The sequence below is a fragment of the Mycobacterium sp. UM_WGJ genome, from assembly GCF_000455125.1.
Classification (GTDB): Bacteria; Actinomycetota; Actinomycetes; order Mycobacteriales; family Mycobacteriaceae; genus Mycobacterium.
Genome location: NZ_AUWR01000055.1, coordinates 57,672 through 165,128 on the forward strand (window position 1 = coordinate 57,672; position 107,457 = coordinate 165,128).

General features: G+C 67.5%; 110 protein-coding genes and 2 tRNA genes (1 of these 112 cut by a window edge). 45 read left to right on the plus strand and 67 right to left on the minus strand.

Features of this window, described 5'->3' with window-relative positions:
- The 6 genes in view from N416_RS0116465 to N416_RS0116490 are tightly spaced (at most 37 nt apart) and all read left to right on the plus strand, a layout consistent with a single transcriptional unit that may run on beyond the window.
- Nucleotides 1–1,498: the 3' portion of a proton-conducting transporter membrane subunit gene (locus tag N416_RS0116465; protein ID WP_155943394.1), read on the plus strand. It extends 449 nt beyond the left edge of the window; the window shows 1,498 of its 1,947 coding nt (coding positions 450–1,947); its start codon lies beyond the left edge, outside the window; its stop codon occupies nucleotides 1,496–1,498.
- Nucleotides 1,499–1,503: 5 nt separating this feature from the next.
- The gene (locus N416_RS0116470) at nucleotides 1,504–2,457 is read left to right on the plus strand and encodes a respiratory chain complex I subunit 1 family protein (protein ID WP_024443205.1); all 954 of its coding nucleotides are present in this window, start codon (nucleotides 1,504–1,506) and stop codon (nucleotides 2,455–2,457) included.
- On the plus strand, nucleotides 2,454–3,125 hold the full coding sequence (locus N416_RS0116475) for a hypothetical protein (RefSeq protein WP_024443206.1): 672 nt from the start codon (nucleotides 2,454–2,456) through the stop codon (nucleotides 3,123–3,125). Before N416_RS0116470 ends, N416_RS0116475 begins: the two co-directional genes overlap by 4 nt.
- Nucleotides 3,125–4,591, plus strand: a complete 1,467-nt coding sequence (locus N416_RS0116480) for a proton-conducting transporter membrane subunit (protein WP_024443207.1) — start codon at nucleotides 3,125–3,127, stop codon at nucleotides 4,589–4,591. The genes N416_RS0116475 and N416_RS0116480 overlap by 1 nt, the downstream gene beginning before the upstream one ends.
- Complete coding sequence (locus tag N416_RS0116485) at nucleotides 4,591–6,069, plus strand: NADH-quinone oxidoreductase subunit C (RefSeq protein ID WP_036458285.1); 1,479 nt, start codon at nucleotides 4,591–4,593, stop codon at nucleotides 6,067–6,069. Before N416_RS0116480 ends, N416_RS0116485 begins: the two co-directional genes overlap by 1 nt.
- A gap of 37 nt (nucleotides 6,070–6,106) precedes the next feature.
- Nucleotides 6,107–6,526: a MarR family winged helix-turn-helix transcriptional regulator gene (locus tag N416_RS0116490; RefSeq protein WP_036458287.1), complete on the plus strand. Its 420-nt coding sequence runs from the start codon at nucleotides 6,107–6,109 to the stop codon at nucleotides 6,524–6,526.
- 25 nt (nucleotides 6,527–6,551) lie between these two features.
- On the opposite strand, the gene N416_RS0116495 is transcribed toward N416_RS0116490, so the two are convergent.
- From N416_RS0116495 to rpsB, 3 genes are all read right to left on the minus strand, one after another.
- Entirely contained in the window at nucleotides 6,552–7,979 is a 1,428-nt protein-coding gene (locus N416_RS0116495; protein WP_024443210.1) for an amidase, read from the minus strand.
- A gap of 104 nt (nucleotides 7,980–8,083) precedes the next feature.
- On the minus strand, nucleotides 8,084–8,899 hold the full coding sequence (gene tsf / locus N416_RS0116500; RefSeq protein ID WP_024443211.1) for a translation elongation factor Ts: 816 nt from the start codon (nucleotides 8,897–8,899) through the stop codon (nucleotides 8,084–8,086).
- Between the two features lie 15 nt (nucleotides 8,900–8,914).
- Nucleotides 8,915–9,751, minus strand: coding sequence for a 30S ribosomal protein S2 (gene rpsB, locus N416_RS0116505; protein WP_024443212.1), 837 nt, complete (start codon nucleotides 9,749–9,751; stop codon nucleotides 8,915–8,917).
- Between the two features lie 290 nt (nucleotides 9,752–10,041).
- On the opposite strand from rpsB, the gene N416_RS0116510 reads away from it, so the two are divergent.
- The gene (locus tag N416_RS0116510; protein ID WP_024443213.1) at nucleotides 10,042–10,581 is read left to right on the plus strand and encodes a M23 family metallopeptidase; all 540 of its coding nucleotides are present in this window, start codon (nucleotides 10,042–10,044) and stop codon (nucleotides 10,579–10,581) included.
- Here the strand turns inward: N416_RS0116510 and N416_RS0116515 are convergent.
- The 12 genes from N416_RS0116515 to rplS all read right to left on the minus strand — a co-directional run bounded on the left by N416_RS0116515 (nucleotide 10,535) and on the right by rplS (nucleotide 20,798).
- On the minus strand, nucleotides 10,535–11,404 hold the full coding sequence (locus tag N416_RS0116515; RefSeq protein WP_231384333.1) for an alpha/beta fold hydrolase: 870 nt from the start codon (nucleotides 11,402–11,404) through the stop codon (nucleotides 10,535–10,537). The genes N416_RS0116510 and N416_RS0116515 overlap by 47 nt on opposite strands.
- 2 nt (nucleotides 11,405–11,406) lie before the next feature.
- On the minus strand, nucleotides 11,407–12,306 hold the full coding sequence (locus N416_RS0116520) for a tyrosine recombinase XerC (protein WP_024443215.1): 900 nt from the start codon (nucleotides 12,304–12,306) through the stop codon (nucleotides 11,407–11,409).
- 34 nt (nucleotides 12,307–12,340) lie between these two features.
- Nucleotides 12,341–13,501 (minus strand): alpha-hydroxy-acid oxidizing protein, encoded by a 1,161-nt coding sequence (locus N416_RS0116525; protein WP_024443216.1) that lies wholly within the window; start codon nucleotides 13,499–13,501, stop codon nucleotides 12,341–12,343.
- Nucleotides 13,502–13,505: 4 nt separating this feature from the next.
- On the minus strand, nucleotides 13,506–14,363 hold the full coding sequence (locus N416_RS0116530; RefSeq protein WP_024443217.1) for a siderophore-interacting protein: 858 nt from the start codon (nucleotides 14,361–14,363) through the stop codon (nucleotides 13,506–13,508).
- Nucleotides 14,364–14,403: 40 nt separating this feature from the next.
- Nucleotides 14,404–15,543, minus strand: coding sequence for a DNA-processing protein DprA (gene dprA / locus N416_RS0116535; protein ID WP_024443218.1), 1,140 nt, complete (start codon nucleotides 15,541–15,543; stop codon nucleotides 14,404–14,406).
- The gene (locus N416_RS0116540; protein ID WP_024443219.1) at nucleotides 15,540–17,051 is read right to left on the minus strand and encodes a YifB family Mg chelatase-like AAA ATPase; all 1,512 of its coding nucleotides are present in this window, start codon (nucleotides 17,049–17,051) and stop codon (nucleotides 15,540–15,542) included. Before N416_RS0116540 ends, dprA begins: the two co-directional genes overlap by 4 nt.
- On the minus strand, nucleotides 17,052–17,420 hold the full coding sequence (locus N416_RS0116545) for a YraN family protein (protein ID WP_024443220.1): 369 nt from the start codon (nucleotides 17,418–17,420) through the stop codon (nucleotides 17,052–17,054).
- A 260-nt stretch (nucleotides 17,421–17,680) separates the two neighbouring features.
- On the minus strand, nucleotides 17,681–18,346 hold the full coding sequence (locus tag N416_RS0116550; RefSeq protein ID WP_024443221.1) for a GNAT family N-acetyltransferase: 666 nt from the start codon (nucleotides 18,344–18,346) through the stop codon (nucleotides 17,681–17,683).
- Between the two features lie 188 nt (nucleotides 18,347–18,534).
- Nucleotides 18,535–18,840: a DUF2469 domain-containing protein gene (locus N416_RS0116555; RefSeq protein WP_012393608.1), complete on the minus strand. Its 306-nt coding sequence runs from the start codon at nucleotides 18,838–18,840 to the stop codon at nucleotides 18,535–18,537.
- Nucleotides 18,837–19,559: a ribonuclease HII gene (locus N416_RS0116560; RefSeq protein ID WP_024443222.1), complete on the minus strand. Its 723-nt coding sequence runs from the start codon at nucleotides 19,557–19,559 to the stop codon at nucleotides 18,837–18,839. Before N416_RS0116560 ends, N416_RS0116555 begins: the two co-directional genes overlap by 4 nt.
- Nucleotides 19,560–19,561: 2 nt before the next feature.
- The gene (gene lepB / locus N416_RS0116565; RefSeq protein ID WP_231384336.1) at nucleotides 19,562–20,329 is read right to left on the minus strand and encodes a signal peptidase I; all 768 of its coding nucleotides are present in this window, start codon (nucleotides 20,327–20,329) and stop codon (nucleotides 19,562–19,564) included.
- Nucleotides 20,330–20,456: 127 nt separating this feature from the next.
- The gene (rplS, locus tag N416_RS0116570) at nucleotides 20,457–20,798 is read right to left on the minus strand and encodes a 50S ribosomal protein L19 (RefSeq protein ID WP_024443224.1); all 342 of its coding nucleotides are present in this window, start codon (nucleotides 20,796–20,798) and stop codon (nucleotides 20,457–20,459) included.
- A gap of 57 nt (nucleotides 20,799–20,855) precedes the next feature.
- Between rplS and N416_RS0116575 the strand changes: the two genes are divergently transcribed.
- Together N416_RS0116575 and N416_RS0116580 are read left to right on the plus strand one after the other, a co-directional pair.
- Nucleotides 20,856–21,092, plus strand: coding sequence for a hypothetical protein (locus N416_RS0116575; RefSeq protein WP_024443225.1), 237 nt, complete (start codon nucleotides 20,856–20,858; stop codon nucleotides 21,090–21,092).
- A 103-nt stretch (nucleotides 21,093–21,195) separates the two neighbouring features.
- A complete protein-coding gene (locus N416_RS0116580) occupies nucleotides 21,196–22,092 on the plus strand; it encodes a hypothetical protein (protein WP_036458316.1) in 897 nt (298 codons plus the stop codon).
- A 21-nt stretch (nucleotides 22,093–22,113) separates the two neighbouring features.
- On the opposite strand, the gene trmD is transcribed toward N416_RS0116580, so the two are convergent.
- The 5 genes from trmD to N416_RS0116605 form a co-directional block, all read right to left on the minus strand.
- Nucleotides 22,114–22,803, minus strand: coding sequence for a tRNA (guanosine(37)-N1)-methyltransferase TrmD (trmD, locus tag N416_RS0116585; RefSeq protein WP_024443227.1), 690 nt, complete (start codon nucleotides 22,801–22,803; stop codon nucleotides 22,114–22,116).
- 8 nt (nucleotides 22,804–22,811) lie between these two features.
- A complete protein-coding gene (gene rimM, locus N416_RS0116590; protein WP_024443228.1) occupies nucleotides 22,812–23,333 on the minus strand; it encodes a ribosome maturation factor RimM in 522 nt (173 codons plus the stop codon).
- Nucleotides 23,334–23,344: 11 nt separating this feature from the next.
- Entirely contained in the window at nucleotides 23,345–23,587 is a 243-nt protein-coding gene (locus N416_RS0116595; RefSeq protein WP_019736217.1) for an RNA-binding protein, read from the minus strand.
- Nucleotides 23,588–23,595: 8 nt separating this feature from the next.
- A complete protein-coding gene (rpsP, locus tag N416_RS0116600) occupies nucleotides 23,596–24,096 on the minus strand; it encodes a 30S ribosomal protein S16 (RefSeq protein WP_024443229.1) in 501 nt (166 codons plus the stop codon).
- A gap of 168 nt (nucleotides 24,097–24,264) precedes the next feature.
- Complete coding sequence (locus tag N416_RS0116605; protein ID WP_024443230.1) at nucleotides 24,265–24,684, minus strand: nuclear transport factor 2 family protein; 420 nt, start codon at nucleotides 24,682–24,684, stop codon at nucleotides 24,265–24,267.
- Between the two features lie 37 nt (nucleotides 24,685–24,721).
- On the opposite strand from N416_RS0116605, the gene N416_RS0116610 reads away from it, so the two are divergent.
- A complete protein-coding gene (locus tag N416_RS0116610; protein ID WP_024443231.1) occupies nucleotides 24,722–25,591 on the plus strand; it encodes a D-alanyl-D-alanine carboxypeptidase family protein in 870 nt (289 codons plus the stop codon).
- Between the two features lie 68 nt (nucleotides 25,592–25,659).
- On the opposite strand, the gene N416_RS0116615 is transcribed toward N416_RS0116610, so the two are convergent.
- Together N416_RS0116615 and ffh are read right to left on the minus strand one after the other, a co-directional pair.
- Entirely contained in the window at nucleotides 25,660–26,727 is a 1,068-nt protein-coding gene (locus N416_RS0116615) for an amidohydrolase family protein (protein ID WP_024443232.1), read from the minus strand.
- 1 nt (nucleotide 26,728) lies between these two features.
- Nucleotides 26,729–28,279: a signal recognition particle protein gene (ffh, locus tag N416_RS0116620; RefSeq protein ID WP_024443233.1), complete on the minus strand. Its 1,551-nt coding sequence runs from the start codon at nucleotides 28,277–28,279 to the stop codon at nucleotides 26,729–26,731.
- A gap of 339 nt (nucleotides 28,280–28,618) precedes the next feature.
- Between ffh and N416_RS0116625 the strand changes: the two genes are divergently transcribed.
- Nucleotides 28,619–29,434, plus strand: coding sequence for a PE domain-containing protein (locus N416_RS0116625; RefSeq protein WP_024443234.1), 816 nt, complete (start codon nucleotides 28,619–28,621; stop codon nucleotides 29,432–29,434).
- 35 nt (nucleotides 29,435–29,469) lie between these two features.
- Nucleotides 29,470–30,654 (plus strand): PPE family protein, encoded by a 1,185-nt coding sequence (locus tag N416_RS0116630; protein ID WP_036458290.1) that lies wholly within the window; start codon nucleotides 29,470–29,472, stop codon nucleotides 30,652–30,654.
- Nucleotides 30,655–31,303: 649 nt separating this feature from the next.
- Here the strand turns inward: N416_RS0116630 and N416_RS21780 are convergent.
- The 5 genes from N416_RS21780 to N416_RS0116655 all read right to left on the minus strand — a co-directional run bounded on the left by N416_RS21780 (nucleotide 31,304) and on the right by N416_RS0116655 (nucleotide 37,116).
- Nucleotides 31,304–32,185, minus strand: a complete 882-nt coding sequence (locus N416_RS21780) for a DUF294 nucleotidyltransferase-like domain-containing protein (RefSeq protein WP_369797608.1) — start codon at nucleotides 32,183–32,185, stop codon at nucleotides 31,304–31,306.
- A 70-nt stretch (nucleotides 32,186–32,255) separates the two neighbouring features.
- Nucleotides 32,256–32,594: a P-II family nitrogen regulator gene (locus N416_RS0116640; RefSeq protein WP_024443236.1), complete on the minus strand. Its 339-nt coding sequence runs from the start codon at nucleotides 32,592–32,594 to the stop codon at nucleotides 32,256–32,258.
- Complete coding sequence (locus N416_RS0116645; protein WP_024443237.1) at nucleotides 32,500–33,978, minus strand: ammonium transporter; 1,479 nt, start codon at nucleotides 33,976–33,978, stop codon at nucleotides 32,500–32,502. The genes N416_RS0116640 and N416_RS0116645 overlap by 95 nt, the downstream gene beginning before the upstream one ends.
- Nucleotides 33,979–34,195: 217 nt before the next feature.
- On the minus strand, nucleotides 34,196–35,665 hold the full coding sequence (locus N416_RS23325) for a hypothetical protein (protein WP_024443238.1): 1,470 nt from the start codon (nucleotides 35,663–35,665) through the stop codon (nucleotides 34,196–34,198).
- A gap of 98 nt (nucleotides 35,666–35,763) precedes the next feature.
- The gene (locus tag N416_RS0116655) at nucleotides 35,764–37,116 is read right to left on the minus strand and encodes a PE-PPE domain-containing protein (RefSeq protein ID WP_231384334.1); all 1,353 of its coding nucleotides are present in this window, start codon (nucleotides 37,114–37,116) and stop codon (nucleotides 35,764–35,766) included.
- A 202-nt stretch (nucleotides 37,117–37,318) separates the two neighbouring features.
- Here N416_RS0116655 and N416_RS0116660 point away from each other — a divergent pair, with 202 nt between their 5' ends.
- Nucleotides 37,319–38,095, plus strand: coding sequence for an SDR family NAD(P)-dependent oxidoreductase (locus N416_RS0116660; RefSeq protein WP_024443240.1), 777 nt, complete (start codon nucleotides 37,319–37,321; stop codon nucleotides 38,093–38,095).
- Nucleotides 38,096–38,195: 100 nt separating this feature from the next.
- Here N416_RS0116660 and N416_RS0116665 read toward each other — a convergent pair whose 3' ends face one another.
- The 8 genes from N416_RS0116665 to N416_RS0116700 form a co-directional block, all read right to left on the minus strand.
- Nucleotides 38,196–38,579, minus strand: a complete 384-nt coding sequence (locus N416_RS0116665) for a DUF4267 domain-containing protein (protein WP_024443241.1) — start codon at nucleotides 38,577–38,579, stop codon at nucleotides 38,196–38,198.
- A 36-nt stretch (nucleotides 38,580–38,615) separates the two neighbouring features.
- A complete protein-coding gene (locus N416_RS0116670) occupies nucleotides 38,616–39,335 on the minus strand; it encodes a CoA pyrophosphatase (RefSeq protein WP_024443242.1) in 720 nt (239 codons plus the stop codon).
- A gap of 47 nt (nucleotides 39,336–39,382) precedes the next feature.
- Nucleotides 39,383–39,754 (minus strand): STAS/SEC14 domain-containing protein, encoded by a 372-nt coding sequence (locus N416_RS0116675; protein ID WP_024443243.1) that lies wholly within the window; start codon nucleotides 39,752–39,754, stop codon nucleotides 39,383–39,385.
- 150 nt (nucleotides 39,755–39,904) lie between these two features.
- Nucleotides 39,905–40,876 (minus strand): glycoside hydrolase family 6 protein, encoded by a 972-nt coding sequence (locus N416_RS0116680; RefSeq protein ID WP_024443244.1) that lies wholly within the window; start codon nucleotides 40,874–40,876, stop codon nucleotides 39,905–39,907.
- A gap of 63 nt (nucleotides 40,877–40,939) precedes the next feature.
- The gene (gene ftsY / locus N416_RS0116685; RefSeq protein WP_024443245.1) at nucleotides 40,940–42,202 is read right to left on the minus strand and encodes a signal recognition particle-docking protein FtsY; all 1,263 of its coding nucleotides are present in this window, start codon (nucleotides 42,200–42,202) and stop codon (nucleotides 40,940–40,942) included.
- Between the two features lie 42 nt (nucleotides 42,203–42,244).
- The gene (smc, locus tag N416_RS0116690; protein WP_024443246.1) at nucleotides 42,245–45,835 is read right to left on the minus strand and encodes a chromosome segregation protein SMC; all 3,591 of its coding nucleotides are present in this window, start codon (nucleotides 45,833–45,835) and stop codon (nucleotides 42,245–42,247) included.
- Nucleotides 45,836–45,854: 19 nt separating this feature from the next.
- The gene (locus N416_RS0116695) at nucleotides 45,855–46,136 is read right to left on the minus strand and encodes an acylphosphatase (RefSeq protein ID WP_024443247.1); all 282 of its coding nucleotides are present in this window, start codon (nucleotides 46,134–46,136) and stop codon (nucleotides 45,855–45,857) included.
- On the minus strand, nucleotides 46,123–46,539 hold the full coding sequence (locus N416_RS0116700; protein ID WP_024443248.1) for an OsmC family protein: 417 nt from the start codon (nucleotides 46,537–46,539) through the stop codon (nucleotides 46,123–46,125). The genes N416_RS0116695 and N416_RS0116700 overlap by 14 nt, the downstream gene beginning before the upstream one ends.
- A 188-nt stretch (nucleotides 46,540–46,727) precedes the next feature.
- Here N416_RS0116700 and N416_RS0116705 point away from each other — a divergent pair, with 188 nt between their 5' ends.
- Nucleotides 46,728–47,357, plus strand: a complete 630-nt coding sequence (locus tag N416_RS0116705) for a DJ-1/PfpI family protein (protein WP_024443249.1) — start codon at nucleotides 46,728–46,730, stop codon at nucleotides 47,355–47,357.
- A 33-nt stretch (nucleotides 47,358–47,390) separates the two neighbouring features.
- On the plus strand, nucleotides 47,391–48,164 hold the full coding sequence (locus tag N416_RS0116710; RefSeq protein WP_024443250.1) for a PIG-L deacetylase family protein: 774 nt from the start codon (nucleotides 47,391–47,393) through the stop codon (nucleotides 48,162–48,164).
- Between the two features lie 19 nt (nucleotides 48,165–48,183).
- Here N416_RS0116710 and mutM read toward each other — a convergent pair whose 3' ends face one another.
- From mutM to sepIVA, 4 genes are read right to left on the minus strand one after another with little or no spacing between them, the layout of a single operon-like run.
- Nucleotides 48,184–49,029 carry a bifunctional DNA-formamidopyrimidine glycosylase/DNA-(apurinic or apyrimidinic site) lyase gene (mutM, locus tag N416_RS0116715; RefSeq protein ID WP_024443251.1) on the minus strand — a complete coding sequence of 282 codons (846 nt, stop codon included), beginning with the start codon at nucleotides 49,027–49,029 and terminating at the stop codon, nucleotides 48,184–48,186.
- Between the two features lie 2 nt (nucleotides 49,030–49,031).
- A complete protein-coding gene (gene rnc, locus N416_RS0116720) occupies nucleotides 49,032–49,745 on the minus strand; it encodes a ribonuclease III (RefSeq protein WP_024443252.1) in 714 nt (237 codons plus the stop codon).
- Nucleotides 49,742–50,350 (minus strand): DUF177 domain-containing protein, encoded by a 609-nt coding sequence (locus N416_RS0116725; RefSeq protein ID WP_024443253.1) that lies wholly within the window; start codon nucleotides 50,348–50,350, stop codon nucleotides 49,742–49,744. The genes rnc and N416_RS0116725 overlap by 4 nt, the downstream gene beginning before the upstream one ends.
- A 39-nt stretch (nucleotides 50,351–50,389) precedes the next feature.
- The gene (sepIVA, locus tag N416_RS0116730; RefSeq protein ID WP_024443254.1) at nucleotides 50,390–51,127 is read right to left on the minus strand and encodes a cell division protein SepIVA; all 738 of its coding nucleotides are present in this window, start codon (nucleotides 51,125–51,127) and stop codon (nucleotides 50,390–50,392) included.
- Between the two features lie 143 nt (nucleotides 51,128–51,270).
- Here sepIVA and purU point away from each other — a divergent pair, with 143 nt between their 5' ends.
- Together purU and N416_RS0116740 are read left to right on the plus strand one after the other, a co-directional pair.
- Nucleotides 51,271–52,212: a formyltetrahydrofolate deformylase gene (gene purU / locus N416_RS0116735; RefSeq protein WP_024443255.1), complete on the plus strand. Its 942-nt coding sequence runs from the start codon at nucleotides 51,271–51,273 to the stop codon at nucleotides 52,210–52,212.
- Between the two features lie 38 nt (nucleotides 52,213–52,250).
- Nucleotides 52,251–52,805, plus strand: coding sequence for a DUF4334 domain-containing protein (locus N416_RS0116740; RefSeq protein ID WP_024443256.1), 555 nt, complete (start codon nucleotides 52,251–52,253; stop codon nucleotides 52,803–52,805).
- On the opposite strand, the gene N416_RS0116745 is transcribed toward N416_RS0116740, so the two are convergent.
- From N416_RS0116745 to N416_RS0116755, 3 genes are read right to left on the minus strand one after another with little or no spacing between them, the layout of a single operon-like run.
- Nucleotides 52,802–54,787, minus strand: coding sequence for a 5-oxoprolinase/urea amidolyase family protein (locus tag N416_RS0116745; protein ID WP_024443257.1), 1,986 nt, complete (start codon nucleotides 54,785–54,787; stop codon nucleotides 52,802–52,804). The genes N416_RS0116740 and N416_RS0116745 overlap by 4 nt on opposite strands.
- Nucleotides 54,784–55,401, minus strand: a complete 618-nt coding sequence (locus tag N416_RS0116750; protein WP_024443258.1) for an urea amidolyase associated protein UAAP2 — start codon at nucleotides 55,399–55,401, stop codon at nucleotides 54,784–54,786. The genes N416_RS0116745 and N416_RS0116750 overlap by 4 nt, the downstream gene beginning before the upstream one ends.
- A complete protein-coding gene (locus tag N416_RS0116755; protein ID WP_024443259.1) occupies nucleotides 55,398–56,156 on the minus strand; it encodes a DUF1989 domain-containing protein in 759 nt (252 codons plus the stop codon). Before N416_RS0116755 ends, N416_RS0116750 begins: the two co-directional genes overlap by 4 nt.
- 112 nt (nucleotides 56,157–56,268) lie before the next feature.
- Here N416_RS0116755 and N416_RS0116760 point away from each other — a divergent pair, with 112 nt between their 5' ends.
- The gene (locus N416_RS0116760) at nucleotides 56,269–56,895 is read left to right on the plus strand and encodes a TetR/AcrR family transcriptional regulator (protein ID WP_275451596.1); all 627 of its coding nucleotides are present in this window, start codon (nucleotides 56,269–56,271) and stop codon (nucleotides 56,893–56,895) included.
- A gap of 12 nt (nucleotides 56,896–56,907) precedes the next feature.
- Here the strand turns inward: N416_RS0116760 and coaD are convergent, their stop codons facing one another.
- The 6 genes from coaD to N416_RS0116790 form a co-directional block, all read right to left on the minus strand.
- A complete protein-coding gene (gene coaD / locus N416_RS0116765) occupies nucleotides 56,908–57,387 on the minus strand; it encodes a pantetheine-phosphate adenylyltransferase (protein ID WP_024443261.1) in 480 nt (159 codons plus the stop codon).
- A 62-nt stretch (nucleotides 57,388–57,449) separates the two neighbouring features.
- The gene (gene rsmD / locus N416_RS0116770; protein WP_024443262.1) at nucleotides 57,450–58,004 is read right to left on the minus strand and encodes a 16S rRNA (guanine(966)-N(2))-methyltransferase RsmD; all 555 of its coding nucleotides are present in this window, start codon (nucleotides 58,002–58,004) and stop codon (nucleotides 57,450–57,452) included.
- On the minus strand, nucleotides 58,001–61,384 hold the full coding sequence (locus tag N416_RS0116775; RefSeq protein ID WP_024443263.1) for a pyruvate carboxylase: 3,384 nt from the start codon (nucleotides 61,382–61,384) through the stop codon (nucleotides 58,001–58,003). The genes rsmD and N416_RS0116775 overlap by 4 nt, the downstream gene beginning before the upstream one ends.
- 8 nt (nucleotides 61,385–61,392) lie before the next feature.
- Nucleotides 61,393–62,004 carry a vitamin K epoxide reductase family protein gene (locus tag N416_RS0116780; protein WP_024443264.1) on the minus strand — a complete coding sequence of 204 codons (612 nt, stop codon included), beginning with the start codon at nucleotides 62,002–62,004 and terminating at the stop codon, nucleotides 61,393–61,395.
- Nucleotides 62,001–62,756 carry a DsbA family protein gene (locus N416_RS0116785; protein WP_024443265.1) on the minus strand — a complete coding sequence of 252 codons (756 nt, stop codon included), beginning with the start codon at nucleotides 62,754–62,756 and terminating at the stop codon, nucleotides 62,001–62,003. The genes N416_RS0116780 and N416_RS0116785 overlap by 4 nt, the downstream gene beginning before the upstream one ends.
- Nucleotides 62,757–62,821: 65 nt before the next feature.
- On the minus strand, nucleotides 62,822–63,925 hold the full coding sequence (locus N416_RS0116790; RefSeq protein ID WP_024443266.1) for an alpha/beta hydrolase: 1,104 nt from the start codon (nucleotides 63,923–63,925) through the stop codon (nucleotides 62,822–62,824).
- Here N416_RS0116790 and N416_RS0116795 point away from each other — a divergent pair.
- Together N416_RS0116795 and N416_RS0116800 are read left to right on the plus strand one after the other, a co-directional pair.
- Nucleotides 63,924–64,769, plus strand: a complete 846-nt coding sequence (locus tag N416_RS0116795; RefSeq protein WP_196805148.1) for an aldo/keto reductase — start codon at nucleotides 63,924–63,926, stop codon at nucleotides 64,767–64,769. The genes N416_RS0116790 and N416_RS0116795 overlap by 2 nt on opposite strands.
- A gap of 1 nt (nucleotide 64,770) precedes the next feature.
- A complete protein-coding gene (locus N416_RS0116800) occupies nucleotides 64,771–65,610 on the plus strand; it encodes an aldo/keto reductase (RefSeq protein ID WP_036458294.1) in 840 nt (279 codons plus the stop codon).
- An 86-nt stretch (nucleotides 65,611–65,696) separates the two neighbouring features.
- Here the strand turns inward: N416_RS0116800 and N416_RS0116805 are convergent, their stop codons facing one another.
- The 3 genes from N416_RS0116805 to N416_RS0116815 are packed head-to-tail and all read right to left on the minus strand — an operon-like array spanning nucleotide 65,697 to nucleotide 70,287.
- Complete coding sequence (locus N416_RS0116805; RefSeq protein WP_024443269.1) at nucleotides 65,697–66,410, minus strand: HNH endonuclease family protein; 714 nt, start codon at nucleotides 66,408–66,410, stop codon at nucleotides 65,697–65,699.
- Complete coding sequence (gene recG / locus N416_RS0116810; protein WP_024443270.1) at nucleotides 66,407–68,635, minus strand: ATP-dependent DNA helicase RecG; 2,229 nt, start codon at nucleotides 68,633–68,635, stop codon at nucleotides 66,407–66,409. Before recG ends, N416_RS0116805 begins: the two co-directional genes overlap by 4 nt.
- 2 nt (nucleotides 68,636–68,637) lie before the next feature.
- Complete coding sequence (locus N416_RS0116815) at nucleotides 68,638–70,287, minus strand: DAK2 domain-containing protein (protein WP_024443271.1); 1,650 nt, start codon at nucleotides 70,285–70,287, stop codon at nucleotides 68,638–68,640.
- Nucleotides 70,288–70,480: 193 nt separating this feature from the next.
- On the opposite strand from N416_RS0116815, the gene rpmB reads away from it, so the two are divergent.
- Nucleotides 70,481–70,672 carry a 50S ribosomal protein L28 gene (gene rpmB / locus N416_RS0116820; protein WP_024443272.1) on the plus strand — a complete coding sequence of 64 codons (192 nt, stop codon included), beginning with the start codon at nucleotides 70,481–70,483 and terminating at the stop codon, nucleotides 70,670–70,672.
- A 67-nt stretch (nucleotides 70,673–70,739) separates the two neighbouring features.
- Here the strand turns inward: rpmB and N416_RS0116825 are convergent, their stop codons facing one another.
- Nucleotides 70,740–71,420: a uracil-DNA glycosylase gene (locus N416_RS0116825; protein WP_024443273.1), complete on the minus strand. Its 681-nt coding sequence runs from the start codon at nucleotides 71,418–71,420 to the stop codon at nucleotides 70,740–70,742.
- A 6-nt stretch (nucleotides 71,421–71,426) separates the two neighbouring features.
- Nucleotides 71,427–72,404, minus strand: a complete 978-nt coding sequence (locus N416_RS0116830) for a thiamine-phosphate kinase (RefSeq protein ID WP_024443274.1) — start codon at nucleotides 72,402–72,404, stop codon at nucleotides 71,427–71,429.
- Nucleotides 72,405–72,443: 39 nt separating this feature from the next.
- On the opposite strand from N416_RS0116830, the gene N416_RS0116835 reads away from it, so the two are divergent.
- Nucleotides 72,444–72,986, plus strand: coding sequence for a DUF3515 domain-containing protein (locus N416_RS0116835; protein ID WP_024443275.1), 543 nt, complete (start codon nucleotides 72,444–72,446; stop codon nucleotides 72,984–72,986).
- A gap of 13 nt (nucleotides 72,987–72,999) precedes the next feature.
- On the opposite strand, the gene N416_RS0116840 is transcribed toward N416_RS0116835, so the two are convergent.
- Both N416_RS0116840 and N416_RS0116845 read right to left on the minus strand, forming a co-directional pair.
- Nucleotides 73,000–74,112, minus strand: coding sequence for a D-alanine--D-alanine ligase family protein (locus N416_RS0116840; protein WP_024443276.1), 1,113 nt, complete (start codon nucleotides 74,110–74,112; stop codon nucleotides 73,000–73,002).
- Nucleotides 74,113–74,247: 135 nt separating this feature from the next.
- Nucleotides 74,248–75,276, minus strand: a complete 1,029-nt coding sequence (locus N416_RS0116845; protein ID WP_024443277.1) for an NAD(P)H-dependent glycerol-3-phosphate dehydrogenase — start codon at nucleotides 75,274–75,276, stop codon at nucleotides 74,248–74,250.
- 184 nt (nucleotides 75,277–75,460) lie between these two features.
- Between N416_RS0116845 and cofC the strand changes: the two genes are divergently transcribed.
- From cofC to N416_RS0116860, 3 genes are read left to right on the plus strand one after another with little or no spacing between them, the layout of a single operon-like run.
- Complete coding sequence (gene cofC / locus N416_RS0116850; protein ID WP_024443278.1) at nucleotides 75,461–76,141, plus strand: 2-phospho-L-lactate guanylyltransferase; 681 nt, start codon at nucleotides 75,461–75,463, stop codon at nucleotides 76,139–76,141.
- The gene (locus N416_RS0116855) at nucleotides 76,131–78,338 is read left to right on the plus strand and encodes an RNA degradosome polyphosphate kinase (RefSeq protein WP_024443279.1); all 2,208 of its coding nucleotides are present in this window, start codon (nucleotides 76,131–76,133) and stop codon (nucleotides 78,336–78,338) included. Before cofC ends, N416_RS0116855 begins: the two co-directional genes overlap by 11 nt.
- A 49-nt stretch (nucleotides 78,339–78,387) precedes the next feature.
- A complete protein-coding gene (locus N416_RS0116860; protein ID WP_051190295.1) occupies nucleotides 78,388–79,320 on the plus strand; it encodes an NUDIX hydrolase in 933 nt (310 codons plus the stop codon).
- 48 nt (nucleotides 79,321–79,368) lie between these two features.
- Here N416_RS0116860 and N416_RS0116865 read toward each other — a convergent pair whose 3' ends face one another.
- From N416_RS0116865 to leuC, 3 genes are all read right to left on the minus strand, one after another.
- Complete coding sequence (locus N416_RS0116865; RefSeq protein WP_024443281.1) at nucleotides 79,369–80,082, minus strand: HU family DNA-binding protein; 714 nt, start codon at nucleotides 80,080–80,082, stop codon at nucleotides 79,369–79,371.
- Nucleotides 80,083–80,270: 188 nt separating this feature from the next.
- The gene (gene leuD, locus N416_RS0116870; protein WP_024443282.1) at nucleotides 80,271–80,867 is read right to left on the minus strand and encodes a 3-isopropylmalate dehydratase small subunit; all 597 of its coding nucleotides are present in this window, start codon (nucleotides 80,865–80,867) and stop codon (nucleotides 80,271–80,273) included.
- Nucleotides 80,868–80,895: 28 nt separating this feature from the next.
- Nucleotides 80,896–82,314, minus strand: coding sequence for a 3-isopropylmalate dehydratase large subunit (gene leuC, locus N416_RS0116875; RefSeq protein WP_036458328.1), 1,419 nt, complete (start codon nucleotides 82,312–82,314; stop codon nucleotides 80,896–80,898).
- A 55-nt stretch (nucleotides 82,315–82,369) separates the two neighbouring features.
- Here leuC and N416_RS0116880 point away from each other — a divergent pair, with 55 nt between their 5' ends.
- Nucleotides 82,370–83,071, plus strand: a complete 702-nt coding sequence (locus tag N416_RS0116880; protein ID WP_024443284.1) for an IclR family transcriptional regulator — start codon at nucleotides 82,370–82,372, stop codon at nucleotides 83,069–83,071.
- Nucleotides 83,072–83,166: 95 nt separating this feature from the next.
- Nucleotides 83,167–83,667: a pyridoxamine 5'-phosphate oxidase family protein gene (locus N416_RS0116885; RefSeq protein WP_024443285.1), complete on the plus strand. Its 501-nt coding sequence runs from the start codon at nucleotides 83,167–83,169 to the stop codon at nucleotides 83,665–83,667.
- Nucleotides 83,668–83,730: 63 nt separating this feature from the next.
- Here N416_RS0116885 and N416_RS0116890 read toward each other — a convergent pair.
- The 4 genes from N416_RS0116890 to N416_RS0116905 all read right to left on the minus strand — a co-directional run bounded on the left by N416_RS0116890 (nucleotide 83,731) and on the right by N416_RS0116905 (nucleotide 86,305).
- Nucleotides 83,731–83,803: transfer RNA gene (locus N416_RS0116890), tRNA-Glu, on the minus strand.
- 73 nt (nucleotides 83,804–83,876) lie between these two features.
- Nucleotides 83,877–83,948, minus strand: a tRNA-Gln gene (locus tag N416_RS0116895).
- A 99-nt stretch (nucleotides 83,949–84,047) separates the two neighbouring features.
- On the minus strand, nucleotides 84,048–85,520 hold the full coding sequence (gene gltX, locus N416_RS0116900; RefSeq protein ID WP_081654608.1) for a glutamate--tRNA ligase: 1,473 nt from the start codon (nucleotides 85,518–85,520) through the stop codon (nucleotides 84,048–84,050).
- The gene (locus N416_RS0116905; RefSeq protein ID WP_024443287.1) at nucleotides 85,517–86,305 is read right to left on the minus strand and encodes a fumarylacetoacetate hydrolase family protein; all 789 of its coding nucleotides are present in this window, start codon (nucleotides 86,303–86,305) and stop codon (nucleotides 85,517–85,519) included. Before N416_RS0116905 ends, gltX begins: the two co-directional genes overlap by 4 nt.
- A gap of 182 nt (nucleotides 86,306–86,487) precedes the next feature.
- Between N416_RS0116905 and N416_RS0116910 the strand changes: the two genes are divergently transcribed.
- The 6 genes from N416_RS0116910 (at nucleotide 86,488) to N416_RS0116935 (ending at nucleotide 91,625) form a co-directional block, all read left to right on the plus strand.
- Complete coding sequence (locus tag N416_RS0116910) at nucleotides 86,488–87,744, plus strand: MFS transporter (protein WP_024443288.1); 1,257 nt, start codon at nucleotides 86,488–86,490, stop codon at nucleotides 87,742–87,744.
- A 26-nt stretch (nucleotides 87,745–87,770) separates the two neighbouring features.
- The gene (locus N416_RS0116915) at nucleotides 87,771–88,337 is read left to right on the plus strand and encodes a GNAT family N-acetyltransferase (RefSeq protein WP_024443289.1); all 567 of its coding nucleotides are present in this window, start codon (nucleotides 87,771–87,773) and stop codon (nucleotides 88,335–88,337) included.
- A gap of 188 nt (nucleotides 88,338–88,525) precedes the next feature.
- Nucleotides 88,526–89,803, plus strand: a complete 1,278-nt coding sequence (gene ectB, locus N416_RS0116920; protein WP_024443290.1) for a diaminobutyrate--2-oxoglutarate transaminase — start codon at nucleotides 88,526–88,528, stop codon at nucleotides 89,801–89,803.
- Nucleotides 89,800–90,207 carry an ectoine synthase gene (locus N416_RS0116925; RefSeq protein WP_024443291.1) on the plus strand — a complete coding sequence of 136 codons (408 nt, stop codon included), beginning with the start codon at nucleotides 89,800–89,802 and terminating at the stop codon, nucleotides 90,205–90,207. Before ectB ends, N416_RS0116925 begins: the two co-directional genes overlap by 4 nt.
- 8 nt (nucleotides 90,208–90,215) lie before the next feature.
- A complete protein-coding gene (thpD, locus tag N416_RS0116930; RefSeq protein WP_024443292.1) occupies nucleotides 90,216–91,106 on the plus strand; it encodes an ectoine hydroxylase in 891 nt (296 codons plus the stop codon).
- 27 nt (nucleotides 91,107–91,133) lie between these two features.
- Nucleotides 91,134–91,625, plus strand: coding sequence for a DUF3830 family protein (locus N416_RS0116935; RefSeq protein WP_024443293.1), 492 nt, complete (start codon nucleotides 91,134–91,136; stop codon nucleotides 91,623–91,625).
- Between the two features lie 30 nt (nucleotides 91,626–91,655).
- Here the strand turns inward: N416_RS0116935 and N416_RS0116940 are convergent, their stop codons facing one another.
- Nucleotides 91,656–93,026, minus strand: coding sequence for an amidase (locus N416_RS0116940; RefSeq protein WP_024443294.1), 1,371 nt, complete (start codon nucleotides 93,024–93,026; stop codon nucleotides 91,656–91,658).
- Nucleotides 93,027–93,036: 10 nt separating this feature from the next.
- Nucleotides 93,037–94,005 carry a D-2-hydroxyacid dehydrogenase gene (locus tag N416_RS0116945; protein ID WP_036458296.1) on the minus strand — a complete coding sequence of 323 codons (969 nt, stop codon included), beginning with the start codon at nucleotides 94,003–94,005 and terminating at the stop codon, nucleotides 93,037–93,039.
- Between the two features lie 81 nt (nucleotides 94,006–94,086).
- Between N416_RS0116945 and N416_RS0116950 the strand changes: the two genes are divergently transcribed.
- Genes N416_RS0116950 through N416_RS0116960 form a run of 3 tightly spaced genes read left to right on the plus strand, consistent with a single transcriptional unit; the run spans nucleotide 94,087 to nucleotide 96,262 of the window.
- Nucleotides 94,087–94,854: an Asp/Glu/hydantoin racemase gene (locus N416_RS0116950; protein ID WP_024443296.1), complete on the plus strand. Its 768-nt coding sequence runs from the start codon at nucleotides 94,087–94,089 to the stop codon at nucleotides 94,852–94,854.
- The gene (locus tag N416_RS0116955; protein ID WP_024443297.1) at nucleotides 94,851–95,573 is read left to right on the plus strand and encodes a maleate cis-trans isomerase; all 723 of its coding nucleotides are present in this window, start codon (nucleotides 94,851–94,853) and stop codon (nucleotides 95,571–95,573) included. Before N416_RS0116950 ends, N416_RS0116955 begins: the two co-directional genes overlap by 4 nt.
- Nucleotides 95,570–96,262 carry a GntR family transcriptional regulator gene (locus N416_RS0116960; protein WP_024443298.1) on the plus strand — a complete coding sequence of 231 codons (693 nt, stop codon included), beginning with the start codon at nucleotides 95,570–95,572 and terminating at the stop codon, nucleotides 96,260–96,262. Before N416_RS0116955 ends, N416_RS0116960 begins: the two co-directional genes overlap by 4 nt.
- Before the next feature lie 3 nt (nucleotides 96,263–96,265).
- Here the strand turns inward: N416_RS0116960 and N416_RS0116965 are convergent, their stop codons facing one another.
- On the minus strand, nucleotides 96,266–97,072 hold the full coding sequence (locus tag N416_RS0116965) for an IclR family transcriptional regulator (protein WP_024443299.1): 807 nt from the start codon (nucleotides 97,070–97,072) through the stop codon (nucleotides 96,266–96,268).
- Between the two features lie 122 nt (nucleotides 97,073–97,194).
- On the opposite strand from N416_RS0116965, the gene N416_RS0116970 reads away from it, so the two are divergent.
- From N416_RS0116970 to pcaC, 9 genes are read left to right on the plus strand one after another with little or no spacing between them, the layout of a single operon-like run.
- A complete protein-coding gene (locus N416_RS0116970) occupies nucleotides 97,195–98,634 on the plus strand; it encodes an aromatic ring-hydroxylating dioxygenase subunit alpha (RefSeq protein WP_024443300.1) in 1,440 nt (479 codons plus the stop codon).
- Nucleotides 98,631–99,257 (plus strand): 3-phenylpropionate/cinnamic acid dioxygenase subunit beta, encoded by a 627-nt coding sequence (locus N416_RS0116975; protein ID WP_024443301.1) that lies wholly within the window; start codon nucleotides 98,631–98,633, stop codon nucleotides 99,255–99,257. The genes N416_RS0116970 and N416_RS0116975 overlap by 4 nt, the downstream gene beginning before the upstream one ends.
- 17 nt (nucleotides 99,258–99,274) lie before the next feature.
- Nucleotides 99,275–99,514, plus strand: a complete 240-nt coding sequence (locus N416_RS0116980; RefSeq protein ID WP_036458330.1) for a hypothetical protein — start codon at nucleotides 99,275–99,277, stop codon at nucleotides 99,512–99,514.
- Nucleotides 99,511–100,311, plus strand: a complete 801-nt coding sequence (hcaB, locus tag N416_RS0116985; RefSeq protein WP_024443303.1) for a 3-(cis-5,6-dihydroxycyclohexa-1,3-dien-1-yl)propanoate dehydrogenase — start codon at nucleotides 99,511–99,513, stop codon at nucleotides 100,309–100,311. The genes N416_RS0116980 and hcaB overlap by 4 nt, the downstream gene beginning before the upstream one ends.
- Nucleotides 100,308–101,036, plus strand: a complete 729-nt coding sequence (locus N416_RS0116990; RefSeq protein ID WP_024443304.1) for a class II aldolase/adducin family protein — start codon at nucleotides 100,308–100,310, stop codon at nucleotides 101,034–101,036. Before hcaB ends, N416_RS0116990 begins: the two co-directional genes overlap by 4 nt.
- Nucleotides 101,033–101,782, plus strand: a complete 750-nt coding sequence (pcaH, locus tag N416_RS0116995) for a protocatechuate 3,4-dioxygenase subunit beta (RefSeq protein ID WP_024443305.1) — start codon at nucleotides 101,033–101,035, stop codon at nucleotides 101,780–101,782. Before N416_RS0116990 ends, pcaH begins: the two co-directional genes overlap by 4 nt.
- Nucleotides 101,775–102,323 carry a protocatechuate 3,4-dioxygenase subunit alpha gene (pcaG, locus tag N416_RS0117000; RefSeq protein WP_024443306.1) on the plus strand — a complete coding sequence of 183 codons (549 nt, stop codon included), beginning with the start codon at nucleotides 101,775–101,777 and terminating at the stop codon, nucleotides 102,321–102,323. Before pcaH ends, pcaG begins: the two co-directional genes overlap by 8 nt.
- Nucleotides 102,320–103,519, plus strand: coding sequence for a 3-carboxy-cis,cis-muconate cycloisomerase (gene pcaB / locus N416_RS0117005; protein ID WP_024443307.1), 1,200 nt, complete (start codon nucleotides 102,320–102,322; stop codon nucleotides 103,517–103,519). Before pcaG ends, pcaB begins: the two co-directional genes overlap by 4 nt.
- Entirely contained in the window at nucleotides 103,516–104,673 is a 1,158-nt protein-coding gene (pcaC, locus tag N416_RS0117010) for a 4-carboxymuconolactone decarboxylase (protein WP_024443308.1), read from the plus strand. The genes pcaB and pcaC overlap by 4 nt, the downstream gene beginning before the upstream one ends.
- A gap of 144 nt (nucleotides 104,674–104,817) precedes the next feature.
- On the opposite strand, the gene N416_RS0117015 is transcribed toward pcaC, so the two are convergent.
- Nucleotides 104,818–105,834 (minus strand): 3-isopropylmalate dehydrogenase, encoded by a 1,017-nt coding sequence (locus N416_RS0117015; protein WP_024443309.1) that lies wholly within the window; start codon nucleotides 105,832–105,834, stop codon nucleotides 104,818–104,820.
- Nucleotides 105,831–107,417, minus strand: coding sequence for a phosphoglycerate dehydrogenase (gene serA, locus N416_RS0117020; protein ID WP_024443310.1), 1,587 nt, complete (start codon nucleotides 107,415–107,417; stop codon nucleotides 105,831–105,833). Before serA ends, N416_RS0117015 begins: the two co-directional genes overlap by 4 nt.
- Nucleotides 107,418–107,457: the final 40 nt, after the last annotated feature.

Below are 107,457 nucleotides of genomic sequence, written 5' to 3' on the forward strand. Positions count from 1 at the left end.
GGTGATGACCCAGCTCGGCTTCGTCTCGCTGCTGCTGGGCATGGTGGTGCTGGCAGCGCACGCCGGCGACGACTTCGCCGGTATGGGCACGCTGCCCGATCGGGTCCGCGACACCGTCTTCGTGTTGACCCTGATCGGCTTCGGCTCCAAAGCCGGACTCATGCCCCTGCACGCGTGGCTGCCCCGGGCGCACCCCGAAGCACCCAGTCCGGTCTCGGCATTGCTCAGTGCCGCCATGGTCAACCTCGGCATCTACGGGATCATCCGTGTCGACGTGCAACTGCTCGGGCCGGGACCGCGTTGGTGGGGTCTGACGCTGTTGCTCGCCGGTGGCGCATCGGCGCTCTACGGAGTGTTGCAGGCATCGGTGGCAACCGACCTCAAACGGCTGCTTGCCTATTCGACGACGGAGAACATCGGGCTGATCACCCTGGCACTTGGTGCGGCGACGTTGTTGTCGGGTGCCGGATCGCGTGACGCCGCGGCCGTGGCCGCGGTCGCGGCGCTGCTACATCTGCTTGCCCACAGTGCGTTCAAGAGCCTCGGATTCCTGGCCGCCGGGTCGGTCCTGGCCGCCACCGGCCTGCGCGACCTGGATCGGCTCGGCGGGCTGGCCCGCCGGATGCCAGGCACGACAACGTTGTTCGGGGTGGCTGCGCTCGGCGCCGCCGGCCTGCCGTTGGGAGCGGGCTTCGTCAGTGAATGGCTGCTGATCCAGTCGCTGATGCATGCCCGAGCCGACCACGACCTCACGGTCACCCTGGTGACACCGCTGGCCGTGGGTGCGGTCGCACTGACCGCCGGCCTGGGGGTGGCCGCCATGGTCAAGGCCTTCGGCATCGGGTTCCTGGCTCGGCCACGCTCAGATGCCGCAGCAACGGCCCGGGAAGCGCCCGGCGCGATGCTCGCCGGGATGACCGTGGCCGCACTCGCCTGCCTGGTGCTGGCCGTCGCGCCGGGAGCCGTGGGCCCGCTGCTGCACCGGGTGCTCGACATCCTGCCGGTATCCGGGGCGGCCCCGGAGCTCGGAACCTACCTGCGCATTCCCGGGCTGGACGCGTCGATGTCCCCTGGCCTGCTGGCCGTCGTTCTGGCCGCCGCGGTCGTGGTGGTGCTGATCGGTTCACGCTGGCGGGCACAGCGGCGGCCGAGTACCGCCACGGTGCCACTGTGGGCTTGCGGCGCAGACGAATTGAGCCCACGAATGCAATACACCGCGACGTCGTTCGCCCAACCCTTACAGCAGGTTTTCGATGATGTGCTGCACACCGACACCGCGGTCGAAGTAAGCCGCCAAGCTCCGTCGAGCTACTACGTCGACCGGATCGCCTACCGGGCGCGGGTGGCCGACGTCGTCGAAGACCGCTGGTATGCCCCGCTGCTGCGGGCCGTGGCCGCCGCCGCGCAGCTGGTGCGCCGCGCTCACACCGGCAGTGTGCACCTCTACCTGGCTTACGGCGCGGTGGGAGTGCTGATCGCCATGTTGGTGGCGCGATGAACGCACTGACATACCTGGCGGGCTTCGTGCAGGTCGCCGGCGTCATCGCAGGAGCCCCACTGGTCATCGGCCTGATGCGCCAGGTCCGTGCCCGCGCCGAGGGCCGCACCGGCGCCGGGATCTGGCAACCGTGGCGTGACATCCGCAAACTGCTGGGCAAGCAGAATCTCACGCCGCTCGGCACCACCTGGGTGTTTGCCGCGGCGCCGGCCGCGCTGGCCGCCACCACACTGATCATCGTCGCCACCGCACCTTTGGTGGCGACCGGCTCGCCGCTGGACCCGATCGCCGACCTGATCACCGTTGTGGGCCTGCTGTTCTTGGGAACGGTGGCTCTGACCTTGGCGGGCATCGACACCGCGACGGCCTTCGGCGGGATGGGCGCCAGCCGCGAGATCACGATCGCGGCGCTGGTGGAACCGACCATCCTGGTGGCGGTGTTCGCCCTGTCCATCCCGGCGAACTCAGCCAACCTGGGCGCCATCGTCGGCAACACCAGCGAGCATCCCGGTCAGGTGATCTCACTGGCGAGCGCGCTCGCGTTCGTCGCGCTGGTCATCGTGATCGTCGCCGAGACCGGCCGGCTGCCGGTGGACAACCCGTCCACCCACCTGGAGCTGACCATGGTGCACGAGGCCATGGTGCTCGAATATGCCGGGCCCAAGCTGGCCATGGTCGAATGGGCAAGCGGCATGCGGCTGACCGTGCTGCTGGCGTTGCTGGCAAACCTGTTCTTTCCCTGGGGCATTGCCGCCGCGGAGCCCAGTGTGCTCGACCTGATCGTCGGCGCCGGCGCGATCGCACTCAAAGTGGCGGCGCTAGCCGCAGTCATGGCCGCCGTGGAGGTCTTCCTGGCCAAGCTGCGCCTGTTTCGGGTGCCTGAACTACTCGCTGGGTCCTTTGTCCTGGCGGTGCTGGCCGTGACGGCGGCGAACTTCTTTTCGGGAGCGGCCGGATGAACGACGCGTGGATCGACTACGTCAACATGCTGGACCTGGCTGCCGGTGGCGTTCTGCTGGCCGCGGTGCTGGCGGTCTGGCACCGCGACCTGTCGGTGGTGGTTCGCCGGTTGCTCGTCGCCCAGGGTGTCGCGCTGGCCGCGATCCCGGTGATTCGCGGTGTGCACGAGCATGATCGAGCCCTGCTGTTGGTAGGCCTCGGCGTACTGGCGGTACGTGCGGTGCTGCTGCCGTGGCTGCTACACCGAGCGTTGGGCGCCGAACGCCAAGAACGCCGCGAGTCCGCTCCCCTGGTCAGCACGACCGCATCGCTGCTGATGGTCACCGCACTGGTGGTCGCGGCCTTCACCATCGCCCAACCGGTGGTCGCGCTGGCGCCCAGTACCGCGACGAACGCCGCCCCGGCGGCCATCGCGACGGTGCTGATCGCCCTGTTCACCATGGCGACCCGCCGCCACGCCATCTCACAGGCGGTCGGGCTGCTGATGCTGGACAACGGAATCGCTGCGACCGCGTTCCTGCTGACCGCCGGGGTCCCGCTGATCGTCGAACTCGGCGCCTCGCTGGATGTGCTGTTCGTCTTGATCGTGCTCGGAGTGCTGACCGGACAACTGCGCAACGCCTTCGGCGGCGTGGACCTGGACCTGTTGCGGGAGCTACGCGACTGATGACACTTCTGATTGTGCTTCCACTGCTGGCACCGGTGCTGGCCACGCTGTGCTCGGCGACGCTCGGCGGGCGCCGGTTCAGCGCCGCCGTCACGGTGATGTCGGCGCTGACCATCCTCGGATCCGGTGTCGCCCTGGCTTTTCAGGTCGGCGACGGGGCCCATCTGGCGCTGAACGGCCTGTTGCGGGCCGACGCACTGTCGGTGACGATGCTGATCACCATCGGTGTGGTCGGCAGTCTGGCCACCTGGGCGAGCATCGGCTACGTCGACGCCGAATTGGCATGTGGGCACACCGATGCGCGCGGCGCGCGGTTGTACGGCATCCTGACCCCGGCGTTCTTGGCGGCGATGGCTCTTGCGGTGTCGGCCAACAACATCGGCGTGGTGTGGATCGCGGTGGAGGCCACCACGGTCGTCACCGCGTTTCTGGTCGGGCACCGCCGCAGTCGGGCCGCGCTGGAGGCCACCTGGAAGTACGTCATGGTGTGTTCGGTGGGCATCACGATCGCGTTCCTGGGCACCGTGTTACTGCATTTCGCCGCACTGCATGCCGGGGCGGGCGCTGAAGACGCGCTGGACCTCGACGTGCTGGCCGCTCATGCCGGAGGGCTCGACCCGGCGGTGACCAGGTTGGCGGGCGCACTGCTGCTGATCGGCTATGGAGCCAAGATGGGCCTGGCGCCGTTTCACACCTGGCTCGCCGATGCGCACAGCCAGGCCCCGGCTCCGGTTTCGGCGTTGATGAGCGGGGTACTGCTCTCGGTCGCGTTCTCGGTGCTGATCCGGATCAAGCCGATCATCGATGCCGCGGTGGGCCCGGCGTTTCTGCGGACGGCACTGCTGGCCGCCGGTCTGGTGACACTGCTGATAGCTGCGTTGCTGCTCACCGTCACGACCGATCTCAAACGGATGCTGGCCTATTCATCGATGGAGACCATGGGCCTGATCGCGGTCGCCGCGGCGGCGGGCACCCAGCTGGCGATCACGGCGCTGCTGCTGCACGTGCTGGCTCACGGGGTCGGCAAGACCGTGCTGTTCCTGGCCGGCGGGCAGCTGCAGGCCGCCCATGGCACCACCGCGATCGGTGAGATCACCGCGGTGTTCGGCAGGTCACCGTTGGTCGGCGGCGCGTTCGCGGCCGGCCTGGTGGTCCTGCTCGGTTTGCCCCCGTTCGCGATGTTCGCCAGCGAGGTGGCGATCGCACTCTCGCTGGCCGATGCGCGCCTGGCCTGGGCTCTCGGTCTGGCACTGGTGGCGCTGGTGGTGGCGTTCGCCGCCCTGCTGCGCAACTCCGGCCGCCTGCTGCTGGGCACCCCGGACGTCGGCGCCCCGGCGATCCGGGTACCGGTGACGGTTGCGGGCGCGCTGGTGGCCGGGGTGCTGCTCTCGCTCGCCCTCGGAGTGACTGCGGGCCCGCTGACCGACTTGTTCACAACCGCCGCAAGCCAACTCGGAGTCCGCTGATGGAGCCGATCACCAGCACGCAGCCGGTCACCGACGATGAGTTGATCGATGCGGCCACGGCTCTGCTCGCCGACGGGTTCCGGCTGGCACTGATGGCCGCTCACGATGACGGCGACACCCTGCGGGTGGTGTACCTGTTCCTCGCCGGCCGCCCGGATCGCCGCCGGGAGCTGACCCTGACCGTTCCGGCGGACGCCCCGACGATCCCCTCGCTGGCCCGGCTGTCTTTTCAGGCCGGGCGATTCGAGCGCGAGATGCTCGATCTGTACGGGATCATCCCGGTCGATCATCCGCAGCCGCGCCGCCTGGTACTGCATGCGCATTGGCCGCAGGGTTGGCATCCGATGCGCAACAATGCCGGACCACCCGGCGACTTCGTTGCGGCGGACCACTTCCCCTTCCTGACCGTGGACGGCGCCGGGGTCTATGAGATCCCGGTCGGCCCGGTACACGCCGGTCTGATCGAGCCGGGCCACTTCCGGTTCTCGGTCGTCGGCGAATCGGTGTTGCGCCTCAAGGCACGACTGTGGTTCGTTCACCGCGGGATCGAGCGACTCTTTCAGGGCCGGGCGGCGCTCGCGGCGGTGGACCTGGCCGAACGGATCAGCGGTGACACCTCAGCCGGTCACGCACTCGCGCACAGCCTGGCCGTAGAGGACGCGCTCGGTGTCGTGCTGCCCGATCCGGCACATCGGTTGCGCGCACTGCTCGTCGAGCTCGAGCGCCTCTACAACCACGCCGCCGATCTGGGTGCCCTCGCCAATGATGTGGGCTTCGGCCTGGCCAACGCCCACGCCCAGCGCGTCCGCGAACTTGTGCTGCGCATCAACGCGCAGGTGACCGGGCACCGACTCTTGCGCGGGGCGATCAGCCCCGGAGGTGTGGTGCTGCAAACACTTCCGGACCCGAGCCGGCTACAAGAGCTGGCTGATGACATCGCCGAGATCGCCGAGCTGACGTTGGGCAACTCGGTGATCTATGACCGGTTCGCCGGCACCTCGGTATTGCACCGCGACGACGCCGTGGCGATGGGCACCCTGGGCTACGTGGCTCGGGCCAGCGGGATTGTCACCGACGCCCGCCTCGACCACCCGACCACCGTGCTGCCGGTGACCGAGGTGACTGCGAGCGCCGGGGATGTACTGGCCCGTTACACCGTTCGACGCGACGAATTCGCGGCCTCAGTGGCTCTGTGCCGCAGCCTGATCGACAATCACGAGGGCCCGCTCGATATCCGGGAGTCCGTTCCGGCGACGACCGGCCCGGGTAGCGGGGTCGGCATCGTCGAAGGCTGGCGCGGAAGCATCGTGCATCGGGTGGAGATCGGAGCCGACGGCGTCATCGGGCGCGCGAAGATCGTCGACCCGTCCTGGTTCAACTGGCCCGCGCTGCCGGTGTCGATGACCGACACCATTGTTCCGGATTTCCCGCTGACGAATAAGAGCTTCAACCTGTCCTACGCGGGAAACGATCTATAGCGGCTCAGCGCAAACCTGGTATGTCAGGATATTTGACATGGATGACGTGGACGTTGCTCCGCTGGGCTATCTGCTGTACCGGGTCAGCTCGGCGCTGCGCCCGCAGGTGACCGCGGTACTCGGGCCGCTGGGGCTGGCCTTGCCCGAATTCGTCTGCATGCGAGTCCTGTCGCTGCGCCCGGGACTGTCCAGCGCCGAACTGGCCCGCCACACCGGCGTCACCCCGCAGGCGATGAACACCGTGCTGCACCGACTGGAGAACCGCGGCGCGGTCAGCCGCCCAGACTCGGTGCCGTCCGGGCGGGCACTGCCGGCGAACTTGACCGACGCCGGGCGGGAGCTACTGAAGCAGGCCGAAGATGCCGTACACGTCGCCGACGGTCGGGTGCTGGCTGCGCTGAGCCCAGCCGAGCAACACCGGCTGCGACAGATGTTGGAGCGAATCGGCGCGGAGTGACCGCTAGGTCCAGGGCAGCGACCCGTCAGGCCCGGGCGGCGATGGTCGGCCAGGGCTTGGCGGCCTCCAGTTCGTAGGCCAACTCCAACAGTCGGGCGTCGCGCCCGATGGGGGCACTGAACATCATGCCCACCGGCAACCCGGCCGCGGATTCGGCCAGCGGCAGCGAGATCGCCGGTTCACCGGTGGCATTCTGCAGCGGCGTGAACGCCACCCAGTCCATCAGCCGGTCGATGATCTGCTCGTAGCCGGCGGTGGGGTCCAGGTGGCCCACCCGCGGCGTCTCGTGGGCCAGCGTCGGCGTGAGCGCGACGTCATAGTCGCCATACAGCCGCGCGGTGTGCCGGCGGCGCACCGCCGCCAGGCGCGCAACCGCCAGCGGAAGCCGGTGAAGATGACGGGTGGCATGACGATCCAGCCCCAGCGTCAGGTTGTCCAGCCGGGTTCGATCGAAGGTGGGACCGAACATCCGCTTGCCGCCCTTGACCAATGCGGTCGCCAAAAACGCCCAGTAGAGCAGGAAGTCGTCGGCGAAATGCGCGGGCACCGGTGGCCCGTCGAGGTACTCGACGTGGTGCCCCAGTTCCTCGAGCAGCGCGGCGGTCTTCAAGGTCAGCTCGCGCATCTCCGCCGCCGTCTCGCGCGCGATCGATTGGGTGACCACCGCGATCCGCAGACGCTGGGCACCAGGTGCCCGGATGTCACCGATCGGCGGCAGCTTGGTGTTGCGCGAGATCCGTTCTGCTGCTGCGTAAAAGGCGGCAGTGTCGCGCACCGAGCGGGTCACCACCCCATTGAAGACGATCCGCACCGGCATGGCACGCAAATCCTTGTCCAACGGCAGCCGGCCCCGCGACGGTTTGAGCCCGACCAGGCCGTTGCAGGCCGCGGGGATACGGATGGACCCGCCGCCGTCGTTGGCATGCGCGATCGGCACCACCCCGGCAGCCACGAACGCCGCCGATCCCGACGACGACGCCGCCGCGGTGTAATCGGTGTTCCACGGGTTGCGCACCGCGCCGATCCGCGGATGCTCGGCCGAAGCGCTGAAGCCGAACTCGCTCAGCTGGGTTTTGCCCAGCGCGATCAGCCCGGTGTTCAGGTAGAGCTTGGCGAAAGCGCCGTCGGCCGCGGCTGGGTGCGGCTGCCAGGCATCGGTGCCCTGCATGGTCGGCATCCCGGCGACGTCGACATTGTCTTTGATGAACGTCGGGACGCCCTGAAAGAACCCGGGATGCCCGGTGCCGCCGCCGCTGTGCCGGGCGGTCTCCCGCGCGCGGTCGAATGCCCGGTAGGCCAGGCCATTCAACTGCGGGTTGACCGCTTCGGTGCGCGCGATCGCGGCGTCGACCAGGTCGGCGGGCGTCACCTCGCCGGATCGGAGCCGTTCAACCAGGCCAACCGCGTCGGAATCACCGAGCGCATCGTCGCCGAAAGCGTGCACATGTTGCATGCCGGTGACATTAGCCGACCGGCCAGTACAGCCTGTGACGCCCGAACGAAAATCACCGCCAGGCCCGAGCACCGGGCGCTGGCGGTGATTTTCGTAGCAGGTGACTAGGCCTGTCCGACCTCGAACCGCGCGAAGCGGGTCACGGTAACGCCGGCCTCGTCGAGCAGCGCCTTGACGCTCTTCTTCGAGTCCGAAACCGACGACTGGTCCAGCAGCACCACGTCCTTGAAGAAGCCGGTGACCCGGCCTTCGACGATCTTGGGCAGGGCAGCCTCGGGCTTGCCCTCCTCCTTGGCCGTCTCTTCGGCGATGCGGCGCTCGTTGGCCACCAGGTCGGCGGGCACGTCGTCGCGGCTCAGGTACTTGGCCTTGAGCGCGGCGATCTGCAGCGCCACCGCGTGGGCCGCCTCTGTATCCGAACCGGTGTACTCGACCAGCACACCCACCGCCGGCGGCAGGTCGGAGGCCCGCTTGTGCAGGTAGGTCTCCACGGTGCCGTCGAAGTAGGCGACCCGGCGCAGTTCGAGCTTCTCGCCGATCTTGGCCGACAGCGCCTCGATGGCCTCACCAACGGTGCGGTCACCGATATTGGCGCCCTTGAGCTCCTCGACATCGGAGGTCTTGGCCGCCGCGGCGGCGGTGACAACCTCTTCTGCGAGGGCCTTGAACTCGTCGTTCTTGGCGACGAAGTCGGTCTCGGAGTTCAGCTCGATCAGCGCGCCACCCTTGGCAGCGACCAGACCTTCGGCGGTGGCACGCTCGGCGCGCTTGCCGACGTCCTTGGCGCCCTTGATGCGCAGCACCTCGACGGCCTTGTCGAAGTCGCCGTCGCTCTCGGCCAGCGCGTTCTTGCAGTCCATCATGCCTGAGCCGGTGAGCTCCCGAAGCCGCTTAACGTCGGCAGCGGTGTAGTTCGCCACTGTTGTGTGCCTTTCCTACGATGCGTCGGTGGTGGTTTCGGCGCCGGCAGCTGCGGCGTCGGCGTCGGGCGCGGAGGTGGTGGCGCCCGCCAGCAACTCCTGCTCCCACTCGGCCAGCGGCTCAACCGCTTCGGCCGCAGCCTTGCCCTCGCCGTTGCCCTGACCTGCCCGGGCCTGCAGCCCCTCAGCCACCGCAGAGGCGATGACCTTGGTCAGCAGAGCCGCAGAGCGGATCGCGTCGTCATTGCCCGGGATCGGGTAGTCGACCAGGTCGGGGTCGCAGTTGGTGTCCAGGATCGCGATGACCGGGATGCCCAGCTTGCGGGCCTCGCCGACGGCGATGTGCTCCTTGTTGGTGTCGACGACCCAGACAGCCGACGGCACCTTGGCCATGTCGCGGATACCGCCGAGGCTGCGCTCCAGCTTGTTCTTCTCGCGGGTCAGCATCAAGATTTCCTTCTTGGTGCGCCCCTCGAAGCCGCCGGTCTGCTCCATGGCCTCGAGTTCCTTGAGGCGCTGCAGACGCTTGTGCACGGTGGAGAAGTTGGTGAGCATGCCGCCCAGCCAGCGCTGGTTGACATACGGCATCCCGACCCGGGTGGCCTCGGCCGCGACCGATTCCTGTGCCTGCTTCTTGGTGCCGACGAACATGATGGAGCCACCGTGCGCGACGGTCTCCTTGACGAATTCGTACGCCTTGTCGATGAAGGTCAGCGTCTGCTGCAAGTCGATGATGTAGATGCCGTTGCGGTCGGTGAAGATGAACCGCTTCATCTTGGGATTCCAACGACGGGTCTGATGCCCGAAGTGAGCGCCGCTGTCCAGCAGCTGCTTCATGGTTACGACAGCCATGAGTGCATGCTTCCTTTTTTGTCGGTTGTCGCCCGGCGACGGGTGAGGCCGGGCCCTGGTGTCTGCTGAGATGCCGGACCCCTGTTGGGGACCACCCGACATCCGGTTGTGTGCAGACACGCGAAGTCAGCCCGCATAAGCGAACTGCGCAAATGAGTTTACACGGTTCGAGCGGGTGGTTTAGCAAGCCTCGAGGAACGAGAGACGAAGCTGGAACCACCCCATGAACCAGGTGCTTTGTCCACAGCGGTGACTGGCCCGATTCGGGGCCGCCGAGGTGAACTGGGCGGATGAGATGCGTGGCGTTGTTGCTGGTCGGAGGCCTTCTGCTGGCGGCGCCGGCGCATGGCGACTCGGTTCGGCTGGACTGGCCGCTGCGGCCACGGCCGGCGGTGATGCGGCGATTCGACGCCCCGCGCCCGGATTGGCAGCGCGGCCACCGAGGTGTGGACCTGGCCGGAGAACCGGGCCGGCCGGTGTACGCCGCAGGTGCGGGCACGGTGGTGTTCGCCGGACGTTCCGGTGGACAACCGGTGGTGTCCCTGGCCCACCCCGGCGGGCTGCGCACCAGCTACCAGCCGGTGTCAGCGGCAGTCCGGATCGGTCAGCTGGTGGCCGCGGGATCGGTGATCGGTGTCTTGGAGCCCGGCCATCCGGGCTGTGCGGTTTGCCTGCACTGGGGCGCGATGTGGGGACCGGCGTCGCGAGCCGACTACCTCGACCCGTTGGGGTTGCTGGCCTCGACGCCGATCCGGCTCAAGCCGGTGTCGGGCCGAACTTCGGCTAGCGCGGAGGCAGTCGACGCAGGAAGTCCAGCATGGCAGCGATGACGACATCGGGCTGGTCTCGTTGGACCCAATGCCCAGCGCCGGCAATGACTTTCAGTTCGGCGTGCGGGATCAGCGCGGCGGCCGCTCGGGCACGGGCGATAGGCACGCCGGTATCCCGGTCGCCGTGGATGATCAGCGCCGGAGCCGGTAATGACGCCAGCTGCGCCGTGTAGTCGGTTTTCAGCCTGTTCCAGCGCATCTCGTCGTGCTGCCATTGCTCGAAAGCGGCAAAACCGGGATGCTGTGCGGCAGCGATGATCTGCGCGATCAGCTCGGGAGTGCGTTGCGCTGGATCACGGATCAGCGATTTGAGGCTCCACGTCAGCGCGGCGCGGTTCGTGGCCATCCAGCGAGTGGCGAGATCCAGCGCACCGCTACGTTGCAACGCCCACGCCAGCAGGTGTCTGCCGCCGGCCAGCCGCGGCATCAGGCCGTAGCTGTCCAACAGCAGCGCCCCGGTGACCCGTTCGGGCCGGTCCAGCACGTGCCCGATTGTCAGTGCCCCGCCCAGCGACAACCCGCCGATGGCGTAGTGCTCCAGTCCGAGGGCGTCAACGAATTCCCGCACGTAGGCGACGAGCCGCTGCTGGGTCACCCGCCAGGTGGGCAGCGGGCTCTCACCGCAGCCGGGGTGATCGGGAGCGACGACACGGAAGCCGCCGGCAGCCAGGCGTGGTCCGACCTCTCCCCAGGACAACTCGGCGCTGTCCGTACCTCCGCCGTGCAACAGCACCACGGCTCCCCCAGACCGGAAATCGGGATTGTCGGGACGAAAGTCGAGGTAGGAGACCAGTCCGGACGGCAGTTCGACAGTTGACCGCACCGTCACGCCCGCGGGTGCGCCTGATCGTGCACGGCACGCAACCGGGCGACGGTCACATGGGTGTAGAGCTGCGTGGTGGCCAGGCTGGAGTGGCCGAGCAACTCCTGCACGATCCGCAGGTCTGCCCCACCCTCCAACAGGTGCGTGGCCGCCGTGTGGCGCAGCCCGTGCGGCCCCATATCCGGCGCTCCCCCGACCGCGGCGACGGTCTGGTGCACCACGGTGCGCGCCTGGCGCGGGTCGAGGCGCCCGCCGCGGGCCCCGAGCAGCAACGCCGGGCCGGACTCCAGCGTCGCCAGCGGCGGCCTCCCCCTGGCGAGCCATGCCTGCAGTGCGTCGGCGGCGGGCTCCCCGAACGGCACCGTGCGTTGCTTGTTGCCCTTGCCCACCACCCGCACCACTCGGCGCGTACTGTCCACGTCGTCGATGTCCAGGCCGCACAGTTCGCTGACCCGCACGGCGGTGGCGTAGAGCAACTCGGCGATCAGCCTGTCCCGCAGTGCCAGCGGATCATCTTGCTGGGCACCGGATTTGGCGGCCGTCATCGCGTCTTGCGCCTGGTCACGGCGCAGAACCGCCGGCAGCGTCCGGCGCGCCTTCGGCAGCTGCAGGCGCGCACCGGGATCCGATGCCAGCAGCCCGCGCCGCGCCGCCCACGCGGTGAAGGTCTTGACCGTCGAGGTGCGGCGCGCCAGTGTGCTGCGCGCGGCACCGGCGCCGGCCTGCGCGGCCAGCCAACTGCGCAGCAGCGGAAGGCTCAGGCCTTCGATGCCGGCGTGCCCCTGCTCGGCGAGGAACGCGAACAGCGATCGCAGGTCACCGAGGTAGGCGCGCCGGGTGTGATCGGAACGGCCCCGCTCCAAGGCGAGGTGCTCGTCGAACTCCTCGAGAATCGCGTCCACGTCGACCACGGTCTCAGACGGCGCGCCCGAGCACTCAGGTGACGCGCCGCAGCGTTTCCGGGGTGAGATCAACCCGTGACGGATAGCCGTCCACGGCCATGATGAGGTCGGCTTCGGCCAGCAGCGAGCGCAGCACATGCACGATCCCGGCGGTGCCGCCCAGAGCCAGGCCATACGCGTACGGCCGCCCGATGCCCACCGCGGTGGCGCCCAAGGCAAGAGCCTTGATGATGTCGGCGCCGGTGCGGATACCCGAGTCGAAGAGCACCGGCATCCCGTCGGCTGCCGCCACCACGTCTGGCAGGCAGTCCAGTGCGGGCAGTCCGCCGTTGGCCTGGCGGCCGCCGTGCGTGGAGCAGTAGATGCCGTCCACTCCGCCGTCCCGAGCCCGCCGCACGTCGTCGGGGTGACAGATGCCTTTGACGATCAGCGGCAGGTCTGTCAACGACCGCAGCCACGGCAGATCATCCCAGGTCAACGGGTTTCCGAAGGTCTGGACCCAGGACAAGATGGCGGCTTGTGGATTCTCCTCGGGCGGCTGGGCCAGGCCGGCCCTGAACACCGGGTCGGACCAGTAGTTAGACAGGCAGTGCCCGCGCAACTGGGGGAAGTTCGACGTGGACAGGTCCCTGGGACGCCAGCCCGGAACCCAGGTGTCGAGGGTGACGACGATCGCCTTGTAACCGGCAGCCTCCGCGCGATGCACCAGGCTGGCGGCCAGCTCGCGGTCTTTGGGCGTGTACAGCTGGAAAAAGCCTGGGGTGTCGCCGAATTCCGCAGCGACGTCCTCGAGCGGGTCGGCGGTCAGGGTGGACACCATCATCGGAACGCCAGTGGCCGCCGCGGCACGCGCGCTGGCCAGATCCCCGTGGCCGTCCTGGGCGCAGATGCCGATGACACCGATCGGCGCCATGAAGACCGGCGAGGGCAGCCGCAACCCGAACATCTCGATCGACAGGTCGCGCTCGGCGGCGCCGACGAACATCCTCGGGATCAGCCCCCACCCGTCGAAGGCGGTGACGTTGGCCCGCTGAGTGCGCTCGTCACCGGCACCGCCGGCCACATAGGACCACACCGAGGGAGAAAGCGCCGCAGCGGCTTTGGTCTCCAATTCGGTGTAGGTCATCGGCAGCGCGGGCATCACCCCGGCCAGGCCCTGCAGGTAGATCTCGAACTGGTAGTCCCCGAAAGCCATCGCGTTAGCCTGTCTGTTCTTCGGCTGATTCTTTAGCGGCGAGTTCCTTCTTCCACTGCCGGAAGGTCTCTTCGGTGCGCCCGCGCCGCCAGTACCCCGAGATCGACGCCCACTTGGCGTCAACGCCGCGCTCCTTGCGGACATACGGCCGCAGATTGTGCATGACGGCCTGGGCCTCGCCGTGGATGAAAACCTGAACCTGGCCCGGCAGCCACGCGGCGGTGGTGACCGCCTCGATCAGCGGGGCGTTGTCCCCGGCCCGCTCCTGCCCCACCAGATCAGCACGTCCCCCGCGGTGCAGCCAGCTCAGCTCGACCCCGTCCGGCACGTCCAGCGCGATCTCGTCGTCGGGCCCGGCGACTTCGATGAATGCCTTGCCCACTGCGTCGGCCGGTAGGGCTTCCAGCGAGGCAGCGATCGCCGGCAACGCGCTCTCATCACCGGCCAGCAGGTGCCAGTCGGCGTCGGGGTCCGGCGCGTAGGCACCGGAAGGACCCATCAGGTAGACCGAATCCCCGGGCGCAGCGCTGGCCGCCCACGGCCCGACAACGCCGTGGTCGCCGTGCACGGAGACATCGATGGCGATCTCTCTGGCGAGCGGATCGGCGCGGCGCACCGTCAGGGTGCGGACCACCGGACGCTGCTCGTCGGGCAGGGCCGCGAAGCTGTCCAGGGTCAACGGCTGCGGTAGCGCTGCGACATCGACGTCATAACGCACAAAGATCACCTTGACGTACGAATCGGTGAAATCGCTGGGCTTGAATGTGTCGAACCCGTTGCCGCCCAACACCACTCGAATCATGTGCGCCGAAGCCTGCTCAGTACGGACAACTTCGAAGGTGTGAACCGGTCGTCCCGCCACGCTGTCTCCCCTCTTCGCCCTGCCCAGCCGACTATACGAGCTACCGATTCGGGCGGGCTATCCCCCAGCTCCCTTCCCGCCGCGCCACCAGGCCGGCGACCTCCAGCATCGCCAGCGGCCCGAACACCTGTGCCGGCGCCAACCCGGAGGCCACCGCGATCTGATCGACGGTGACCACGCCGCGCCCGGGCAGCGCTTCGTAGACCTGGCGTTCGGCGACGGTGAGCCCGTCCAGCGGTGTGGCCGGCCGCGGCGGATCGGCTGCCAGTTCACCCACACGACCCGCGAGCTCGATCACTTCGTCCACCCGGGTCACCAACTCGGCGCCGCCGCGCAGCAGCACGTGGCAGCCGGCCGAGGCCGCGCTTGTGACCGGCCCGGGAACCGCCGCCACCGGCCGGCCCAGCAGCCGGGCCCACGCAGCGGTGTTGGCCGCTCCGCTGCGCAGTCCCGCCTCCACCACCACCGTGACCCCTGCCAGCGCCGCCACCAGCCGGTTGCGGGTCAGGAACCGATAGCGGGCCGGACGTACTCCGGGCGGATACTCCGTTACCAGCAGGCCGCTGGCGCCGATGCGATGCAGCAGCGCGGAATGGCCTGCCGGGTAAGCGATGTCGATGCCGCCGGCCAGGACCGCCACGGTGGTCCCGTCTGCGGCCAGTGCCGCACGGTGGGCCGCGCCGTCGATTCCGTAGGCGCCGCCGGAAACCACTGCCACGTCGCGTTCGGCTAATCCGGCGGCCAGGTCCGCAGTCACCAGCTCGCCGTAGGCGGTTGCTGCCCGGGTCCCGACGATCGCGGTGGCTCGCTCGGAGACCTCGTCGAGGCGTGCCGGCCCCACCGCCCAAAGCACGAGCGGTGGCCGACAATCCGGCTTGCCCACGGCATCAGCGCCCCCGAACGCGGCGAACGCCAGCACCGGCCACTCGTCGTCATCGGGAGTGATCAGGCGGCCGCCGCGGCGGTCGAGGATCTCCAGATCCTCAGCGGCGAGATCGATCTCGCGTCGGACTTCGGTGTGGCGGGCCAGCTCCGGACCGACTGCACCGCACCGAATCCGTTGCGCTGCCTCCACCGGGCCGATCCGATCGACCAGCGCGGCCAGCTCCGGGCGTGGCGGCTCGGCGACCCGGGACAGGAAGGCCCACGCCCGCATCGTGGTGGTGTCTGCGGCGGTCATCGGGCCGCACCTGCCTGGCGGAAGCTCAGGGCTGCGGCGACCTCGTCCAGTCCCGGTGACGCCCGCCCGGCCAGATCGCTCAGGGTCCAGGCGACCCGCAGGGTGCGATTGGCGCCCCGGATCGACAGCAGACCGCGGTCCAGCGCGGTGCGCAACGGAGCCATCGCCGCGGTACTGAGCCGAAACCTGCGGCGCAGCAACGCCCCGCTGACCTCGGCATTGGTGTGAAAGCCGTGTGGTGCCCACCGGTGTGCTGCGGCGGCGCGGGCGTGCGCGACCCGGGTACGGACCGCGGCGGTCGACTCGCCGTCCGCCGCCGAGAACGCACCGGCGCGCACCGGATGCATCTCCACCCGCAGGTCCACCCGGTCCAGCAGCGGACCGGACAACCGGCCCAGGTAGCGCCGCTTCTCCATCGGTTTGCAGGTGCAGTCTCTGGGGTCGGCCGGCGCGCACGGGCAGGGGTTGGCCGCCATGACCAGCTGGAAGCGGGCCGGATAGCAGGCCACCCCGTCGCGCCGCGCCAGCCGGATCTCGCCGTCTTCCAGCGGTGTACGTAGCGCCTCTAGCGCACTGACCCGGATCTCGGCGCACTCGTCGAGAAACAGCACGCCCCGGTGGGCACGGCTCACCGCACCGGGCCGGGCCATTCCGGACCCGCCGCCGACCAGCGCCGCGACACTCGAGCTGTGATGCGGTGCGATGAAAGGCGGCCGGGTGATCAGCGGCGCGCTGCCCGACAGCAGCCCCGCGACCGAGTGGATGGCGGTGACCTCCAACGACTCGCTTTCGGTGAGTGCCGGCAGTAGTCCGGGAAGGCGTTGGGCCAGCATGGTTTTGCCGATTCCGGGTGGGCCGGTCAGCATCAGATGATGGGAACCGGCGGCAGCCACCTCGACAGCGAATCGGGCCTGCGCCTGGCCGACCACCTCGGCGAGGTCCGCGATCGGCTCGGCAGCCGGAGCCGCGGTGGTGATCCGGTCCTGCAGCCGTGCAGCCCTCTCCAGCCAACCGTGCAACCGGCCCAGCGTTGCCACACCGTAAACGTCGATGCCGTCCACCAAGCTGGCTTCGGCGAGGTTGTCCACGGGGACCACCACCGCAGCCCAGCCGCCCTTCTTGGCCGCCAACACCGCCGGCAGCACCCCGTGGACCGGCCGCACCCGCCCGTCGAGTGCGAGCTCCCCGAGCAGCACCGTCTTCTCCAACCGCGACCACGGTGCTTTGCGGTCTGCCGAGAGCACCGCGGCGGCCAGCGCCAGGTCATATACCGAGCCCATCTTCGGCAGCGTCGCCGGCGACAGCGCCAGCGTCAGTCGGGCTGCGGGCCAACGCTGCCCAATGTTGGTGATCGCCGCGCGCACACGATCCCGCGACTCCTGGAGCGCGGCGTCGGGCAGCCCCACCAGATGCACTCCAGGAAGCCCTGAGCTGATGTCGGCTTCGATCTCCACGATCAAGCCGTCAAGGCCGCGCACCGCGACCGAGAACGCCCGACCCAGTGCCATTCAGCCCACCCCCTGCAGATGGGTGATCTCCGGGGTGCGACTGCGCCCGATCCGCACCCCGATCACGTCGAGACGGACCCCTTCCCAGCGCGATTGCTGGCCCGCCAGCCACACCCCGGCCAGCCGCCGCAGCCTGCGCACCTTCGCTGGCCCCACCGCGTACGCCAGCCCGCCGAAGCCGTCACCGCTGCGGGTCTTCACCTCGACGAACACCACGGTGCACGTGAGCCGCTCCGCGGCGATCACATCCAGTTCGCCGTACCGGCAGCGCCAGTTGCGGGCCAGAATTGCCCACCCGTGCCCGACCAGATGGTCGACGGCCACTTGCTCGCCGAAGGCCCCCAGCTCGGTGCGAGACATGGTTGTCATGCCGGTCAGCGTCGGTCAACACTCCGACAGCGTCGAGCCGACACGATCCGAAACCAGCTGCCGGGCACGAAGTTGTCCCCAGTACAGCGTTCATCCACAGCTGCAGATGCGGCCGGTCCGGCCCGCTCGCTGCGACCGTGAACCCGTCACCGCCGGCCCACATAGGCTTCGTCGTGCACCCGTTGCGCCATATGGGGGTAATGCAATTCGAAAGCCAAGATCGCCTGACGTGTCACCGATCGCAAGCGCGACGAACCGGTTCAGCCGGCGTGCGCACCCGGCGCGCGAACGATCAACGGCACACCGGGAAAGTAGGCCGCCATCTCAGCGCGGGCACGGCGCAACGCGGCGGTGCCGTAGCCCTTCTTGCGGTGGTCGGGGTGAATCCAGATCCGCACGTTGACCTCGCCGTGGTTGAGGTCGCCGAAGACCATCCCCACCTTGTCCCCGCCGTCAATGGCGACGAACAGTGCCGCGTCCTCGTCGTCGACGCGCGCCAGCGCCGAGCTGATCTCGTCGCCGATGTCGTCGGCCGGCCGACCGGACCCGTCGGCGCTTGCGCCGACGTCGGTGGTTCGGTCCGCCAAGATGTCTCGGTCCTGCTCACCGGAGAACACCCGCAGCACCAGAGTCTCGCCGGAACTGGCCGGCCGGTCACCGAGGGTGAATGTCAGCTCGTTGTTCAGGTCGTTGAGCTCGTCGGCGATCTTGTCACGCGACTCTTTGGTGAGCTGATCCAGCGACATTCCGATCACCGCTTCGCAGCCCAGCGGCGAGACGCCGAGCAGGTCCGCGATCGCCTGCACGGCCGACGCGCGGTCGGTGGAATCGACGATCACGTCGAGCACCTCATGACGGCGCTCCATGGCCTTGAGCAGGGCATTTGTGATTTCACGGCGGGAGACGGCACGGTCGACAGCGGTCATAGGTGTCAGCCTAGACCCAAGTGTGCGCCGACGCGGGGGTGTTCATATGCGGGCCCATCAGCCCGCGAATTGTTCGCGCCGGACCCGCTTGAGGATCTTGCCGGCCGGGTTGCGGCCAAAGGTGTCGTCGGGCAGTTTTATCCGCGCCGGCGCCTCAGGTCAGTGGGTGCACCTAGGCGTCTCGGGCGCTACTCCGGCAGCCGCAGCTCGGGCTTCTCGACCTCTTCGATGTTGACGTCTTTGAAGGTGACCACCCGCACCTGCTTGACGAATCGGGCCGGGCGGTACATGTCCCACACCCAGGCATCTGCCAGCCGAAGCTCGAAATACACCTCGCCGTCGGCGTTGCGGGGCACCATCTCCACGCTGTTGGCGAGGTAGAAGCGCCGTTCGGTCTCCACCACGTAACTGAACTGGCCCACGATGTCCTTGTATTCGCGGTATAGCGAGAGTTCCATCTCGGTTTCGTACTTCTCGAGATCCTCGGCACTCATCTGCTCAGCCGTCCTTCTGCTCGGTTCGTCCCCATTGTCCCAGTCGCCGCGCCAGTCCCGGCCAAGGCGAGTGCCACGTTGCGCACATTGATAAACGAGAAGCGATGCTGGCTGCACGGTCCTAGCGCAGACAGTGCCGCGGTGTGCGCCGCGGTGGAGTAGCCCTTGTGCACCGCGAAGCCATAGCCGGGGTGGTCGACGTCCAGCGTCGCCATGTAGCGGTCCCGACTGACCTTGGCCAGCACGCTCGCCGCGGCAATGCACGCCGCCGCCCCGTCACCGCCGATCACCGGAAGCGAGGGCATCGGCAGGCCCGGGACACGGAACCCGTCGGACAGCACATAACCGGGCCGCAGCGGCAGGCCAGCCACCGCGCGCCGCATGCCCTCGATATTGGCCACGTGCACACCGCGCGCATCGACGTCGGCGGGCTCGATGAACACCACGTGGTAGCCCAGCGCGTACCGGCAGATCAACGGGAACAGCTGCTCGCGGACCTTCTCGGTGAGCTTCTTGGAGTCGTCGAGCGCAGCCAGGGCCGCGGGTTTGCCCGGCCCGAGCACACAGGCGGCCACCACCAGCGGTCCGGCGCAAGCCCCGCGGCCGACCTCGTCGACCCCGGCGACCGGGCCGAGCCCACTGCGGTACAGCGCCGACTCCAGAGTGCGCAGCCCCGGTGAACGACGAATCACCGTGCGCGGCGGCCAGGCCGGAGCCATCGTTACGGGCCCTGCTCGGCCATCTTCTGGGGATTTACCGATTTTACCGGCCCCCAGCGCGACGGCGGCCAGGCGATGAACCGGGTCTTGCCGATCACGTTGGCCACCGGCACGGTGCCGGCGTCCAGATCTTCTCCGGTGCACAGGATCCGGCGCTGCAGATCGGGCTGGGCCTGGACCGAGTCGCAGTGCGCCCGCGAGTCCGACGAATGGGTGCGGTTGTCACCCATCACCCACAGCCGCCCCTCGGGCACGGTCACCGGACCGAACTCGTTGCCGAGGCAGGGATAGACGAACGGGTCGACCATCAGGGTGGACGGGTTCAGGTAGGGCTCGTGCAGCAGCTTGCCGTCGACGGTCAGGCCGGTGTCGTTACGGCACTGAACCGTCTGGCCGCCTACCGCGATGACGCGCTTGACCAAGTCGTTCTCGTCCGGCGGGACGAACCCGATGAACGACAGCGCGTTCTGCACCCAGCGCACCGGTGTGTTGGTGGACCGGATCGACTTGTAGCCGACATTCCACGACGGGGGGCCGCGGAAGACCACGACGTCACCGGGCTGCGGTGCGCCGAAGCGGTAGGTGACCTTGTCCACCATGATGCGGTCGCCGACGCAGCCGTGGCAGCCGTGCAGCGTCGGCTCCATCGACTCCGACGGAATGAGGTACGGGCGGGCCACGAACGTCAGCACCAGGTAGTACAACACCAGCGCGATCGTCACCAGCACGACCGACTCGCGCAGGGTGCTGTGCTTGCCGTCCTCGGGCACCTCGGCGGCCTCGGCAGCCTCGGGGGAACTTTCGGGTGATGAGCCCGTGGTTTCGGTCACGAGATCAGGGTAATGACCGCGTCAGCGGTACCGGGGACCGACCGGAGAAAGCCCGGCTCGGGCAAGATCAGCGCTTTTCCTTGATCTTGGCCTTCTTGCCGCGCAGCTCACGCAGGTAGTACAGCTTGGCGCGCCGAACGTCACCACGCACCACGACGTCGATGTGGTCGACGTTGGGCGAGTGCACCGGGAAGGTCCGCTCCACGCCGACGCCGTAGCTCTCCTTGCGGACGGTGAACGTCTCGCGAACGCCGCCACCCTGCCGACGGATGACCACACCCTTGAACACCTGGATGCGCTCCTTGGAGCCCTCGATCACCTTCACGTGCACGTTGACCGTGTCGCCGGGGGCGAAGGCCGGGATGTCGTCGCGCAGCGACGCCTTGTCGACGATGTCCAGCGTGTTCATTGCGGAAACACTTCCTCGCGGGTCGCGGCTCCGGACCGGCCGACACGCGTTGTGAGCATGCAGACGGTTACCGAGCCGATGGGGTTCGGGCATGTTGTCGCGCTGTGCGGTGACTGGGACGTCAGGACTCCGCTGCAGATCAACCGCAGGCGACAACTGCTCAATTGTGCCAGACGCAGCGCAACCAGTGAAATCGCGCAAATCGCCGCTGGTCGTTCCACACCGAACCTCGCCGCCGTGATAATTCTGGAGGCGACCGAACTGCGCGATCCGCACGCCCACGCGGTAACCTAACCGGCGGGCCGGTGGCAGCAGTGTGGCGAGCCCGTAAACCCGACGTCGGCGCAACTACGCGACTGATTAGCTGTTGAGGAGGCCTTCCGCCGTGCGGCCATCGATGCTTGTGTTGACCATCGTCATGGTGATCTCCACAGTGGTGTTCGGCTGCGACGAGAAAGTCTATGGCGCCGACGCCCAACGGCCGACGCCGTACCGCACGCCCGAGGTGACGCCGGTGGCCACCGCGATCGAAGCTCCCCGGGCGCCTGCGATTCAGCCCGCCGCGGTGGTCGATGGCCTGGCGGCACGCATGCAGGAAGCCACCGACGATGCCGCCAAGGTCGGCGCGAATATCTCGGTGGCGGTGCTGGACCGGATCTCGCATCAGTTGATCACCAACGGCAACACCAGGCCGATCGCCACCGCCTCGGTCGCCAAGCTGTTCATCGCCGACGACCTGCTGCTCCGCAAGCCCGAAGCCGGCCTGTCGGCCGACGACCGGGCCGCACTGGATTCCATGCTGCGTGCGTCCGACGACGGAGCCGCCGAGACGTTCTGGAGCCAGAACGGCGGCAACGCGATCATCACCCGGGTGGCCGGCCGCTACGGCCTGGCCGGGACCTCGCCGCCGTCGAACGGTGCCTGGTGGAACACCATCAGCACCGCACCCGACCTGGCGCGTTACTACGACATGCTGCTCAACGGTTCCGGCGGTCTGCCGCCGGCTCAGGCCAGCATCATCATGAACGACCTCGCAATGTCCACCCCGAGCGGCCTCGACGGCTACCCGCAGCGCTTCGGGATCCCGGAGGGCTTGTACGACGAGCCGGTGGCGGTGAAGCAGGGCTGGATGTGCTGCATCGGCAACAACTGGATGCACCTGTCGACCGGTGTGGTCGGGGCGGATCGCCGCTACATCGTGGTGATCGAGTCGCTGCAGCCCAGCGACGACGCCACCGCCCGTACCACCATCACCGAGGCCGTCAAGACCATCTTCCCCGGCGGCCGGATCTAGGCGGGTTGCCGCCGTAACGGCTTAGGGCTCCAGTAGATCCGGACGGCGTTCGCGGGTCCGCTCCAGGGCGGCCTCGTGGCGCCAGGCGTTGATCCGGGCGTGGTCACCGGAGAGCAGCACGTCAGGCACGTCCAGGCCGCGCCAGCTCGGCGGACGGGTGTAGCTCGGCCCCTCCAGCAGGCCGTCGCGGTCCGGCGAATGCGAATCGTCACGTTGGGACGCCGGATTGCCGAGCACGCCGGGCATGAGCCGCAGCACCGCCTCCAGCATCACCAGCACTGCGGGCTCCCCGCCGGCCAGCACATAGTCACCGATCGACACCTCTTCGACCCGCATCCGCCGAGCGGCGTCGTCGGCGACCCGCTGATCGATGCCCTCGTAACGGCCGCAGGCGAACACCAGATGCTCTTCATGGCTCCAGCGCTGCGCGGTGGCCTGGTCGAACAGTGTTCCCGCCGGGGTCGGGACGATGAGAACAGTCTGCTCCGAACAGATTTCGTCCAGCGCTTCACCCCAGACCGGCGCCTTCATCACCATCCCGGGGCCGCCCCCGTAGGGCGAGTCATCCACGGAGCGATGCACATCGTGAGTCCAGCGCCGCAAGTCGTGAACCTCGAACGCGACCATCCCGGATTCGATCGCCTTGCCGGGCAGTGATTGACGGATCGGGGCCAGGTAGTCGGGGAAGATCGTGACGACATCGATTCGCATGCCGCGCTTTACCCGTCCAGCTCCAGCAGCCCGTCGGGCGGTTCGATCACCACAGTGTTGTCGGCCAGCGACACCGACGGCACGAACGCGGCGATGAACGGCACCAACAGTTCCCGGCCGTCAGTCCGCTTGATCGCCAGCAGCTCGCCGGCAGCCGTGTGCAGCACCTCGGTCACGGAGCCGATCTCCTCCCCCGCCACGGTGCGCACCTGCAGACCCTCGAGCTGATGGTCGTAGTAGGTGTCCGGCTCGGTGATCGGCGGAAGGTCGGCGGAGTCGACGACGAAAATGCTGCCGCGCAACGCGTCGGCACCGTCGCGGTCGCCGATCCCGGCCAACCGCACCAACAGACGTGCGCCATGAGGGCGAGCCGCCTCGACCACGTAGTCGCGTTGCGGCGCACCGGATTTACGGGCGTGCAACGTCGCACCCGGCGCGAACCTGAGCTCCGGATCGTCGGTTCGGACATCGACGACGATTTCGCCGCCGATGCCGTGGGCTTTGACCACCCGCCCGACCGTCAGCTCCATGAGCCGGCCGACTACCGGTCGGTGTCCACCACGTCCACGCGGATGCCGCGTCCACCGATACCGGCGACGAGGGTGCGCAACGCAGTGGCGGTGCGACCGCCGCGACCGATTACCTTGCCCAGGTCGTCGGGGTGCACGTGCACCTCGACGGTGCGGCCGCGGCGGTTGGTCACCATGTCGACTCGTACGTCATCGGGGTTGTCGACGATGCCGCGCACCAGGTGCTCGACGGCGTCTGCCACTACGGCACTCATGGCCGCGGTCAGCTCTCGCTGGCCGACTCGGCGGCCTCAGCAGCGGGAGCCTCGGCGGCCTCGGCGGAAGCCTCAGCCTTCTCGTCAGCCTTGTCAGCCGCCTTCTCAGTCTTCTTGGCCGGCGCCTTCTTCTTCTTGGCGGTGGTGGCCTCGGTGGTCGGGCCACCCTCGGCCTCGGCCAGCGCAGCGTTGAACAGCTCCAGCTTGCTCGGCTTGGCCGGCTTGACCTTCAGGCGGCCCTCGGCGCCGGGCAGGCCCTTGAACTTCTGCCAGTCACCGGTGATCTTCAGCAGCTTGAGCACCGGCTCGGTGGGCTGGGCACCGACCGACAGCCAGTACTGGGCGCGCTCCGAGTCGATCTCGATCAGGCTCGGCTCTTCCTTCGGGTGGTAGCGACCGATGACCTCGATGGCGCGGCCGTCCCGGCGGGAGCGCGCGTCGGCAATCGCGATGCGGTACTGCGGATTGCGGATCTTACCGAGGCGGGTGAGCTTGATCTTGACAGCCATGAATACTCCTGCGATATCACGCTGCAATTCAGCGATGTGGGCGGGATTGCCCACATCCGGTTTTGCCTCGCGTGGTTGTGTCACCCCGCGCGGAGCCCCAACAGGGTCGCGTCACACGGCGGACAGCCGCCCATTGTGCCAGAAGCAGGCCGGTCAGCAGAAATCGCCTCAGGGCATCTTCTGGAAGCACTTGGTCTCGGAGCGCCGGCTCATCCGCCAACCGTCGGCGGTGCGGACGAACTCGTCGTCGTACCACAGCCCCACCAGCATCATCGGGTCATTCTCCCCGCTGAACACCATGGGATTGAAGCAGAAGGTGCGCGCGGTGGCGCCGTCGCCGTCGACGCGGATCGCCGGTAGCCCCAGCATGTGAGAGTAGGTGGCGAAATTGGGCAGCACCTCGGCCAGCCACGCCTTCACCTCCGGGAAGCGCCCATCGATGCCGCCCAAGGCGCGGTAGTCGATGTAGGCATCGGGGGTGAACACCGCGTCCAGACCGTCGAAGTTTCGGGTGTCGATCGCGGTCGAGTAGTCGACCAGCAGCTGCTGGATCTCCCAGCGGTCCAAAATTTCTTGTTGGCTCAGCATTCCTCGATTGAACACCACAGCGGTAAGGTAGGCCGCCATGCGGAAAATCTTGGCCGCAATCGCGGCTCTCGCAACAGTGTTCGCCTCTCCCGCCGTGGCGGCCCACGCCGATGCTGCGCAGCCGCTCGGCTCGGCGCCGGTGCCGGTCGGCCCCGCCCCGAACTGGCTCATCGCTGACCTGGATTCCGGGCAGGTGCTCGCCGAGCAGAACGGCTACGCCGCGACTCCCCCGGCCAGCACGATCAAGGTCCTGCTGGCATTGGTGGTGCTCGACGAACTGAACCTCGAGGACACCATGGTCGCCACCCCGGCCGACACCCACGTGGAGTGCAATTGTGTCGGGGTCAAGGCCGACCACAGTTACACCGCGCGGCAGCTGCTGGAAGGCCTGCTGCTGGTTTCGGGCAACGACGCCGCCAACGCGCTGGCGGACATGCTCGGCGGGCCCGAGTTGGCGGTGGCGAAGATGAACGCCAAGGCCGCTGCGGTCGGCGCGACCGCCACCCACGCCAGTACCCCGTCCGGGCTAGACGGCCCCGGCGGTCCGGGCGCCAGCACCCCGCACGACCTGGCGGCCATCTTCCGGGCGGCGATGGCCAACCCGGTGTTCGCCGAGATCACCGCGCAGCCCGCCGCGACGTTCCCGACCGATTCCGGGGAGCGTCCGATCGTGAATATGAACGAGCTGCTGGCCCGGTATCCGGGGGCGTTCGGCGGCAAGACCGGCTTCACCGATGCTGCCCGCAAGACCTATGTCGGCGGAGCGTCCCGCGACGGCCGGCGGCTGGTGGTCGCGATGATGTACGGGCTGATCCATGAGGGCGGGCCGACCTATTGGGACCAGGCGGCGGCCCTACTGGACTGGGGTTTCGCACAGTCTCCGATGTCGAGTGTCGGCTCGCTCTAGACCCGCGACTGGGCAGGGTTGTCCGGCATCCCCAGTTCGGGCCGAATAACTCTGCACGCTCAGCGGAGTCAATACACCCGGCCGCGCAGCATCACCAGGTCGGGACGCCCGAGCACCTCGGGGCCGCTGCGCGGGTCGTCGGCGAAACACACCAGGTCGGCCGAAGCGCCATGCTCCAGCACCGGTGCCCCCAGCCAGCGCCGGGCATCCCAGCAGGCCGCGCCCAGTGCCTCAGTGCGACTGAGGCCCACCTGGGACAGCGCGTCCACCTCATCGGCGATCCGGCCGTGGGCCACCATGCCGCCCGCGTCGGTACCGGCGTAGATCGGCACCCCGGCTTCGCGGGCCGCACCGATCCGTGATCGGCAGGTGGCGTGCAGCGCGCGCATGTGTGCGGCGTAGGTCGGGTACTTGGCCGCCGAGTCGGCGATCCCGGGGAAGTTGTCGATATTGATCAGCGTCGGCACCAGGGCGGTGCCGTTGGCCAGCATCATCGCGATGATGTCGTCGGTGATGCCGGTGCCGTGCTCGATGCAGTCGATGCCGGCGTTGATCAGGCCGGGCAGCGCCTCCTCGCCGAAGACGTGCGCGGTGACCCGGGCGCCGTTGGCGTGCGCGGCATCGATGGCCGACTTCAACACGTCGTCGGACCACAGCGGCGCAAGATCACCCACACCCCGGTCGATCCAGTCCCCTACCAGCTTCACCCAGCCGTCGCCCCGAACCGCTTGGGCAGCAACGGCTTCCGGAAGCCGATCCTCGTCATCGACGTTGATCGGCAGCCCGGGAATATAGCGCTTGGTCCGGGCGAGGTGCTGCCCGGCGCGGATGATGCGCGGCAGGTCGGCACGGTCGTCGAATGCGCGGGTGTCGACCGGTGAGCCCGCGTCACGGATCAGCAGGACCCCGGCGCGGCGTTCGGTCTCCGCTTGGCGCACCGCCTCGTCGACGTCCACCGGACCACCGGGCCCGATCCCGACGTGACAGTGCGCGTCGACCAGGCCCGGGATGATCCAGCCGTCGGAGAAGACGGTGTCGGCGCCATCGACCGGCTCGAGGCTGATCGCGCCGTCGACGATCCAGTATTCGACAAGCTGTTCGTCGGGCAGCCCGCGACCGGAAACGTGGAGCGCCAAATTACTTCTGGCCCGGGAAGTTCAGCTTGGACAGGTCGAAGTCGGCCAGCCCGGGAGGCAGCTCGTTGAGGCCTTCGGGCATCTGCGACAGGTCGGGGAAACCGGCGGGCATGCCGGGGCCGAACAGCCCCCTCGACTTCGGTGGGGTCGGGCCGCGGCCCTTGCCCTTCTTGCCGGCCTTACCCTTGGCTTTGCGGTTGGAGCTCTTGCGGCCCAGCCCGGGCAGGCCCATCCCGCCCATCATCGACGACATCATTTTGCGGGCCTCAAAGAACCGGTCGACGAGCTGGTTGACCTCCGAGACGCTGACGCCCGAGCCGTTGGCGATCCGCAGCCGCCGGGAGGCGTTGATGATCTTCGGGTCAGCCCGCTCGGCCGGTGTCATGCCGCGGATGATGGCCTGCAGACGGTCCAGCTGGCTGTCGTCGACGGCGGCCAGCGCGTCCTTCATCTGGCCGGCTCCGGGCAGCATGCCCAGCAGGTTGCCGATCGGGCCCATCTTGCGGATCGCCAGCATCTGCTCGAGGAAGTCTTCCAGCGTGAGCTCGCCGGAACCGATCTTGGCTGCTGCCTCTTCGGCCTTGCGGGCGTCGAAGACCTGTTCGGCCTGCTCGATCAAGCTGAGCACGTCGCCCATGCCCAGGATGCGGCTGGCCATCCGGTCGGGGTGGAAGACGTCGAAGTCTTCCAGCTTCTCGCCGGTGGAGGCGAACAGGATGGGCGCGCCGGTGACTTCCCGGACCGACAGTGCGGCACCACCTCGGGCGTCTCCGTCGAGCTTGGTGAGTACCACCCCGGTGAAGCCCACGCCCTCGCGGAATGCATCGGCGGTGGTGACGGCGTCCTGGCCGATCATGGCGTCTAGGACGAACAACACCTCGTCGGGCTGCACCGCATCGCGGATGGCCGCGGCCTGGGCCATCATCTCCTCATCGATGCCCAGGCGCCCGGCGGTGTCGACGACGACGACGTCGAAGTGCTTGGCCTCGGCTTCGGCCAGGCCGGCTGCGGCCACGGCGACCGGGTCGCCGGGGGTGCCGGTATCGCCGGCGACCGAAGTCCCGGGGTGCGGGGCGAACACCGTGACTCCGGCGCGCTCCCCGACGACCTGCAACTGGTTGACCGCTCCCGGGCGTTGCAGGTCGCAGGCCACCAGCAGCGGGGTGTGGCCCTGGCCGCGCAGCCAGGTGGCCAGCTTGCCGGCGAGCGTGGTCTTTCCCGCGCCCTGCAGACCGGCCAGCATGATCACCGTGGGCGGGGTCTTGGCGAACACCAGCTGCCGGGTCTGTCCGCCGAGGATGCCGATGAGCTCCTCATTGACGATCTTGACGACCTGCTGAGCCGGGTTGAGCGCACCAGAGACCTCGGCGCCCTTGGCCCGGTCCTTGACCCGGCCGATGAACGCGCGCACCACCGGCAACGAGACATCGGCCTCCAGCAGGGCCAGCCGGATCTCGCGGGCAGTGGCGTCGATATCGGCGTCCGTGAGACGGCCCTTGCTACGCAGCCCCTGCAGGGCCCCGGTCAACCGGTCGGAGAGGGATTCAAACACGCCGCCAGCCTATATCTGCTCACGACGGGCGCGGGCGGGCCAACGTGACATCGGGTGATCCAAGCGGGCGGCTGGCCGCCGCCACGAGCGACAACCGCGGCTCGCGAATTGTAACCGCAGCGTTAGATAAATTGCACAGTTAATGCCGCAATTCTCATCCGTTAAACGGCCGTTTCAGAGCTTTCACAACCCGCCTATTTCCGTTAAGGATTCGCACTCGGCCGCTAAGAAAAAGTTACCGATCTACTTAGACTCTCCGATTCCTGCAATGCTTCAGGACATCGAAGACCGGCCCGTCGGACCATCCCATTGTGGCCCGATTTTCTGCGAGGAGGATGCATGTCATTTGTGAAAACACTCCCTGAAGCAATGACGCATGCGGCGGGCCAACTCGCAGGTATCGGAGAAGCATTGTCCGCCGAAAGCGGCGCGGCGGCGATCCCGACCACCGTCATCGCGCCCGCTGGCACCGACCCGGTCTCTGCGCTGCAGGCCGCGCTCTTCGCGACCTACGGGAACCTCTATCAGTCGATCAGCGAACAGGCGGCAGCCGTTCACCAGCAGTTGGTGCAGGTCCTGGGACAGAATGCTGCGGCCTACGGCACCGCAGAGGCAACCAATCAGGCGACGTCCTCGATGGACTCGGGGCTCCAGTGGTTCTTGACCAACATCCTGGGTGTGCCGTCGAGCGGCAGTTCTTCGGTGTTGTCCAGCAACCTGGCCAACATCGGCAACGTGGGGTTGGGCAACTGGGCTTCGGCCGGCTCGGCCGTGCTTGGTCTGGCCGGTGGTGGTCTTCTCGACTTCCCCGAAGAGATCGCCGCCGAGGGAGCCGCCGGCCTTATGGGCTACGAGGCACCTGCGACCATGGCCGGCGTCGGCGCGATGCCGGTGGCGGCCGGGATGGCCCAGGCCACCACGGTCGGCTCATTGTCTGCACCGCCCAGCTGGGGCACCGAGCCGGTGGCGGCCGCTGCCCCCGCCCGATTGGCGGCGGCGACTACCAGCATGGCCACCCCGCATTCCGTGCCCACCATGGCCGCCGTGCCGGCAGCCATGGCCGCAGCCGGTGCCGGCGATCGCGGCGTCGGGAGATTCGGCGCACCGCGGTATGGGGTCAAGCGCACTGTCATGCCCAAGCCGACGGCCGTTTAGCAACCCGCCCCACCAACGAGAAGGGGAATACAGATATGTCGTTCGATTTTGGAGCACTACCCCCGGAGATCGTGTCCGCGTGGATGTACAGCGGAGCCGGTTCCGGTCCGCTGATGTCAGCCGCCTCGGCATGGGGCGGCCTGGCCGCGGAGCTGGAGGCATCGGCGGCGGCGGCGCAGTTGGTGATCTCCGAGCTGGCCGGCGAAGAGTGGACAGGGCCGGCGTCAGCGGCAATGACCAGCGCCGTCACTCCCTATCTCACGTGGCTACACGCCACCTCGACAGCCGCCTACCAGGCCAGTTCGCAGGCAATGGCCTCGGCAGGAGCATTCGAGGCCGCCCGCGCGGCCGTGGTGTCTCCCGCGATCATCGCCGCCAACCGGGCGCTGCTGGCGACCCTGGTCGCGTCGAATTTCCTGGGAGTGAACACCCCGGCGATATTGGCCACCGAGGCGCACTACATGGAGATGTGGGCCCAGGACACCTTGGCCATGTTCGGCTACAGCACCGCGTCGTCCAGCGCTGCCGCGCTGACCCCGATGACTCCGGCGCCGCAGACCACCAATCCGATCGGGGCGGCGGTCGCCACGGCCGGCAGTGCCACCGGTGGGCTCCAGCAGGAGCTGGCCCAAACGCTTGCCTCGCTACAGGGCGCAGTGCAGGGGCTCCTGTCGCCTTTCGTAGCAGCGGATGGGTCGCTCGGCCCCGTCGCAAACGCGGTCGACCTGTTTCTCGGAACACCGCTGTTCGCCAATGCCATTAACGGCGGTGTGAACACAGCGGCCTGGTTTGTCGCCACCGCCATACCGACGGCGGTATCGCTGGGCCACACGCTCGCGCTCGCGGGTCCGGCCAGCCTGGCATCCGACGTCTCGGGCATGGACGGCCTTGCGGCGGGACTGGGCTCGGGAGTCTTGGCGGGCATGACTCCACCGGTGGGGGCGCTGACTGCGGCCGGAACGCCGGTGCTGGCAGGACTGGGCCAGGCGTCCACGATGGGCGGGATGTCAGTGCCGGCCGGCTGGTCGGCCACGGCAGGCACGCAGCTCGCCGCATCGACGGGGTCCGGCTGGACGGTTGCCGCGGAAGAGACTGCAGGCATGCACGCCGTGCCGGCAGGAATGGCTCCGATGGGCGCCGGCGGACGTGGCGGCCTCGGGTCGGGCGGCCCCCGTTACGGCTTCAAACCTACGGTGATGCCAAAACAGGTGCTGGTATGAGGCCGGGTGCGCTCTCTTGATCGCCGGCGATGGCGGGAGCCCCGTCGAGCCGCGCCTCAGGAGGGCGCACCGCGTGCTTCCGACGGTCACCGGGGCAGGTACGTCCGCGGATGCAGCCGCAGTTGAGGCCGATGATGCAGGCCTGGGGGCAGGCCGCGGTCACACCCGAAGGGGGGGCAACACCACTAATAGGGGCAGGCGACGCCTGCGCGATGCCGGTTGCTCCGGCTCCGGTAAACCCGACTACCAAAGCTGCGCCTGCTGCACCCAGTAACGTGGCCGCCATCCTGCCGAAGCGTCTCATCGCAATCCCTATGTTTCGTCCGTGTTTCACCCCCTTCACACAACGTACTTATCGTTCCTGACATACATCTGAATCTTCCTGGCATGCGCCTGAGTCTCTGCAGCCCGCTTGCCCCCCGCCGTCCGCCGCCGGCGGACGAAACCGACCCTTGGCGTGACCATCGATAATCGCCACTGAATTCCGCAACCGTATTCCCGGCAATAACTCGACTTATAATTTACCCAAGGGAAAATTTTGATCGAATGGCAGGGATATAGGCGCCTCGACAAGATCAGAATTCAGCACGCGAGAAGGGCTAGACCAAACGCGACAGGGCTGGCGCAAAGATTGGCTTCCTCGAGGGCGTTACGCCCGCACAGCCAACTTCCCGCGATGACCCAATGCGTTGAATTCGGCATCGACGCATCGGTTGATCGTGTGCGCGGCATCAAGCACCGTGGCGGCCAGGTCGTACCTGTCGCTCAGGTCCAGCGCGGCGCTGACCTCATTGGTGTACTGGCCCGACAACAGGTCCTGGCCCCGCCCGCAGGCCCGGTGAAGTTCGGTACGGACGTCCAGCATCGTGCGGTGAGCACCGCGCAACGCACCCCCGCGCTGATACGGCGGCCTGGTCGAGCGGCCGGAAGCATGTGCCACCGTCAGCGCATCGAGCAGTTGAACATCGCGTAAGCCGCCGCGGCCACATTTCAGATCGGGTTCGGCGCTGCCGGCTATGGCTCCACTGCGCTGCCAGCGAGCGTGTGTCACGTCGATGAGTTCGCCGTAACGGGTGCTGATGCCGTGGCGCCATTGCTGGCGGACGCTGGCGATCAGGCCTGCCGACAACCGCTCATCGCCGGCGATATGGCGGGCGTCCAGCATCGCCAGTGCGGCGAGGATATCGGAGGTGGCGACCCGCAGCGCCTGCGGAATCGTGCGAACGCTGTGATCGAGGCGAACATTGGCGTCCCACAACGGATACCAGAGCAGTTCCGCCGTTCGCCCCACGACATCGGCAGGCATGTCGTCGTGCACCAGCAGCAGGTCCAGATCGGAGTGCGGAAGCAACTCACGCCGGCCAAGCGAGCCGGTTGCCACTAGCGCAAAACCGCTGCCGGGCACAACACCGATCTCAGTCGCCTTGGTAACCAGCCAGGACTCGTGCGCCTCACGCCACACCGTGCGCAGCGCGACCGAGTCCCATTGCGCGGATGTCGCACACCGCAATGTGGCTCGAACAGCCGCCAAGTCAGCTGCCGGGCAACTCGCCCCCCTGCGGCTCATGACCGTCTACATCGGCTCGGATCGCGCTACAGACTCATACCGCGTCGGCGCCGCGTTCGCCCGTGCGCACCCGGACCACGGACTCCACCGCGCTGACCCAGACCTTGCCGTCGCCGATCTTGCCGGTACGCGCCGCCCGCACGATGATCTCGACGATCTTGTCCACGGTGAAGTCATCGACCAATACCTCGATCCGCACCTTGGGAACGAAATCGATCGAGTACTCGGCACCCCGATAGACCTCGGTGTGGCCTTTCTGCCTCCCGTATCCCTGGACATCACTGACCGTCATCCCCAAGACTCCGGCCTCTTCCAAGCCAGTCTTGATGTCCTCCAACGTAAACGGCTTCACGATCGCGGTGATCAACTTCATGTTCTCTCCTGTCTTCAGCCGAGTAAGCAAGAACAGCACTGCCGGGGGTACTCACGAGGTCGTAGCCGCTTTGGAGGTGCTCGGCCTCATCGATGCCCGAGGCCTCATCCTCGGCATCCAGCCGCAGCCCGATGGTGTATTTGAGGATCAAGGCCAAGATCGCCGTTCCGACAGCCGAGTACAACGCGACGCTGGACGCACCGATGAGCTGGCGCCACAGCTGATCGAAACCGCCGCCGTAGAACAGGCCGGGAGACACATCTGACGCACCGTCGATAGCAGCTGTGGTGGGCGCCGCGACCAGGCCCACCAGCAGGGTTCCGACGAGACCGCCGACCAGGTGCACTCCCACAACATCCAGCGAATCATCAAATCCGAAGCGGTATTTCAGGCCCACCGCCAATGCGCAGGCGACACCGGCAACCCCACCCACAACCAGCGCGCCGACAACATCTACCGACGCACACGCCGGCGTGATCGCCACCAGACCGGCCACGATTCCCGACGCTGCCCCCAGCGAAGTGGCGTGACCGTCGCGGATCCGTTCGGCGAGCAACCATCCCAGCATCGCAGCGGCTGTCGCGACGGTCGTGGTGATGAAGGTCGAGCCGGCAACACCGTTGGCGCTCACCGCCGATCCGGCGTTGAATCCGTACCACCCGAACCACAACAGGCCGGCGCCAAGCATCACCAACGGCAGATTGTGCGGCCGCATCGGAAGGGCGGGCCATCCTTGGCGTTTGCCGAGTATGAGTGCCAGCACCAGGGCAGCCATGCCCGCGTTGATGTGGACCGCGGTGCCGCCCGCAAAGTCGATCGCATGAAGTTTGTTGGCGATCCAACCGCCGTGCGGGGCGGTGCCGTCGTCGAATGCGAAGACCCAGTGGGCGACCGGGAAATACACGACGCTTACCCACAGGGCCGAGAACAACAACCAACTGCCGAACTTCATCCGGTCGGCCACCGCTCCGGAGATCAACGCGACCGTGATGATCGCGAACATCATCTGGAATCCCACGAAAACGGTCGCCGGCACCGTGCCGACCAGCGGAATCTCGATCGCAGGCGTACCACTCGCCGGATCGGCCGCGACCGCGTTGACCCCGATGAGGCCCTTCAATCCCCAATAGTCAGTGGGGTTTCCCGCCACGTTGCCGACATCATCGCCGAACGCGAGTGAGAAACCGTAGAGCACCCAGAGCACGGTCACCACACCCATGGCGCTGATGCTCATCATGATCATGTTCAAGACACTCTTGACCCGGACCATGCCGCCGTAGAAGAACGCCAGACCTGGCGTCATCAACAGCACCAGGGCGGCGCTGATCAGCATCCAGGCAGTGTCACCGGTGTCGGGTACGCCCATCGTCGGGAATTGATCCATGCACCAAACCTCCTCTGCCGCGGCCGGTTGCCAGATGAACCCGGCTGGTCATAACCATGCGCAACAGTTGTTTCGGCTCTAGCGCCGCTCCGTTGCAGATGTGTGACCACCTGCTCACAGCGGTGAGCCGGGAAGACGGCAGGAAAAGGCCCGACTGGGCCCTCGCGCGCGGAAATCGGCGCGGGACCCGGGTTCGCTGACGGGTTATGCGGCCGTGTTAGGGACGTACGCCGGGCGCACCGCCGACGCCTCCGGCGCCACCGGTGCCGTCGACGTTGGGCTCGCCGGGCTTGCCCAGTCCGCCGGGGGTACTTCCGGCGGAACCCCCGTTGCCGCCGTCGCCGCCGTCGCCGCCGGCACCGAGCGAACCGTTGCCGCCAGCACCACCGTTACCGCCGCGGCCACCAGAACTACCGGTCTGATCGGCCGCGGCACCGCCGTTTCCACCGTCACCGCCATTGGCGCCGACCCGGCCGCTGCCGCCGGCACCACCGACTCCCCCGGCACCGCCGTTCCCACCGGTCGTACCGAACCCGCCGGCCCCTCCCGCGCCGCCGTTGCCACCGTGACCGCCGGTGCCGAACGGGTTGGTCAGACCTGCGCCACCCGCGCCACCGGCGCCGCCGTCACCGTCGTCGCCGGCCTGGCCGACCGCGCCGAGCCAGCCGACGCCAGCGCCCGCAGCACCACCACGGCCGCCGTCACCGCCGTCACCGCCGTTACCACCGTTGGGCTGGCTGGCGGTGCCGACGCCGCCGGCCGCCCCCACTCCGCCGACCCCACCGGCGCCGCCGTTACCGCTGAAGCCCAAGAGCCACCCGGCATTACCGCCCACGCCGCCGTTACCGCCGGCGCCGCCGTTCAAAGCGGTCACATCGGGACCGTTGACACCGGCCCAGCCGGCGCCGCCGCGGCCACCGGTTCCGCCGAATCCCCAACCGGCCAGGGCGTCACCCCCCGCCCCACCGGTACCCCCGGCGTGCGTCACCAACGACGTGCCGTCGAAGGTGTCATGGAAGCCGGTACCGCCACGTCCGCCGACACCACCGTCGCCGAACCACATTCCGCCGGTACCGCCTTGGCCACCCGCACCGGCCTCGATGACCACGCCGCCCGGACCGACGTAGGCCGCGGCGCCCTGACCGCCCGCACCACCGTTGCCGAACAAACCGGCGTCGCCGCCGTCACCGCCCACGCCGCCGTTGACCCCGGCGACGCCGGCCGCACCGTCGCCGCCGTCACCGAATAGGAACCCGCCGTCGCCAAGGTTTCCCAGACCGAGCCACCCGAACAACGAAATGTTGGCACCGTTGAAGCCGTCAATGCCGTCACCGATCAGATACCGGCCGAACGTGAGCACGAACGGTGTGTTGATCAGGTCGATCAGGAGCTGGTTTCCGGCGTTGTGCAGGAAGCCCTCAAGGGCGTCGTGGACCGGGAGATAGAAGCTGTCCTGATAGAGCTGAGCCCAGTCAGCGGGTACGAACGGGTCGAAGTCGGCGCCCCCCGGGTCGAAGCTGGCAATGCCGATGTCTGCGAGATCGACGCCGACCGGGTTGACATCGGCCGTGTCGAACCAGGTTCCCGGGTCGAAGAAGTCGAAATCCGCCTGCGCCGACGGAGGTGTCGCCATGGGCGCCAGGGCGAGCGTCAAGGCCGCCGCGATACCGCCTGTCGCGCGACTCATCCGACCAGTTGCGCTGCGACCCGCACTGCGGCGTAGACGACGATTCATTGCGATTGACCTTTCTACGGCTAACCCGAACCAACGGGCCGAAGCTGAAATTAGGCGGGGATAGTCGTGTCGAGGCCGAAGAAATCGCCGATCCAGGACAAATCAGGATTCCCGTCAAAAAGGGACCCGAGGGAGCTCAGGAAATCCGGCGGGTCCCCGGCGTCGGTCGCCATCGCCGAACCGCCGAAAAGGCCGCCGAACAGCGGGGTGGGGTTCTGGATATCAAGAAACACGCGCTGGGCCGCGTTCCACAGCGTCGAGAACGGTTCCTGCTCCATAAACGAACCCCAGACGTAATTCGCCGGGTCTTGCAGGGCACGAAATGCCGCCTGGACACCTTCCGACCAGGCACCACTCAGAGCGGCGTTGACCTCGGCCCAGCTGATGTTGCTCGGCAACAGGTCGAAACTGAACGACGTGAGCTCGTTGGCCGGCCCCTGGTTCCAGCCTTCGGTCAAGCTGCCGTAGCCCAAATTCACCAGGATGCGCAAGCTCGGTTCCAACAGGTCTGCCAGGGGGTTCCCCCAGACGGGATTCACCCGTAGCAGATCTAGCAACGGCAGCGAATCAGCGGGGATCACATAGTAATTGGTGAGACTGTCCCCGGTGGTCTCCAACTGAATTGCGTTGGCGATATCGTCGGCACCGACTCCGAAATAGCCGATATGTGTAGAGAACATGCCGACGACGGCATTGAGTGACGATATCAGGTTCAGCGGGTAACGGGGAAAGTCGGCGTAACCGTCATATTCCATCGTATAGACATCGGTGGTGAAGTAGTCCGGGGTCGGATGCCCAAGAGTCATCCCGTTCCAGAAGGTAAGGTCCCCGCCCCAGAAGTTCAGCAGCTGGAGCAGACCGCCGTTCGGGTTCGCGGAATTCCCCACGAGCACGAAATGAACATCCTCGGGCGCTACGCCCTCTTGGCGAAGCTGTTCCATCGTCATCGACGACATTGCCGAACTCTGCGAGTAGCCGAACACATACACCGGGTTGTCGGCGTTCACCTGCCCGGTGGCGATCTCCTTGTTGATTGCCTCAGCGAGGATCTGGGCGCCCTGGACCATCGAGATGTTGCCCGGAAAGTACAGCTGGGGGGTGAAGAGCGATTCCGCGGTTCCGGTAAAGCCATGCGACTGCAGGTACAGCAGGTTGGCAGCGTTGACGTAGCCATCCGACGGCAGCGGAATCCCGCTGCCGCCCATGACGAACCCGATGTCACCCGCGGTCAGCGTTACGTCCTGTGACACAGCGGCCGACGACCGGGCGGACAACGGCGACGCCGTGACAAGCCCTGCCATGCCGGCGAAGACGGCGAGAACGCTTACGACAGCGAGAACTACGCGACCACGGCGGAGCGAACGCCCCCCCTGCGGACCGGTCATCGCGACGACACCAGCCATGGAAACCCCTTGAAATGCCCTTCAACGCACCGCGGAACGCGGAACCCCACCCGAAATTAGATCACCCGCAACAGTTTTAGTCAGTAGTTCGGTAGAAAGCCAGCCAGATTGACATAACTGTGCTTATTGGGGCATGATAAAAAATCGGCCTTTCGGCTTCCCGAATCGTAGCGCGGAACACCGTCCAAGTAGGGTGTCATTCGTGGATATTAATGGAGCAAGCGCGATCGTCACCGGTGGCGCATCAGGAATCGGCGCGGCCACTGCCCGCCAGTTGGCCGACAGGGGCGCACGGGTCGTCGTCGCCGACCTGCAGGCGGACAAGGGCGAGGCGCTGGCCCACGAGATCGGCGGCGTGTTCGTGTCCGTCGACGTGACCAGCACCGAGCAGATCATCGACGCGGTCAACACCGCGACCGACCTGGGTCCCCTGCGGGCGCTGGTGAACTCGGCCGGTATCGGCTGGGCTCAGCGCACCATCGGCAAGGACGGCGAGTTCGAGTCGGCGCACAACCTCGACGCCTACAAGAAGGTTCTCGCCATCAACCTGGTCGGCACCTTCGACTGCATCCGGATCGCGGCCACCGCGATGAGCCGCAACGAGTTCACCGACACCGGCGAGCGGGGCGCAATCGTCAACATGACCAGTGTTGCGGCTTTTGACGGCCAGATCGGCCAGGCCGCTTACTCGTCGTCGAAGGGCGGCGTCGTGGGCCTGACCCTGCCGGTCGCCCGGGACCTGTCAGCGGCGGGCATCCGTGTCAACACCGTGGCCCCCGGTCTCATCGACACCCCGATTTACGGCGAGGGCGAGGCCTCGGAGGCCTTCAAGGCCAAGCTCGGTGAGTCCGTACTGTTCCCGCACCGGCTCGGCAAGCCCGAGGAGTTGGCGTCGATGGTGGTGGAACTGCTCACCAACTCCTACATGAACGCCGAGGTCGTCCGCGTGGACGGCGGCATTCGGATGCCACCGAAGTAGTTTTCGTCCCCGAGGTTGAGATTGCGTCCAGGGTCGCGGATACCGCGGAATGTACAGCCCTGGGCGCAATCTCAGCACCAAAGCGGACGCCCGGCACCATCTAGGGGTGTGCCGTAGCGGGTCGGCGCGTGGCACCCCAGAGCCCGACGCCGATGCCGACGATCGCTCCACCGAGGCCGATGATCTGCTGGCCGCGCTTGAGGTCGGCGTGCACGCTCATCCCGCCCAGCAGGTCGGCCGCGTCAGCACCACCGGACGCCAGAAACCAGCCGCGGGTGTCCCGGCCACACGCCGCCGCGTACAGCAACAGCCCCCCGATCAGAGCATCGCGGTAGCCCATCGACCGAAGCAGTAGGCGCGCGGACGGCCCCGGATCATCCGGCTCTCCCCACAGCCGGTTCGCCCGCAGCGGATCGACCAGAAACGAGATACCCGACGCCAGCCGGATACTGCCCGCGACCACTGCCGCACGGTCTTTGATCATGCAGCGCAGCCTAGGGCCCGGCGCCTGCGCCGGAACCTATTTCCAGGCGAATACCGGTTGCTCCAACTCGTCGACCCGGTCGCCTCGGCCTTCCAGGCACAACCATCGCAGTTGTAACAGCACCGCCCCGGTCGGCGCGTGGATGAGGTCATTGCCCAGCGGGATCTGCACGACCGGACGGGGACTCTGGGGAATGCTGACGAATCGCGGCGAGTCATCGCGCTGCAGCTGATGTAGCCCTACGCGGTAGACCGCCACCACCTCGGCCGGCGCGGGACGGAGATCGAGCCGCCCCCCGCCCCAGATCACCACCGGGCTGATGACGTATCCCGAGCGGGTCGGATAGTCGTCGAGCAGACCCAGCACGGCGGAGTCGGGCAGCCTGATGCCGACCTCCTCGTCCAGCTCGCGCAGTGCCGCGTCGACCGCGGTTTCACCGGGATCCAGGCGGCCACCGGGCAGCGCCCACTGCGCGGCATGCGAGGTGAGTCGAGAGGCTCTGCGACACAAGAGGAATGCAGCACCCCCGGATACGTCGACCATGCGACCGTCAAGACCAGCCTCGGGCATGGGCCGACCGGCGATCCAGTCGTCCACCGGCGCGGGGTCGGCCCGGTCTTCGCCGACTTCGGAGTCCACGATCACCACCGCGACCGCCGCGTTCCGCTTCGACGGGTCGGTCACGGTCCGGCGGGCGTGCCCGCCCAGATGCGTCCGGATCCGTTCGCGCAGCGTCTCGTCATAGCTGATCGTCACCGCTTGACCATACGACCGGGGCGTTGCCGTCGACGGTCACCCGCCGCTCAGCCGGCGGCCCATTCCTTGGCACGTTCGACGTCATCGAGACCGAACACCTTGAGCTCGCCGGGGATCATCCACTCCAGCGCATGCAGGACGTGGGCAACCCACTCCTTGTCGGAGACGATCGCGATGCGTTTGAACGCCGAGTGATGCGGCAGTACGGCGCCGAGACCGAGCTTGATGTCCTCGAGCAGCCCGCCGGGCCCGAATCCCTCGTAGTCGGAGTCGATGACCTCCACGATCCTGACATCGCCGCCGTCGCGCAGCAGGTCGTGCAGCGAGGGCTTGATCTCACGCAGTTCGTCGCCGCGCAGGCGCCCCGAAACACGAATTCCGGTCACTCCCTGCGGCATGTCCGGCAGCAGCTCGATCATGGGAAGACTCCCCTCTAGCCGATGCCGCCACTGTAGTCCGGCCTCGACCGACTATTCGAAGTCGTTGCCGTGGGACTGCTGTTCGCGAAGCCGGGTCGAGAAGGCCATCGAAGTACTACTACTTCGCGACCGGACGCTAGTTCTGCCCGGTCAGCCCGCGTTGCGCGCCAGGTTGATGGCGTACTCGCTGACGAAATGTCCCGCGGCGGGTTCGCCGGAGCCGCAGCTGCCGTCGGACTCCCCGACCCGCTTGACCCACAGGTAGGCGTCGGCGTGCTGCCCGGCGGTGTTGGCGGTCGGCGGCGTGCCCAGCGCCCGTCCACTGGGGTTGCACCAGTAGAAGGGATCGCCTTCGGCCGGGCCGGCACCGTTACGGGAGGTGTCGATGACGTAGTGCGCGCCGCCGGTCATCCCCGAGATCTCTTCGCCGTAGCCGATTTCCTCTTCGGTGGTGAAGTAGTTCGTGGAGTTCAGGGCGAAACCGCGCGCACGCCCCACACCGGCCTGGTTGAGCCGGTTGGCCATCTCTCCGGCGCTCACCCATCGCGAGTGCCCGGCATCGACGTAGACGGCCGTGGCCGGGTTGCGGCCCAGCGTGTCGACGGCGTAGCTGATCAGGTCGAAGCGCTCCTGACGTGCATCACCGGAGAGGCAGTCGGCCATTGCGAGCGCGTCGGGCTCGAGGACGATCGCGGCCGGGTTGCCGCCGATCCCGTCGGCGACGCTGTCGATCCAGGCCCGGTAGGACGAGCCGGAGGAGAATCCGCCCGCGGCGTAGCTGCCGCAGTCACGGTGCGGGATGGCGTAGAGCACCAGCACCGGCATTGCACCGGCCGCGGCGGCCGCGCCGGTGTGCCGGGCCACCGTGGAGCCGACAGATCCCACCCCGAACGCCTGGTCCAGCCAGTACGCCTGAGGGGTGTTGGCCACCCGCGCCAGCTCGGCGCTGTCCGGCTGTGCGTTGGAGGCATGCATCGCCTTGGAGATGGGGTCGACATAGAAGGGCATGCCGCCCAGCGGGTTGTCACCGTCGGCCTGGGCGACGCCCGCGCCGGCCAGGGCCGCAACGGCAAGGAGGGGGGTGAGACAGCGCGCGACCGCGCCAAACGCTGAGGGGATCACAGGCAAAAATTACCTTATGGCCGAGCCGAGGTCACAAGACGGTCACGATCAAGGCCGGAGCGCTCAACCGAGCAGCGCGTCGACGAACGCGCCCGGCTCGAAGGGGGCCAGATCATCGGGCCCCTCCCCCAGCCCCACCAGCTTGACCGGTACCCCCAGCTCCTGCTGCACCCGGAACACGATCCCCCCTTTGGCGGTTCCATCCAGCTTGGTCAGCACCACCCCGGTGATATCGACGACGTCGGCGAACACCCGGGCCTGGGCCAGGCCGTTCTGCCCGATGGTGGCGTCCAGGACCAGCAGCACCTCGTCGACGGCGGCGCGGCGCTCCACCACCCGCTTGACCTTGCCGAGCTCATCCATCAGACCGGTCTTGGTGTGCAGCCGTCCCGCGGTGTCGATCACCACCACATCGACGCCGTCGGCGATGCCCTTGTCGACAGCGTCGAACGCCACCGAGGCCGGGTCCGCGCCTTCGGCGCCGCGCACCACCTCCGCTCCCACCCGCGCCGCCCAGGTCTGCAGCTGGTCGGCCGCTGCGGCGCGGAACGTGTCCGCCGCGCCCAGCACCACTCGGCGCCCGTCCGCCACCAGCACCCGTGCCAACTTGCCTACCGTGGTGGTCTTGCCGGTGCCGTTGACACCCACCACCAGCAGCACCGAGGGGTGGTCGTCGTGTGGCAGTGCCCGAATGGACCGCTCCAGTGCCGGCTGCAGCTCGCCGATCAGCACGTCGCGCAGGACCGCACGCGCCTGCGCTTCGGTGTGCACCTGGCCGCCGGCCAGCCGCTCGCGCAGCTGAGTCACCACCGACTCGGTGACCACCGGACCCAGATCAGCGACCAGCAGGGTGTCCTCGACGTCCTGCCAGGAGTCATCGTCGAGATCCCCGCCGCCGAGCAGCCCGAGCACACTGCGCCCCAACGCGTTCTGCGACTTGGCCAGCCGGCCACGCAGTCTGTCCATCCGGCCTGCGACGGGCTCGATGTCCGGCTCGACGGCCTCGGGCGCCGGCGCCGCCTGGGGTTCGGGAAGTACTTCGACCGGCGCGTCGGGCAGGTCGACGTCGGTGATGGTGCGCCGCGGAGCGTCACGAGGAACAGTCGCATCGTCGCCGATGATGGGGGCTGGCGGCTCCGCTGTGTCCGTGCGACTGAAGGTGATACCCGAGGAGGCGGTGTAGCCGCCGGAACGGTCCAGACTCTCGCGTTGCGGCGCGGACAGGCTGATACGCCGCCGGCGGTGGCGCACCAAGCCGAAGACCAGTGCGGCGATGACGACGAGCGCGGCAGCGACCGCTAGGGCGATCCAGAGACCTTCAGACACCGCGCCATTGTTTCAGGGTCTTGGCGGGCCGAGGCGGACAGGCTAGCCCGGGCTGGAAACGAGCTCTTCGCCCCGGATGCGTTGGGAGATCACCGCGGTGATCCCGTCACCTTGCATGGTCACCCCGTACAGCGCGTCGGCGACTTCCATCGTCGGCTTCTGGTGGGTGATCACGATGAGCTGGGAGCGGGCCCGCAGCATCTCGAACAGCGCCAGCAGCCGGCGCAGGTTGGTGTCGTCGAGCGCGGCCTCGACCTCGTCCATGATGTAGAACGGCGACGGGCGGGCCCGGAAGATCGCCACCAGCATGGCGATGGCCGTCAGGGACTTCTCCCCGCCGGACAGCAGCGACAGTCGCTTGACCTTCTTGCCGGGCGGACGGGCCTCGACGTCAACCCCGGTGGTCAGCATGTCGCTGGGGTCGGTCAGCAGCAGGCGGCCTTCGCCTCCGGGGAACAGCGCCGCGAACACCTCGGTGAACTCGCGCTCCACGTCGGCGTAGGCGTCGGTGAAGACCTGCAGGATGCGCGCGTCAACGTCGGAGACCACATCGAGGAGGTCTTTGCGGGCCGCCTTGACGTCCTCGAGCTGGGTGGACAAGAAGTTGTAGCGCTCCTCGAGCGCCGCGAACTCCTCAAGCGCCAGGGGGTTGACCCGGCCCAGTTCGGCCAGTTCGCGTTCGGCGCGTTTGGCCCGGCGCTCCTGGGTGGCGCGGTCGAAGGGCATCGGGGCGGGAGCCATCACCAGTTCGCCGCGGTCCCGGGCCTGCTCGTACTCGGCCATCTCCAGTTCGGTCGGTGGCAGCGCGACGTCCGGTCCATACTCGGCGATCAGATCTGCCGAACTCATGCCGAACTGCTCGAGCACGGTCTGCTCGAGTTGTTCGATGCGCAACGCGGCCTGCGCCTTGGCGACTTCGTCGCGGTGCAGTGCCTCGGTGAGTGCGGTCAGCCGGGTGCTCAGGGAGTTCACCTCGTCACGGACGGCGACCATCGCGGCGGCCCGCTGCTGACGTTCACTGGCCAGCCCGTCACGGATCCGCGCTGCCGCGATCACCACATGCTGCAGGCGCTGGGCCAGTGCACTGCCGGCATCGGCCACCGCTGCGGCCGTCGTCGCCGCGCGTGCGCGCGCGGCGCGGGCCTGCTCGGCGCGGACCCGCGCCTCGCGTTCAGCCGCAGCCGCCCGACGCAGCGAATCCGCCTTGCCGCGTACCGCATTGGCGCGTTCCTCGGCGGTACGCACCGCCAGCCTGGCCTCCACCTCGACGCTGCGCGCCGCCTCCGCTGCGGCCGCGATCTGCTGGCGATCCACCGGCTCGACGGCGGCCGTCGGCTGATCTTCTTCGGCGTTACGCAGCCGGGTTTCCAGCTCGCTCAGCTCGGTGACGGTCTGCGCCCGGCCGGCCTCGAGCTCGTCACGCTCACGCAGCCGCCGGCGCCACTCGGTCTCGGCGGCGCGCGCCTCTTGCCCCAGCCGGCCCAGCTGCTCGTGGGTGGCAGCGATAGCGGCGTCGGACTCGTTGAGGGCGGCCAGTGCCTGCTCGGCGGCGTCCCGGCGCGCGGACTGCTCGGCCAGCGCTCCGGCGAGAGCCGCGCCGAGTTCGCCAACCTGTGTCTCGGCGGCGGCCAGTTCAGCGCGGGCCTTGTCGATCTCGCTGTTGATCTCCAGGGTGGACGGCTTGCGATCCGATCCACCGCTGACCCAGCCCGCACCGACCAGATCACCGTCTAGCGTCACCGCGCGCACCCTGGGGCGTGCGGCCACCAGCTCCAGCGCCTTGGGCAGGTCGTCGACCACCACCACCGCCGACAGCATGGCCGTCAGCGCACCGCGCAACTTCTCGGGGGCCTCGATCAGCTCCACTGCCCACAGCGCTCCGTCCGGCAGTTCTGCGCGCTGTCCGGTGGCCGGCAGTGGCCAGTCCCCCAGCACGATCGCCGCCCGCCCGCCGTCAGCGGTCTTGAGCGCGTGCAGCGCCGAGCGGGCCGCGCCGGCGTCCTCCGCGGCCAGCGCATCGGCGGCAGATCCGAGCACCGCAGCCAGTGCCGCCTCGTACCCGGCGCGGACCTTGACCAGCTTCGCGATCGACCCGAACAGCCCGGGGCCAGTGTGGTTCGCCGTGAGCCAGGCGGCGCCGTCCCGGCGTTCCAGCCCCATCGACAACGCCTCGATACGAGCGTGCAGCGAAGCGACCTGGCGCTCGGCGGCGCGTTCGGCGGCCTGCAGTTCGGTGACGCGCTCATCTGCCAGCTGCAAGGTGGCCACGGTCCGCTCGTGGTGCTCGTCCAAACCGACTTCGCCCTGATCGAGCTCGGAGACCCGGCCCTGAACCGTCTCGAACTCCGCCTGGGCGGCCTGAGCCCGCCCGGCGGCCTCCTCGATACGCGTCGACAGTTGCCCGACGTGAGTGTCGATCGACTCGACGCGAGCCCGAATCGTCTCCACCTGACCGGTCAACCGGGCCAGGCCCTCACGCCGGTCGGCTTCGGCACGAACGGCAGCCAGATGCGCCTTCTCCGCCTCGGTGCTGCGGCGCTCCCGTTCGGCCAACTCGGCGCGGGCCGCCTCCAGCCGGATGCCGGCCTCGGCCAGTTCGGCCAGCAGCTGCTGCTCGGCCGCGGCCACCTGCTCGGCCTCGGCCTCCAGCGCGTCGGGGTCGACGCCGGCGGTGGTGATCGGCTCGTCGTCGAGATGGTGTGCGCGTTCGGTGGCGATACGCACGGTGGCGCTGACCCGCTCGGCCAGCGCGGACAGCGAGAACCAGGTCTGCTGGGCACCCTCGGCGCGCTGGGTCAAGCTGGCGACCGCGGACTCGTGGGCGGTCAGTTCGTCGGCAGCCACCGCCAGACGCTCGGTGATCTGGTCGTGCTCGCGGCGCAGCGTGGCCTCGGCGTCGGTGGTTCCGGCGAACTCGGCCTGCCGCGACACCAGGTCGTCTGCGGTCAGCCGCAGCTTGGCGTCGCGCAGGTCGGCTTGGATGGTGGCCGCACGCCGGGCGACCTCGGCTTGGCGGCCCAGTGGTTTGAGCTGGCGGCGCAACTCGGTGGTCAGGTCGGTCAGGCGGGCGAGGTTGGCCGCCATCGCGTCCAGTTTGCGGACCGCCTTTTCTTTGCGCTTGCGGTGCTTGAGCACCCCGGCGGCCTCTTCGATGAAGGCCCGGCGGTCCTCGGGGCGAGACTCCAGGATCTGCGCCAGCCGGCCCTGACCCACGATGACGTGCATCTCACGGCCGATGCCGGAGTCGCTGAGCAGTTCCTGGACGTCCATCAGCCGGCAGCTGGCACCGTTGATCTCGTACTCGCTGGCGCCGTCGCGGAACATCCGCCGGGTGATCGAGACCTCGGCGTACTCGATCGGTAGCGCGTTGTCGGAGTTGTCGATGGTGACGGTGACCTCGGCGCGACCGAGCGGGGCGCGCGAGGAGGTACCGGCGAAGATGACGTCTTCCATCTTGCCGCCGCGCAGGGTCTTGGCGCTGTGTTCCCCCATCACCCAGGCCAGCGCGTCGACCACGTTGGACTTGCCCGAACCGTTGGGTCCGACCACCGCGGTGATGCCCGGTTCGAAGCGCAGAGTCGTCGGCGCGGCGAAGGACTTGAAGCCCTTCAGCGTCAGACTCTTGAGGTGCACGGGGTGTGAGACTACCGGTCTAGCGTTCGGCGAATCCGTCGATCGGGTCCCCGACGTCCGTCCAGTCGACGACGACCGTGTCCACCCGGCCCGGCGTGGTGCCACCCTGCAGCAGCTCCAGCAGGCGCTGGCAGTCCGCGCGGGGGCCCTGAGCGACGACGTGTACGCGGCCGCCGGGCCGGTTGGCGGCGTAGCCCGTCAGGCCCAGCTCCAGTGCCCGCGAACGCGTCCACCACCGAAAGCCGACGCCCTGGACGTGGCCGTGCACCCAGGCGGACAGGCGGACGTCAGGACCGGTCACCGGAGTCGATCGCAAGGCGCACCTCAGTACCGGATCTCAGTGTGCGGCCCACCGTGCAGACCTGATCGATCGCCCGGTACACGACGGTCAGCAGCCGATCCCGCTCCGCATCGTCCAGACCCGAGAGGTCCAGCTTCAGGACTTCTTCCAGCAGCGGATAGCGCTCCTGCTCCCGATCGGCGGGGCCGGAGACTTCGATGGTGGCCTGGTAGTCGTCGCCGAGCCGGCGGGCCAGCGGGGCGTCACTGGACATTCCGCTGCATGCCGCCAACGCGATCTTGAGCAACTCCCCGGGGGTGAAGACGCCGGCGACGTCCTCACTGCCGATCAGCACCTGCGCGCCCCGCGAACTGCGTCCGGTATAGCGGCGGGTCCCGGTGCGCTCCACCCATAAATCCGTCATGGGGACATCTTTGCAGCCGTGACGGCGCCGAACCTGCGCTAGGCCGACGGCGGTGACCCGCTAAGTTTCTCATTCCGCATCTGCAAGAAGCGCTGCGTATCCCGTCGAAACGAATTCTTTTGCGCCGCTTCACGTTATTGTCGGGCTTTCCCCGCAACACCATTCGCCGAACAGCCGAGGGGACATCCGTGCAGGTAGCGATCCCGCTCTTCCCGCGATTCACCGCTCTGGACGCCATCGGGCCATACGAGGTGCTGCAACGGCTCCCGGACGTCGAGGTGATTTTCGTCGGGCACCGCCGCGGCGAGGTCCGCAGCGATAACGGGATGCTCGGAATCGTCTGCGATGCCCGATTCGACGAGCTGACCGCACCGGAGGTCGTGGTCGTCCCCGGCGGTGTCGGGACGCGGGTCTTGCTCGACGACACGGAGTTGCTCTACTGGGTGCGCACGACGCACACCCACACCAGGTTCACCGCCTCGGTGTGCACCGGCTCCCTGCTGCTGGCCGCCGCCGGGCTGTTGGACGGGCTGACCGCGACCACCCATTGGAGCGCCGTCGAACTGCTGGAACACCTGGGCGCCCGCTACGTGGAGCAACGGGTGGTCGAGCATCTGCCGCAGCGGCTGGTCACTTCGGCAGGGGTCTCCAGCGGCATCGACATGGCGCTGCGGCTGGCCGAGTTGCTGGCCGACGCCGAAACGGCCTGCGCCATTCAGCTCCTGATCGAGTACGACCCCCAACCGCCGTTCGACTGCGGTTCACTGATCAAGGCCGGCGAGGACGTTCGACGGCGCGTCGCGCAGCTGCGGCGCTGACCCAGCGGGCCACCGCGGGCATACTCGATATTTATGGCGACAGTGGTCGCATTCCACGCCCATCCCGACGACGAGGCGATTCTGACCGGGGGAACTCTGGCGCGGGCGGCGGCCGGGGGGCATCGCGTCGTGGTGGTGGTGGCGACCGATGGCCGCGTCAATGACGGCGACGACGATCGGCTGGCCGAATTGCACGCGAGCGCAACGACCCTCGGCGCACACCGAGTCGAATGTCTGGGCTACGCCGACAGTGGGTTCGGCGCGGAGTTCTATCCCGATCCGCCGGGGCGAGTCAGGTTCGCCCGCGCCGACATCGAGGAGGCGGCGCAGCGACTGGCGGCCATCCTGCGTGACGAAGACGCTGATCTGCTCCTGAGCTATCAGTCCAATGGCGGCTACGGCCACCGTGATCACGTGCGCGTCCATCATGTCGGTAAGCGGGCTGCGCAGATCGCCGCGACGCCGCGTGTGCTCGAGGCGACGATGCCCCGCGAGATGCTGACCCGGGTCGAGCATGGCGCTCGCCTACTGCATCTGCCGGCGCCTTACGGACGTGAGGTGGTACGCACCGCCTACGCACCGGCATCCAGCATCACGCACCGCATCAATGTGTTTCGGTTCGCCCGGCAGAAGCGGGATGCCTTCGCCGCGCATCGCTCTCAGATCGGCGCGAGCGCGGCCGCGGCACGTCTGTTCGCGGTGCTGATGCGCCTTCCCCCGCAAGTGGCCGGCGTCGCATTCGGTCGCGAGTGGTTCGTCGATCCGAATCTGCCTCCGGGCCGGGTCTATCGTGACATCTTCGAGTGACCCCGATCGACTTCCCGTGTCAGCGTTGGCAGTTCGGGCAGAAGTACGACGATCGATTCATGAACTTCGCCCGGCGAATCGGAGTCCCGCAACGCCGGCACGGCTCGTCTTCACGGCCGTAGGCGTCCAGTGACCGGCTGAAGTAGCCGGATTCACCGTTGACGTTGACGTACAGCGAGTCGAACGAGGTGCCGCCGGCGGCGAGCGCGTCGTTCATCACCTCTGCCGCGGCAGCCAGCAGTGCCCGCAGCCGCGGCCGGGACAGTCGGTCGGCCGTTCGGGTGCCGCGAATCCCAGCTCGCCACAGTGCTTCGTCGGCGTAGATGTTGCCGATTCCCGACACCACGGTCTGGTCGAGAAGTTGGCGTTTGATCTCGGAGTGCTTGCGCCGCAGCACTTCAACCACCGATTCGGCATCAAAGCGCGGGTCCAGCGGGTCGCGGGCGAGGTGGGCGACCGGTACCGGCAACACACTGCCGTCCACCGCGACCAGATCGGTGAGCTGCCACCCGCCGAAGGTGCGCTGGTCGACGAAGCTGACTTTCGTCCCGTCGTCGAGCACGGCGGCGATCCGCAGGTGCCTGGTGTCGGGCAGCTCCCCCAGCAGCATCTGACCGCTCATACCCAGGTGCACCACCAGGGCCTCGTCGGCCGCCGCACCGCTCAGCAGCAGCCACAGGTATTTGCCCCGCCGGTCGGTGCCGGTGATCCGGGCGCCCAGCAGCCGGCCGGTCAGATCGGCGGGACCGGCCTCGTGGCGGCGCACCGCCCGTGGATGGTGCACCCGCACCCCGGTGATCGTGCGCCCGACCAGGTGCGCGTTCAGGCCACGCCGAACCACCTCGACCTCGGGAAGTTCGGGCATTCTCAGGCCTGCTGTGGGTCGTTGACCGCACCATCCAAGGCCTGCCAGGCCGCGGCCGCGGCCTTCTGCTCGGCTTCCTTCTTGGTGCGCCCGACGCCGGTGCCGTACGCGGTGTCCGATATGACAGCGGCCGCGGTGAACTCGCGGTCGTGATCGGGTCCGGTGGAGGTGACCTGATAGGACGGTACGCCCAGGCCGCGCGCGGCGGTCAGTTCCTGCAGGCTGGTCTTCCAATCCAGACCGGCACCCAGGGTGGCCGCGGTATCGAGCAGCGGACCGAACAGGCGCAGGATCACCTCGCGGGCGGTGTCGATTCCGTGCTGGAGGTACACCGCCCCCAGCAAAGACTCCATGCCGTCGGCCAGGATGCTGGATTTGTCGGCGCCGCCTGTGTTCTCCTCGCCCCGGCCGAGCAGCAGATGAGCCCCTAGCCCGTCCTCGGTCAGGCGGCGCGCCACATCGGCCAGAGCAGAGGTGTTGACCACGCTGGAGCGCAGCTTGGCCAGATCTCCTTCGGGCCGGTCGGGATGGCGGTGGAACAGCTCGTCGGTGATGATCAGTCCGAGCACCGCATCGCCCAGGAACTCCAAGCGCTCATTGGTGGGCAGGCCACCGTGCTCGTAGGCGTAACTGCGGTGCGTGACGGCCAGCGTGAGCAGGTCGTCGGCGAGGTCGACGCCGAGTGCATCCAGCACCGCTTGCCGGGGACGGCTCACCGCTCACCGTCATCGCTCGGCCCGCCGCCGTCCTGCGGTTCCAGCATTCCGGCCAGTTTCGCCCAGCGCGGATCGATCTTGTCGTGGTGATGGCCGGGCTCGGCGCTGGACAGCACCACCCCGCAGTCGGGGCACAGTCCCGGACAGTCCGGGACGCAGAGCGGGGACAGCGGCAGAGCCAGGCCGACCGCGTCGACGATGGCCTGTTCGAGGTCCACCGCGTCATCGACGACCCGGCCCATTTCGTCGTCGTCGGTGGTGGCGTCGGTGGTGCTGTCGGGGTAGGCGTACAACTCAGTCAACTCGACCTCGACATCGCCGGTCAGCGGCTGCAGGCACCGCGCGCACTCGCCCGTGGTGCGCGCTGAGACCACGCCACTGACCAGAACCCCCTCCGAGACCGACTCCACCCGCAGATCCAGATCGACTGCGCCATCCGCAGGAATCGCCACCAGATCCAGCCCGATGCGGGTGGGGCTGATCCGCTGCTCCTGCAGCGGCATCAATGCACCGGGGCGCCGTCCCAACCGGGAGACATCGACCACGAACGGCGCAGGCAGCTGCCGCCGTGCTGCCTTCATACCTGCGCCAGGGTGCCTCGCCATGCCGCGATTCTACGCAGCGCGTTACTTGGCGTTCTCGGGTCAGCGAGTCGCGTAGTCGTGAGTGCCCGCGGCGGTACGCAGTTGGTGACGACCACGGTTGATCGAACGCAGCGTGCCGTTGAGGAAGTCCTCGAATTCGGCCAGCTTGGCGTCGACGTAGATGTCGCATTCGCCGCGCATCCGGTCGGCCTCGGCGTGCGCCGAATCGATCAGCCGGGTGGATTCGGCACGGGCCGAGGTCACCACCTCGTTCTGCGAAACCAGCCGCTGCTGTTCCTTGATGCCTTCCTGCACGGCCTTCTCGTAGGCGGCGTTGCCGTTCTCGACCAGCCGATCGCATTCCGCCTGGGCGCGGCTGGTGGCGGTCTCGAACTCGCGCTTGGCGGTTGCGCTGAGCCGGGCCGCTTCCTCGCGGGCTTCGCCGAGCATCCGCTCGCTGTGTCCGCGGGCCTCGGCCACCATCCGGTCAGCCTGCCCCTTGGCGTCGGCCAGCAACCGGTCGGCTTCCGCGCGCGCATGGCTGACCAGCGAGTCGGCTTCGGCCGTAGCCGAGCTGACCATCGATTCCGCGTGCTCCTTGGCCTCGTTGAGGACCGAGTCGCGGGCGTCAAGGACGTCTTGAGCGTCGTCCAGTTCTCCGGGGATGGCGTCGCGGATGTCGTCGATCAGTTCCAGGACGTCACCGCGGGGTACCACGCAGCCTGCCGTCATCGGCACGCCACGGGCCTCTTCGACGATGGAGCCCAGTTCATCAAGGGCTTCGAACACTCGGTACACGGCAGCACCCTCCAGGCATAGTTGTTGTTACTAGTGTGCCCTGTGTTACGCGTGTGACTGTGTTAGTCGCCCGGTGTGTCGGATTCTCGTCCACTCCCCCGGTAGCCTGACCCGTTGAAGTCGGAGATCGACGAAGGGCGGCCATGACGAACGGTTCTGGGGGCCACGGGGGCACCGCGACGCCAGGGCAGGCTCAACAGCGCTATCCGCAACAGTCCGGCGCCCAGGCGACCACCGATATCGGCCGACTGCTGCTGAACTGCCGAGACAGCCACGGGATCATCGCCGCGGTCAGCGCCTTCCTGGCCGACGCCGGCGCGAACATCATCTCGCTCGATCAGCACTCGACCGCTCCCGAAGACGGGACCTTTGTGCAGCGGGCGATCTTTCACCTGCCCGGCCTGCCGGCGGCCCTGGACGGGCTCCAGGAGCGGTTCGGCGCCACGGTGGCCCAACGGTTCTCGATGGACTACCGGTTCACCGAGGCCGCCAAGCCCAAGCGGGTGGCGATCATGGCATCCAAGACCGACCATTGCCTGCTGGATCTGTTGTGGCGCAACCGCCGCGGCGAGCTGGAGATGAACGTGGCGATGGTGATCTCCAACCACCCGGAGCTCGCAGAGCAGGTACGCCCGTTCGGGGTGCCGTTCTTCCATGTCCCCGCGACCCGCGACATCCGTGCCGAGGCCGAACAGCGTCAGCTGCAGTTGCTCTGCGGCAACGTGGACCTGGTGGTGCTGGCCCGCTACATGCAGATCATCACCGGCGACTTCATTGAGGCGGTGGGCTGTCCGCTGATCAACATCCACCATTCGTTCCTGCCGGCGTTCATCGGCGCGGCGCCCTATCAGCGAGCTCGGGAGCGCGGCGTGAAACTGATCGGCGCCACCGCGCACTACGTCACCGAGGTGCTCGACGAGGGTCCGATCATCGAACAGGACGTCGTGCGGGTGGACCACACCCACAGCGTCACCGATCTGGTGCGGTTGGGTGCCGACGTGGAGCGGGCGGTGTTGTCGCGTGCGGTGCAATGGCACTGCCAGGACCGGGTGATCCGGGTGGGCAACGAGACGGTGGTGCTCTGAGATTTCGCAGTTGACATCTGTCAAGTACGGTGTTGGGCATGGCTGTCCAGGACTTGTTTTCGCACGTACCGACGTCCACTGCCGAGGCCTGCGAGATCTTCGACGCCGCCGAGGCCGTCGACCCCGATTTCATGGTCGGCACCTGGCATGGGTCCGAGCTGACGACCGGCCACCCGCTGGATGGGCTGCTGGCGGCCACCGGTTGGTGGGGCAAGCAGTTCATCGATGCCGAGACGGTCCATCCGCTGTTGTTCCCCACCCGCGACGGGGCCGCACTGTGGGCGTTCAACCCGGTGCTGGCGTTCAGCGTTCTGGGACTCGCCACGAAGCTGCCGGCCCTGAAGAACCGCTCATTCCTCGGTCAGATCAACGCGTTGCAGCCGCTGCTGCGGACCCGTTCGCCCCGGGCTCGGCTCCGCACCACCCGGTTCCGCGGAGTCGACAGCGCCACGATGCTCTACGACCAAGCACCGGTCAACGATGTATTCCGCCGGCTCTCTGATGACGCGGTGATCGGCGCGATGGACCTGCGGGGCTCGCCGCGGCCCTACTTCTTCGTGTTGCGCCGCGACGACTCGCTCAAATTGGTCTAAGCACGGGCGATTTCGCCGGCGTCGTGCCACGCATTGCGCTCCGCGTTGAACGCGGCTACCTGTTGGTCGCGGAATCCGGCGATGCTCTCGGTGTTGTCGGCCAGAAATCGGCGGTAGTCCGCCAGTGCGAACTCACCGTCGGCGATCTCTACCCGGCCACGCCCGGCCGCCATGTCGGCGCGCAACTCCAGCAGCTCCTCGGCCCGCACCGGGTAGAAGCTGATGCGGTCGAAGTAGCGCAGCAGCCAAGGGGTTTCGGGATCGAACAGCCCTGCCGTGGCGTGCCGGTGGTTCCACACCTGGGTGGTGCGTCCGACGAACTGGTAACCGCCGGGCCCCTCGATACCGTAGATACACAGGTAGGCGCCGCCGATCCCGACGGCGTTCTCCGGGGTCCAGGTGCGGGCGGGGTTGTACTTGGTGGTCACCAGCCGGTGTCTGGGATCCAGCGGGGTAGCCACCGGCGCTCCGAGGTAGATGTCGCCCAGACCCAGCACCAGATACTGCGCGTCGAACACGATGTCGTGCACCTGCGCGAGGTCATCGAGACCGTTGATACGCCGGATGAACTCGATGTTGGACGGGCACCACGGCGCGTCGGGCCGAACGCCGTACATGTAGCGGCGAATGGCCTCGTGGGTCGCGGGGTCGTCCCAACTGAGCGGCAGTCGCACCGAGCGGCTCGGCACCACCAGTTCCTCGCAGGGCGGCAGCGCATCGTCGATGGCGGCGACCTCGTCGATCACCTCGGCGCACGAGAACCGCTCTAGGTCGAATTGGATCTGCAGTGATCGCACCCCGGGCGTCAGTTCGGCCAGCCCTGGCAGCCCCCGTTGGCGGAGCTGCTCGTAGAGCACCTGTACCCGCGCCCGCAACGCCAAATCCAGGGTCATCGGCCCGTATTCCAGCAGAACTCCACTGTCGCCGGCGCGGCGTAACGTAACCGCCGTGCCGTCGCGCCCGGTGTAGCGCTGCAGCACTCCGTCGTCGCCGTCGCCGGAGCGGGAGACCACGACCGGCAGTGCCGCACGCCGCTGCACACCCAGCGCTGCAGTCGGTGGGGCATGGTCGGCACGGATCGGCACCAGTCGCACGGTATCGCCGGGCGAGAGCTGGCCGAGTTTCCATCGGTCGCCGCCTACCACCGTCACCGGACAGACGAACCCGCCCAGGCTGGGCCCGTCGGGGCCGAGCAGGATCGGGGTATCACCGGTGAAGTCCAATGCCCCGATGCTGTAGGCGGTGTCATGAATGTTGGACGGGTGCAGTCCGGCGTCCCCGCCGTCGGTACGGGCCCACCGTGGCTTCGGCCCGACAAGCCGCACGCCGGTGCGGTCGGAGTTGAAGTGCACGGTGTAGTCGGTGGTGGTCAGAGTGGCCATGTCGGCGCGGGTCATGAACTCCGGCGCGGCGTGCGGTCCTTCGGTCACCGCGAGTTGCCAGTGCCGCCCGATGCTGGGCTGCATCTGACTGGGCGCACGGGTGAGTTTCGGTGGGGCACCGCCTCGGCCGACGGCGCTGAGGCGATCCGATTCACGCAGCGCCCGGCCGTGGTGGCCGCCGAACACACCTTGGGTGAAGGTCGCTGCGCTGCCGAGGAATTCCGGCGCGGTGATGCCGCCCTCGACCAAGACGTAGCAGCGCATCCCAGGCCCGGGAATAACCCCGATCTCAAGCAGGCCACCAGCGGGTATCCGAAGTGACTGCCAAGGCGGAACCAGGACACCGTCCAGCCTGACCGGCACCGCGGCACCGGTGACGCACACCCAGGCCGGGTTCGAAAAACGCAGCGCAGGGCCGGCTTTGGTGCATTCCAAACCGGCCGCACCTTCGGGGTTGCCCAAAACCTGGTTGCCGATCCGAAACGACAGGTCGTCCATCGGACCGGACGGCGGCACCCCGACATGCCAGTAGCCGACGCGACCGGGCCAGTCCTGCACCGTGGTGAACATGCCCGGGGAGATCACCTCGATGCCGATCATGGTCGGCTGATCACCATCCGCACCGGCGTTGGGTCGAAGCCGTTGCACGGGTTGTTGATCTGCGGGCAGTTCGACACCAGGACCAGAGTGTCGGTCTCCGCGCGCAGAGTCAGACTCTTGCCCGGGGCCGAGAGGCCGTCGACGATACCCAGCGTGCCGTCGGCTTCCACGGGCACGTTCATGAACCAGTTGATGTTGGAGACGATGTCGCGTTTGTCCAGACCCCACCGGGCCCCCTCGGCGAGGAAGTTCTCCACGCAGGCGTGCTGGTGGGCCGTGTGGTGCCCGTAGCGCAGCGTGTTGGATTCCTGCGAGCAGGCCCCGGCAATGGTGTCGTGGTTGCCGACGTCGTCGGCGATGACGGTCATCAGGGCGGCGCCATCGGCGCTGCGCAGCACCGAGCCGGTGCTCAAGAAGATGTTGCGCTGGGCGAGCACCGTGGCCTGGGCGCTGTATCGGCGAGCGTGATCGGCGGCGTCGTAGAGCAGGCAGTCCACCGCCTGGTTGCCGTGCAGATCGATGATCTGCAGCAGATCGCCGGCACGCACCACCGCCGACCAAGGCGACCGTGCCGCCACCACCGCGTCGGAGATGACGTGCGATGGATTCGTCATGAGCACTCCCCCGATGCGGCGACCCAGGCCGCCTCCGTGTTCTGCACCGCGCGAAGGTATTCCGGATCCCGATTGGTCAGTTCGGCCAGCTGTTCGCCGGCCCGCCAGCCAAGGACGTCCAATGCCGTTGCAGGCGGGTCGGGGTCCAGCGGGTGCGCGGCATTGGCGACCACCAGCACCACCGGAAGGTGGATCAGCAGGTCGACCGCCGCGCCGGGTCCCGCGGATCCGGTGAATTCCAGTGCCCCGCTGACGGGGTCGACACGGACTCCGCGGAACAGCGACACCGACGGTGCCACGTCGCGACTGCCCAGGCCGTGCTTGATCGCGCCCAGCAGCAGCAGTTGCCGCCCGGTGGCGTCCGGACCGCAGAGCAGGTCGTGGTGCCCCGAGGAGTCGGCGACGACGGTGGCCAGCACGCGCCCCTGATCGGACAACAGCGGATGACCGACTCCGAGGTAGGCCTGCCACGGCACCTTCATGGTGTCGGCGACATTGAGCCGTTCCCAGGGTGCCTCAGCGCGGTACAGCAGCAGATTCGCGCAGGCGCCACCCTCGACGTCGGTCATCCGAACCCGGGTGCCGCGAGCCAGCACCTTGGTGGCGTAGCCGTTGGCCGGGATGGACTCGGCCCAGATCATCGACGCCGCGTCGACGCCTTCCGGGGCCGCCGGGATGTGCATCGACGCGTGCTGCGCCTGAGCGCGCGCATGCCGGCGTGCGCCGTCGGTGGAATCGGTGCGCGGGTTGTCCATGACCAGGAAGCTAACACATTTCCTATCATTTGATAGTTTTTAGCGAGCCCAGGCCGCGGCGCGTGATAGGCAGTAAGGCGTGCAGAGCGATCGACGAGGACGTCCCCGGCTGGTGGCGTCCAGCAGGCCGGGCAGCAGCGCGCGCGATGAGATCCTCGACGCCGCGGCGGAGCTGTTCACCACCGTCGGCTACGCCGCCACCTCGACCCGGCGCATCGCCGAGAACGTCGGCATTCGGCAGGCCTCGCTGTATCACCACTTCGCCGCCAAGGACGACATCCTCGACGCCCTACTGGCCGACACCGTCGAAACCTCCGTACAGCTGGCCGCCGAGCTGCTGGCTGAGGCAGGACCGAGCGCTCCCCGGCTGCACGCGCTCGTCGTCGCCGATACCGCGCAATTGTGCGGCGGTACCTGGAATCTGGGCACGCTGTATCTGCTTCCAGAACTTCGTCTCGAGCGCTTCGCCCGCTTCCGCCGGCGCCGTGGCGAGTTACGCAGCCACTATCGAGAGCTGTCGCGCGCGGTGATCGCCGACCATGACGGTCCCGCGAGCGCCGACGATGTGCCGTTCCGGTTGGTGGAGACGGTGATCAACCGGCGCTCCGACGACGGCTCCTGCCCGCCGGATTATCCGTGGACCATAGCCGAAGCGGCGCTACGGGTATTGGGCTGCGGGAGTGGCTTCGCCCGGATGCGCAAGACGACCGATCAGCGCTTGGGTTGGCAGCCGCGGTAGACCGCAGCCTGCTCAGCGACCGGCCAGCTTGGCAGCCAGCCTGCGGTTCACCGGCTCGGGCAACAGGTCGGAGACATCGCCGCCCATCGCCGCAACTTCCTTTGCCAACGAAGACGATACGAACGAATACCGCGGTGTGGTCGCCACGAAAAACGTGTCGACACCGGCGATGTGCTTGTTCATCTGAGCCATCTGCAGCTCGTACTCGAAGTCGGTGCCGGTGCGCAGGCCCTTGATGATCGCGGTGAGCCCCCGCTCCCGGACGAAGTCGACCACCAAGCCCTGGCCCGACTCCGCGCGCACGTTGGGCAGATGCGCGGTGGCTTCGGCGATCATCTCAAGGCGCTCGTCGAGAGTGAACATGCCCTTTTTAGACGGGTTGACCAGTACGGCGGCCACCACCTCATCGAACTGAGCGGCCGCGCGCTCCAGGATGTCGACATGTCCCAGCGTCACCGGGTCGAAGGAACCGGGGCATACCGCACCACTCATAGTGCTCGACGCTAGCAGCAGGCTGAACTGATAGCGGTGACCCACTGCGCGCGGCCTCGCCGCTACTCGAGCTCGGCCAGCTCCAGGCGGGTGTCGCCGTACCGGCGCGAGGGCCAGGCTTCCCAGCCCTGCGGCCACCCCACCGCCGGACTGGAGGTGGCCCGTTCGATCACCACGACGGTGCCCGGGCCCGCCCAACCCCCGGCGGTCAACAATCCCGGCAGCGCGTCGATCGCGGCGGCATCGACCTCGTAGGGTGGATCGGCCAGCACCAGATCCACTGGAGTTTCGGTTCCCCCGGCCAGCACTGCGGCCACCGTGCCGCGGCGCAATACGGCACCGGCCAGCCCCAACGCGGCGATATTGGCGGCCAGCACCTCTGCGGCGCGACGGTCCGATTCGACGAACAGTGCCGACGCGGCGCCGCGAGACAACGCTTCCAAGCCGAGCGCCCCCGACCCCGCATACAGGTCCAACACCGACATTCCGGTCAGGTCCATTCGGGAATCGAGCACATTGAACAGCGCCTCGCGCACCCGATCTGTGGTTGGCCGGGTGCGGCGCGGCGGCACGGCGAGGCGTCGCCCCCCGGCTGCGCCCCCGACGATGCGAGTCAGCTCAGCACCACCAGCAGGTCTCCGCCTTCGACCTGTGCGGTCTCGGCAACAGCCACCCGCGCGACGGTGCCGTCGGCCGGCGCGGTGATGGCCGCCTCCATCTTCATCGCCTCGATGGTGGCCAGGGTCTGTCCGGCGGTGACCTGCTCTCCCTCGGCGACTCCGATGGTGACCACACCGGCAAACGGTGCCGCGACATGGCCCGGTTTGGTTCTGTCGGCCTTTTCGGCGACCGGTACTTCGCTGGCGATGCTGCGGTCACGCACTTCGACCGGCCGCAGCTGACCGTTGATGATGCACATCACGGTCCGCATGCCGCGTTCGTCCGGCTCGGAGATGGCCTCGAGCCCGATCAGCAGCTCCACCCCGCGCTCCAGCTTGACCCGATGCTCCTCGCCCTGACGCAGCCCGTAGAAGAACTGGTTGGCCGACAACCGCGAGATGTCGCCATAGAGTTCCCGATGCGACTCGAATTCCTTTGTGGGGCCAGGGAACAGCAGGTGGTTAAGGCGAGCCTGGCGTTGCGGTCCAGATTTTGCCAACACCGCCTCGTCATCGGCCGAGAGCTGCTGCATCTCCCGTGCCGGGCCGCGACCCTCCAGCGCCTTGGTCCGCAACGGCTCCGGCCAGCCACCCGCCGGGTCGCCCAGCTCACCGCGCAGGAAGCCGATCACCGAGTCCGGTATGTCGACTCGGGACGGGTCGGCGGCGAACTCGTCGGCGCTCACGCCGGCACCGACCAGGGCCAGCGCGAGATCGCCGACCACCTTCGAGCTCGGAGTCACCTTGATCAGCCGACCGAGTACGGCATCGGCGGCGGCATAGTTGTTCTCCACGTCCTCGAACCGGTCCGCCAACCCCAGCGCCTTGGCCTGCTGGTGCAGGTTGGACAGCTGGCCACCGGGAATCTCGTGGCGGTATACCCGCCCTGTCGGCGCTGCCAGCCCGGATTCGAACGGCGCGTAAACCTTTCGCAGTGCCTCCCAGTACGGCTCCAGGTCGCCCACCGCGTCCAGCGAGATCCCGGTGTCGTAGTCGGTCTGGGCCGCCGCGGCGATGATCGAGCTGAGCGCCGGTTGACTGGTGGTGCCCGCCATGGGCGCTGCCGCGCCGTCGACGGCGTCCGCCCCGGCCTGCCAGGCAGCGACATAGCTGGCCAGCTGACCACCCGCGGTGTCGTGCGTGTGGACATGGATGGGCAGGTCGAAGCGACTGCGCAGTGCGCTCACCAACGTCGTTGCCGCGGCAGGGCGCAGCAGCCCCGCCATGTCCTTGATCGCCAGCACATGGGCACCGGCGTTCACGACCTGCTCGGCGAGCCGCAGGTAGTAATCCAGCGTGTAGAGCGTTTCGCTCGGACTGCTCAGATCGCCGGTGTAGCACATGGCGACTTCGGCTACCGCACTGCCGGTTTCGCGCACCGCATCAATGGCCGGAAGCATCGAGTCCACGTTGTTGAGCGCATCGAAGATCCGAAAAATGTCAATACCGGTCTCGGTGGCCTCCTGGACGAACGCCGAGGTCACCAACTCCGGATACGGGGTATACCCGACTGTGTTGCGCCCGCGCAGCAGCATCTGCAAGCAGATGTTGGGCAGCGTCTCGCGCAGCGCGGCCAGTCGCTCCCAGGGGTCTTCCTTCAGAAACCGCAGCGCCACATCGTAAGTCGCGCCGCCCCAGCATTCGACCGACAGCAGTTGCGACATGGTGTGGGCCACGTACGGCGCCACCCTGACCAACCCGCTGGTGCGCACCCGGGTGGCCAACAGCGACTGGTGGGCGTCCCGGAAGGTGGTGTCGGTGACCCCCACGGCGCGCGATTCCCGCAGCCAGCGGGCAAACCCTTCTGGCCCCAGCTCGACCAGCCGTTGCTTGGAACCCGCCGGCGGCGGCGCCGACAGGTCCAGCTCGGGCAGCTTGTCTCGCGGGTACACCGCCGACCGCCGGGTGCCGTGCGGACTGTTGACGGTGACATCCGCCAGGTAATTCAAGATCTTGGTGCCGCGGTCGGCCGACGAACGCGCGGTCAGCAGCTGCGGGCGCTCGTCGATGAACGAGGTCGTGATGCGCCCGGCGGAGAAGTCCGGGTCATCGAGCACGGCCTGCAGGAACGGGATGTTGGTGGCGACCCCACGGATCCGGAATTCCGCGATCGCCCGGCGCGCCCGCTTCACCGCGGTGGGGAAATCCTTGCCGCGACAGGTCAGCTTGACCAGCATCGAGTCGAAGTGGGCGCTGATCTCCGCGCCCAGGTTCGTGCCGCCATCCAGCCGGATCCCCGCCCCGCCAGGGCTGCGGTAAGCGCTGATCCGTCCGGTGTCGGGCCGGAATCCGTTGGCCGGGTCCTCGGTGGTGATCCGGCATTGCAGCGCAGCGCCGCGCAGCGTGATCGAATCCTGCGAGAGGCCCAGGTCCGCCAGCCACTCACCGGCGGCGATCCGCAGCTGCGACGACACCAGGTCGACGTCGGTGATCTCCTCGGTGACGGTGTGCTCCACCTGGATGCGCGGATTCATCTCGATGAACACGTGGTGGCCGCGCTCGTCGACCAGAAACTCCACGGTGCCCGCGCAGGTGTAGCCGATATGGCTCGCGAATGCCACGGCGTCCGCACAGATCTTCTCGCGCAGAGCCGGATCGAGATTCGGTGCCGGCGCCAACTCGACGACTTTCTGATGCCGGCGCTGCACACTGCAGTCACGCTCGTAGAGGTGAATCACGTTGCCGTGGTTATCGGCCAGGATCTGCACCTCGATGTGGCGCGGGTTGAGTACCGCCTGCTCGAGGTAGACGTGTGGATCGCCGAACGCCGAATCCGCTTCCCGGCTGGCCGCTTCCACCGCGTCGGCCAGCCCGTCGATGTCGGCGACCCGGCGCATCCCGCGCCCACCGCCACCGGCGACCGCCTTGACGAACAGCGGGAACGTCATGTCCTGGGCTGCGGCGAGCAGTTCCTCCACCGAGGACGACGGGGCCGATGACGCCAGCACAGGCAGGCCCGCCTCCCGCGCGGCCGCCACCGCGCGAGACTTGTTGCCGGCCAGGGCCAGCACCGCCGCGCTGGGACCGACGAAGGTGATGCCCGCAGCCGCACAGGCCTGCGCCAGTTGAGGATTCTCCGAAAGAAAACCGTAGCCGGGGTAAACGGCGTCGGCTCCGCATCGCACTGCGGTGCCGACGATCTCGTCGACTGACAGGTACGCGCGTACCGGATGGCCCTCTTCGCCGATCTGGTAGGACTCGTCCGCCTTGAGCCGGTGCAGCGAGTTGCGATCCTCGTACGGGTAGACCGCCACTGTGCCGACCCCGAGTTCCACAGCGGCCCGGAACGCGCGGACAGCGATCTCCCCGCGGTTGGCCACCAGCACTTTGGAGATCACATCCACCCCTACAGCAGCGTTATCCAGTAATCCTGAAACCGAATAAATATCAGCAGAAATAACGCGATAAACCATAACGCAGCGATGGTCCAACGCCATCGGTGCAAATGCTGCAAAGTTTTGCGTATACCACCCTGCTCAGATGCTAGGGCTGCGAATATCACTAGCAGGCACAGCGTGACCGCCCACACCACCATGCAATACGGGCACAGCGCCCCGATCCGGTACAGGCTCTGGAAGATCAGCCAGTGCACGAAGCCGGCGCCGGCCAGCGTCCCGAGCGTCAACCCGGTCCAATACCACTGCGGCAATGGCACTTTCGCGACAGCCAGGACGCCGGTGACAACCACCACGGTGAAGGCGACGATCCCCATCAGGGGGTTGGGGAAGCCCAGCACCGACGCCTGCGGGGTGACCATCACCGATCCGCAGGACAGCACCGGGTTGAGGTTGCACGACGGTACGTAGCCGGAGTCCGTGAGCAGCTTGATCTTCTCGACGGTCAGGGTGACCGAGGCGAGCAGTCCGATGACCCCGCCGATCAGCACCGCCCAGGCCCGGGATGCCGCGACCGGCACCGCCTGGGCGGGCGATTCGACCGCCGGAGCCGTGATGGTCACGACTCCTGAGCCGGTACGGCCATACCGGGCACGTCACCGACGATCTCGCGGATCTTGGAGACCAGGGCTTCCGGAGTGGAGGGGCGGTAGTCCTCGCCGTTGATGCGCAACGTGGGAGTGGCGTGAATGCCCCCAGCGGCGGCCATACCGCCGACCATCTTGAGGTACTTGCCGCTGTTGATGCACGCCGGAACACTGCCGGCAGCGCCGGCTTGGCGGGCCAACTCGATCAGGCGCTTGTCGTCGGGGAACTCCGTGCCGATCTCCGACGGCTGCAGCTGCTCGGTGTAGAGCGCGGTGTGGAATCGGCGGAAGGCATCGTTGTTCTCGTCAGCGACGCAGTAGGCGGCGGCTCCGGCGCGCGAGGAGTAGTTGTCGTTCTGCGGCCGATCCAGGATCGCGACCATGTGGTAGTCGGCGGCGATCGCCCCGCTGTCGATCAGCCGGGACACCGTCGGGCCGAAGGCTCGCTCGAGGTTGCCGCAGGCCGGGCAGAGGAAGTCCTCGTAGAACGTCAGCACAGCCTTGGGCTCGTCGGTCCCGTCCTTGGTGATCAGCTTGCTCGAGGTGACCCGGATCGCCTCACCGGCGCCGACGCCCTTTTTGTGCCCGTTGGACATCACGATGTAGCCGATCAGTCCCACCGCGAAGACCACCACGATGGCGACGAGCCCGATCTGCATTGCGAGGTTGCGCTTCTGGTCGCCGGCCCTCAAGCCGGAGGCGGCGGGGCGTTTGGGTTTGCTGGCCACAGTCGGTCGGTCCTCGTGTTCGGTGGTCGGTTTACGGTTCAGCGTACCGGCGTGAGCCCCGGACCTCAGCCGCGGCTGAGGTGCGCGCGCAGCGCCGAGATCAACTCACTGGTCGCGGTGGCGCTGCCGCCCCCCAGCGGAAACAGGTTGATGAAGGCATGCGTCAACGACGGCATCTGCCGCAGGTCCACCACAACGCCGGCCTCGCGCAGTGCCGCCGCGAAGGCTTCGCCTTCGTCGTGCAGCGGGTCGAATCCGGCGACGGCCACCAGCGCCGGAGGTAATCCGGACAGGTCGCCGGCCAGCAGCGGCGATACCAGCGGGTCGGTCGGAGCCAGCTGTGAGCGGCCCACGTATTGGTCGGTGAACCAGTCGATGTCGTGTTTGGTCAGCAGAAAGCCGTCGCCGTAGAGGGTGCGCGAACGGGTCTGGGCGGTGCAGTCGGTGACCGGATAGATCAGCCACTGCAGAACGGGTGCTGGTCCCCCTTCATCGCGTGCCCGCAGCGCGACCGCGGCGGCCAGGTTGCCACCGGCGCTGTCACCACCGACTGCGACCCGCCCGGCGATCCCACCCAGCTCCGCGGCGTGGTCATGAGCCCAGCGGAACGCCGCGAGGGCATCGTCGAGTGCGGCCGGTGCGGGGTGCTCAGGCGCCAGCCGGTAGTCGACCGACAGCACCGCGATGTCACCGTCTCGGCAGGTCAGGCGGCAGATCGCGTCGTGGCTGTCCAGGTCGCCGATCACGAATCCGCCGCCGTGGTAGAAGACCAGCAGCGGCTTGTCGCCCCCACCGACGGGGCGGTAGTGCCGAGCGGCGATGTCGCCGGCCGGGCCGGGCAGCACGATGTCGCGAACGTCGACGTGGATATCACCGCCGCCCAGTCCGGTGGCCGTTTCGCGCAGCTGGGCGCGGGAGGCGACCGCGTCGTCGCCGACAACTAACCCGTTGATGCCCATCGCGCGCTGTGCGGCCAGGGTCAGCCGCAGGGTGGGGTCCAAGGTCTTACCGTCGATGGTGACCGCGCGCCCGCCGGTCATGATCCGCTGGAGGCCGATCGGCAACATCGGCATCAGCTTCATACCGGCCGTCATCAGCGTGCTCTGCAGCTGATCGGTCCATCGCACGCCGCGGCTGGAACCGGAGTTGCCTGGCAGACTTCGTGTCATGGCTGCTGAAGATAACTTGCGTTCAGTCACGCTCAACGACGGTAATTCCATCCCCAGCGTCGGTTTCGGGGTTTACAAGATTTCGCCCGCCGAAACCGAGCAGGCGGTACGCACCGCACTTGCAGCCGGATACCGCCATATCGACACCGCAGCCCTGTACGGCAACGAGCGGGAGGTCGGCCGCGCCGTCGCGGCATCCGGCCTCCCGCGCGACGAGGTGTTTGTGGTGACCAAGGTGTGGAACTCCGACCAGGGCTATGACTCCACGCTGTCGGCATTCGACACGAGCATGGAGCGCCTCGGCCTGGATTTTCTGGACCTGTACCTGATCCACTGGCCGCTGCCGTCCGCCGGCAAATTCGTCGAGACCTTCCGGGCGCTGGCCCACCTGCGCGACCAGGGCCGGATCCGCTCGATCGGGGTGAGCAACTTCGCGCCCGAGCACCTCAAGATGCTCATCGACGGAACCGGGATCGTGCCCGTCGTCAACCAGGTCGAGCTGCATCCGCGCTTCAGCCAGCCCGAACTGCGGGCAACGCATGCCCGCCTCGGGATCGCCACCGAAGCCTGGGCACCCCTGGGGCGGGGTTCCCTGCTGGCTCATCCGGTGGTGACCGAGGTGGCGCGGCGTTGCGGAAAGACACCGGCGCAGGTGCTGATCCGCTGGCATATCCAACTGGGTAATATTGTGATTCCGAAATCGGTGCACCCAGAGCGCATCGTCGGCAACTTCGACGTCTTCGACTTCGGACTCGGCACGGCGGAGATGGCCGAGATATCCTCGCTCGACGACGGCGCCCGCTTGGGACCCGATCCGCGAACATTCGATTACACAGGTAGGTGAAATGACGTCGGGCACTGCGATCCCCTCGGTCACCCTCAACGACGACCGCACGATGCCGACTCTGGGCATCGGAGTGGCTGAGTTGTCCGAAGCCGAAACCGAGCGCGCGGTCTCGACGGCGCTCGAGCTGGGCTGTCGGTTGATCGACACCGCCAAGGTGTACGGCAACGAGGCCGCGGTGGGCCGGGCTATCGCCGCGTCGGGAATCCCGCGCGAGGAGGTGTTCGTCACCACCAAGCTGGCCAACGCCGACCAGGGACTGACCGCCGCCATCGAAGCCTGCAAGGCCAGCCTGGAACGGCTCGGAATGGACTACGTGGACCTGTACCTGGTCCACTGGCCGGCGCCGTCGCTGGGCATGTACGTCGACAGCTTCGGTGGACTCATTCAGACCCGGGAGCTGGGACTGGCCCGGTCCATCGGGGTGTGCAACTTCACCGCGAATCACCTCGACGACGTGATCGACCTGGCGTTCGAGACGCCGTCGGTCAATCAGATCGAGCTGCACCCGCTGCTCAACCAGGCTGAGCTGCGTGCCGCCAACGCCGAGCGCGGCATCATCACTGAGGCCTACAGCCCGCTGGCGGTGGGCCGGTTGCTCGAGCACCCGACCGTGACGGCCATCGCCGGCGAGTACGGCAAGACCCCGGCACAGGTGCTGATCCGGTGGAGCCTGCAACTGGGCAATGTGGTGATCCCCCGGTCGGCTCAGCCCGAGCGCATCGCGGCCAACCTGGACGTGTTCGGCTTTGAGCTCGCCGACGAGCACATGGCGAGCCTGGGCGGTCTCAACGACGGCACCCGGGTGCGGGAAGACCCGCTCACCTATACCGGTCTCTGATCCCCAGCCGAGTGTGACTCCCACGACGACGCCGCGGCGTGTCGCCGCGTCCTGAGATGCGCAGTCGGCGCCGACAGAACCTTCGCCTACCCGGTCGGGCAGGTGGCCGCTGACTCACGCAGCACGTCGGCTGACGGCTGGTCGAGGCGCAGCGCATAGCCCCGCAGGACCGCGATGTAGGCGATGGCGTACTGGCACGCGAACGCCGTGTTCGGCGGCATCCACTGCCCGGGACCCGCATCGCCCTTGTCCTGGTTGCCCTGCCCGGCGACCGCAAGAAGGTTGGCCGGGTCGTTGGCGAAGCGCAACCGTTGCCGGTACGGCCAGGCCGACGCTCCCATGTCCCAGGCGTAGGCCAGCGGCACAATGTGGTCGACCTGCACCGATTCGCCGGTCTTCGCGCCGCGGGTGAAGGCCACGACGGCGTTGGTGTAGGGGTCGTGCAGGGTTCCAGTGGCCACCGCGTTGGCGCAACGCTTGGTCGACACGTGCGTGATGTCCACCAGGTCCCGGTTGAGGATGTCGTTGCGGGTGTCGCAGCCGTTGTGACCGCCCGGCGCATCGTTGTCGTCATCCCAGGCGTCGCCGAACAGCGGACGGCGGTAGTCGTAGCGGTGGGTGCGGGCCGGAACGACCGTGATGCCGGCCAGGACGTCGGTGCCGGCCGCCACCGTGGGCATACCGGCCTGCGCCGCCAGTGCACGACTGCGATGGCCCACGGCCGACACCGTCTGGTAGGCCACCAGCACGGCCAGCGCGGCCGCCACGGCCAGCCACAGCAGGGTTTTTCGACTGGTCATGATTTGTCCAGGTAGGCGATGTCGGTGAAAGGCGCGGCAAGGGTGGCCAACCCGGGATCATTCGGGTTGTCTTCCCAGGCCTGCAGGCAGTACGTGCGGGCCGCCTCGATCACTTCGCCGTGGTCGGCCAGCGACAGCAGCTTGAGGCCGCCTTGCCAGCCGGACTGGTTGCGGCCCAATACATCTCCCTCACCACGTTCGGCCAGATCCAGATCGGCCAAGACGAATCCATCCAAGGTGCCTGCGACGGCTTTCAGGCGCTGTCCCGCCTTGGATCCAGGACCGCTGGAGGTCACCAGCAGGCAGAGGCTGGCATGCTCGCCGCGGCCGATCCGGCCGCGAAGCTGGTGCAATTGGCTGATGCCGAACCAGTCCGCGTCGGCGATCAGCATGACGGTGGCATTGGGTACGTCGACACCGACCTCGATGACCGTGGTGCAGACCAGCACATCGACGCCGCCGGTGCGGAACGCCGTCATCACCGCGTCCTTCTCGTCCCCGGTCAGCCGCCCGTGCATCAAGCCCAGTCGCAACCCCGATAGCGGCCCGGCTCGCAACTGATCGAACAGCCCGACCGCGGTGGCCGAGGTTCTGCCGCCCGCATCGTCCGAGCCGGTCGTGCTTGGCTCGTCGGTCTCGTCGATGCGGGGTGCCACCACGTAGGCCTGTCGGCCGGCCGCCACCTCCTCGCGGATCCGCTCCCAGGCCCGATCCAGCCAGGTCGGCTTCTCCTTGACGAAGATCACCGAACTCGTGATCGGCTGGCGACCACGGGGCAGCTCGCGCAACGTGGAGGTCTCCAGATCGCCGTATACGGTGAGCGCCACTGTGCGCGGAATCGGAGTGGCGGTCATCACCAGCAGGTGCGGCGTGATGCCGTCGGGAGCTTTGGCGCGCAACCGATCTCGCTGCTCGACGCCGAATCGATGTTGTTCGTCGACGACCACCATGCCCAGGTTGTCGAATTCGACCGCGTCGACCAGCAGGGCGTGAGTGCCCACAACGATGCCGGCCCGGCCACTGGAGATCTCGGCGCGCGCCTGCTTCTTGGCGGCCGCGGACATCGAGCCGGTGAGCAGCGCCACCGCGGTGGCATTGTCGGCCCCGCCCAGCTGACCGCCGAGTGCCAGCGGCCCCAGCATGTCCCGTATCGATCGGGCGTGTTGGGCGGCAAGGACTTCGGTGGGCGCCAACAGGGCGCACTGATAGCCGGCATCAACGAGCTGCAGCATCGCCAGCAGGGCGACGATCGTCTTGCCCGAGCCGACCTCGCCCTGTAGCAGCCGATTCATCGGACGGCTGGTGGCCAGTTCGCCTTCGAGCACGCCGAGCACCTCGCGTTGTCCGGTGGTCAGCTCGAACGGCAACCGCCGCAACAGTTCTGCGACCATCCCGTTATCACGGCGCGGTGCCGGTAAACCGGATTCGGACAATTCACCGTTCCGACGCATCGCCAACGCCCACTGCAAGCCGAACGCCTCATCGACGGCCAGCCGGGCACGGGCGCGGTCCCGCTCGGCGGCATTCTCCGACAGGTGAATCGCGCGCAGCGCTTCGTCTTCGCCGAGCAGACCCCGTTCGGTGCGCACCGCGGCCGGCAGCGGGTCCGGAACCGGATCGAGGACGTCGAGCACCTGCCGCACACAGTTGAAGATGTCCCAGCTCTGCAGTTTCGCGGTCGCCGGGTAGATCGGGTAGCAGCTGCGCTCGAAGTCCGCCTGGTTGACCTGCCCGCTGACCTTCTGCGATGCGTCGGCGATGTTGCGCAGCGAACTGCTGCCGAAGTTGCGCTCGTTGGCCGCACCGTCGGCTTCCTTGAGTACCAGGAAGTCCGGATGGGTCAGTTGGATCGCACCCCGAAACAGCTTGACCTCACCGGACAGCATCACCCGGGTGCCGGGGGTCAACCGCCAACGCAGGCCCTTGGGGTTGAAGAACGTCGCACTGACCTTGTTGCGACCGCTACCGACGGTGACGGCGAGATACTTTCCGTTGCGCCGCTGCATGTCTTTGAGCAACGCCGAACTGATGGTGTCGACGATGGTGATGTGGTCGCCTTCGGCGGGGCGGCTATCGGCAGCGCTGCGCACCCCGGAGCCTTCGACGTAGCTGCGCGGATAGTGCCGCAGCAGGTCCCCGACAGTGCGGATGCCGAAGCTTTCGTCGAGTTTGCCGGCAGCGCCAGAGCCGACGATGAAATCCAGCCGGTCGGCCAAGATCGCCATCGCTACTCGACCCCGATCAGCAACGCGTCCCCCCGATGCCCGGTGAAGTAGGTCGCCAGTTCGGTTCCCGGGTGCTGGTCATGCACGTGCCGGGCCAAGACGTCCATGACATCTTCTTCCAACCCTTCGATGCCCGCCCCGAGCAGCACCGTCACCAGCTCACCGCCGGCCGCCAGCAGCAGGTCGATCAGGCCGATCGCGGCGGCCCCGACATTGCGCGCCACGATCAGCACCTCGTCGCCGGCGATGCCCAGGCCGTCGCCGGGGCGGCAGGAACCGGCCCAGGTCAGCGCTTGTTCGGTCGCGATCCGCACCGATCCCAGCCGGGTGCTGCCGGCAGCCCGGGCCATGGTGTAGCCGTCATCGACGACCGGCCGGCCAGGATCGTGGACCGCCAACGCCGACAACCCCTGCACCATCGAGCCGGTCGGCACCGGCACCACATCGACACCCCAGCCGATGGCAGCGGTACAGCCCGCCACCAGCTCCTCGGCGGCGACGTAGCCGTTGGGCAGCAGCATCACCTGCGCTGCACCGGTGTCCACCACCGCCCGCAACAGTTGCTGGGCGCTGACCATCATCACCGGTTCGGCCCTGTGCGGGTCGGGCCGCAGCACGCAGGCGCCTTCGGAGTCGAACAGTGCCTCGGCGCCGTCGCCATCGACCACGGCCAGCACCGCACGCTCCCGGGCCCAGCTGCCCGGGGACGGCCCGGCGGCCCCGGCCAGGGCCGAGATCTGAATACGCCGCGGCCGTCCGAAGGCCAGGCCCGCCTCGACGGCAGCACCGGCGTCATCGGTGTGCACGTGCACCGAATATCCGCCGACCACCCCCGCGGTGGCGATGGCCACCGATTCTCCGAGCTGGTTCAGCCGCTCCCGCAGGGCTTCGGTGTCTTCGGGGCTGCACTCGCCCAGCAGGTACATGACCTCGAAATGCGGCGCGGGGGCCTCGGTCCCGGCCTCCGGAGGCCGCGGGGACGGCGCAGGCTGGTATACCGACCGCACGGGAGCCTGCCCGGTGATCGTCGATCGCAGCGCGTCGAGCAGCACCAGCAGGCCGCGGCCGCCCGCGTCGACCACCCCGGCCTCGGCAAGCACGTCGAGCTGCGCGGTGGTCGCCTCCAGCGCCTGAGCAGCCGCGTCGGAGCCGGCCACCAGTGCCGGACCCAACTCGGCTCCGCTGGCCGCACACCGTTCGACGGCGCCCGCGGCAGCCTGCAACACCGACACGATGGTGCCTGGGACTTCGCGTCCGCCCATCGAGCTCACCACCAGCTCGACCCCGTGTCGCAGACCGGCGCCGAGCAGGGCGGAGTCGATGACGCTGACGCCGGTGTCGGCTGCGGTCACATCGGCCAGGCCGCGCAGGATCTGCGACAAAATCACCCCGGAGTTGCCGCGCGCCCCGTGCAGCGCCCCCGAAGACAGGGCAGCCGCGACCCGTCCCACCTCGCCGGAGGCGGCCTCGGTGTTGGCCTCGGCCAGGGCCGAACGCATCGTGAACAGCATGTTTGTTCCGGTGTCGGAATCGGCGACCGGGAAGACATTGAGCTGATTGATCTCGTCGGTGTGGGTGATCAGGTCACCGACGGCGGTGTGTGCCCAGTCCCGCAAGGTCGCCGCATCCAGCCGACGATCGGGGTTGCCCACCTGCACCCACCTTCCTGCCACCACCTCCGGTGGCCGCAAGCCTAATCACTCCGGACGACAGCACAGGTCACGTCCGTCCGGCGGGGATGGGGCGTTTTGGTGGTTGCCCCGCCGGGCGGGTATCCTGATCAGGTTGTCGGGCCACCCGCTGAGGTTGTTGGCCCTCAAGCAGACGTTTTGAGGAGTGTCACATATGGCTGCCGTGTGCGATATCTGCGGAAAGGGCCCCGGCTTCGGTAAGTCGGTATCCCACTCGCACCGTCGGACCAGCCGTCGGTGGGACCCGAACATTCAGGTCGTGCACGCCGCGCGTCCCGGCGGTAACAAGCAGCGCCTGAACGCCTGCACCTCGTGCATCAAGGCCGGCAAGGTCGTCCGCGGCTAAGTTCGCCCTTTTTGTCGAGCGCGGGGACACCGGTCCCTCTTCGGCATGCGCGACCACTCGAGCCGCGTTACTCCAGTCGCCAGTCGATCGGCTCGGCCCCCATCTGCGCCAGCAGGTCATTGGCGCGGCTGAACGGACGCGATCCGAAGAACCCGCGCGACGCCGACAGTGGCGACGGATGCGGTGATTCGATCGCGACGCAACGGTCGGACAACATCGGCTTGAGCGTCCCCGCGTCGCGTCCCCACAAAATCGCCACCATCGGCTGATTGCGGGCCACCAACGCGCGGATCGCACATTCGGTGACGGCCTCCCAGCCCTTGCCGCGATGTGACGCCGGCGTGCCCGGTCGCACGGTGAGCACCCTGTTGAGCAGCAACACACCCCGCTGCGCCCACGCGGACAGATCGCCGTTGGACGGCTTGGGATAGCCCAGATCCGCGGTGTACTCGGTGAAGATGTTCTCCAGGCTGCGTGGCAGGGGCCGAACATCCGGTGCGACCGAGAAGCTCAGACCTACCGCGTGGCCGGGTGTCGGATACGGGTCTTGCCCGACGATCAACACCCTGACGTTGTCGAACGGAAACGTGAAGGCACGCAAGATGTTCTGCCCGTCGGGCAGATAGCCGTGTCCGGACGTCGTCTCCTCGCGCAGAAACTGCCCCAGTGCGGCGACGTGCTCGGTCACCGGCGCCAGTGCGGTGGCCCAACCGCTTTCGACAAGTTCAGGAAGTGGACGAGCAGTCATGGTGTCTCAACGTAATGGGGCGCTGGAATCAAACGATTGCCAGCCCGCCTCTCCGTCCCACACCGCTCCGTCGACCAGCACACGCGCCGGTCCGGGTAGCACCTGGCCGATGGCCCGCCAACCGGGCGGCACCTGTCCGGGAAACGCGGCGACCAGGGCGTGGTCCTCTCCCCCGCCCAGAACCCATGCCCACGCGTCCGCACCGACCGCAGCGGCCGCGGGCGCCAAGGCTCGATAATCGGCCGCCAGCGCCACTGTGGACACATCCAGCGTCACCTGCGACGCGGCGGCCAGGTGCCCCAGATCGGCGATCAGGCCGTCGGAGACATCGGTCATGGCCTGCGCCCCCGCCTCGGCGGCCGCCGCGCCCTGCCCGTACGGCGGCTCCGGGACCAGGTGGCGACGCCGGAACTCCGTGAATTCTGCTGAGTCCACGCCGTCATCCCACAGCCTCAGCCCGGCTGCCGAGCGGCCCAGCTCCCCGGCCACCGCCAGGGTCGCGCCGGGCCGCGCCCCCGACCGCAGCACCGCGGCTCTGCCGGCCAGATCGCCCAGCACCGTCACCGACACCACCCAGCAGTCGGCCTGGACCAGATCACCTCCGACCACGCCGGCGCCGAGGCGCTCCGCCTCGGCCCACATCCCGTCGGCCAGGGCGATGGCATCGGCGGCAGAAGTGTGCGCCGGGGCTGCGAAGCCGACGACGAACGCGGTGGGCTGGGCACCCATCGCCTCGATGTCGGCGGCGTTCTGCGCGATCGCCTTGCGCCCGACCTGTTGCGGGGTTGACCAATCCAGCCGGAAATGGCGGCCTTCTACCAGCATGTCGGTGGACACCGCAGCTCGGCCGTCGGCACAGCGCACCACCGCCGCATCGTCTCCGGGACCCAACTGGGTGGTGTCGGGCTGATGTCGCCCGGCCACCAGCCGGTCGATCATGGGAAACTCTCCAAGCTGACCCAGCGTGGGCTCGTTACCGCGCACAGCCTGGAGTGTAGGTGTGATCAGAACGGTAGGCGGGGCTTGACCACGGACAACGACGCGGACGGACCACCGCGACTGGCGCTGCTCATCGCGCTGGTGGTCGCCGTCGCCGCGGTAGGGGCGGCACTGACGGTGGCTGCGCTACACCACCCGGGCAAGCGGCCGGCTGGACCGGTCCCGGTCGCGACCGTGCCTGCTCCGCAGGCCGACAGCGAAGACTGCCGCGCCCTCCTCGCGGCGTTACCGGCTCAGCTGGGCGACTATCAGCGCGCCGAACTCGCCGCACCCGCACCGCAGGGAGCGGCCGCCTGGACCGCCGACGACGGCGAAGCCGTGGTGTTGCGCTGTGGGCTGGACCGGCCGGCCGACTTCGTGGTGGGCTCCCCCATCCAGGTGGTCGATCACGTGCAGTGGTTCGAAGTCCGCGAAGGCGACCGCGCCACCTGGTATGTGGTGGACCGGAAGGTCTATCTGGCGCTGACATTGCCGCCGGGTTCCGGTCCCACGCCGATTCAGGAGGTGTCGGATCTGATCGCCGACACCGTCGCCGCGGTCCCGATCCGCCCGGGTCCGCCGCGCTAGGAGCACGCTGGCGTCAGCGCAAGCCCACACCGCGAGCCAGGGCGGTGTCGACCATCGTCGCCAGCAGCGTCGGGTAGTCCACGCCGCTGGCCGACCACATCCGCGGGTACATCGAGATCGTGGTGAACCCGGGCATGGTGTTGATCTCGTTGATCACCGGGCCGCTGTCGGTCAAGAAGAAGTCCACCCGGGCCAGCCCCTGGCAGTCCAGGGCGGCGAACGCCCGAATCGCCAACTGCTGCACGGCTTCGGCGATATCGTCGTCGATCTTGGCGGGCACATCGAGTTCGGCCGCGTCGTCGAGGTACTTGGTGGCGAAGTCGTAGAACGAGTCGTCACCGTCGGCCACGCCGGCCACCCGGATCTCCCCCACCGTGCTGGCTCCCAGGGAGCCGTCGGGGAATTCGAGTACCCCGCATTCGATTTCACGGCCGACGATCGCGGCCTCGACAATGACCTTCGGGTCGTGCCGGCGCGCCTCGGCGATCGCCGCGGGCAGTTCGTCGTACGACGTGACCCGGCTGACCCCGATCGAGGACCCGCCGCGCGCCGGTTTGACGAACAGCGGCAGCCCGAGACGTTCCTGATCGTCGGTCGACAGTGTCTCCTGGGCGGGCCGCAGCACCGCGTAGGGACCGATCGGCAGGCCATCGGCAGCCAGCAGCTTCTTGGTGAACTCCTTGTCCATGCCCGCCGCGCTGGCCAGCACCCCGGCGCCGACGTAGGGCACGCCGGCCAACTCCAGCAGTCCCTGCACGGTGCCGTCTTCGCCGTACGGGCCGTGCAACACCGGAAACACCACGTCAACCGACTCCAGCACCTCCGCCGGCCCGGCGGCGGAGAACGCGACAAGCTGACCGGCGCGCTGCGGGTCGGCCGCCAGCGTCAGTTCGGCGCCGGAGTCCGTGCTGACCGCGGGCAGCTTGCGGTCGGTGATGGCCAGCGTCTCGGGGTTGCCGTCGGTGAGCACCCACGCCCCTTCCGGGGTGATACCTACTGCGACGACCTCGAAGCGTTGCGGATCCAGGTTGCGCAGGATGCTGCCCGCCGAGACGCAGGAGATGGCGTGCTCGCTGCTGCGGCCGCCGAAGACGACGGCCACGCGGGTGCGTTCGTGGGAATTCACACGCCAGAGGCTACCGGGCGGTTAGCGAGCCTCGACGGAGGAGAGGCGAAGCTGGACCGCCCCATCAAGTCCAGCGGTTAGCGAGCCTCGACGGAGGAGAGGCGAAGCTGGACCGCCCCATAAACCGGAGGCCGGTTACTCCGGTTTGGTGCGACGTCCCAGCAGCAGCGCCACCGCCTCGTTGACTGACGACCCTTTGTGGCAAACCCGGTGCACGGCATCGGTCAGCGGCATCTCCACGTCGTAGCTCATCGCCAGGGCCAGCACCGACTGGCACGATGTCACGCCTTCGACGACATGGCCGTCGGAGGTGCTCTGCAATCCGGCCGACCCGGGCACCGGTGGCATCTCCTCGCCGCGGCCCAGCCGTTCGCCGAACGAGCGGTTGCGTGAGTGCGGGGATGTGCAGGTGGCCACCAAATCGCCCACTCCCGCCAAGCCGGCCAGGGTGGAGCCCTTAGCCCCCAGCGCGACTCCCAGACGAATGATCTCCGCCAGACCCCGGGTGATGATGGCGGCCGCCGTGTTCTCACCCAGCCCCACTCCGGCCGCCATCCCGCAGGCCAAGGCGATGACGTTCTTACAGGCCCCGCCGATCTCGGTGCCGACGATGTCGGAGTTGGTGTAGGGCCGGAAGTATCCCGTGTTGAGCATCCGCTGAAGTGCCACCGCACGACCGGAGTCCGTGCAGGCCACCACGGTCGCAGCGGGCTGTCCGGCGGCGATCTCCGCCGCCAGGTTGGGACCGGACACCACCGCGACCTGACCGGGATCGAATCCCGTCACCGCCGTGATCACCTGGCTCATCCGCATCAGCGTGCCCAGCTCAATGCCCTTGGCGACGCTGACCAGCGTGGCGCTGTCGGTCAGGTGCGGCGTCCATGCTTGGAGATTGGCCCGCATCGTCTGCGCCGGCACGGCCAGCACCACGGTGGTCAAGCCGTCCAGCGCCTCGGCCGGGTCACTGGTGGCGCGCACCGCCTCGGGAACCTCAAAACCCGGCAGATAGTCGGGGTTGCGCCGGGTCTCGTTGATCTGCGCGGCGATGTCGGGCCGGCGTGCCCAGAGTCTGACGTCGCTGCCGGCGTCGGCGAGCACCTTGGCCAGAGCCGTCCCCCACGCGCCCGCGCCCATCACTGCGACCGTGCCCTCGGAGCCGCCCATCGCACACCACCTCCCTATAGGCGCATCACCTTAGCGGTGATCGCAAGCGCGGCGGAGCCGGGCGAAGCGGGTCACCGCCAACGACCCAGCGGTGATCGCAAGCGCGGCGGAGCCGGGCGAAGCGGGTCACCGCCAACGACCCAGCGCGCGGAACTCCTAGCCCGACGCTGGCAGGATGTGATGTGTGAACTCCGCACCGGCTGAGGTATCCGGCATCGGCCTGGTCATTGCCGTCAAGCGGCTCAGTGTGGCCAAGACCCGGCTGGCGCCGGCGTTTCCCGCACCGCTGCGCGAAGCCGTAGTGCTGGCCATGCTGGTGGACACCATCAGTGCGGCTTCGGCCGCCCGCGGACTGGAGCACATCACGGTGGTCACCCCCGACGAGGCGGCCGCTGCGGCCGCCGCCGAACTGGGAGCCGAGGTGTTGGAGGACCCGACGCCAGACGGTCACGACGACCCGCTGAACAACGCGCTCGCTGCGGCCGAAGCCGCGGTGACCGAGTCCGTACCGAACATCGTTGTGTTGCAAGGTGATTTGCCAGCTTTGCAATCCTACGAACTCGATGAGGCGATCGCCTCGGCACGAACCCACCAGCGCAGCTTCGTCGCTGACCGGCATGGAATGGGTACCGCCGCGCTCTTCGCTTTCGGCACCGCCCTGGACCCCCGCTTCGGCCGGGATTCCTCGAACCGTCACCGCCAATCGGGAGCGCTGGAATTGACCGGTGCCTGGCCCGGCCTGCGCTGTGACATCGACACACCGGAAGATCTGGCGGTGGCACGACGACTCGGCGTGGGCACGGCAACGGCCCGTGCGCTTGCACTTGCCAAGTCCGGTGGCAGCGGCACGCGGTATGAGCAATGATTTCGGAGTGGACGAAATCGAGGGCAGCGAACTCACTGAGACGCGTAGCGACACGACTGACCGGCATACGCGCGACGCCGCTCCGACCGCCCCTCCCGCTGCCACCGAGACTCTTCCGGCCGGCTATACCGACGAATTGCCCGCGGACCGCTATCTCAACCGGGAACTGAGCTGGCTGGACTTCAACGCGCGAGTGCTGGCGCTGGCCGCCGACACCTCCTTGCCGCTGCTGGAGCGGGCCAAGTTCCTGGCGATCTTCGCCTCCAATCTCGACGAGTTCTACATGGTCCGAGTCGCCGGCCTCAAACGCCGCGATGAGATGGGTCTGTCGGTGCGCTCGGCCGACGGCCTGACCCCCCGTGAGCAATTGCGCCGCATCGGGGAACGGACCCAGCAGATCGCCACCCGCCATGCGGGGGTGTTCCTCGACTCCGTCCGCCCTGCGCTTGCCGCCGAAGGCATCCACGTGGTCACGTGGGCCGATCTCCTACCGGCCGAGCGCGACCAGCTGTCGGTGTACTTCCACGAGCAGGTGTTCCCGGTGCTGACACCGCTGGCGGTCGACCCGGCCCACCCGTTCCCGTTCGTCAGTGGGCTCAGCTTGAACCTGGCGGTGACGGTAAAGCGCCCCGAGGACGGCGGCAGTCACTTCGCGCGGGTCAAGGTCCCCGACAACGTCGACCGTTTCGTCGAACTTGACGCCCGCGCCAACGGCGGCGACGGCCGTGACGAGGTCCGGTTCTTGCCGATGGAGGAGCTGATCGCGGCGTTCCTGCCGGTGTTGTTCCCCGGCATGGAGATCGTCGAGCATCACGCGTTCCGCATCACCCGCAACGCCGATTTCGAGGTCGAAGAGGACCGCGATGAAGACCTGTTGCAGGCCTTGGAACGCGAGCTGGCGCGGCGCCGGTTCGGGTCGCCGGTTCGCCTCGAGGTCGCCGACGACATGACCGAGCACATGCTGGAGTTGCTGTTGCGGGAGCTCGACGTGGACCCCGGTGACGTCATCGAGGTGCCCGGCCTCCTGGACCTGTCATCGCTGTGGCAGGTCTACGGCCAGGACCGGCCCGATCTCAAGGACCGCACCTTCGTCCCGGCCACCCACCCGGCGTTCGCCGAACGGGAAACCCCCAAAAGCATTTTCGCCACCCTGCGGGAGGGCGATGTGTTGGTACATCACCCCTACGACTCGTTCGCCACCAGCGTGCAGCGGTTCATCGAACAGGCTGCGGCCGACCCGGGCGTGCTGGCGATCAAGCAGACGCTCTACCGCACCTCCGGTGATTCACCGATCGTCACCGCGCTGATCGACGCGGCAGAGGCCGGCAAGCAGGTGGTGGCACTCGTCGAGATCAAGGCCCGCTTCGACGAGCAGGCCAACATCAAGTGGGCCCGCAAGCTGGAGCAGGCCGGCGTGCACGTGGTGTACGGCCTGATCGGACTGAAAACCCACTGCAAGGTCTGCCTCGTCGTGCGTCGCGAAGGGTCCACGATCCGGCGTTACTGCCATATCGGAACCGGCAACTACAACTCCAAGACCGCTCGCCTCTATGAAGATGTGGGGCTGCTCACCGCCGACCCGGACATCGGTGCCGACCTGACCGACCTGTTCAACTCGTTGACTGGCTATTCGCGGAAAGTCGCCTATCGCAACCTGTTGGTGGCACCACACGGTGTCCGGACCGGGATCATCGAACGCATCGAACGTGAGGTCGCGGCGCACCGCCACTCCGGCAACGGACGGATCCGGCTCAAGCTCAACTCACTGGTCGACGAGCAGGTGATCGACGCGCTCTACCGCGCCTCTCGCGCGGGTGTGCAAGTTGAATTGTTCGTTCGCGGTATCTGCGCACTGCGGCCCGGGGTCGAGGGCTTTTCCGAAAACATCCTCGTCCGATCGATTCTCGGTCGTTTCCTGGAGCACTCGCGCATCATCCACTTCCGCGCCATCGACGAATTCTGGATCGGCAGCGCCGACATGATGCACCGCAATCTCGATCGCCGGGTCGAAGTGATGGTGCAGGTGAAGAACCCGCGGCTGACCACACAATTGGGCGACGTGTTCGACTCCGCAATGGATCCGGCCACCCGCAGCTGGGAGCTCGGACCCGACGGCCAGTGGACAGCGGAACCGCAAGCCGGCGCCACCGTGTGCGATCACCAGGCGTCGCTGATGGAACGACACCGCAATCCCTGACCCCCGGCCCACCGCCCGCAAAGCCCGAATTGACCTGCAGGAGTGCAAGGTGCTCGAAACGACAGTGCCGATTGGCTCCGGGACCGCAGACAAGGTCATCCACGCCGCCGGCGCGGTGCTGTGGCGGACGCGACGCAATGCCGTTGAGGTGGCCCTCATCCACCGCCCGCGCTACGACGACTGGTCACTGCCCAAGGGCAAGGTCGATCCCGGCGAGACCGAGCCGGTGACAGCTGTGCGCGAGATCCTGGAAGAGACCGGCCAGCACGCACAGCTGGGCCGCCGACTGGGAGCGGTCCGCTATCCGGTCAGCCAAGGCGTCAAGAAGGTCCGGTACTGGGCTGCACAGGCGGTGGGCGGAGACTTCGTCCCCAACCACGAGGTCGACGATCTGGTCTGGCTACCGGTCGACGCCGCGATGAAGGAACTGCAGTATGCCTATGACCGGAAGATACTGCGGCGGTTCGCCAAGCAGCCCGCGGACACCCAAACGGTACTGATCGTGCGGCACGCTACCGCTGGGCGTCGGTCCCGGTTCTCCGGCGATGACCGACAGCGGCCGCTGGACAAGAAGGGCCGCGCACAGGCCGAGGCGCTCACCGCTCAGCTGCTCGCCTTCGGCGCGAGCGCGGTGTATGCGGCCGACCGGGTGCGCTGCGAGCAGACGGTCGAGCCACTGGCCGCCGAACTCGGGGTGCCCGTGCACAACGAGCCGACGCTGACGGAAGAGTCCTACGCTGAGCACCCGAAGCAGGCCCGCCGCCGGGTGGTGGAGATCGCGAAATTGGGCGGGACACCCGTTATCTGTACCCAAGGCAAGGTGATTCCAGACCTGATCGCCTGGTGGTGCGACCGCGATGGCGTCAGCCCGGACAAATCCCGCAATCGCAAGGGCAGCACCTGGGTGCTGTCACTGTCGGGTGGCCGGCTGATCGCCGCCGACCACATCGGTAGCCCGCTGGCTACTCAAGCGCTGGTATGAACGACCGAGCGCCGCGGGGATAACCCCGCGGCGCTCGGCTATTCGTTGCTACTTGCGACCCTTACGGGCCGGAGCCTTGGTGGCTTTCTTGGCCGGAGCCTTCTTCGCCACGGCCTTGGTGGCTGCCTTCTTGGCGACAACCTTCTTGGCCGGAGCCTTGGTCGCTGCCTTCTTGGCGGCAACCTTCTTGGCGGGAGCCTTGGTCACGGCCTTCTTGGCCGGAGCCTTGGTCGCTGCCTTCTTCGCGACAACCTTCTTGGCCGGAGCCTTGGCGGCTGCCTTGGTCGCGGCCTTCTTGGCCGGAGCCTTCTTGGCAGGCGCGGCCTTGGTCGCAGCCTTCTTCGCGACAGCTTTCTTGGCCGGAGCCTTGGCGGCAGTCTTCTTGGCAGCGGCCTTGGTGGCCTTCTTGGCCGGAGCCTTCTTGGCAGGCGCGGCGCTGGCACCAGCACCACGCTTGACGGCCAGACCCTCGGACGGGACACGCTGCGCGCCAGAAACAATCGCCTTGAACTGCGCACCTGGGCGGAAGGCGGGGACGGACGTGGGCTTCACCTTGACCGTTTCACCGGTGCGGGGATTGCGGGCCACGCGCGCGGCGCGACGACGACGCTCAAAAACGCCGAACCCGGTGATGGTGACGCTCTCACCCTTGTGGACAGCGCGCACAATGGCATTGACGAAATGCTCGACGGCTTCGGTCGCCGACCGGCGGTCGGTGTCCAATTCCTTTGTGAGCACCTCGATGAGCTCTGCTTTGTTCATCCAATCCCTCCGAAACCAGTGGCCCTACTTGAGCCGACTAGAGCACACGGTAAACCCTGATACCACTGATATCCAAGAGCCACGCGCAATTTCAGACGAGATTATGGGCGAATTCGGCAATCCGGTTAGCTACCTCGGATGCTTACGTGAACGTCGAAACCACCGGAATTCAGCTCCGGCGCGGGCCCTCAAGAAGCCGACAGGGTGCGCGGTTTCCAGCTCGGACGGGCTGCCTCGAATGAGTCGATCTCTTCGAGTTTCCGCAGCGTAAGGCCTATATCGTCGAGCCCTTCGGATAACCGCCAGGCGGTGTAGTCGTCAATCGTGAACGCCACCACCACCGTTCCGGCGGTGATAATCCGATCTTGAAGATTGACAGTGATTTCCAGCCCCGGGCTCTGCTCGATCACTTTCCACAGCAGTTCCACATCATCTTGGGCCACCTGGGCCGCCAGCAGACCGGCCTTGCCCGCATTGCCGCGGAAGATGTCGGCAAATCGGGAAGAGATCACCACCCGGAAACCGTAGTCGAGTAGCGCCCACACCGCGTGCTCCCGCGACGATCCGGTGCCGAAGTCCGGTCCGGCCACCAGCACCGAACCTTGGTCGAATGGGCTGAGATTCAGCACGAAGGACGGATCGGTCCGCCATGTGGCGAACAGGCCGTCCTCAAATCCCGTCCGGGTGATGCGCTTCAGATAGACCGCGGGAATGATCTGGTCGGTGTCGACATTGGACCGCCGCAGCGGGACTCCGATTCCGGTGTGGGTGTGGAAAGCGTCCATGACTAGGCTCCTTTGAGTACCGTGGCGGTCAGTTCAAGTCCTGGGGGGCCGACAGCGTCCCACGGACGGCGGTGGCGGCGGCCACGACCGGGGACACCAGATGGGTGCGTCCGCCCTTGCCCTGCCGGCCCTCGAAGTTGCGGTTGGACGTCGACGCGGATCGCTGCCCCGGCTCCAGCTGATCGGGATTCATCCCCAGGCACATTGAGCAGCCGGGCTGGCGCCATTCGGCTCCGGCGGCGATGAAAATCTCCGAGAGGCCTTCGGCTTCGGCTTGTTTGCGCACGCGCATCGAACCCGGCACCACGAGCATCCGCACGCCGTCGGCAACCTGACGCCCGCGCAGAACATCCGCCACCGCACGCAGGTCCTCGATACGACCGTTGGTGCACGAGCCGACGAATACCGTGTCGACCGAGATATCGCGCATCGGGGTGCCGGGTTGAAGGTCCATGTACGCCAACGCCTTCTCTGCGGCTCGCCGCTCGGCCTCGTCGGGGATGGCCTCGGGGTCGGGCACGTCGGCGCCCAGCGGGACGCCTTGGCCGGGATTGGTGCCCCAGGTCACGAACGGCGTCAGCGCATCCGCGTCCAGGTGGACCTCGGTGTCGAACGTTGCACCCGGGTCGGTGCGCAGGCTGCTCCAATACGCCACGGCGGCGTCCCAGTCCGCACCGGTCGGCGCGTGCGGCCGTCCGCGGAGGTACTCGTACGTGGTCTCATCAGGGGCAACCATGCCGGCCCGGGCGCCAGCCTCAATGCTCATGTTGCAGATCGTCATCCGCGCCTCCATGGACAGCGCCTCAATGGCACTGCCCCGGTATTCGATGACGTAGCCCTGGCCGCCACCGGTGCCGATCTGGGCGATCACCGCCAAGATGATGTCCTTGGCCGTAACGCCGTCGGCGAGCTTCCCGTCGACATTGACCGCCATTGTCTTGAACGGCTTCAGCGGCAACGTCTGGGTGGCCAGCACGTGCTCGACCTCGGAGGTGCCGATACCCATCGCCAGCGCACCGAACGCGCCGTGGGTGGAGGTGTGGCTGTCGCCGCAGACCACCGTCGTGCCGGGCTGGGTGAGCCCCAGCTGGGGCCCGATGATGTGCACGATCCCCTGATCGATATCGCCCATCGGGTGCAACCGGATACCGAACTCGGCGCAGTTGTGCCGCAGTGTCTCGACCTGCGTACGCGACACGGGGTCGGCGATCGGCTTGTCGATGTCGACCGTCGGCACGTTGTGGTCCTCGGTGGCGATGGTCAGATCCGGGCGCCGTACCGGACGACCGGCCAGCCGCAGCCCCTCAAAAGCCTGCGGGCTGGTGACCTCATGTACCAAGTGCAGGTCGATGTAGATGAGATCGGGTTCGGTCCCCCCGCCGGAAACCACGACGTGGTCTGCCCAGACCTTCTCGGCCAGGGTGCGAGGCTGCTCGGTCTTGAACATCACTGCCATCCCTCAAGCTATGCCGTCCCATATTTTGAGACGCTAGTATCTGTATATGGGACAGCATAGCGGTATCGGCGTTCTGGACAAAGCAGTGGCGGTGCTCCACTCAATCGCCGAATCGCCCTGCGGGCTAGCTGAACTGTGCGACCGCACCGGCCTGCCCCGCGCCACCGCGCACCGGCTGGCCGCCGGCCTGGAGACCCACCGGCTGCTCGGGCGTGACGATGAGGGCCGCTGGCAGATCGGGCCGGCGGTCAGCGAACTGGCGGTCGGCGCCGACGATCCGCTTCGGGTGGCCGGCGCGACCGTGCTGCCGCGGCTGCGAGAGATCACCGGGGAGAGCGTGCAGCTGTATCGCCGTGAAGGCTCCGAACGGGTCTGCGTTGCGGCGCTGGAACCGACTGCGGGGCTGCGAGACACCGTCCCGGTCGGCGCCCGGCTGCCGATGACCGCCGGCTCGGGCGCCAAAGTCTTGCTGGCCTACGCCGACGCAGCCGTGCAACAGGAAGTGCTGCCGGAGGCCAAATTCACCAGCCGCACCCTTACAGAGATGCGCCGCCGGGGCTGGGCGCAAAGCGTCGCCGAGCGCGAACCCGGCGTAGCCAGCGTGTCAGCGCCGGTGCGCGATCGCCGCGGCACCGTGGTAGCAGCGATCTCGGTGTCGGGCCCGATTGACCGGATGGGTCGACGCCCGGGGGCGCGCTGGGCCGCCGACCTGCTCGCGGCGGCCAGCGACCTGACGGCCCGACTGTGACCGCGAGCAGACACAAAAGCCCCCATTTCGTGGACGACAATGGGGACTTTGCGTCTGCTCGCCGGGTGATCTGGCCCGCCTGACAGACTGCAGAGATGGGAACCAAACAGCGCGCACAGATCGTCATGACCGAGGCCGAGGTCGCCGACTTCGTCGACACCCACCGCACCGGAACTTTGGCCACCATCGGGCCCGACGGCCAGCCGCACCTGACCGCGATGTGGTACGCGGTGCTCGACGGCGAGATCTGGCTCGAGACCAAGGCCAAGTCCCAGAAGGCGGTCAACCTGCGCCGCGATCCGCGGGTCACCTTCCTTCTGGAAGCCGGCCAGACGTACGACACGCTGCGCGGGGCGGCTTTCGAGGGCGTCGCGGAGATCGTCGACGACCCAGACACCATCTTCCGGGTGGGCGTCAGCGTCTGGGAGCGCTACACCGGCCCCTACACCGACGAGATGAAGCCCGCCGTCGACGCGATGATGAACAACCGGGTGGCTGTGCGCATCGTCACACGGCGCACCCGCTCCTGGGACCACCGCAAGCTCGGCTTGCCGGCCATGCCGCTGGCCGGTTCCACCGCTCCGAAGGGTGCCTGAGCCCGCTCAGCCGTCGGTCGAACGCAAAAGGCCCGCACCTTATGGTGCGGGCCTTTTGCGATGTACCCCCGATGGGATTCGAACCCACGCTACCGCCGTGAGAGGGCGGCGTCCTAGGCCGCTAGACGACGGGGGCTAGAACATTTCCGGGTTGCCAGCATAGCTCAACCCCTGCGGCCCGCCTAATCGCTTGCAGCGGACCGCTTTTGCTGGGGTACCAGGACTCGAACCTAGAATGGCTGAACCAGAATCAGCTGTGTTGCCAATTACACCATACCCCATTGGCCGGCCATTACCGCTGGTCAGAGTGCCGGTGGGGCACTACTGGCCAGCCGTTCTTGGGCCGACGAGCAGACTACCAAACTTCTAGCGCGAAGTTGTCATCGCGCTTCCCCAACACCGTCCCGGGCGCTCCGCAGCCGGTCCAAGCTGCGGTTAGAGCCCAACAGTTCCAGCGACTCGAACAGCGGTGGGCTGACCAATCCGCCGGAGACTCCGACCCGGATCGGGCCGAACGCCTTGCGGGGTTTGAGTCCCAGATCGTCCAGCAGCGCGGCCTTCAGCGCGGCCTCGATATTGGCGGTGCTCCACTCCCCCACGCCCTCCAGCGCGGCGATAGCCGCATCCAACACCGGAGCCGCGTCCGGGCCCAGCTCCTTGGCGGCGGCCCGCGGGTCCAGCTCGTAGTGGGAGTCGTTGAAGAACTTCAGCAGCGGCCAGGCGTCGCCGAGCACCACGATGCGGGTCTGTACCAGCGCCGCGGCCAGCGCGAAGCCGGTGTCGTCCAGGCCGGTGTCATGTCCGTGGGCGTCGAGGAAACTGCGCAACCGTGCGCTGAAGTCTTCGGCGTCGAGCAGCCGGATGTGCTCGGCGTTGAGTGCGTCAGCCTTCTTCTGGTCGAACCGGGCCGGGTTGGAGTTGACGTTGACCACATCGAACGCCGCGACCATCTCGTCGAGACTGAATACGTCGCGGTCGTCGGCGATAGACCAGCCCAGCAGCGCCAGATAGTTCAGCAGCCCCTCGGGGATGAAACCGCGGTCGCGGTGCGCGAAAAGGTTCGACTGCGGGTCACGCTTGGACAGCTTCTTGGTGCCCTCACCCAAAACGGTTGGCAGGTGGCCGAACTCTGGGATGCGATCAGCCACGCCGATGCGAATCAGCGCCTGATACAGCGCGATCTGGCGTGGCGTGGACGGCAACAGGTCCTCGCCGCGCAGCACGTGGGTGATCTTCATCATCGCGTCGTCAACCGGGTTGACCAACGTGTACAACGGATCCCCGTTGGCGCGGGTCAGCGCGAAATCGGGAACGGTGCCCGCCGGGAAGGATGTCTGCCCGCGCACCAGGTCCGCCCAGCTGAGCTCGGTGTCGGGCATCCGCAGCCGAACTACCGGCTTGCGGCCCTCGGCCAGGAAAGCGGCCCGCTGCTCCGCAGTCAGCTCCCGGTCGAAGTTGTCGTAGCCCAGTTTGGGGTTCCGGCCAGCGGCAAGGTGACGAGCCTCGACCTCCTCGGGGGTCGAGAACGCTTCGTAAGCCTCGCCGGCCGCGAGCAACTGCACCACCACATCACGGTGGATGTCGGCGCGCTGCGACTGCCGGTACGGACCGTAGGGGCCGCCTACCTCGGGTCCCTCATCCCAGTCCAGATGCAGCCAGCGCAGCGCGTCCAGCAGCGCCAAGTAGCTTTCCTCACTGTCGCGTTCGGCGTCGGTGTCCTCCACCCGGAAGACCATGGTTCCGCCGGTGTGGCGGGCGTAAGCCCAGTTGAACAGGGCGGTGCGGATCAACCCGACGTGCGGCGTGCCGGTCGGTGACGGACAGAACCGAACACGAACACCAGATGTGGTCACGAGTTTCCTTTGCGGATAACCGGATTGGACAGGGCGCCAATGCCTTCGATGGAGACAGACACGGTGTCACCGTGCTCGATGGGGCCGACACCGTCAGGGGTGCCGGTCAGAAGGATGTCGCCGGGCAGCAGCGTCATCACCGCAGAGATCCACTCCACGATGGCGCCGATGTCGTGCATCATCAGCGAAGTCCTGCTGTCCTGCTTCACCACCCCATTGACCTCGGTGCGAATCGCCAGGTCAGCTGGGTCAACGTCGGTGACTATCCAGGGTCCGATCGGACAGAAGGTGTCATGGCCTTTAGCCCGGGTCCACTGCCCGTCGGACTGCTGCTGGTCACGGGCCGACACGTCGTTGCCGATGGTGTAACCCAAGATGTTGTCCTTGGCCCGCGCTGCCGGAACGTCCTTGCACGGACGCGAGATAACCACGGCCAGCTCGCCTTCGAAGTGCACGGGGGACGCATTGGCGGGCAGCTGAATCGGCACATTGGGCCCGATGATGGCGGTGTTCGGCTTGAGGAACATCGTCGGGTTGGCCGGTGCGGCGCCGCCCATCTCGGCGATATGGGCCGCGTAGTTCTTCCCGATGCAGACCACCTTGCTCGCCAGGATCGGTGCCAGCAGGCGCACGTCAGCCAGCGGCCAGGACCGGCCCGTGAACTCCGGTGTGCCAAACGGGTGCTCGGCGATCTCGCGGGCGGTCATCTCGTGTGGCCGGTCCGAGTCCCCTTCAATACTGACGAAGGCGACACCGTCCGGGCTGGCAATTCGGCCTAGTCGCATTCGCACAAGCCTAATGGCGATCACAAGCGCGGCGGAGCCGGGCGCAGTGGGTCGCCATCAACCAGCACAAGCCGATCACCAGCGCGGCGGAGCCGGGCGCAGTGGGTCGCGCGAAGAGACGCATCCGTCATCAATTGGCTCAGCTCGCGTCCCTGGTGGTGGGCCTGTGGAAGCATGGTCGGATGTCCGCCGAGCCGATCGGGAAAGCCGCTCGCTGGTCGGTCGTGGTCGTCGCTCTGATGGCCACGCTGTGTTCCTTCGTCTTCATCAACGGCATCGCCTTTGTCATCCCGATGCTGGAGACCAAAAGGGAAACCAACCTGGCAATGGCTGGCCTGCTGGCCTCGATGCCCAGCTTCGGCATGGTGCTAACCCTGTTCGCCTGGGGAGCGCTGCTGGACCGCATCGGCGAGCGGATCGTGTTGAGTGTTGGTTCCGCGTTGACCGCGCTGGCCACGTTCGCGGCGGCATCGATGCAGTCGCTGGTCGGCGTCGGGGCTTTCCTCTTTCTCGGAGGTATGGCCGCCGCCAGTGCCAACACTGCCAGCGGACGGTTGGTGACGGGCTGGTTTCCGCCTCACCAGCGCGGACTGGTGATGGGTATCCGCCAGACCGCGCAACCGTTGGGCATCGCGTTGGGAGCCGAGGTGATTCCCGAGCTGGCCGAGCACGGGCTGCCGCGGGCGCTGATGTTTCCGGCAACACTGTGTGCCGTTGCGGCGGTGGCGTGTGCGATCGGTGTCATCGATCCACCGCGCCGGCCACGGTCGGCGGCCTCCGGCACCGAACTGGCCAGCCCCTACAACGGGTCAAAGGTGCTGTGGCGCATCCACTTGTCTTCGGCTCTGTTAATGGTTCCGCAGTGTGTTCTCGCCACATTCATGCTGGTGTGGCTGATCGTGGACACCGACTGGTCGATCGCCGCCGCGGGCGGTCTGGTGACGGTGTCGCAGTTGCTCGGCGCCGCTGGGCGGGTGGCGGCCGGCCGGTGGTCCGATCGCGTGCGCTCGCGGCTGCGGCCGATTCGCAGCCTCGCCGTCGCCGGCGCGCTGGCGATGCTGGCGCTGGGGACCGCCGATCACCTGCACTCGCGTCTCGCCGAGGCGACGATGGTTATCGCGGCGGTTATCACCGTGCTGGACAACGGATTGGCCTCGACAGCTGTCGCCGAGATCGCCGGTCCGTACTGGAGTGGTCGCGCGCTGGGCATCCAGAACACCACCCAACGGCTGACCGCGGGCATCGCTCCCCCGCTCTTCGGTGCGCTGATCGGCGCCGCCGGCTACCCCGTGGCCTTCGCGCTGTGCGGACTGTTCCCCCTGGCCGCCCTGCGTCTGGTACCGGTGAGCGCCGAGCCCGATGGCCGCTCGGCGCTCGAAGCACTGCGGACCCTAGGAGTGCCGCCCGGGCCGCCGCCGGACACGCCAGCGCAGCCCTGAACCTGCCGGCAAGTACCGTCGAAACGATGACGGATACGGATCATGTCCGGCTTCGGACACCAACTGTGGCGGACGGCCAGGCCCTATGGCAGATGGCGGTCGACAGCGCCGCTCTCGACGTCAACTCGCCGTACGCCTACCTGCTGTGGTGCCGCGATTTCGCTTCTACCTCGGTAGTCGCCGAGGTAGAGGGCGAGGCCGGCGGTTCAGCGAGGCTCGACGCAGGAGAGCCGAAACTGGGACCGCCGCACAAACTCGGCGGCTTTGTCACCGGCTATCGGCGTCCCGAGGATCCGCAGGCCCTGATGGTCTGGCAGGTGGCTGTCAACGCCGCGCACCGGGGAGCCGGCCTGGCCGGCAGGATGCTCGATCACCTGGCGAGCACGCAGGTCACTCGAGGCGTTACTCATCTTGAGACCTCGATCACACCGGACAACGAGGCCAGCCGCCGACTGTTCGGCGCCTTCGCTCGGCGATGGGATGCACCACTGGAGTGTTCCGTGCTGTTCGGAGCGGATTTGTTCGCCGAATCTCATCTGGCAGAAGAACTGTTTCGCATCGGGCCGCTTCGGGTACCCCCACGTCGCCAGTGAGGGCGTGGCAAGGTTGAGATCACAAAATGGTCTCGGTAAGGTCACGAACGCGCAAACGTGAGCCCCGACAGACCTAGGCCGGGGGCATACGAGCGGGGTGGTAGGTCGAGCCGAGATCACCCGCGGCACGAGTTTGACGTCGACCTGTCGTTCCGTTCCGTTGTATGTGACCGACGGACGGAGGAACTATGACGATTTTTGAAACCCTGGAATCCGAGGTACGAAGTTATTGCCGGTCCTGGCCGGTGACGTTCGATCGGGCCAGTGGCTCCCGGATGTGGGATGTCAACGGCAAGGAGTATCTGGACTTTTTTGCCGGCGCCGGAGCGCTCAACTACGGCCACAACCACCCTGATCTGCGGGCGCCGCTAGTGGAGTACCTGAACTCGGATCGAGTGGTGCACTCCCTCGACATGAACACCGTCGCGAAGGCCGAGTTCCTGGAGCGCTTCAACGATGTGATCCTCAAGCCTCGCGAGCTCGACTACAAGGTGCAGTTTCCCGGGCCCACCGGGACCAACGCGGTGGAATCGGCGCTGAAACTGGTGCGCAAGGTCACCGGTCGCGAGAGCATCATCAGCTTTACCAACGCTTTTCACGGCATGACACTGGGTTCGCTGAGTGTCACCGGCAACTCGATGAAGCGCGGCGGCGCCGGTATCCCGCTGGTGCATGCCACGCCGATGCCCTATGACAACTACCTCGATGGCGTGGTGCCCGACTTCATCTGGTTCGAGCGTCTGCTCGATGACAGCGGCAGCGGCCTGAATGAGCCGGCGGGGGTGATCGTCGAGACCGTTCAGGGTGAAGGCGGAATCAACGTGGCCCGCCTGGAATGGTTGCGCGGCCTGTCTGAGCTGTGCCAGCGCCACAACCTGCTGCTGATCGTCGACGACGTCCAGATGGGCTGCGGGCGCACCGGACCGTTCTTCAGCTTCGAGGCGGCCGGAATAGTTCCCGACATCGTCTGCCTGTCCAAGTCGATCAGCGGGTACGGGCTGCCGATGGCGTTAACGCTGTTCAAGCCCGAACTTGACGTGTGGGAGCCGGGCGAGCACAACGGCACATTCCGCGGCCAGAACCCGTCCTTCGTGACCGCCGCTGCCGCACTGAACTTCTGGACCGACAACCGCTTGGAGAAGTCCGTACTGCGTAAGGGCGAACTGATCGAACAGGCGCTGACCGAAGTCGTGGACCCGATCCCCGGCGTCACCACCCGCGGCCGTGGGCTGATCCGCGGCGTGGCCTTCGAACGCCCCGAGCTGGCAGCGGCGGTATGCCGCGAGGCCTTCGAGCGCGGACTGCTGCTGGAGACCTCTGGACCGGAAGGCGAAGTCGTAAAAATGATGCCGCCGTTGGTCATTGACGATGACGACCTAGCCGAAGGTCTGATGATCGCCGCCCAGTCGATCGAAGCCGTCGCCGCCCGCGAACTCACCGCAACCACCTCAGGAGTCAGCCGATGATTGTCCGTACCCTCGCCGAGATCAAGGGCACCGACCGCGACGTGCAGTCCAAGACGTGGAACAGCCAGCGGCTGTTGCTGGCCCGCGACGGACAGCGGTTCTCGATGCACGAGACGTGCCTGTACGCCGGCACTGAGACCTCGATGTGGTACGCCAATCACGTTGAAGCGGTGTACTGCGTCGGCGGCGAAGGTGAGCTGATCAACGACGAGACCGGCGAGGTGCACCCGCTGCATGACGGCACCCTGTACCTGCTCGACGGTCACGAGCACCACCGGGTCATTGCCCACACCGATCTGCGCATGGTGTGCGTATTCGACCCGCCGGTCACCGGGCAGGAGGTGCACGACGACACCGGCGCGTACCCCCTGCTCACTGAACATCCGCAGGAGACGGCATCGTGACCCCTCCTATGGCCCAAACCCTCACCGACCGCTACCCCACGCGCAATAACGTCACGATCGGTATCGAACCCCGGCACGACCCGGTGGTCTGGACCGCAGCAGCCAACGGCGGGCCGTGGAGCCCGGCCAGTGTCGCGCAGTTCGACGCCGACGGATTTCTGGCCGTCGACACCCTGGTGGACGCCGATGTGGTCGCAGACCTGCGCAACGAGCTCGACCGCCTGCGGGCCGACGCCGCGCTGGCCGCCGACGACCGTTCGATCTGCGAGCGCGACAGCGGCCAGATCCGGTCGATCTTCGAGGTGCACCGGATCAGCCCGGCGTTCGCCGCGCTGGTCGCCGATCCGCGCCTGGTGGGACCGGCCCGTCAACTGCTCGGCTCCGATGTCTATGTGCACCAGAGCCGGGTCAACTTCAAGCCGGGGTTCAATGGCCGGGAGTTCTACTGGCACTCCGATTTTGAGACCTGGCACGCTGAAGACGGCATGCCCAGCCCTCGGGCGGTCAGCGTCTCGGTAGCCCTCACCGAGAACCTGGACAGCAACGGATCCCTGATGATCATGCCCGGTTCGCACCGTTGGTTCGTGTCGTGCCCGGGTCAGACCCCGCCGGATCACTACCGCTCGTCGCTCAAACAGCAGGAGATCGGCACACCCGACGATGCGAGCCTGACCTGGCTGGCCGATCAGCACGGGATTCGCCAGATCACCGGCCCGGCCGGGTCCGCGGTGTTCTTCGACAGCAACTGCATGCACGGCTCGAGCAGCAACATCACGCCGTATGCGCGCTCGAACGTCTTCATCGTCTACAACAGCGTGGACAACACCCTGGTGGAGCCGTTCGGCGCTGCCGTTCCGCGACCGACATTCATCGCCAGCCGCGTCTTCGACCCGGTCTAGACCCGGACGGAGAGGAAAGGGACTGCTGTGGCACGTTTCCTGTCCATCACGCTGACCGGGCGGGGGGTGTCGTGCCGCGCGCGCCTGCTCGACGAGCAGGCGCCCCTGACCTGCGCCGTGGTCTGGGAAGCGTTGCCCGTCGCCGGCCAGGCCTTTCACGGCAAGTACGCCCGCAACGAGGTCTACACGCTGTTGCCGCCGTTGGGTAGCCCGGGCCGGGAGAACACCACGGTCACGCCAATCCCCGGCGACGTCTGCTTCTTCGACTTCGACGCCGGTGACATCGGCAACCCCGCCTACGGATACGACGCGGACGGGCAAGCGAGTTCACCGCTGGGCGCCACGGACCTTGCGATATTCTACGGCCGCAACAACCTGCTGGTCAATGGCGATGTCGGGTGGGTGCCCGGCAACGTCTTCGCCACGATCGAGGACGGCCTGAGCGAGATGGCCGCCGCATGCAACGACTTGTGGATGGCCGGTGCGGTCGGGGAACAGTTGGCCTTCACTAGGGCCTAGCGAGGGGCCGGCAAGGGCGCGATCTACCGGTCAGGCCAAGACTCGCTCGGCGAACAGACCGGCCGCCAACACCAGATCGTCGCTGTGCCGGGGTCCGATGATCTGCATGCCGATCGGCAGCCCCTCCGATGTGGCGCCGATCGGAATGCTCAGCGCCGGCTGTTGAGTCATGTTGAACGGGTAGGTGAACGGCGTCCACTGCGCCCACCACCGCATATCGGATTCGGTCGGCACGTCGTGGCCGGCGGTGAAGGCCGCAATGGGCGTGGTCGGCGTGATCAAGAGGTTGTGCCGTTCGTGGAAGCGGCCCATGGTCAACCCCAGATCCACACTGACCTGGCGTGCGGCCAGATAGTCCACGCCCGACACCGCCGTGCCCCGGGCCCACATGTCGGCCAGGCCGGGGTCGACGAGCCCGCGGTCGCTCTCTCGGCCCCGCAGACTGCCCGCTGCCCCGGTCGCCCACAGCACCTCGAACGCGTCGATGGGGTCGGCGAAGCCGGGATCGGCTATCGAGACGTTCAATCCCGCGTCGGCCAGCGCCTGAACCGCCTCGGCCACCGCGGATTCGACTTGCGGGTCGACGTCCGCATATCCCAGAGTCGGCGAGTACGCGACGTCGAGACCGACCAGGTCGCGCCGGACTTCGCCACGGTAGGTCGTCAGAGTCGCCGGCAACGATGTGGGGTCGCGAAAGTCCGGCAGCGCGATGATGTCCATCAGCACCGCGGCGTCTTCGACGGTCCGGGTGATCGGGCCGGCGTGCGCCAGCGGCCCGAACGGACTGATCGGATACATCGGCACGCGGCCATGCGTGGGTTTGAAACCGACCACCCCGCAGAAACTCGCGGGGATCCGGATGCTTCCGCCGCCGTCTGTGCCGATAGCCAAGGGCGCCATTCCGGCCGCGACGGCGGCGGCGCTGCCACCCGAGGAGCCACCGGCGGTCCGGGTGGTGTCGGCGGGGTTGCGGGTGACGCCGGTACGGGGGCTGTCGGTGACGCCCTTCCACGCCAGTTCCGGGGTGGTCGTCTTGCCCAGCAGCACCATGCCGTCGTTTCGGATCTTGTCCACCGCCGGACTGTCATCGGGCCATGGCCCCGCCGCATCGGCGAGCAGCGATCCCCGCAAAGTCGGCCAACCGGCGGTGTGAAAGACGTCCTTGATCGCGATCGGCACCCCATCGAGCAGGCCCTTGGTGTAGTTGCCGCCCCAGCGGACCTCGGATTTACGGGCCTCCGACAGCGCAGCCTCTTCATCGACCAGACAGAAGGCGTTGACTTCGCCGTCACGTTCGCTGATCGCCGCGAGAGCGGCGGCGGTGGCTTCCACCGGCGACAGCTCACCGGAGGTGTAGGCGGCGACCAGTTGCAGAGCGGTCAGTTCAGTCGGCTCGGTCATGTCCGCCCCCTCACCCGGTTCCGCTGGATGCGTACCGGGTCATCTGCTTGTCGACGACGTTGTGCAGTGGCTGCCCAGCGAGATATCGCTTGAAGTTGGCGATGAACTGCTGCTGCAAGAGACTCCGCCAACCCCGGATGTCACCGCTGTTGTGTGGCGTCAGGCTGACGTTGGGCGCACTCCACAGCGGATGATCGGCAGGAAGCGGCTCCGGTTCGACGACATCGAGGGCCGCCCCGGCAATGACGCCGTTCTGCAGCGCCGCCACCAGCGCGCCGGTGTCCACCAGCTCGCCGCGCCCCACGTTGATCAGGCGCGCCGTCGGCCGCATCGCGTCAAGCACCCCGGCCTCGACCATGCCCCGGGTCTGCGCCGTCAATGGGGCGGCGAGCACCACATAGTCGGCGTCGGCGACTGCGGCGAGCACATCGGTGGTGATCGAGCCGAAGTCGGGATCCTCGCGGGCGCTGCGGCCCACGCCGCGCACCGACATGCCAACGGCTCGCAGCAACCGGGCGACGGCCCGCCCTACCGGGCCCGGCCCGATGATGGTCACAGATGCGCCGGCGATCGGCTCGCTGTCGAAGTGCTCCCACCGGTGGACACGCTGAGCCTCCCCGGAGCGCCGGAAGTCCTTGGCGAAGGCCAGGATCTGGCCCAGCACGTACTCGGCAATGGGTTCCTCGAATATGCCGCGCGAATTGGTGACCACGACATCGCTGTCGACCAGCTCTTCGAAGAGCACGGCGTCCACGCCGATCGCGGCGACCTGGACCCAGCGCAGCGCCTCGGCGGAAGGCCACACCGATTCCAGTGCGGGAGAGGAGAAGTCATACAAGAAGAGCACGTCGGCGCCGACAATTCCGTCGGCCAGCCGCGATGACGGAACCATGCGCAACTCCGCGTCTGCACTGATCGAATCGAGTTGGGCGGGAACCGACTCACCGTGCTGGACGGTCACCACCGGCCGCGCGTCCACATTGACACCGTAGAAACAGATCGTATGATTGTCAACAATCCAGGGCTGGCCTGGGGGTGGAACGTCGGTATGGGGAAACCCATGGATCTGTCCCAGTTTCCGGAACTGCCGGAGTTCGACGGGCCGGTTGATCAGCGCGGTGTCGGCATCATCGCGCCGTTCGACCTGGCCATCGAACGCGAACTGTGGCGCTGGATCCCCGCCGAGGTGACGCTGCACCTGGCCCGTACTCACTACGAACCGGTCCCGGTCAGCCGGGCCATGGCCGAGCTGGTGTCTGACACCAACCACCTACAGGCGGCGACCCGAGACGTGCTGCACGTCGAACCAGAGGTGGTTGCCTATCTGTGCTCGTCAGGCAGCTTCATCCACGGCGTCGAGTATGAGAAGACGCTGGTCTCTGCGATCGAGGCGGCCGGCGCCAAGGCGGCGGTCACCACATCGGGAGCACTGGCCGAAGCCGTTATCGCACTGGACATCTCGCGGATCAGCGTGCTGACCCCCTACGACGAAGAGCTGACCGACTTGTTGCGGGTGTTCTTGAATCAGCTCGGGGTGTCCGTGCTGCACTCGGATCATCTGGGGCTGGGCGGGGGGATCTGGAAAGTCAACTACCGCACCGTGGCCGAACGGATCCTGGCCGCCGATCGCCCGGACTCGCAGGCCATCTTCGTCAGCTGCACCAACCTGCGGACCTACGACATCGTCGCGCCGCTGGAGCAGATGCTGGGCAAGCCGATCCTCACCGCCAATCAACTCACGATGTGGGCGTGCTTGGGCCGGATGGACCTGCCGATGATGGGCCCCGGCCAGTGGCTCCGCGACGTCTTCACCGGAGCCCCGCAGTGACCGCCGCACCACCCACCGTCGGGTTCATCTATCCCGACCACGCCGCCGAGTCCGACTACCCGCGCGCAGCTCGGTTGCTGGACATGCACCTGCCCGTGGCGCACATCTACGGCACCGACCTGCACGCCGTGCCAGAGCTGATGGATCTCGGCAGCCCTGACAAACTCGCCCGCGGGGCGGCATTGCTGGCGCCGCAGCGGCCCGCCGCGGTGGTCTGGGCGTGTACATCGGGCAGCTTCGTGTTCGGCCCCACGGGCGCGGCCGAGCAGGTCGAGCAGCTGGCGTCGGAAGCGGGCGTGCCCGCCTCGAGCACCTCGTTCGCGTTCGTGCACGCGTTGGCCGCGCTCGGTTGCCGTCACGTCGCGGTGGCGGCCAGCTATCCGCGCGACATCGCCGAGTTGTTCGTGAACTTTGTTGCCGCCCATGGCGTCACCGTCGAAGCCATGGGCGACGCCGGCATCCCCACCGCCGCAGAGGTGGGCCGGCTGACGCCGAATCAGGTCCGGGACTTGGCGCTGCGCAATGATTGTCCCCGGGCGGACGCACTGTTGATTCCCGACACCGCCATGCACACCGTCGACCAGGTCGACGAAATCGAGCAACTGCTGGGCAAGCCGGTACTGACCGCTAACGCGGTGACGGTGTGGGAAGGTTTGCGCATCGCCGGGATAACCCGGCGGACCGCCGGGCTGGGCGCATTGTTCGAGGATGGGCGATGACAATCTCACACGATGCCGCGTTCGAGCCACTGAGCCGAGCTTCGACGGCAGAGTTGATCGCCGAACGACTGCGGGAGGCGATCACCCGCGGCCGGCTGTTGCCGGGTCAGCAGCTCGGTGAAGCGAGTCTGGCCGCGCAGTTTGCGGTGTCGCGTGGACCGGTACGGGAGGCGATGCAGCGGCTGGTGGCCGAAGGGTTGCTGCGCAGCGAACGCAACCGAGGCATCTTCGTCGTCGAACTCACCGATGACGACGTCCGCGACGTGTATCAGGCCCGCAAGGCGATCGAACGCGCCGCCGTGATCGAAGTGCTCCACGGTGACCCCCGCGGAGCGGCGGCGCGGTTGCGTGGTCCGGTGGAGGCCCTGCGGGTGGCCGCCGCCCACGGCGACGGCACCGCTGCGGCCGACGCCGACCAGGCGTTCCATGAGGTGCTGGTCGAGTGTGCCGGCAGCCCTCGCCTGCACCGCGCGATGCGGACCCTGCTGTCGGAAACTCGAATCCTGCTCGGAGAACTCGAAGAGGCCTACCCCGACCTACGCGAACAGGTGACCGAACATGTCGTGCTGCGCAAGGCGATCGGTGCCGGAGACGAAGATCTGGCGATCCGACTGATCGATGAGCACATGGACGATGCGGTACGTCGGCTGTTGGCGCGGCGGGCGCAGCTGCTCTTGGCCTCGCCGTAGCACCTAGCCGATCTGTGCGCCTATCTCTTTGGCCGCCTCGACCAGCACAGCGGCCACCCCTTGGTACTGCGAAATACTCAGACGGTGAACGGGCGCTGCGGCATTGAGCGCCAGCAGCACACCCGGCGCACGCGCGGGAATCGGCACCGCAACCGAGGCGACGCCGTCCTCACTGCCCTCCCGGTTCACCGCGTAGCCCTGTTGTCGTATCCGACCGAGCTCGCGGTGCAGCTCCGTCCTGGTGCCTACCGAATGTGTCGTCACACGCTGCAGCTCTTCGGTGGGATACAGCCGGGCGATGTCGGCGTCAGACAGGCGCGCCAGTAGCGCCTTGCCGGTCGAGGTGCAATGCGCCGGCATGGTGCGTCCCAGCCGTGAGGCAACCCGCACCGCAGCCTGCCCCTCGGCAGCCGCGATGAAGCGGACGTTGGAGCCCTCAAGCACGCCAAGGTGCACCGACTCGTTGAGACATTCACTGAGGCGCAGTAGTACCGGCTTTGCCGCACCCTCGATGTCGATGCGGTTGAACACCGAGAACGCCACGCTCATCAGCGCGGGCCCGGGGTGATACGCCTTGGACGCCGGATCCTGGCGCACAAAGCCCCGGTACTGCAGCATCGCCAACAGCCGGTGGGCAGTGGAGGATGCGACGCCCAAGTGGTTCGCCGCGTCGGTCAAGCGGATCTGCGGCTGCTCCCCCAGCAGCAGCAGCAGCTTCAGCGCCCGGTCCACCGATCCGATCGGGTACTGCGGCACACCCCCGTCCGGGGCCGCGTCGCCCGGCGACCAACCAGGCTCGTCTTTCTGCATAGCAGAGACACTACCCAGCGTTGTTGACCTTTAAGCGGGAATCCTGGCAAAGTTTTCGCCACAGCCCCGGGACTTTCTCTGCATAACAGATATCTTGGGTTCTCAAGACTGGAGACGCATCGATGAGTGATCACCGGCATGTCCTCGATGAGGTCAGGCGGGGCATGATCCCGGCGCACATCTACAACGACGCTGAGATCTTCGAACTCGAGAAGGAGCGGCTCTTCCGTCGCGCCTGGATGTTCGTCGCGCATGAGTCGGAGATCCCCCAAGACGGCGACTACGTCGTGCGACGCCTGCTCAACGACTCCTTCATCATTGCGCGCGACTCCAAGGGCGACGTGCGGGCCATGTTCAACATGTGCCTGCATCGCGGGATGCAGATCTGCCGCGCCGAGATGGGCAATGCCTCCAATTTCCGATGTCCCTACCACGGCTGGTCGTATCGCAACGACGGGCGCATCACCGGCTTGCCCTTCCACCAAGAGGCCTATGGCGGCGAGGCCGGCTTTTCCAAGCGCGGCCAGACTCTGTTGCCCGCACCGAGTCTCGCCAGTTACAACGGCCTGATCTTCATCAGCCTTGACCCGCAGGCTCCCCCGCTCGAGGACTTTCTCGGCGACTTCAAGTTCTATCTCGACTTCTACACCAGGCAGAGCCGCAGCGGCCTCGAGGTGCGCGGCCCGCAACGGTGGCGCATCAAGGCGAACTGGAAGATCGGCGTCGAGAATTTCGCCGGCGACATGTATCACACCCCGCACACCCACGCCTCTGTCGTCGATATCGGGCTATTTCGGGAACCGAAGGCGCAGAAGCGCAAAGACGGCGCGACGTACTGGGCGACCTGCGGCGGAGGTACCACCTACAAGCTGCCGCCCGGCGACTTCGAGGAACGGATGCGCTACGTCGGCTATCCCGACGAAATGGTGGGGCGCATCAAGGACGTGTGGTCGGCCGACCACCAGCGCATGGTCGCCGACGACGGCTTCATGATCTCGGCGGCATCCTGTTTTCCTAACATGAGCCTGGTTCACAACTGGCCGAAGATCCAGGACAGCGAAGATGTGTTGCCGTTCATCTCGATCCGCACCTGGCAGCCGATCAGTGAGAACGAAACCGAGGTGTACTCGTGGTTTGCGGTCGATGCGGCCGCCCCCGAGCAGTTCAAGAAAGACTCCTACAAGGCCTACCTGATGTGCTTTGGCTCCACGGGCATGTTCGAACAGGATGACGTGGAGAACTGGGTGTCGCTGACCAACACCGCTGCCGGTTCCATGGCCCGTCAACTGTTGCTCAACGGCCGGATGGGCCTGCTCGCCGACGACACCCCCGTGGTCAACGCCTTGCCACCTGAGCTGTTCCATGGCCCAGGCACCGCTCAAGTCGGCTACAACGAGAACAACCAGCGCGAGATCCTTCGGATGTGGGCCGATCACCTCCAAATGAGCCCGGTGGCGACCGACACCGCAGCGATGGGCACACAGCGCGAAGGAATCACCCCCCTCGTGCAGACCAACGGCACGTCGGCGTGCGATGCCGGCTGCGAGGAGGCCCGGGTATGACGTCCGCCGAGAAAAGCCAGCGGCCCGGGTTCGCCCGGCCAAAAGATGCCCGCGGCCCGTGGGAGCTTGCAGTTCTTGGTGAGCATGCACCCAAGCAGCTCCGTACCGGTAAGCCCTTGCCGTTCAACGACACCCGACACCTGCAGGCGCACCAGTTCTTGGTCGACGAGGCCTATCTACTCGACGCACAGCAGTACACCGAATGGCTTGACACCCTCACCGAGGACATCCATTACTTCATGCCCGTCCGGGTGACGACCGCCTCGGGAGCTGGATTCGACACTTCGCCGGGCATGGCTCATTTCGATGAGAACAAATACTCGTTGAACCGGCGCGTCGCGCGCTTTGCGACCGAGCACGCCTGGACCGAAGATCCGCCGTCACGGCTGCGCCATCACATCACCAACGTTCGCACCTTCGCCTGCGAGGACGACCAGCACCTGATCGTCGAGTCAGCCGAGCTGCTGTTCCGCAGCCGCGGCGATGTGAACGAGGCGGCGTTCGTCTCCTGCGGCCGGGAAGACCTGCTGCGGCGCACAGATGACCAGTGGAAGTTGGCGCGGCGCACCATCTATGTCGATGAGTCGGTGCTGCGTATGCAGAATCTGGCGGTCTTCCTGTGAGCGCACTCGATGACCTCATGGCCAATACGGTCGGTGACGCCATAACCATCGCCAACGAGTTCACCGAAGTGACGCTGCACCGGGTCGATACCCGCAACGGGTCGCGGCTGTTGATCACATCGCCGAAGTCGGGGCAATGGATCAGTCTCGACGCGCTGGAATTGGAGGCATTGACCTGGCAGAACGCCTACACTCTGGCGGCGATGGTGGGCAACATGCACCAACCGCTCCTCTCCGACGACAGTGACCTGCCGTGACGCGATGGCTGGACGGTAAGCGGGCCCTCGTCGTCGGCGCCGGCTCAGGAATCGGTCGAGCAGTCGTCGACGCCTATCTCGACGAGGGAGCCCAGGTCGCGGTGTTGGAACGCGATCAGTCGAAGTGCGCTGCCTTGGCAAGTCAGTTGCCGAGAGTCCCGGTGACACAGGGAGATGCCACGACTGCCGAGGCCAACGAGCGTGCTGTCACTACCGCCGTTGCGGCGTTCGGCGGCCTCGACACGCTGGTCAACTGCGTGGGGATCTTCGACTTCTACAAGGGAATCACCGATATCTCGACCGACGAGCTGGAGCCGGCGTTCGACGAGATGTTCAAGACCAACGTCCTGAGTCAGCTGCAGTCGGTGAAAGCCGCTCTCCCAGCACTTCAGGCCCAAGAGCGGTCATCGATCGTTCTCACCGAGTCCGCGTCATCGTTCTATCCCGGTCGCGGCGGCGTACTTTACGTCGCGTCGAAGTTCGCCGTGCGCGGCCTGGTCAGCACGCTCGCCTACGAGCTCGCCCCGCACATCCGGGTCAACGGCGTTGCGCCGGGCGGAACGTTGAACACCGACTTACGCGGTTTGCAGAACCTCTCGCTCGACCATATCCGCCTGGACGACACCCCCGACCGGGCACGCGATCTCGCGGCCCGCACCCCGCTCAACGTCGCACTCACTCCGCAGGACCACGCCTGGAGCTATGTCTTCTTGGCATCAGACCGGTCCCGCGGTATCACGGCCGGAACCACACATCCCGACGGTGGATTCGGGATGACCACCGGAGGTACCGCGTGACCGCCGACGATCTGGCGCCACTGAGGCTGGAGGTGGCGCAGGCCTGCCGAGTCGCTGCCGCCCGAGGTCTGGTGGACGGCATTCTCGGACACATCAGTGCCAGGGTCGACGAACAACACCTACTCGTGCGGTGCCGCAGCGACTCCGACGACGGCGTGGCATTCACCCGTCCCGGCGACATTCGGCTCATCCGCTTTGACGGAACACCGGGCATGCCAGGCGAACTGGACGGATACCGGGTGCCCAACGAGCTGCCGATCCACGTCGAGACCCTGCTGGCCCATCCCGAACACCGGGCAGTGGCCCACCTGCACCCACCGGCCGTCGTGGCCGCCGACCTGGCGGGCATCACGATCGAACCCATCTACGGGGCCTTCGACATCCCTGGCGCGTGGCTCGCGCGCCGCGGCGTCCCGGTGTACCCGCGGGCCGTGTTGATCCGCACCGCAGAACTCGGTAGGGAGATGGTCGCAGCCATGGCCGGCAAGCCGGTGGTGATCTGTCGCGGCCATGGAATCACCAGCGCCGCTGCCACGGTTCGCCAGGCTGTCCTGCAGGCGATCAGCGTGGACCAGCTGGCTTCGATGTCACTGCGGATCCGCTGCGCGGGCGGCACGCCAAGGCCGATCGACGAGGCAGATTGGGCAGACCTGCCCGACCTCGGCCCCGCGTTCACCGCAGATGCCGCCTGGCGCCATGAACTGGCCCGGTTGGAGCGCCCGTGACAGGCCAGGAGCAGATCAGCGCGGAGATCGCGACAATCCAGGCCACGTACTCGCGCGGCGGCGTTGAGGAGAGCCAGCCGAGGCTGGACTACCCACCCTACCGCAGCAGCGTTCTTCGCCATCCCAAACGGGCCCTACACCTGGTCGATCCAGAGGCCGTGGAGCTGGTGGGGCCCTGTTTCGGCCGAGACGACGTCGCCCTGCTCGACGCCGATCTGACGATCCAACACGCCGGCACACCGATCGGTGAACGCACCGTGGTGACCGGGCGGATCGTCGACGGCGACGGCAGGCCGGTACGCCGCCAACTCGTCGAGATCTGGCAGGCCAACGCCAGCGGCCGCTACATCCATCAGGGTGATCAACATCCCGCACCGTTGGACCCCAATTTCACCGGAACGGGGCGTTGTCTGACCGATGACGATGGGTTCTACCGGTTCACCACGATCAAGCCCGGCCCGTACCCCTGGCGCAACCACCACAACGCCTGGCGTCCCGCGCATATCCATTTCTCCTTGTTCGGAACCGATTTCACGCAGCGGATGATCACGCAGATGTACTTTCCGGGCGACCCGCTGTGCCCGCTGGACCCGATCTATCAGTCGATCACCGACCCCAAGGCCCGTGATCGACTGGTCGCCGTCTACGACCACGACATCACCAGCCACGAATGGGCCACCGGCTACCGGTGGGACATCGTGCTCACCGGCACAGCCGCAACGCCGTTCGAGGGTCACAATGACTGAGCTGATGGCCACGCCCGGACAGACCATCGGCCCGTTCTTCGGCTATGCGTTGCCGTTCGAACGCGGCAACGAACTCGTGCCTCCCGGCTCGGCCGGTGCCATCGAACTGCACGGCACTGTCACCGACGGCGCCGGGGCGCCCGTTCCCGATGCACTGGTGGAGATCTGGCAGGCCGATGCGGGCGGCGCCGTGGCGCGGGCCAGTTCGCTTCGCCGCGACGGCCACCACTTCGGCGGATGGGGACGAACCTCGACAGATACCAGCGGCCACTTCAGCTTCACGACGGTGCGACCTGGGGCGCTCCCCCCGTCGTCACCGTTCATTGCCGTCGCCGTGTTTGCGCGGGGCCTGCTGAACCGATTGTTCACCCGTGCCTATCTGCCCGGCGACCATCTCCACGCAGATCGCTTGCTGAATTCCGTGGCGGCTGATCGTCGACATACGCTCATCGCGGTGCCCGACGAGCAGGGCTTACGGTTCGATATCAGGTTGCAGGGCGCCGACGAGACGGTATTCCTGCGCTATCGGGGGCAACCATGACCGACGTGTTGTGGCCCGGCGATCACCGGGCCGGGCCGATCTTCAGCGACGCGGCATACCTGGCTGCGATGCTGCGGGTCGAAAACGCCTGGCTCGCTGCGCTTGTCGATGCTGGTATCGCGCCTGAGGCGGCGCGGGCCGACCTGACTGCGGCGATCTCGGCAGCGGACGCGGACGCGATCGCCGTGGCCGCCGAGGCGACCGGCAACCCGGTTCCCGGTCTGCTCGATCTGCTTCGCGAACGCACCGATGGCGAACCTGCACGCTGGCTGCACCGCGGCCTGACCAGTCAGGACGTCATCGACACCGCATTGATGCTCTGCCTGCGCGACGCATTGGATCGGGTTCACAACGAGCTCGGGCAGCAAGTACGCACCGTGGCCGCACTGTCGGCGACATACCGCGACAGTCCCATGCTTGCCCGCACCTTGACGCAGCCCGCATTGCCGACCACCGTCGGCATGAAGTTCGCCCACTGGCTGAGCGGACTTTTGGATGGCGCCGACTGTGTCGCCGCACTGCCGCAGCTGCCGGTACAGGCAGGCGGCGCCGCGGGCACCATGGCCGCTGCCGCCGAGTTAGCGGGTTCACCCACCGATGCGATGCGCCTGTCCAGACGGCTGGCCGCGGCCCTCGGCCTTGCTGACAGCCCGCCGTGGCACACGACTCGCTCCGTCATCACCCGCGCGGGCGACGCGTTGGTGACATGTTGCGACGCGTGGGCCCACATCGCCAATGATGTTGCGATGGGCAGCAGGCCCGAGATCGGTGAATTGTCCGAGGGCCGTGGCGGCGGTTCGTCGACGATGCCGCACAAGAACAATCCGGTGTTGTCCGTGCTGATCCGCCGCGCCGGCTTGGCGGCACCGCCGCTGGCCGCCAGCCTGCACGCCGCTTCGGCAGGCAGCATCGATGAGCGTTCCGACGGTGGCTGGCACGCCGAATGGGCGGCCCTGCGGACCTTGTCCCGCTATGCCGTCGTAGCTGCCGCGCAGACAACAGATCTGCTGGCGGGGCTGGTCATCGACACCGATCGCGCCGCGGCCAACCTTGCTGCTGCCGGCGACCTGCTCGGCGAGCAGCGGGCGATGAACGAACTGATCGGGAAGACCACCCGGGGCGACTACACCGGGGCCGCAAGCCATCTCATCGATGCTGTGCTGCAGCGCGCACACCCCTGGATGGAGACACCATGAGCGTGCCACGGCTGGTCGGTACTGATTTCGGCGGACCGCCGAACGCAGACCTGATTCTGCTCGGGCCATCGCTCGGGACATCGGCAACCGCCCTGTGGGGCTTAGCCGCTGAACAGCTCGCCCAGCGGCTGCGCGTCATCGCGTGGGACCTTCCCGGCCACGGACGCAGCCCGGCAGCTGCCTTCCGGATGCCAGACCTGGCGGCAGGTGTACTGGCCTTGGTGGACGAGATCTCGCCGCGCGCGGCGTTCCATTACGCCGGCAATTCGATCGGCGGTGCGGTCGGTCTGCAGCTGCTGCTCGATGCCCCCGAGCGGCTGTCGAGCGCCACGCTGCAATGCACCGGCGCCGCCATCGGTCGGGCAGCGGAGTGGGCGACCCGTGCCGCCACCGTGCGCACCTCGGGCACCGGCGCGGTCGTCGAGGCTTCCCTGCAGCGCTGGTTCGCACCCGGTTTCATCGATCGAGCGCCCGGGCTGGTCGCGGCACTGGCGGATGCACTGCGCGGCACCGACGACGAATCCTATGCCCAAGCATGCGAGGCACTGGCCGACTTCGATGTCACCGGACGACTCGGTCAGATCGCTGCACCGGTGCTGGCCATCGCCGGCTCCCATGACGGCGCTACTCCCCCGGAGTCGCTGGGGCGCATCGCTTCCGGTGTCCAACACGGACGCCTGGTGGTGCTCGACGATGTCGGCCACCTGGCACCCGTCGAGGCGCCCGAGGCGACGGTCAACCTCATTCTCGCCCATCTGATGGTGCGGGATCCGGTCTACACCGCAGGTATGGCGGTGCGCCGACAGGTCCTGGGCGACGAACACGTCGACCGCGCGATCGCAGGCACTACCGAGTTCACCGCCGACTTTCAGGACCTGATCACTCGCTATGCGTGGGGCAACATCTGGACCCGCGAAGGCCTCGACCGGCGCAGCCGTTCGATCGTCACCCTGACCGCCCTGGTCTCTCGGGGCCATCATGAAGAGCTGGCCATGCATCTGCGCGCGGCGCGCCGCAACGGCCTGAGCAACGACGAGATCAAAGAGGTGCTGTTGCAGACCGCCATCTATTGCGGTGTACCCGAAGCCAATACGGCGTTCCGCATCGCCGCACAGGTGCTTGCCGACTACGGCAACGCCGCGGACACCGAGTGAGTCGCACCATAGTCTGCGACACTGCTGTCTTCGGCACCACCGCTGCTGACCTCGTGGCGAGGTTGCCGGTCAGTTTGGGCTAGGCCAGCGCGCTATCGGCGCTACTGCGGCCCAAGCCAATTGGACCGCACCGCCAGAGAAGCGTCAGAGCAGGCTCAGGATCCGGTCGCCGGTGGCGACGGTGGACAGCTTCTGCCCACCGCGGGTAGCAAGGTGCTGCTCGACGGCAGCATCGACCCGGGCCGCCGCCTCATGCTCACCGATGTGGTTGAGCAGCATGGCCACCGACGTCACCGCCGCGGTCGGGTCCGCGATGCCCTGGCCGGCGATGTCGGGTGCGCTGCCGTGCACCGGCTCGAACATCGACGGGTTGGCACCGGTGGCATCGATGTTGCCGCTGGCCGCCAACCCGATTCCCCCGCAGACGGCACCCGCGAGGTCAGTGATGATGTCGCCGAACAGGTTGTCGCTGACGATCACGTCGAACCGGCCGGGGTCAGTGACCATGTAGATCGTGGCGGCGTCGACGTGGGTGTAGGCGGTCTCGACGTCGGGGTAGTCCTTGGCGATCTCGGCCACCGTCCGGGTCCACAACGATCCGGCGTAGGCCAGCACGTTGTTCTTATGCACCAGGGTCAAGTGCTTACGCCGGGCGCGAGCCTTCTCGAAGGCGAATCGGACCACCCGGGCCACCCCGAACGCGGTGTTGACGCTGACTTCGGTGGCGACCTCGTGGGGGGTGCCGACCCGCAGCGCCCCGCCGTTGCCGGTGTAGGGACCCTCGGTGCCTTCGCGCACCACCAGGAAGTCGATCTCCGGCGGATCGGCCAGCGGGCTGGACACTCCCGGGTACAGCCGGCTGGGACGCAGGTTGACGTGGTGGTCCAGGGCGAAACGGGCGTGCAGCAGCAGACCGCGCTCCAGCACACCCGACGGCACTGAGGGGTCACCGATCGCGCCGAGCAGGATCACGTCGTGGCCGCGGATCTCCTCCAGCACCGAGTCCGGCAGGACCTCGCCGGTGGCGTGATAGCGCTTGGCCCCCAGGTCGTATTCGGTCTTCTCGGTGCCCGGGAGCACCGCGTCGAGCACCTTGACAGCCTCGGCGATGACCTCCGGGCCGATCCCGTCGCCGGGAATGACAGCGAGCTTGAGGCTCATGACAGGTCTACCTCTTCAATCTTGTTAGCGCCGACCGCAGCAGTGATCGCCGATTGCACGTCGGCGGGCACCTGGCGGTCGACCCGCAGCAGGACCGTCGCCGCCGGACCTTCGGCGTCCTCGGACAGTTGCGCGGCGTGGATGTTGATGCCCGCCGAGCCCAGCAGAGTGCCGATCTTGCCGAGCGCGCCAGGCTGGTCGGAGTAGTTGATGATCAGATTGACGCCCTGGGCCCGCAGGTCGAAGTGCCGGCCGTTGATCTCGACGATCTTCTCCACCTGCTGGGTGCCGGACAGCGTGCCGGCAACGGTGACGGACCCACCCTCGGCGGTGACCGCCTTGAGCTCGACGACGCTTCGGTGGTTGGGGCTTTCGGTGGCGGTGCCGATCTCGGCGTCGACACCGCGTTCGGCGGCCAGTGCCGGCGCATTGACGAAGGTCACCGGGTCTTCGATCACCGCCGAGAACAGACCCCGCAACGCCGACAAGCGCAGCACCCCTACGTCTTCGGAGGCCAGCTCACCGCGCACCTGCACCGACAGCGACACCGGCAGCCCGTCGGAGAGCGCCCCCGCCAGCAGGCCGAGCTTGCGCACCAGGTCCAGCCAGAGCGCGACTTCCTCGCTGACCGCGCCACCACCGACGTTGACCGCGTCGGGAACGAATTCACCGGCCAGCGCCAGCTTCACGCTCTTGGCGACGTCGGTGCCTGCCCGGTCCTGGGCCTCGGCGGTCGAGGCGCCCAGGTGCGGGGTCACCACCACCTGCGGCAGGTCGAACAGCGGCGAGTCGGTGCACGGTTCGGTGGCGAAGACGTCCAACCCGGCGGCCCGGACATGTCCGCTGGTGATCGCCTCGGCCAGTGCCGCCTCATCGATCAGCCCGCCGCGGGCCGCGTTGACGATGATCACCCCCGGCTTGGTCTTGGCCAGGTTTTCCTTGCCGATCAGACCCGCGGTCTCGGGCGTCTTCGGCAGGTGCACGGAGATGAAGTCGGCGCGGCCCAGCAGTTCGTCGAGGGGCAGCAGCTCGATGCCGAGCTGGGCGGCGCGGGCCGCCGACACGTACGGGTCGTAGGCGACGATGTGGGCGCCGAACGCGGCCAGCCGCTGGGCTACCAGCTGTCCGATGCGCCCCAGGCCGACCACGCCGACGGTGTGGTCATAGATCTCGGTGCCAGAGAACGACGACCGCTTCCACTGCTTGGCGTGCAGCGAGGCGTCGGCGGCCGGGATCTCGCGGGCGGCGGCGAGCATCAGCGCGATCGCATGCTCGGCGGCGCTGTGGATGTTCGAGGTCGGGGCGTTGACCACCAGCACGCCTCGGGCGGTGGCAGCCTCGACGTCGACGTTGTCCAGGCCGACCCCGGCGCGCGCCACGATCTTGAGTTTGGTGCCGGCCGCGAGGACCTCGGCGTCGACGGTGGTGGCCGAGCGCACCAGCAGCGCATCCGCCTCCGGGACCGCGGCCAGCAGCTTTTCCCGGTCCGGGCCGTCCACCCAGCGAACCTCGACCTGGTCGCCGAGGGCGGCGACGGTGGATTGGGCGAGTTTGTCAGCGATCAATACCACGGGCAGAGTCACCCGGACAGCCTAGTGGCCGGTTGCAAGCCCGGCGGAGCCG

Bases quoted from the DNA above. Each gene is read 5' to 3' on its own strand.
- N416_RS0116480 (WP_024443207.1), top strand. From the start codon at position 3,125: ATGACACTTCTGATTGTGCTTCCACTGCTGGCACCGGTGCTGGCCACG.
- thpD (WP_024443292.1), top strand. From the start codon at position 90,216: ATGGCCCAAACCCTCACCGACCGCTACCCCACGCGCAATAACGTCACG.
- N416_RS0116805 (WP_024443269.1), bottom strand. From the start codon at position 66,410: ATGACCAGTCGAAAAACCCTGCTGTGGCTGGCCGTGGCGGCCGCGCTG.
- N416_RS0116640 (WP_024443236.1), bottom strand. From the start codon at position 32,594: ATGAAGTTGATCACCGCGATCGTGAAGCCGTTTACGTTGGAGGACATC.
- N416_RS0116625 (WP_024443234.1), top strand. From the start codon at position 28,619: ATGTCATTTGTGAAAACACTCCCTGAAGCAATGACGCATGCGGCGGGC.
- mutM (WP_024443251.1), bottom strand. From the start codon at position 49,029: ATGCCCGAACTTCCCGAGGTCGAGGTGGTTCGGCGTGGCCTGAACGCG.
- pcaC (WP_024443308.1), top strand. From the start codon at position 103,516: ATGAGCGTGCCACGGCTGGTCGGTACTGATTTCGGCGGACCGCCGAAC.
- N416_RS0116910 (WP_024443288.1), top strand. From the start codon at position 86,488: ATGTCCGCCGAGCCGATCGGGAAAGCCGCTCGCTGGTCGGTCGTGGTC.
- ectB (WP_024443290.1), top strand. From the start codon at position 88,526: ATGACGATTTTTGAAACCCTGGAATCCGAGGTACGAAGTTATTGCCGG.
- N416_RS0116595 (WP_019736217.1), bottom strand. From the start codon at position 23,587: ATGAGTGCCGTAGTGGCAGACGCCGTCGAGCACCTGGTGCGCGGCATC.
- N416_RS0116645 (WP_024443237.1), bottom strand. From the start codon at position 33,978: ATGGATCAATTCCCGACGATGGGCGTACCCGACACCGGTGACACTGCC.
- N416_RS0116745 (WP_024443257.1), bottom strand. From the start codon at position 54,787: ATGATCGGCATCGAGGTGATCTCCCCGGGCATGTTCACCACGGTGCAG.
- N416_RS0116940 (WP_024443294.1), bottom strand. From the start codon at position 93,026: ATGACCGAGCCGACTGAACTGACCGCTCTGCAACTGGTCGCCGCCTAC.
- leuD (WP_024443282.1), bottom strand. From the start codon at position 80,867: ATGGACGCTTTCCACACCCACACCGGAATCGGAGTCCCGCTGCGGCGG.
- N416_RS0116915 (WP_024443289.1), top strand. From the start codon at position 87,771: ATGACGGATACGGATCATGTCCGGCTTCGGACACCAACTGTGGCGGAC.
- trmD (WP_024443227.1), bottom strand. From the start codon at position 22,803: ATGCGAATCGATGTCGTCACGATCTTCCCCGACTACCTGGCCCCGATC.
- N416_RS0116525 (WP_024443216.1), bottom strand. From the start codon at position 13,501: ATGGCTTTCGGGGACTACCAGTTCGAGATCTACCTGCAGGGCCTGGCC.
- N416_RS0116790 (WP_024443266.1), bottom strand. From the start codon at position 63,925: ATGACACGAAGTCTGCCAGGCAACTCCGGTTCCAGCCGCGGCGTGCGA.
- N416_RS0116880 (WP_024443284.1), top strand. From the start codon at position 82,370: ATGGGACAGCATAGCGGTATCGGCGTTCTGGACAAAGCAGTGGCGGTG.
- N416_RS0116845 (WP_024443277.1), bottom strand. From the start codon at position 75,276: ATGGGCGGCTCCGAGGGCACGGTCGCAGTGATGGGCGCGGGCGCGTGG.
- N416_RS0116965 (WP_024443299.1), bottom strand. From the start codon at position 97,072: ATGCAGAAAGACGAGCCTGGTTGGTCGCCGGGCGACGCGGCCCCGGAC.
- N416_RS0116550 (WP_024443221.1), bottom strand. From the start codon at position 18,346: ATGACCGCTGTCGACCGTGCCGTCTCCCGCCGTGAAATCACAAATGCC.
- coaD (WP_024443261.1), bottom strand. From the start codon at position 57,387: ATGAGTGGTGCGGTATGCCCCGGTTCCTTCGACCCGGTGACGCTGGGA.
- N416_RS0116795 (WP_196805148.1), top strand. From the start codon at position 63,924: ATGGCTGCTGAAGATAACTTGCGTTCAGTCACGCTCAACGACGGTAAT.
- N416_RS0116800 (WP_036458294.1), top strand. From the start codon at position 64,771: ATGACGTCGGGCACTGCGATCCCCTCGGTCACCCTCAACGACGACCGC.
- N416_RS0116980 (WP_036458330.1), top strand. From the start codon at position 99,275: ATGGCCAATACGGTCGGTGACGCCATAACCATCGCCAACGAGTTCACC.
- N416_RS0116580 (WP_036458316.1), top strand. From the start codon at position 21,196: ATGCTTGTGTTGACCATCGTCATGGTGATCTCCACAGTGGTGTTCGGC.
- N416_RS0116630 (WP_036458290.1), top strand. From the start codon at position 29,470: ATGTCGTTCGATTTTGGAGCACTACCCCCGGAGATCGTGTCCGCGTGG.
- N416_RS0116485 (WP_036458285.1), top strand. From the start codon at position 4,591: ATGGAGCCGATCACCAGCACGCAGCCGGTCACCGACGATGAGTTGATC.
- N416_RS0116560 (WP_024443222.1), bottom strand. From the start codon at position 19,559: ATGGCTCCGGCCTGGCCGCCGCGCACGGTGATTCGTCGTTCACCGGGG.
- N416_RS0116575 (WP_024443225.1), top strand. From the start codon at position 20,856: ATGCAGACGGTTACCGAGCCGATGGGGTTCGGGCATGTTGTCGCGCTG.
- N416_RS0116540 (WP_024443219.1), bottom strand. From the start codon at position 17,051: ATGGCACTGGGTCGGGCGTTCTCGGTCGCGGTGCGCGGCCTTGACGGC.
- N416_RS0116665 (WP_024443241.1), bottom strand. From the start codon at position 38,579: ATGATCAAAGACCGTGCGGCAGTGGTCGCGGGCAGTATCCGGCTGGCG.
- N416_RS0116490 (WP_036458287.1), top strand. From the start codon at position 6,107: ATGGATGACGTGGACGTTGCTCCGCTGGGCTATCTGCTGTACCGGGTC.
- N416_RS0116855 (WP_024443279.1), top strand. From the start codon at position 76,131: ATGAGCAATGATTTCGGAGTGGACGAAATCGAGGGCAGCGAACTCACT.
- pcaB (WP_024443307.1), top strand. From the start codon at position 102,320: ATGACCGACGTGTTGTGGCCCGGCGATCACCGGGCCGGGCCGATCTTC.
- rimM (WP_024443228.1), bottom strand. From the start codon at position 23,333: ATGGAGCTGACGGTCGGGCGGGTGGTCAAAGCCCACGGCATCGGCGGC.
- N416_RS0116755 (WP_024443259.1), bottom strand. From the start codon at position 56,156: ATGGACAACCCGCGCACCGATTCCACCGACGGCGCACGCCGGCATGCG.
- purU (WP_024443255.1), top strand. From the start codon at position 51,271: ATGACGAACGGTTCTGGGGGCCACGGGGGCACCGCGACGCCAGGGCAG.
- N416_RS0116510 (WP_024443213.1), top strand. From the start codon at position 10,042: ATGAGATGCGTGGCGTTGTTGCTGGTCGGAGGCCTTCTGCTGGCGGCG.
- N416_RS0116655 (WP_231384334.1), bottom strand. From the start codon at position 37,116: ATGGCTGGTGTCGTCGCGATGACCGGTCCGCAGGGGGGGCGTTCGCTC.
- N416_RS0116865 (WP_024443281.1), bottom strand. From the start codon at position 80,082: ATGAACAAAGCAGAGCTCATCGAGGTGCTCACAAAGGAATTGGACACC.
- N416_RS0116950 (WP_024443296.1), top strand. From the start codon at position 94,087: ATGGATCTGTCCCAGTTTCCGGAACTGCCGGAGTTCGACGGGCCGGTT.
- rpsP (WP_024443229.1), bottom strand. From the start codon at position 24,096: ATGGCTGTCAAGATCAAGCTCACCCGCCTCGGTAAGATCCGCAATCCG.
- N416_RS0116975 (WP_024443301.1), top strand. From the start codon at position 98,631: ATGACGTCCGCCGAGAAAAGCCAGCGGCCCGGGTTCGCCCGGCCAAAA.
- N416_RS0116605 (WP_024443230.1), bottom strand. From the start codon at position 24,684: ATGCTGAGCCAACAAGAAATTTTGGACCGCTGGGAGATCCAGCAGCTG.
- N416_RS0116905 (WP_024443287.1), bottom strand. From the start codon at position 86,305: ATGCGACTAGGCCGAATTGCCAGCCCGGACGGTGTCGCCTTCGTCAGT.
- rpmB (WP_024443272.1), top strand. From the start codon at position 70,481: ATGGCTGCCGTGTGCGATATCTGCGGAAAGGGCCCCGGCTTCGGTAAG.
- N416_RS23325 (WP_024443238.1), bottom strand. From the start codon at position 35,665: ATGAGTCGCGCGACAGGCGGTATCGCGGCGGCCTTGACGCTCGCCCTG.
- N416_RS0116925 (WP_024443291.1), top strand. From the start codon at position 89,800: ATGATTGTCCGTACCCTCGCCGAGATCAAGGGCACCGACCGCGACGTG.
- N416_RS0116475 (WP_024443206.1), top strand. From the start codon at position 2,454: ATGAACGACGCGTGGATCGACTACGTCAACATGCTGGACCTGGCTGCC.
- N416_RS0116545 (WP_024443220.1), bottom strand. From the start codon at position 17,420: ATGACAACCATGTCTCGCACCGAGCTGGGGGCCTTCGGCGAGCAAGTG.
- N416_RS0116750 (WP_024443258.1), bottom strand. From the start codon at position 55,401: ATGACGAATCCATCGCACGTCATCTCCGACGCGGTGGTGGCGGCACGG.
- N416_RS0116960 (WP_024443298.1), top strand. From the start codon at position 95,570: ATGACAATCTCACACGATGCCGCGTTCGAGCCACTGAGCCGAGCTTCG.
- N416_RS0116885 (WP_024443285.1), top strand. From the start codon at position 83,167: ATGGGAACCAAACAGCGCGCACAGATCGTCATGACCGAGGCCGAGGTC.
- N416_RS0116610 (WP_024443231.1), top strand. From the start codon at position 24,722: ATGCGGAAAATCTTGGCCGCAATCGCGGCTCTCGCAACAGTGTTCGCC.
- N416_RS0116495 (WP_024443210.1), bottom strand. From the start codon at position 7,979: ATGCAACATGTGCACGCTTTCGGCGACGATGCGCTCGGTGATTCCGAC.
- leuC (WP_036458328.1), bottom strand. From the start codon at position 82,314: ATGTTCAAGACCGAGCAGCCTCGCACCCTGGCCGAGAAGGTCTGGGCA.
- N416_RS0116675 (WP_024443243.1), bottom strand. From the start codon at position 39,754: ATGATCGAGCTGCTGCCGGACATGCCGCAGGGAGTGACCGGAATTCGT.
- recG (WP_024443270.1), bottom strand. From the start codon at position 68,635: ATGGCGATCTTGGCCGACCGGCTGGATTTCATCGTCGGCTCTGGCGCT.
- pcaG (WP_024443306.1), top strand. From the start codon at position 101,775: ATGACTGAGCTGATGGCCACGCCCGGACAGACCATCGGCCCGTTCTTC.
- N416_RS0116700 (WP_024443248.1), bottom strand. From the start codon at position 46,539: ATGACGGATTTATGGGTGGAGCGCACCGGGACCCGCCGCTATACCGGA.
- N416_RS0116710 (WP_024443250.1), top strand. From the start codon at position 47,391: ATGGCGACAGTGGTCGCATTCCACGCCCATCCCGACGACGAGGCGATT.
- dprA (WP_024443218.1), bottom strand. From the start codon at position 15,543: ATGACCGCCGCAGACACCACCACGATGCGGGCGTGGGCCTTCCTGTCC.
- N416_RS0116825 (WP_024443273.1), bottom strand. From the start codon at position 71,420: ATGACTGCTCGTCCACTTCCTGAACTTGTCGAAAGCGGTTGGGCCACC.
- N416_RS0116740 (WP_024443256.1), top strand. From the start codon at position 52,251: ATGGCTGTCCAGGACTTGTTTTCGCACGTACCGACGTCCACTGCCGAG.
- N416_RS0117015 (WP_024443309.1), bottom strand. From the start codon at position 105,834: ATGAGCCTCAAGCTCGCTGTCATTCCCGGCGACGGGATCGGCCCGGAG.
- rpsB (WP_024443212.1), bottom strand. From the start codon at position 9,751: ATGGCTGTCGTAACCATGAAGCAGCTGCTGGACAGCGGCGCTCACTTC.
- N416_RS0116970 (WP_024443300.1), top strand. From the start codon at position 97,195: ATGAGTGATCACCGGCATGTCCTCGATGAGGTCAGGCGGGGCATGATC.
- N416_RS0116725 (WP_024443253.1), bottom strand. From the start codon at position 50,350: ATGGCGAGGCACCCTGGCGCAGGTATGAAGGCAGCACGGCGGCAGCTG.
- N416_RS0116555 (WP_012393608.1), bottom strand. From the start codon at position 18,840: ATGAGTGCCGAGGATCTCGAGAAGTACGAAACCGAGATGGAACTCTCG.
- rplS (WP_024443224.1), bottom strand. From the start codon at position 20,798: ATGAACACGCTGGACATCGTCGACAAGGCGTCGCTGCGCGACGACATC.